This window comes from Acidovorax sp. NB1 (genome assembly GCF_005405905.1).
Classification (GTDB): domain Bacteria; phylum Pseudomonadota; class Gammaproteobacteria; order Burkholderiales; family Burkholderiaceae_C; genus Acidovorax.
Genome location: NZ_BJHU01000040.1, coordinates 165,936 through 246,988 on the forward strand (window position 1 = coordinate 165,936; position 81,053 = coordinate 246,988).

Consider the following 81,053-nt stretch of genomic DNA (forward strand, 5'->3'; position numbering starts at 1 on the left):
ATCGGCCGGGGCCGAGGCGCTGATCCAGACCCTGGGCGGCAAGGTGGGCATGAAGGTGGAGTTTTTTGCCGAATCGCAGCTCATCCTCATCTGGGGCAGCAACTCCATCGGCAGCAACCTGCACTTCTGGCGCTATGCGCAGCAGGCCAAGCGCAATGGCGCCAAGCTGGTGTGCATCGACCCGCGCAAGAGCGAGACGGCCGACAAGTGCCACGAGCACATTCAGCTACGCCCCGGCACCGATGCCGCGCTGGCCCTGGCGCTGATGCACGAGCTGATCGCGAATGACTGGCTGGACCACGACTACATAGCCCGCCACACCCTCGGTTGGGACCAGCTGCGCGAGCGCGCACTGCAGTGGCCGCCCGAGCGCGCGGCCGAGGTCTGCGGCATTCCGGTCGAACAGATTCGCCAGCTCGCCCGCGACTACGGCACCACCCAACCCGCCGCTATCCGCCTGAACTACGGCATGCAGCGGGTGCGTGGCGGCGGCAATGCGGTGCGCGCCGTGGCCTGCCTGCCTGCGCTCACGGGCGCCTGGCGCCACCGCGCGGGCGGCGTTCTGCTGTCCAGCTCGGGCCAGTTCCCGGCGCAGCGTGGCGTACTACAAATGCCCGAACTGATGCCTGCCAAAACACCGCGCACCATCAACATGTCCACCATTGGCGACGACCTGCTGCGCGAGGCCTCGCCCGCGTTCGGGCCCCAGGTGGAGGCCATCGTGGTCTACAACAGCAACCCCGTGGCCGTGGCGCCCGACTCCGGCAAGGTGGTGCAGGGCTTTGCGCGCGAGGATCTGTTCACCGTGGTGCTGGAACACTTCCGCACCGACACGGCCGACTACGCCGACTACATCCTGCCCGCCACCACGCAGCTGGAGCACTGGGACGTGCACCTGAGCTACGGCCACACCGACGTGCTGCTCAACCGCCCCGCCATTGCACCGCAAGGCCAGGCGCGCAGCAATGCGCAGATCTTCCGCGACCTGGCGGCGCACATGGGTTTCACCGAGCCCGGCTTTGCCGACAGCGACGAGGCCCTGTGCCGCCAGGCGTTTGGCGACGCCGTGGACTACGCGCTGCTGGAGTCACAAGGCTTTGCCACGCTGGTCATTCCTGATGCGCCGTTTGCCGAAGGCCGCTTCCCCACACCATCTGGCCGCTGCGAGTTCTACAGCGCCCGCCTGGCCGCGCAGGGCCTGGACGGCCTGCCCGACCACCTGCCCAACTACGAGCTGCAGGGCACGGATGCACGCTACCCGCTGGCGATGATCTCGCCGCCTGCGCGCAACTTCCTCAACTCCACCTTCGTCAACGTGCAGAGCCTGCGCAACATCGAAGGCCGCCCGGTGCTGGAGATCCACCCCGACGACGCCGACGCGCGTGGCATCACCAACGACGCCGTGGTGCGCGTGTTCAACGACCGGGGCAGCTACCTGTGCCACGCCACCGTGTCACGCCGCGCGCGGCCCGGGGTTGTGAACGGCCTGGGCATCTGGTGGCGCAAGATGGGGCTGGAGGGCACCAACGTGAACGAGGTGACCAGCCAGGCGCTGACGGACCTGGGGCGCGCGCCCACGTTTTATGACTGCCTGGTACAGGTGGAGGCCAGCGCTACCGGGGCGGCGCTCCCTGCCTGAGCAGCTGCGGCGCCTGCAGCAGCGGCATGAAAGCTATTATTTTTATAGCTCAAAACCCTTTACCAACGCGCGCAGACGGCCTTTTTTCCTGAGAATCAGCCCTGCTCACCGCCATTGCTGGCCCAAAAACTCCGCCACCTGGTTCTCCAGCGTGGCGTGGTAGGCCACCCGGTCAAAGCCCTCGGGGTTGGCGGCGGCGTCACCCGCGTCTGACACCAGGGGCCAGACGGACTGGGCCATGAAGGCAAAGTGCCCGGCGCCCGCCACGGTGCTGGTGTCCGCCCGGGGCAGGTGGGCCGCCACATGCTGGCCGTGGTACTTGCCCTGCAGCACCACGTCGCGCTCGGCCATGACCACCTTCATGGGCACGGTGATGGCGGCCAGGCTCTGGGGGGTCAACACCACGGCCATGGGCGCGAGGGCCACCACGGCGCGGATGCGGGGGTCGGCCACCGAGACCAGCGGGCCGTCCTGCGCGCCACCTGCTGAAGACGCCGGGGCCACGGGGCTGCTGGCGCTGCTGGCGCTGCTGGCGCTGCTGGCAGTGCTGGTGCTGTTGGCGCTCGGGGCCGAAGTGAGCTTGCCCAGGCTGCAGAAGCCCGGGTCGTCCGACACGCTGCGGCAATGCTGCACGGCACGGGCTGGTTCGGCCTGTGCACCGGCCAGGGCGAGCACGGTGTAGCCGCCGGCCGAATGCCCCACGGCGGCGATGCGCTCGGCCGGAATGCGGGGGCCCCATTCGGCGTGGGCCAGCAATGCATCCAGCACGCGGCTCACCTGGCGGGGGCGTTCGCTGAAGTAGCGGCCCGAGGTGATCATCGACCGGTCTTCCCAGTTGTCGCCCGGGTGGCGCAGCGCCGCCACCAGATAACCGTCGGCCGCCAGGCGCGTGGCCAGGTTGTGGTGGCCCAGTTCATGGCCGCCCGTGCCGTGCGAGATCAGGACCAGGCCCTTGAGGGGCGCAGTGGCCACCGGAGCCCCCGGCGTGACCACGGGCCGCCAGGGGCCCATGGGCTGGGTGCGTGCCACGGCAGGCGTGGGGTAGAACAGCGCCACGGTCACCGGCTGGGCGCCGGGGACCACCAGGGTGCGCAGGCCCGCATGCTGTGCCGAGGCCGGCGTCGCCCAGGCCAGCAGCGCCATGAAAGCTGCCAGCAGCGGGGCACGGGCCTTGCGCCATGCAGAGCGGAGGGCCAGGAGGAGGATGAGGGTCACAGTGCGCCTTTCGTCAGATACCACCCAGGCGGATGGCTTGACGGCACTGTAGGCGGCGCAAGGGGCGGGCTCCACTGCCCTGCGACGAAACGCGGCTGTGCGGCGCCAAATGCACTACGAAAGGGGCGAGCGCATGCCCGCCCCGGCCGCCCTGACCGCGCGGCAACCGTTTACAGCGCGGCTTCGAGGATGCGGCGGCTCACGGCGGGCGTGATCTCGCGCTGCTCGCCCAGGGTCACCATGCCATGCGCTTCGAGCTGCGCCACCACGGTGTCCACCACCTCGCCGCCCAGGCCGTAGCCCGACAGGCGCGTGGGGATGCCCATGCTTTCAAAGAAGTCGCGCGTGCGCTCGATGGCGGCGGTGATGCGTTCGTCATCCGTGCCGGTGGTGATGCCCCACACACGCTCGCCGTACTGCAGCAGCTTGACGCGCTTGGCCACGCGGCGCTCGTTCAGCAGAGCGGGCAGCACGATGGCCAGCGTGCGCGCGTGGTCGATGCCGTGCAGGGCCGTCAGCTCGTGGCCGATCATGTGCGTGGCCCAGTCCTGCGGCACGCCCGCGCCAATCAGGCCGTTCAGCGCCATGGTCGCGGCCCACATCAGGTTGGCACGGTCGTCGTACACGGGCTCGGTGGCGGTGAGCAGGCGCGGGCCCACCTCGATCAGTGTTTGCAAAATGCCTTCAGCGAAACGGTCCTGCACGGGTGCGTTCACGGGGTAGGTCAGGTACTGCTCCACCGTGTGCACAAACGCGTCCACCACGCCGTTGGCGAGCTGCTGGGGCGGCAGGGTGTAGGTCTTGGTGGGGTCGAGCACCGAGAACACCGGGTAGGTGTGCACGCTGCCAAACGCCAGCTTGGCGCCCTTGGCGCGGTGGGTGATGACCCCGCCGTTGTTCATCTCCGAACCCGTGGCGGGCAGCGTGAGCACCGAGCCAAACGGCATGGCCGCCTTAACGTTGCGGCCGTGCTTTTCAAGGATGGCCCAGGGGTCATCTCCCTCGAAGCGCACGGCGGCGGCGATGAACTTGGTGGCGTCGATCACCGAGCCGCCGCCCACGGCCAGCAAGAAGTCAAAACCGCCTTCGCGGATCTGCGCCACGGCCTTCATGGAGGTTTCGTAGCTCGGGTTGGGCTCGATGCCGCTGAAGGTGGCGTGCTGGCGCTCGCCCAGCGCGGCGCGCACCTCGGCCAGCGTGCCGGTCTTTTCGGCGCTGGCGCCGCCCACCAGGATCAGCACCTTGGCGGCAGCGGGCACCAGCTTGCCCAGGTCGGCAACGCGGCCCTGGCCGAAGGCGATGTGGGTGGGGTTGTGGAAGTCGAAATTCAGCATGGGGGTCTTTCTGGGGAAGGCAAGCGCATGCGCCATTGGGGGTGGCATTGTGCGGCGCGCGTGCGCGCGGGGCCGGTCACGTGGGCGATAGCCCTGCCGCCGCCACGCGCATCCCGGGCCCGTCAGCGAAAACCGGCGATCTGGTGCACGGTGTCTGCCAGCCGCTGCGGTTGCGAGAAATACGCCGAGTGGCTGGCCTCGATGGACGACACCGTGGCGCAGGGCGAGGCCGCGACCATCTTGCGCTGCAGGTCGATGGTCACGGCCCGGTCCTGCGTCAGCTCGATGTAGTGCCGGGGCACGCTGCCATAGCGCGGCGGCGTGAGCCGGAGCCGGGTGAGCGCGGGCAGCGAGGGCTCGGGCGTGAGCAGGGCCTGCGCCAGCGCCACGTCGGCGTCCGAGCAGTCGGCATACAGCGCGGGGCGGTAGGCCTCGGGCGCCAGCTGGTCGGTCAGCGTGCTGCGGCTGACATGGATGTGACGCGCCACCAGCGAGGCCTTGTCCTGGCGAAAGAAGTCGCTCACCCGCTCGCCGTGGCGCAGCATGTAGGCCGCCAGATAGGTCACGCCCACCAGCTTGTGCGGCCGCAACTCGGCCACCGTGGACGCCACAATGCCGCCCCGGCTGTGCGCCACGATGAGCGCGGGGCCGTCCAGCGCATCAAGCACCCGGCACACATGCGCGGCCATGGCCGAGAGCGTGGTACGGCCGCGCGCCAGCCGCCAGTGGCGGCCATGGGCAGGCAGGTCGGGCACATGCACCTGGTGCCCCTGGGCCTGCAGAAACGGAACCACTTTGTGCCAGCACCAGGCGCCGTGCCAGCTGCCGTGCAAAAGAACGATATTCATGAAAATGCCTTTGGGTCTTGGGGAGAGCGGCCGGGCGCCAGGTGGCGCCATCCGCCGGGCGAGCGGTGGCAGAGCGCCCCACTCCGGCCGGAGCGTAAAACCGCCCCACCCCAGGCACTCGCTGGATCCGGACACCCGATTGCGCGTGCGCGGCACGCCCTGCCCTCGCCACCCCCAAGCGGGTCAGGGGCCCGCCGCGCCCTGCCCGAAGCCCGAAAGATGCGGCGCTTGTTCCATCAGCGCCTGCAGCCGCTCGGCCATGAAATCGCGCAGCGCACGCACCAGCGGCGTGATCTGGTGGCGGCTGGGGGCCACCAGGTACAGCGGCACGGCCTCGGTCGTCCAGCCCGGGCACAGCGGCACCAGGCGCCCGGTGGCCAGGTCATGGGCCACGTCGAAGTACGACTTGTAGGCAATGCCCCGCCCGGCCACGGCCCAGCGGCGCACCACGTCGCCGTCGTTGGCCACGTTGCGGCTGCGCACGCGCACCACCACCTCGTCGCCCGCCGCATCCCAGAAGCGCCAGCGGTCGTGCACCTCCTCGCCCAGCATGAAACACAGGCCGTTGTGCCCGGCCAGGGCGTGTGGCCTGTCGGGTGCGCCGTGGGCCTGCACATAGGCGGGCGCGGCGCACAACACGCGCCGGTGCCCGGCCACCAGCGGCAGCGCAACCAGGCCCGAATCCCGCGGTTTGCCGTAGCGGAAGGCGGCGTCCACCGGCTCGCTGTAGACGTTGGCCACGCGGTCGGCCAGCTGCAGGCGGAGGTCGATGCCGGGGTGCTCGGCCTGGAACGCATCGAGCCAGGGCAGCAGCACATTGCGCCCCAGGTCAGACGGCGCCGCCAGCTGCAGCGTGCCGCGAAAGCCACCGGCGCGCCCGCCTGCCAGCTGGCCTTGCACCTGCTGCAGCGCAGCCAGTGCGGGGCGGCAATGCTCCAGGAACAGCGTGCCCTCTTGCGTAAGCCGCAGGCTGCGCGTGGAGCGCACGAACAGCGCCACGCCCAGCTCGGCCTCCAGCCGCTTGAGCGCGGCACTGGCCGCCGCCGGGCTCAGGTCCAGCGCGCGGGCGGTGGCCGAGAGGCTGCCGCTGTCCACGGTGCGCACAAAGATGTCGAGGTCTTGCAGGCTTTTCATGGGTGGCTCCGGTACGGAAGCCCTCATTTTCAAACAAATGTTGAAGATGGATTCAACCACCGACCCATTTAAAAACAATTCCTCAAAACCCATCATCGAGGCATTCTTTTGTTTGACCCAGGATCTCCCATGAAAGCCATCGGCTACACCCACCCCGGCCCCATCGACCGCGCGGATTCCCTGCTCGATATCACCCTGCCCGACCCGGTGGCCACCGGCCACGATCTGCTGGTGGAAGTGCACGCCGTTTCCGTCAACCCCGTGGACACGAAGGTGCGCAAAAGCAGCGCGCGCAGCGGCGACGGCCCGGACTACAAAGTGCTGGGCTGGGACGCCAGCGGCATCGTGCGCGCCGTGGGGCCCGAGGTGACGCTGTTCCAGCCCGGCGACCGCGTCTGGTACGCAGGCTCCATCGCCCGCCCCGGCACCAACAGCGAACTGCACCTGGTGGACGAGCGCATCGTGGGCCACGCGCCACAATCGCTGGACTTTGCCGAGGCCGCCGCATTGCCGCTGACCGCCATCACCGCGTGGGAACTGCTGTTTGACCGTCTGGGCGTGGCCCCTGGCAAGCAACCCACACACAAGACCCTGCTCATCATCGGTGCGAGCGGCGGCGTGGGCTCCATCCTCACGCAGCTGGCGGCACGGCTGACCAGCCTCACGGTGATTGGCACCGCATCGCGCCCCGAAACGCAGCAGTGGGTGCGCGACCTGGGCGCCCACAACGTCATCGACCACAGCCAACCACTCACGCAAGAGCTGGCGCGCATCGGCCACCCCACGGTGGACATCATCGTGAGCCTGACGCAGACCGACGCGCACTTCGACCAGATCGTGGAGGCCATCGCGCCCCAGGGCCAGTTCGCGCTGATCGACGACCCGGTGTCGCTCGACGTGACGAAGTTCAAGCGCAAGTCGGTGTCGCTGCACTGGGAGCTGATGTTCACCCGCGCGCTGTTTGGCACCGCCGACATGATCGGCCAGCACCGGCTGCTGACCGAGGTGGCGCAACTGGTGGATGCGGGACTGGTCCGCACCACGCTGGACCAGCGCTTTGGCACCATCAATGCCGAGAACTTGAAGCGCGCGCATGCACTCATCGAGAGCGGCAAGGCGCGGGGCAAGCTGGTGCTGGAGGGGTGGAACTGAAGGACGTTGGGGCCACTGCGCAGGACAGCCTCTGAGGCTGTGCTGGATTGTGTATCCAGGTGAAAAATACTGTGTTTATTAACAGTATTTCAGATATAAACCCGGCACAACAACCCCAGGAGCCCCTCCCATGCTGGACCACATGACTTTCCGCGTCACCGACATCGCCCGCACCAAGGCGTTCTACACCGCCGCCCTCGCGCCTTTGGGCTACAGCCTGTGTTTTGAAGGCAACTATGGCTCGAACATGCTGGGTTTTGCCTACCCCGCGCCGTCCGAGCCCGACGGCAAAAAGGCCGATGTGTGGTTCATTGACGGCCCCTCGCCCTACGGCGGCCCACCCGCCACCACGGGCTGCCATCTGGCGTGGCGCGCCCAGAACCGGGCTCAGGTGGATGCTTTCTACGCCGCCGCGATCGCAGCAGGCGGTAAGGACAACGGCGCCCCGGGGCTCCGGCCCGACTACCACGCGCACTACTACGGCGCCTTCGTCATCGACCCCGAGGGCAACAACGTGGAAGCGGTGTGCCATCTGCCGGAGTAAGAAACACCGCAGCACACCCCACAGAGGGCGCGCCGCCAAGCGAGTGCACCCGTGGAACTGGCTTTGCCAGGCCAGCGGGTGCGCCCCCCCTGGGGGGGAAGCGGCGCAGCCGCTCAGGGGGTCAGTCGAGTTTGACGCCCGCTGCCTGGATGATCTCGCCCCAGCGCTTGGACTCGGCCCGCGCCATGGCGCGGAACTGCTCGGGCGTGCCGGGCAGGGCTTCCATGCCGAAGTCGTTCATGCGCTTGACCACAGCGGGGTTGAGCAGGGCCTTGTTCAGGTCCGCGTTCAAACGCGTGGTGATGGCGGCGGGCAGACCGGCGGGCGCCAGGATGCCCTGGAACGCGAACACCTCGGTGTTGGGCACACCGGCTTCTGCCAGCGTGGGCACGTCGGGCAACGCGGCCACGCGTTTGGCCGAGCCGATGGCCAGCGCACGCACCTTGCCCGAGGTGATCACGGGCAGGCCTGCGGCCAGGTCCAGGAACATGCAGGGCACCTGCCCACCCATCACATCCTGCAGCGCAGGCGCGGCGCCGCGGTAGGGGATGTGGGTGAGGAAGGTCTTGGTGCGGTTCTTGAACATCTCCATCGCCAGGTGGTGCGGCGAGCCGTTGCCGGGCGATGCGTAGTTGAGCTTGCCGGGGTTGGCGCGCGCGTAGGCGAGGAATTCCTTCACCGTCTTGGCTTCAAACGACGGGTGCACCACCAGCGCCAGCGGAAAGCGGCTGATGCCGCCCACGTAGGTGAAGTCCTTTTCGGGGTTGAACGGCAGCTTGGTGAACAGGTGCTCGTTGTAGGCCAGGATGGCGTTGTCGGCCGACATGAAGGTGTTGCCGTCGGGCTTGGCCGTGGCCACGGCCTGGCCGCCGATGTTGGTGGAGGCGCCGGGGCGGTTGTCCACAATGATCTGCTGGCCCAGCGTCTGGCGCATGGCCTCGGCCACGGTGCGGGCCAGCACGTCGGTGCCGCCGCCAGCGGGGTACGGAACGACCCAGCGCAGGGGCTGGTCGGGCCAATTGGCAGACTGGGCAGCGGCCCAGGGCGCGGCGGTGGTGGCGCCTGCAGCGGCCAGGGCGGTCAAGAGGGTACGGCGTTGCATGAAACTGTCTCCTTGTTGATACTATAAATTTAATAGCTACCAGCGCTTTCCTATCAGGCGGTAGCACCATTTTTTCTTATATTTCTGGCTGTACGCATGGCATGGGAAACCAGCGCACGCCAAGGCCAGCGCCACCGTGGAACTGGCTCTGCCAGGCCACGGGTGGCGTCCCTCTGAGGGGCTGAGGGCCGCGGCTCCAAGCCTGCCTGCGCAGGCTTGGACGGCACCGAAGAGCTGCCGCCTCTGCGCGGCCAGCACCGAGACGCCGAAGGCGGCTCAGGGGGCTGCAATAGCTTGGTCGATGGCGCCGAAGATGCTCGCGCCATCCTTGCCCTTGACCTCGATGCGGATCGTGTCGCCGAACTTCATGAACTCGGTGCTCGGCTTGCCATCTTGAATCGTCTCGATGCAGCGCTTTTCGGCAATGCAGCTGTAGCCTTTGGGCCACTCGGTGCGGCCGTTGGCATCAGTCACGCCCTTGTTGCTCACGGTGCCGCTGCCGATGATGGAGCCCGCGCGCAGGTTGCGCGTCTTGGCCACATGGGCGATGAGCTGGCCGAAGTGGAAGGTCATCTCGGGGCCGGCATCGCACATGCCGACCTTGCGGCCGTTCCAGGTGGACTGCACGGTGAGGTTCACGCGGCCATGGTCCCAGGCGTCGCCCAGCTCGTCCAGCGTCACGGCCACGGGGCCGAAGGCGGTGGCGGGCTTGGACTGGAAGAAGCCGAAGCCCTTGGCCAGCTCGGCCGGGATCAGGTTGCGCAGGCTCACGTCGTTGGCAATCATCACCAGGCGGATGCCGTCCAGCGCCTGGTCGGCGTTGGTGCCCATCTTCACGTCGCCGGTCACCACGGCGATCTCGGCCTCGAAGTCAATGCCCATGGCTTCGCTGGGCACCACCACATCATCGCAGGGGCCGATGAAGTCGTCGCTGCCGCCCTGGTACATCAGGGGGTCGGTATAAAAGCTTTCGGGCACTTCGGAGTTGCGCGCTTTTCGCACCAGTTCCACGTGGTTGATGTAGGCCGAGCCGTCGGCCCACTGGTAGGCGCGGGGCAACGGGGCCATGCACTGGGCGGGGTCGAAGGGGAACGCGTGGCGCGCGCGGCCGCTGTTGAGTTGGTCGTACAGGTCCTGCAGCTGGGGCGAGATGAAGCCCCAGTCGTCCAGCGCTTGCTGCAGCTTGCTGGCGATGCCGGTCGCATAATGGGCTGTGCCCAGGTCGCGGGAGACGACAACCAGTTGGCCGTCGCGCGAGCCGTCTTTGTAGGTAGCGAGTTTCATGGTGGCAGGACCTTTGTCTCAGTGGGTGGATGGGCACCGCTAGCGAAAATTACGCTTGGGTAAATTGATTTAACTAAACAAAACTCGCAAATTTTAGTGCACATGGACAAAGAACGTGCAGGAATTCAATCGGTCGAGGTGGGTTTTGCCCTGCTGGAGGGGCTGACACGCTCGCGCGGACCGCTGATGCTCAAGGATGTGGCCGCCTCGGCGGGCATGAGCGCGGCCAAGGCGCACCGGTATCTGGTGAGCTTTCAGCGCCTGGGCCTGGTCACGCAAGACCCACGCACCGCGCGCTATGACCTGGGGCCCGCCGCACTCAAGCTGGGCCTGGCGTCGCTGGCGCGGCTGGATGCCGTGCGCCTGGCGCGCGAGCGCATGCCGGAGCTGATGGAGAGCATCGGCCACACCCTGGCGCTGGCCGTGTGGGGCAACCATGGCCCGACCATCGTGCACTGGGAGGAATCGCCCCAGGCCGTCACCGCCAACCTGCGCCTGGGCGATGTGATGCCGCTGCTGTCGTCGGCCACGGGGCGGTGTTTTGCGGCCTTCATGCCGCCCGACCTGGTGGCGCCGCTGATCAAGGAAGAACTGGCCCGCGCCGTGAAAATGCGACGCACCGACCTGCCCGCCACCCAGGTCGAGGTGAATGCCTTGCTGGCCGAGGTGCGCGAGCGCGGCGCCGCCCGCGTGGTCGATACCCTGCTGCCCGGCATCGTGGCTTTTTGCGCGCCCGTGTTCGATTCGGACGGCCACCTGGAGCTGGGCATCACCACGCTGGGCTCGATTGCCACCTTCGACCCCGAGTGGGACGGCGCCATCGACGCCCCACTGCGCACCGCCGCTGGCCAGCTTTCGCGCGATCTGGGCGCGGGCAGCGCCTGACCCGCGCGCGCACCGTACCGCATGCCCCGCCGCGCGCTGGTTGCCATCACCGCCCTGGTGCTTGCCCTGCACTGGCTGGTGCTGAGTGGCGTGCCGCTGGCCTGGGACAGCCCGGCGCAGCCCACGGGCCAGGTGTTCAGCACCCGCAGCATTGCCGCCGCCCCGCCGCCCGCGTTGCCTGCTACGGCGCTAGCACCGGTTGCCCAGGCCGCCCCGCCAGCCCCCCCCCTACCCGCCGCCCGAAAAAAGCCCCCGGCCCGCACCACGCCCTCACCCAACACTTCCACCGCCCCTGCGGCGACGCCCGCAGCCCCACAGCCGCCAGCAGACGCCACAACCACAGCTACCGAAGTGGGCACTGACACAGCGGCAGCCCCGCCCACTGAAACCCTTGCCCCCCCCGCCGAGGTAGCGGCAGCAGCCCCCGAAGCCCCGGCCTCAGCCGCCACGCGCCCCGCCCCCCCAGCCGAAAGCACCACCGGGGTGGACATCACCCCGCCGGGTGCTGGCACGGGCCAGACGCCCCAGCAGGCGCCGCCCCCCGCCCGCCTGCCACCGCCCACGCGGCTGGCGTTTGACGTGAGCGGGCAGGCCAAAAAGTTCGCTTACAGCGCCCGCGCCGAGCTGCTGTGGCAACACGATGGCAGCCGCTACGAGGCACGGCAGGAGATCAGCGCCTTCCTGGTGGGCACCCGCGCGCAGCGCAGCGTGGGCGCCATCACGGCGCAGGGGCTGATGCCCGACAAGTTCTCCGACAAATCCCGCAGCGAACAGGCCGCCCACTTCGACTACGCCCAGGGCCGCGTCACCTTCAGCGCCAACACCCCACAGGCCCCCGCCAGCCCCGGTGTGCAAGACCGCCTGAGCGTGTTCATCCAGCTGGGCGCCCTGCTGGCCGCCGACCCCGGGCGTTTTGTGCCCGGCACCCAGATCGCGCTCACCACCGTCAGCGCCCGCAGCGCCGACCGCTGGACCTTCACCATCGAAGGCCCTGAAACGCTGGACCTGCCCTTGGGCGCCACCCCCACGCTCAAACTGCAGCGCCTGCCCCGCAAGGACTACGACCAGAAGGCCGAGCTGTGGGTGGCGCCCTCGCTGGGCTACCTGCCCGTGCGCATCAAGCTCACGCAGGCCAATGGCGACTTTGCCGACCTGCAGCTGCGCAACAGCGGCGCACCCTGACCCCAGACGGAACAGCGCCCCAGGCCGAGTGTTGCGCCCATACGCCACCGGGGCAAAAAAGCCCCACCAGCCCGGCGCACTGCGTTTTTCGTGAAATACTGGCTGCAACAGGGTTGATGCGGTGCGGCGAGTGTTCTGGTTGGCAGGCCTTCTCAAGGCCCGACAAGACACCACCCCACCGTCGGGATACCCCGCAAGCCGCCCCCGGGGCTTGAACTCTGCGTGACTGCTGTCATCTGAATTTCAAATCAACCAGGGGAACACGATGCACATGCTCTACGACTCAGAATCCTTCGTGGTAGTCCACATGCTGCCCGACGCCGTGGAGAAAAAGAGCGCCCAGGCACTCAACGACACCGCCCCCGCCGCCCCCCAGCTCGCCCGCCACGGCTTTGAAATCGTGGACAAGCGCTCGGGCAAAGAGGTCTACCTCGACGGTTCCTGGGCCGAGATGTTCCAGGAGCAGATCCTGGCTTGGCAACGCGACACCCCCACACAGGAAGAAGTGGAAGATGCACTGGACCGCTACGCGGGGCTGGCGCAGAACCCTGTGGTGGTTCATTGATTCCCCCCTGAGGCGCTACGCGCCTTCCCCCCAGGGGGACGACGACTTCGCTGCGGGGCGGCCCTTGCTTGTCGTCCCTCGCGATGGCGTAGTGACAGTTTCGAAGGCGCCCCGCCCAGTCTAAGCCCCGGAGCCAGCTGCCGCTGGCGGGTAGATCCGCCGGTACATCGGGTCCACTAGCATCAGCACCGCAATCAAGCGGCAGACCTGGAAAGCGGTGACCACCGGCACCCCCAGCTGCAGCACCTTGGCGGTGATGGCCATTTCGGTGATGCCGCCCGGGGACGTGCCCAGCAGCAGCGTGACCCAGGGCAGGCCCGTGGCCCAGGCCAGCGCCCCGGCAAACAGGGCGCACACCCCCATCAGCCCCAGCGTGCCCACTGCCACCGTGGCCAGCCAGCGCGGCGCGGTGTGCAAGAACTCCCGGCGAAAACGCACGCCCAGGCTCACGCCAATCACCAGCTGCGCCGCATTCACCAGCCCCTGTGGCACGGCCGACAGGCCCAGGCCCGCCATGGTGAGCCCCATGGACACCAGCATCGCCCCCATGAACCAGGGGTTGGCGCGGCCTAGCCGGTCCATCACCACCGCGCCGGCGCCCGTCATCAGTGCCATCAATGCCAGACCAGGCCAGTGCACCACACGCAGCGTAGGCGGCAGGATGTCGAGGCCATGCAGGCCGCTCCACTGCAGCGCAAACGGAATCGTCACCGTGACGATGAGCAGGCGCAGGCTGTGGCTGGCGGCCACCAGGTCGGTGCGCGCGTTTTCGCGCTCAGAGAGCAGGGTCATCTCGGACGCCGCCCCAATCGCCCCCGCAAAGTAGCTGGTGGCGCGCAGCATGGGCGCGGGCACACCGTGCATGCGCGGGGCGTGCACGCGGTACAGCCAGGCGCCAAACAACCAGCCCAGGAACAGCGCCCAAACGATGCCCAGCACGATGGCCCACCACAGGCCCCCGATCAGCGCCACCACCTCGGGCGTGAAGTACAGGCCCAGCGCCGCGCCAATGGTCCACTGTCCGGCGTTGCGCAGCGGGCCCCAGCTTTCGGTGGGCCCGCCTGCAATCGACACCAGCGAGGTGGCCAGCAGGGGGCCGATCATCCATGGCAGCGGGGTCTGGAGCGCCACACAGGCGGCAGCCGCCGCCCAGGCCAGGGCGAGCGTGGCGAGGACACGGGCAACAAAAGGAAAACGCATACGGGCAGAGCGGCGGGCCGGGGAAGGAAGGCGGGGAGAAAACCGGGGCGCAGCCAGACGGAGCAACAGCCTCAGCCACCAAGGCCTGCCGCACGCGCCTGTGCTGCGACGTTCGAGCCACCAAGTATCGCGCCGCCACTGCCACGCCACTCCCACCAGGCCCTGCCCAGGCAGCATGGCAGCCATCGCCAGGAGGAAACCGCTGCGGCGACTACCTCTCAGGCGACCATTTCAAGCAAAAACAGGCCTTTGCGCGCATCCACCTTGCCCTAATAGCTATGTTTTTTAGGAGCAACTACCGCGCACCGCGCCGCGAAGCCATCTCCTGCCCCATGGCCGCCAGGGTGGCAGGCGCCAGCAGCGCCAGCGCTGCGGGGTAGGCCGTGCCCTCTTCCGCCGCTATGTGGTCTGCATAGCGCTGGGCAAACCGGTCGAGCGCCGCGTCGTCCCCGGGCGTGAACGGGGCCGCAGCCGCATCAGTCGCATCAACCAGCGCCAGCAAGGGCACACGCGCCGCCGCCCAGTCGGCCGTCATGGCCAGATGGTCCTGCTGCAGCTGCTGCACCAGCGTTTGCACGTCGGACGACGCCTGGGCCAGCAGCAGCGGGAACACATGCAGTTCTTCGTCTTCATGGTGCAGCGGCGCGGCAATGTCGAAATAGCGCAGCACATCGCGCGCGGCCTGGCGGGCGTCTTCGTCGGCGCCGTGCTGGCGCACATGGGCGCGCAGCCGCGCGAGCAGGGCCAGGGTGCGCTGAACGCGCTCGTGGCAGGCCTCCAGCATGGCAAAGGGCTGCTCAAACCCCACGGCCGGGGCGCTGAAGCCCGGCAGGTGGCGGGCCGTTGGGCCCGAGGGGGTGGCGGACACCGTCTCAGCCCAGACGCACAGGCTGGCCCTGGCGGTTGAACGGGATGTAGGCGCCATGTGCGCCGCCCTTGATTGCGTCCACCATCCGCTGCAAGGGCGCCTCGGCATCGGCGCTGGTGGGTGCCTGGTTCAGGGTGCCGGACAGCGCCGCCGCGAACACCATGGCCCAGTCGTGGCCCGGGGCGGTGAACTGGCGCGCCTCTTCCACCAGCGCGCTGAACGACGCCAGCTCCTGCGGCGTCTTGTCCACACACATCAGCGGCACCAGGGCACCGCCCTGCCCGGCCTCAAAACGCGCACGCTGGGCAGGGGTGGCGTCGTCGGGCAACTCGGCAGCGGCAAACACAAACAGCAGGCGCTGGGGCTCGGGCTGCTGGCGCGCGGCCTGCAGCAGGTCGTCAAAGCTGGCAATTTCCATCACAAGGTTCCGTCATCAAAAAAGCAGGTCAAAAGCCGGGCACCACGCCCCGGTTGGCGTCCAGCGTGCTCACATAAGCACTGGGCATGGGCCGCGCACGCACGGCCTTGCGCGACAACACGGTGCCGATGCTCACGAAACACAGGGCCAGCTCGGACGGCGCCAGCTGGAACAGTGCCCGCAGGCTGTCGGCCTTGAGCGCCTTGCCGCTGGTGAGCGCCGAGCCATAACCCAGCGCCGTGGCCATGAGCAGCATGTTCTGCACGGCACAACCGGCGGACACAGTGCGCTCGGCCAGGTCGATGTCGGCATCGCCGCGTTCTGCATCCACCACGGCCAACAACAGCACGGGCGAGCGGTAGGCCTTTTCGCGCGCCTGCTCGGCCTGCTCGGGGGTGGCGGCAGGGTCGCGCTCCCGCAGGGCCTGGGCAAACACATCGGCCAGTGGCGTGCGCGATGCCTCGGGCACCAGCACAAACCGCCAGGGCACCAGCTGGCCATGGTCGGGCGCGTGCGCGGCTGCACTCAGGATCTGCGCCAGCTCGGCCGCCCCTGGCCCTGGCGCGCCCAGGCGCTTGGGCAGGATGGTCTGGCGCGACTGGATCAGCGCCGCCGCCATGCCCGCCACGTCGTCGGACACGGGCGCGCGCACGGCAGCGGATATCGATTTGGGTGAAGGGCTCAAAGGCCAGGGGATGACAGCCATGACAAAAATCCTTCTCAGCCCGGGCGGCCATCGGCCCGCAGGCAGCCATACCAACGGCCCAGGCGCACGCCCCAGGCCCCCATGGTGCCAGCCCAGAGGCCCGCAGCCAACAGCAGCAGCCAGGGCAACGCGCCCACCGGCATGCCCGGCACCGCCGCCACAATGCGCAGCAGCGTGGCCGCCTGCAGCAGCCAGAAGAGTGTCCAGGCAATGCGGTCAGCCACCAGCACGCGGCCACTGTGGCCGCAGGACACGCGTGTGACCATGGCCAGCATCAGCGACGCGAGGCAGCCCATCGTGAGCGCATGCAAAGCGCCCCACCCCAGTGCGCCCATGCCCAGCCCCCAGGCCAGCCACTGCGACGCGCCCCCCAGCAGGAAGGCCAGGCCCAGCCACAAGAAGCCGATGTGCAGCATGGCCAGCAGCCGGTTCTTGAGGCTTTGCACCAGCCCCCACACCCAGGCCAGCCACACCAGCACGCCCCCTACCACCAGTTGCAGCGCACCGAACACCAGCCCCCAGGCCGGGCCTGCGGCGCTCGCCGGCACACCCGCCCATTCCAGCCAGGTCGCCAGCACCTGCAGCCCCGCCGCAGCAAGCATGAGCCACAGCACCCAGAACGGCCGCCAGGCTTGCACCATGGGCATGGCACTGGAGGTGAAAAACGGAATCATGCGGTGCGCCACCGTGACGTAGACCACCACCACAAAGCCCCACAGCCCGGTGAACACCCAGGCCCGCGCGAGGGCCGGAGCACCCAGCGCCAGGCTGAGCCCGAGCCCGGCCACGCTGATGCCTCCCAGCACACAGGCGCTCGCAATCACGCGCGCGTGGAGCTGGTCCTGCGCCTGGCTCAGCCGCACCCGGCCCCAGAACTGCAGCGCCATCGCCACCAGCCCGCCCCAGGCCAGCGCCAGCCCGGCCAGCGCGACCACCACATGCAGGTGGGCCCCGGCCAGCCACAGCAGCCAGCCCGCCGCCTGGGCCAACAGGGGGTTGCGCAGTGCCTGCGGCGGCAGTGGATCAACCCCCAGCCACTTGGGGCCTGCGGTGAACAGAAAACCCGAAAAGAACAGCGGAATGAAGCCGAACACCATCACGGCCGCATGCACCAGCGTGGGTGGCAGCGCCCAGGCCAGGCCCAGCCACCCGGTGGAGCGGTCCACCATCACCAGCGCCCACCACATCCCCGAAGCCACCAGCACCACCATGGCCAGCAAAAAGCCCAGGCGGTGCGGCGCCAGCATCACATAACGCCAGCGCCAGTGCCGGTCCATCTGCGCCAGCGCCTCGGCCTTGGGCTTGCCCGAGACAAGCCCCAAGGGAATGGTAGGGCGGGCAGGCGTCACCCGCAGCTCCCCAAGTGCCCGCATTGCGTGCAGTAGTCGCAGCCGTCCTTGCGGATGACCGCGTGGGCGCCGCACTCGCTGCATTTCTTGCCCGCCATGGCCTGGGGCACGGCCACGGGCGGTGGTGCGGGCTCGTCCAGCGGCAGCAGTTGCTGCACCGGGTCGGCCACGCGGCGGGCCAGGATGTTCTGGATCGCATAGGCCATGGCCGCCACCTCGGAGTCGTGCCACATGGGCACCAGCGTGCCATCGTCCTTGCGGTGCTGGCCCAGGCGCACAGGGCCCCGGTCCCAAGCCACCTTGCGCATGTCGGACAGCGCGCGCTCCAGGAAGCCGCCACGCGCCGCGAGCGACAGCATGCGCATGCTGGAGGTGATCCACTGCTGCGACTCACCACTCTGGCCCACGGGCATGAAGAACTCGATGGCGCGGTCCACCGTGCGGCCACCCACACCCGTAGGCACGGGCAGGAAAGACACGATGAGGTACAGGGTCTTGTGGCCTTCCTGCGTCCAGTATTCAAGCTTTTCGGCCACGGCCGAGAGGCCCCCTTGCGGGCGACTCTCGATCACCGTGCGCATCGGGTCCACCGGCGGTGCTGCAGGCGCAGGCTTGGCCACCGCAGCGGGCTCAGGCGCAGGCGCTGCATGGGTTTCGAGCACCGAGCCCAGGATGCTGTTGGGCCGGTAGGTGGCCAGGCCCTTGAGCCGCGCGCGCCAGGCCTGCAGGTACAGGTCCTTGAAGTCCTCGTAGGGGTAGTCCGCCGGGATGTTCACGGTCTTGGAGATGGCCGTGTCCACAAAGGGCTGCACGGCCTCCATCATCGCGATATGGTCCTGCGCAGACATGGCCAGGGCCGAGACAAAGTAGTCGGGTAGCGCATTCACATCGCCTCCCAGCTCGCGGTACAGGCGCCAGGCATGGTCTTCCACCGCGTATTCGGTGGTGCTGCCGTCCGACTCGCGCTTCTTGCGCTTGTACATCCACGAGAACGGCGGCTCGATGCCGTTGGACGCGTTGTCGGCAAACGCCAGGCTCACCGTGCCCGTGGGCGCAATGGACAGCAGGTGGCTGTTGCGGATGCCGTGCGTGCGGATGGCCGCCTGCAGCGACTCCGGCAGGCGGCTGGCAAAGGTACCTTCGGCCAGATAGCCCTTGGCGTCGAACTTGGGGAACACGCCTTTCTCGCGCGCCAGGTCCACCGACGCGGCGTATGCGGCATCGCGCATGCACTCGGCAATGCGCGCCGCCATGGTGCGACCCTCGGGCAGGTCATAGCGCAAGCACAGCATGGCCAGCGTGTTGCCCATGCCGGTAAAACCCACGCCAATGCGCCGCTTGGCCATGGCCTCGTCGCGCTGCTGCGGCAGCGGCCAGAAGGTCACATCGAGCACATTGTCGAGCGCACGCACCTGCAGGGCCACGGCCTCGCTGAACGCCTCAAAGTCAAACGCCGCCACACCGCCGAAGCCAAAGGGGTAGCGCACGAAGCGGGTGAGGATGATGGGGCCGAGGTCGCAGCAGCCGTAGGAGGGAAGTGGCTGCTCACCGCACGGGTTGGTCGCAGCGATGTCCTCGCAGTAATGCAGGTTGTTGTCTTCGTTGATGCGGCCCAGGAACAGGATGCCCGGCTCGGCAAAGTCGTAGGCCGACTTCATGATCGTGTCCCACAACTGCCGCGCCTGCACGGTGGCATAGACCCACTGGCCGTCGGTACGCTGGCGGGCGCCCTGTGCCAGCAGCGCGGCGCCCGGGGCGGCCTTGTGCACCAGCTCCCACGGTGCATCGTTCTGCACGGCCTCGATGAACGCGTCCGACACGCCCACCGACACATTGAAGTTGTTCCAGCGGCCCGGCGTGCGCTTGGCGGTGATGAATTCCTGCACGTCGGGGTGGTCGATGCGCAGCACGCCCATCTGCGCGCCCCGGCGCGCGCCCGCGCTCTCTACCGTGGAGCATGACTGGTCGAACACGTTCATGTAGCTGCAGGGCCCCGAGGCCATGGAGGCCGTGCCCTTCACGTACGCGCCCTTGGGGCGGATGCGCGAGAAGTCGTAGCCCACGCCGCCGCCACGCCGCATGGTCTCGGCGGCTTCGCGCAGCGCCTCGTAGATGCCCGGAAAGCCCTCGTCGTCCACGCCCTGGATGCAGTCGCCCACGGGCTGCACAAAGCAGTTGATCAGCGTGGCCTGGATGTCAGTGCCCGCCGCGCTCATGATGCGGCCCGCACCGATGGCGCCTGCCTTCAGGTTGGCCAGGAACAGGGCTTCGTACTTTTCACGCAGGTCCGGCTTTTCGACCGAGGCCAGGGCCCGCGCCACGCGCTGGTACAGCTCGTCGGCCGTGGTCTCGCCGGGTTTGAGGTACTTTTCGCGCAGCACATCCAGACTGATGGGCTGCAGGGAGGACAGGGCACGGAGGGGGGGCTGAGGTTCGCGTTTCATGGGGGCCGATGATTTGGGTTTCACACTGAAACGGGGTTGCGTTCCGTCAAGGAGCGCTCATTCGACTCCGAATGCCGCGCCGTGGCAAGTCGTCGGCCCATCACTCGTCCACCAGCACCTGTCCGTCGTGCTCCACATAGGGCTGGTAAGGGCCTGTGCCGCTGTTGTCCGCACGCGAGGCAGGCACAAAACCACCGGTGCTCACGTCGAACACATGGACCTCGCCCTCCTCGATCACGTAGTGCCAGCCATGCAGGCTGATCTGGCCCGACTGCACCCGGCTGCGCACCATGGGGTACTCCATGAGGCGCTCCAGCTGCAGCACCACCGCGCGCTGTTCGGTGCGGCGCAGCACCTCGGGGCCCGGCGACATGGGCAACAGGGCCTCGCGCCCCAGGTCCAGCCAGTGGTTGAGGTTGGGAGCCTCGGGCGACACCTCGCTGTACATCGCCTTGATGGCCCCACAGTGGCTGTGGCCGCACACCACGATGCGGCGCACCTGCAGGTTGAGTACCGCAAACTCGATGGCCGCCGTGGTGCCATGGTGGCCGTGCGACCCGTCATACGGCGGGATGAAGGCCCCCACATTGCGCACCAGGAACAGCTCGCCCGGTCCCGCCCCGGTCAGCAGGTAGGGCACCAGGCGCGAGTCGGAGCAGCCAATGAACAAAGTGGTGGGGTGCTGCCCCTCGTCCACCAGCGTCTGGAACTGCTCGCGGTACTGGGGAAAGGCGTCGTCATGAAAACGGCGCAAGCGGTCCAGCAGCTCATCAGGCATGGTGGTAGGGCCCACAGACAAACATGCCGCTACTGCACCAGCGGCGATTCGGCCGCATCCAGCGCCACCCCTTCGACCACCGCAGCACCTGCCAGCAGTTGCAGGTACTGGCGCAGGGTATTCACCCAGGCCTGCTGGCGCAGGGTGAGCGCGATGGCCTGGCGCACGTCCTCGAACGCGGGCTGTTGCCCCGCTTCACGCGCTACCACTTCCACCACATGCAGGCCAAAGCGGCTGTGCACCAGGCGCGCCAGCACGCCGATCTCGGCGCTGCCAAACACCTCGCGGGCGAACTCGGGGGCGCAGTCGGCGCGGGTGAGCCAGCCCAGGTCACCCCCTTGCTGGCCGCTGGGGCAGTTGGACCACTGGGCGGCGGCCTCGGCAAACTTCGCACCACCGTCGTCGGCGCAGCGCAGCTCGATCAGCAAGGCCTCGGCGCGCAGGCGCAACTGCTTCACATCCACACCCGGCGTCACGGCAAACAGCACATGCCGCAGTTGCGCACGCTCGCCCTGGGCATGCGCTGCAGGGTGGGCCTCGTGGTAGCGGCGGCAGGCCTCTTCCGACGGATCGGGAATGGGCAGCTCACGGTCCAGCAGTTGCTCGATGGCGTTGGAAGCCTCGGTGCTGATGACGCCCTCGGTACCCGGCACATCGTCGGCCGACAGCAACCCCGCCTGCTGGGCCGCCTGGCGCAGCAGCTCGGTGCAGGCGCGTTGGCGCAGGGCCTCTTCGTCCAGAACTTCGTGCGGTGCGTTGAGGGCCACGCCGTTGATGCGTGCGATTGCAGCCACTACCCCCGGCCCGCTTGCTACGGATGCTGGCATCGCCTGCACGGGGGCATCGGCCATCGTTGCTACCAGGGCCTCGTAGGCCGCAGTCTGCGTGGGGGTCAGTGTGCTGGCAGGGGCTGCTGCCGCGCTGCTATCGGTGGAGCCGCATCCGCAGCTCCCGGTTCCACATCCGCTCATGGTGTGCTCCTTGGGGATCGGTAGGTCTCAGGCACGGCGGTCTTGCGACTGCATGTGGCCTGCGGGCAGGTTCAAGCGGCGCGCACGCACCACCTGGTAAGGGCGCAGCACATAGGCCAGCGTGCCAAAACCGCTCCACACGTGCACTAGGCGGGTGAACGGGAAGACGAGGAAGATGCTCATGCCAAGGAACATGTGGGCCTTGAAGATCCAACCGGCTTCGGCCAGCAACTCCACACCGCCGCTGCGGAAGGTCACCACGCGTTGGCCCCACTCGGCCAGCTTCATCATCATGGAGCCGTCCAGATGCTGCGCCGACAGCGGGATGGTGGCCAGGCCCAGCGCCAGTTGCAGCCACAGCAGCACCAGGATCAGGATGTCACTGGTCTTGGACGTGGCGCGGATGCGCGGGTCCGACAGGCGGCGGTGCAACAGGATGGACAGGCCAATGAAGCCCAGCGTACCTGCCAGGCCACCCGACACCATGGCCATGACCTGCTTGGCACCCGCGCTGATGAAGTGCTCATACAAGAAGTGCGGCGTGAGCATGCCCACGGTGTGGCCGAAGAACAGGAACAGCACGCCGATGTGGAACAGGTTGCTGCCCCAGCGCAGGCTGCCGGTGCGCAGCAGCTGCGATGAATCGCTTTTCCAGGTGTACTGATCGCGGTCAAACCGCGCCCAGCTGCCGATGAAAAAAACGGCCAAGCAGATGTAGGGATAGATGCCGAACAACAGGGTGTCGAGCCAGGTGGTAGTCATGCTGAGACTCCTTCGGATGCCCGCTCGGCGCGGGGAGTACGAACAAAATGCATAGGTTGCGGCTGGTCAGGCTTGGACTGGCCCTGGGTGCTGCAACCCCCAAACGCTTCGGGCTCGGCCCACACCTCGTCCATCTCGGGCTCGGGGGTGAGCGCCACCGACTGCACACGCTGGCCCGAGACTTCGAGCACGGCCGCAATCACGCTGGCGTAAGGGCTGTTGCGCGCCACCAGCGCGCTGAACAGCGCGTTGAGGATGTGGGCCATTTCGCCCAGGAACTCCTTGGCGACTTCGGGGGGCTGGGTGGAGGCGAACTCCAGCACCACGGGCAAGTGGTCAGGCAGCTCGTCGGCCTGGAATTGCAAGCCGGCCTTTTCGTAGGTCTGCATCAGGTCGATGAGCGCCGGGCCGCGGTCGCGCGAGTCGCCGTGCACATGCTCGAACAGGTGCAGCGAGGTCTGGCGGCCCCGGTCAAAGTTGTCCACATAGCGGGCTTCGGCTTCGAGCGGATCGAGTGCCGCGAGGTGCTGGCACACGGCCTTCAGCTCCTCCATGCGCTCGGCGGGGAGGGCCTGCTCGGCCTGCAGCGCATCGACGAGCTGCTGCATCACGCTGCGCAGCTGCGCATCGGGGTAGCTCAGCAAGTAGCCCAGGGCGCGCAGGGTCAAGCGCACAGAGGTCGGGTTCTTCTTGAACATGGTGATTCCTTCCTGTGTGCGATCAGACCGTGGCCTTGATCGGGATGGTGCGAGGCTTCTTGCCGCCGAACATGCTGACCTCACTGGCGCCATCGGAGCAGCCGTTGCCGAACGAGAAACCGCAACCGCCCCGGATGTCGAACGCGTTCTCGGCGTACTCGCGGTGGGCTGACGGGATCACGAAGCGGTCTTCGTAATTGGCGATCGCCATCACCTGGTACATCTCCTCCACCTCGGCCATCGACAGGCCAGCCTGCTTGAGCACCGACAGGTTCTGGCGCTGCTCTACGTGCTTGTCACGCTGGTAAGTGCGCATGGCCAGCATGCGCTCCAGCGCGCGCACCACAGGGCCGGTGTCACCGGCGGTGAGCAGGTTGGCCAGGTACTGCACGGGGATGCGCAGCTGCGACACATCCGGAATCTCGCCATTCGCGCCCACATGGCCCGCGTTGGCGGCGGCCGTGATGGGCGAGAGTGGTGGCACATACCAGACCATGGGCAGCGTGCGGTACTCGGGGTGCAGCGGCAGCGCCACCTTCCAGTCCACGGCCATCTTGTAGACGGGGCTGTTGCGGGCAGCGTCCATCCAGCTGTCCGGGATGCCGTCGATGCGCGCTTGCTTGATGACGTCCGGATCGTTGGGGTTCAAGAAGATGTCGAGCTGCGCCTGGTACAGGTCGCGGTCGCGCTCCACACTGGCGGCTTCCTGGATGCGGTCCGCGTCGTACAGCAGAACGCCCAGGTACCGGATGCGACCCACGCAGGTTTCCGAGCACACGGTCGGCTGGCCTGCCTCAATGCGGGGGTAGCAGAAGATGCACTTCTCGGCCTTGCCCGACTGCCAGTTGTAGTAGATCTTCTTGTAGGGGCAGCCGCTGACGCACATGCGCCAGCCACGGCACTTGTCCTGGTCGATCAGCACAATGCCATCTTCCTCGCGCTTGTAGATCGAGCCCGAGGGGCACGATGCCACGCACGCCGGGTTCAGGCAGTGCTCGCACAGGCGCGGCAGGTACATCATGAAGGTGTTCTCGAACTGGCCGTAGATGTCCTTTTGCACATCGTCGAAGTTCTTGTCCTTGCTGCGGCGGCTGAATTCACCGCCCAGGATTTCCTCCCAGTTCGGACCCCACTCGATCTTCTCCATGCGCTTGCCCGTGATCAGGCTGCGCGGGCGCGCGGTGGGTGCAGCCTTGCTTTCAGGCGCCGACTGCAGGTGGTCGTAGTCGAACGTGAAGGGCTCGTAGTAGTCGTCGATCTGCGGCAGGTTGGGGTTGGCGAAGATGCGCATGAGCAGCTTCCACTTGCCGCCCTGGCGGGGGGCGATGGAGCCGTCAGGGCTGCGTACCCAGCCACCGTTCCAGCGGTCCTGGTTTTCCCATTCCTTGGGGTAACCAATGCCAGGCTTGGTTTCGACGTTGTTGAACCAGGCGTATTCCACGCCGGGGCGGCTGGTCCAGACGTTCTTGCAGGTGACGGAACAGGTGTGGCAGCCGATGCACTTGTCCAGGTTCAGCACCATGCCGATTTGTGCGCGAATTTTCATCGTGTTTCTCCTTGTCTTCGGCTTCAGGCATGCGCACCGCTGTGGGCCGATGCGGGGGCTTCATCGTCGAGCCAGTCCACGCGGTCCATCTTGCGCACCAGCACGAACTCGTCGCGGTTGGTGCCGATGGTTCCGTAGTAGTTGAAGCCGTAGCTGTACTGTGCGTAGCCGCCAATCATGTGGGTAGGCTTGAGCACGATGCGCGTGACCGAGTTGTGGATGCCGCCACGGGTGCCGGTGATCTCGGAGCCGGGGGTGTTGATGATCTTCTCTTGCGAGTGGTACATCATCACCATGCCGGGGTTCACGCGCTGGCTCACCACCGCGCGCGCCGCAATGGCACCGTTGGCGTTGAAGAGTTCGACCCAGTCGTTGTCCACGATGCCTGCGACCTTGGCGTCGTCTTCACTCAGCCACACCACCGAGCCACCCCGGTTCAGCGTGAGCATCATCAGGTTGTCGCTGTACGTGCTGTGGATGCCCCACTTCTGGTGCGGCGTGATGAAGTTCAGCTGGATCTCACGGTTGCCATTGGGCTTCTTGCCTTCAACTTCATGCAGCGTCTTCAGGTGCACCGGTGGGCGGTAGCTCACGAAGCCTTCGCCGAAGTCGCGCATCCACGGATGGTCCTGGTAGAACTGCTGGCGGCCCGTGAGGGTGCGCCATGGGATGTACTCGTGCACATTGGTGTAGCCCGCGTTGTAGCTGACCTTCTCGCTTTCCAGGCCCGACCAGGTGGGCGAGCTGATGATCTTGCGCGGCTGCGCCTGGATGTCGCGGAAGCGGATCTTCTCGTCCTCGCGGTGCAGCGCCAGGTGCACGTGGTCACGGCCGGTCTGCTTGCCCAGGGCTTCCCAGGCCTTGCAGGCCACGTGGCCGTTGGTCTCAGGCGCCAGCATCATCACCACTTCGGTAGCGTCGATGTCGGTCACGATGCGGGGCATGCCTTGCGTCACGCCCTCTTCCTTCACGCGGCCGTTCAGGTCGCCCAGCTGGCCGACTTCGGTCTGCGTGTTCCAGCCAATGCCCTTGCCGCCGTTGCCGGCCTTGTCCATCAAGGGGCCCAGGGCGGTGAAGCGTTTGTACAGGTTAGGGTAGTCGCGCTCGACCACCGTGACCTGGGGCGCGGTCTTGCCGGGGATGAGTTCGCACTCGCCCTTCTTCCAGTCGCGCACGCCATAGGGCTGCGCCATTTCGCCGGGGGTGTCGTGCATGATGGGAGTGAGCACCACGTCCTTCTCGACGCCCAGATGGCCCACGCTGACCTCGCTCACGGCCTTGGCGAAACCCTTGTAGATCTCCCAGTCGCTCTTGGCCTGCCAGGCAGGGTCCACCGCGGTGGACAGCGGGTGGATAAAGGGGTGCATGTCGCTGGTATTGAGGTCGTTCTTCTCATACCAGGTGGCCGTGGGCAGCACGATGTCGGAGTACAGGCAGGTCGTGCTCATGCGGAAGTCGAGCGTGACCAGCAGGTCCAGCTTACCTTCGGGTGCCTTGGCGTGCCACTGCACTTCTTCGGGCTTGGCTTCGTCCTGGCCCAGGTCCTTGCCCTGTACACCATGGGTGGTGCCCAGCAGGTGCTTGAGGAAGTATTCATGCCCCTTGCCCGACGAGCCCAGGATGTTGGAGCGCCACACGAACATGTTGCGCGGCCAGTTGTCGGGATGGTCCGGGTCTTCGCAGCTCATCTGCAGGCTGCCTTCCTTGAGGGACTTCACCACATAGTCCTTGGCGTCCATGCCCTTCGCAGCGGCATCCTTGGCCACCTGCAGCGGGCTGGTCTTGAGCTGGGGCGCCGAAGGCAGCCAGCCCATGCGCTCGGCGCGCACGTTGTAGTCGATCTGCGCGCCGTGGTAGGCGCTGGCATCGGCCAGGGGCGAGAGGATTTCTTCCATACCCAGCTTTTCGTAGCGCCACTGGTCGGTGTGCGCGTAGAAGAAGCTGGTGCTGTTCATCTGGCGCGGTGGGCGGATCCAGTCCAGCGCAAAGGCCAGCGCCGTCCAGCCGGTCTGGGGCCGCAGCTTTTCCTGGCCTACATAGTGCGCCCAGCCGCCGCCGCTCTGGCCAATACAGCCGCACAGCATCAGCATGTTGATGATGCCCCGGTAGTTCATGTCGCAGTGGTACCAGTGGTTCATCGCCGCGCCGATGATGACCATGGACTTGCCATGCGTCTTGTGCGCGTTGTCGGCGAACTGGCGGGCCACGGTGATGATCTGATCGCGCGGCACGCCGGTGATCTTCTCTTGCCACGCAGGGGTGTAGGGGCGGTCGGCGTCATAGCTGCCGCCAGGCTCTTCACCAGGCAGGCCCCGGTCGATGCCGTAGTTGGCGGCCAGCAGGTCGAACACCGTAGCCACCATCACCTTGCCTTGTGCCTCGTGGCCCGCCAGCTCCAGGTGCGTCACCGGCACAGGGCGCACCATCACATCGCTGCCTTGTTCGTTGGCCGTGAAGTTGGGCGACTGCACACCGCCGAAGTACGGGAAGGCCACCTTGGCCACTTCATGCGCCTGTGCGCCGTCTTCGATCACCGACAGCTTGAGCTTGACGGTGTTGCCCGTGCGGGCTTCCTTGTTCTCCAGGTTCCACAGGCCCTGGTCGGCGCGGCCGTCGGCCCCCCAGCGAAAGCCGATGGAGCCATTGGGCAGCGTGACCTGGCCCAGCTCGTCGTAGCCCACGGTCTTCCAGTCGGGGTTGTTGGACTGGTCGAGCTGGCCAGGGAAGTCGCTGGCGCGCACATAGCGGTCAGGCACCATCACCGTGCGGCCATCGGGCAGCGTCTTTTCCTTGAGCACCACCAACAGCGGCAGATCGGTGTAGCGGCGGGCGTAGTCATCAAAGTACGCGCTGCGGCCCTTGCCACCATCCTTGAAGTAAAACTCTTTCAGGATCACGTGGCCCATGGCCATGGCCACGGCGGCGTCGGTGCCCTGCTTGGGATGCATCCACAAATCGCCCAGCTTGGCCACTTCGGAATAGTCGGGCGTGATGGACACAACCTTGGTGCCCTTGTAGCGCACTTCGGTCAAGAAGTGCGCGTCGGGCGTGCGGGTCTGGGGCACGTTGGAGCCCCAGGCAATGATGTACGAGCTGTTGTACCAGTCGGCCGACTCGGGCACGTCAGTCTGCTCGCCCCAAGTCTGCGGGCTGCTGGGAGGCAGGTCGCAGTACCAGTCGTAAAAGCTCATGCACACGCCGCCGATCAGGCTCAGGTAACGTGAGCCAGCGGCGTACGAAATCATCGACATGGCCGGAATCGGCGAGAAGCCGATGATGCGGTCGGGGCCGTGTTTCTTGATCGTGTACACATTGGCTGCAGCGATCATCTGGTTCACTTCATCCCAGGTGCTGCGCACGAAGCCGCCCAGCCCGCGCTGCTTCTGCCATTCGCTGCGCGAGGCGTCGTTCTCGACGATGCTGGCCCAAGCATCGACCGGACTCTTGGCCAGTGCGATGGCGGCACGCCAGTGCTTGAGCAGGCGGCCGCGCACCATGGGGTACTTCACGCGGTTGGCGCTGTACAGGTACCAGCTGTAGCTGGCGCCGCGTGCGCAGCCACGGGGTTCGTGGTTGGGCAGATCGGGGCGGGTGCGGGGGTAGTCGGTCTGCTGGGTTTCCCAGGTCACGATGCCGCCCTTGACGTAGATCTTCCACGAGCAGGAGCCCGTGCAGTTCACGCCGTGGGTGGAGCGCACGATCTTGTCGTGCGCCCAGCGGTCGCGGTAGGCGTCCTCCCAGGTGCGGTCTTCGCCGTTGGTTTCGCCATGGCCTTGGGCGAAGGTCTCGCGGGGCTGCGAGAAGTACGTGAGGCGATCGAGGAAATGGCTCATCGGGGACTCCTTTTCTTGTCTGTTCTGTGCGGTTCTGTGGGGCGGCTCAGCAAGGCATCTCGGCGTTCTTGCGGCCGTAGTACCACCAGGTGATCACGATGCAGACGATGTAGAACGCGAAGAACGTCCACAGCGCGGCATGGGGGCTGCCAGTGAGGGCGATGGAGCTGCCGTAGCTCTTGGGGATGAAGAAGCCACCGTAGGCCGCCATGGCGGCGGTGAAGCCCAGCGTGGCGGCGCCCAGGGTGTTGCCTTCCTTGTTGGCACTGGCGACGGCGGCGGTGTCGTTCTTGTCCACGCCGCGCATGGCTTCGGTCAGGAAGATCACGGGGATCATGCGGAAGGTGGAGCCGTTGCCGATGCCGGTGGTGAGGAACAGCACCAGGAAGCACACGAAGAAGCCGGCGAACTGGCCCTCGTTGCCTGCGGACGGCAGGAACACCGTGACGCCCATCACGGCGATGGCCATGACGATGAAGTTCCACAGCGTGACGCGTGCACCGCCGAGCTTGTCGGCCAGCCAGCCGCCAAAGGGCCGGATCACCGCGCCCACCAGCGGGCCCAGCCAGGCATAGGCCAGGGGGTTGATGCTGGGGAACTGGCTCTTGATGAGCAGCGGAAAGCCTGCGGCGTAACCGATGAACGAGCCGAAGGTGCCGAGGTACAGCACACACATCAGCCAGTTGTGCTTGCGCTTGAAGATGGCGGCCTGCGCGGCAAACGAGGCACGCGCGTCGGCGATGTCGTTCATGCCGAACCAGGCGGCCAGTGCGGTGATGGCGATCCATGGCACCCAGATGAAGGCAGCGTTCTGCGTCCACACCTGCAGGGTCTGGCCGTTCTTGACGATGGTCTGGCCCTCGCCACCAAAGATGCCGAAGATGCCGGCCGTGACGACCAGCGGGCTCAGGAACTGCACCACGGACACGCCCAGGTTGCCCAGGCCCGCATTCACACCCAGCGCCGAGCCTTTGCGCTCCTTCGGAAAGAAGAAGCTGATGTTGGCCATGCTGGAGCTGAAGTTGCCGCCACCCAGGCCACACAGCAGCGCCAGAATGAGCATGGTGGGGTAGGCGGTGGTGTTGTCCTGCACCGCAAAGCCGATGCCGATCGCAGGGATCAGCAGCGAGGCCGTGGAGATCGCCGTCCAGCGGCGGCCACCGACCAGCGGCACCATGAACGAATAGAAGATGCGCAGCGTGGCGCCCGAGAGCGCAGGCGCCGCCGCCAGCCAGAACAGCTGGTTGGTCGAGTACTTGAACCCGAGGCCCGGCAGGCTCACGGCGACGACGCTCCAGACCTGCCAGATGGCGAAGGCCAGAAACAGCGCGGGCACCGAGATCCACAGGTTGAGCTTGGCGACGGCTTCGCCTTCGCGCTCCCAGAAATTCTTGTCCTCTGGCGTCCAGAGGGTGAGCAGGCGCCCCTGGCGCCCGCTGGTGGTGGTGGCAGACATGGTGAGGTTTCCTAGAAAAAATCAGCGGGCAGCGGGCTGTGCAGCGGCGTCCGGCGAGCCCATGAGGCGGGTGCGGCGCACTTCGGTGAAGTACATCCAGATGAGCGAGACCCAGACCACGCCGTACATCAGCATGAAGGCGCTGGAGCGCACGCCCGTGAGGTCCATGAGTGCACCGAACAGGATGGGCAGAATGAAGCCGCCCATGCCACCGGCCAGGCCCACGATGCCGCTGATGGCGCCGATGTTCTTGGGGTAGTCGTCGCTGATGTACTTGAAGACGCTGGCCTTGCCGAAGGCCCAGGCAATGCCCAGCAGGAACATGAGGCCGGTGAACATGTACACGTTCAGGCCGATGTGGAAGGTCTGTGGGCCGTTGACGGTGAGGATGGTGAAGTCGGTCTGCGGATAGCTCAGCAGGAACAGGCAGATCCAGCTCACCCACATCACCCACCAGGTCACGCTGTGGGCGCCGTACTTGTCAGACAGCATGCCGCCAATGGCGCGCAGCACACCGCCGGGCAGCGAGAAGCAGGCGGCCAGCAGCGCGGCCACACGGATATCGAGGCCGTATTCGCCCACGTAGTACTGCACCATCCACAGCGACAGCGCCACGTAGCCACCGAACACGATGCTGTAGTACTGGCAGTACTTGAGCACCTTGGGGTCCTTGAGCGCCTTGAGCTGGTCGGAGAACTTGACGTTGCTGGCCACCAGGTGGGCCGGATCGCTGTAGCTGAACAGCCAGAACAGCACCAGCGTGCCGAGCATGATGGCGGCGTACACCTGCGGCACCATGGTCCAGCCGAAGGCCACCAGCAGCACCGGGGCCACGAACTTGTTGACGGCAGCGCCCGAGTTGCCCGCGCCATACACGCCCATGGCCGTGCCCTGGCGGTGCTTGGGAAACCAGCGCGCCACATAGGGCGTGCCCACCGAGAACGAGCCGCCCGCCAGGCCGACGAACAGACCGATGGTGAGGAAGTGCCAGTACTCGGTGGCGTAGCCCATCATCCAGATGGCAGGCACGGTGGTGGCCATGACAGCGGCCATCACGATGCGGCCACCGAAGCGGTCGGTCCAGATGCCCAGCGGCACCCGCACCAGCGAGCCCGTGAGCACAGGCATGGACATGAGCAACCCGAACTGCGTGGAGTTCAGGTTGAGCATCTTCTTGATCGGAATGCCGATCACGCCAAACATCATCCAGACCATGAAGCAGACGGTGAAGGCGAAGGTGCTGACGATGAGCACCGACCAGGCCTGGCGGGTGCGCTGTGGGCTGTCGCCCGGGGGCAATGTGGTGTGTGCCATTGCGCGGTTCCTCTTCTTCTCTTGGGTATGGCGCTATGGTCGGTTTTCAGCGCTGCGCTGAACATCCTTCACAAGCACAGCCCGGCCACGGCAGAAGGAGTAGTCCCCCGACGCAGCAAGGGGCGGGGGCATCGTTCGAAAGAACTAGGGATGCCCTGCCCGCACAGGAAGCAAGGCAGCGCGCAAGGCGAGGGGCGCAGGCGCGGACGCAGGCCTGCGCACTGGCAAGCGGCGTGGATTGAATAAAAAACGGCCCTTCCGCGCTATGGGCGGACCTCAATAGCTATCTATTTAATAGCATCAAAAGAACGCAGTACGAGCGCTGGCATGCAGCGCTGCGCGCCCTACTCCGCGCGCTGGCGGTCGGAGGCGTAGACCGCCGCCTGTACGCGCGAGCTGAGGCCGAGCTTGCGCAGGATGTGCTGCACATGGATCTTCACCGTGGTCTCGGCGATGTCCAGCGTGCGGGCGATTTCCTTGTTGCTGGCGCCGCGTGCAATCTCGCGCAGCACGTCTTCCTCACGCGGGGACAGCTGCGCCACGGCGACTGATGCGTCGGGTAGGGGCGGCGTCTGCGCCACTGGGAGCGGCGCAGACATGGCCGCAGCAGGCTGCGGCTCGGGCGCGCCCTGCGACTGGAAGGCGGCCACCAGCTTGCCCATCAGCTCCGGGCTGACCACGGGCTCGCCCCGGGCGGCGCGGCGGATGGCCTCGGCCAGCAGGTCGCCTTCGATGGTCTTGAGCAGGTAGCCCTGCGCGCCATTGCGCAGCGCAGCGGCCAGGTCATGCCCGTCTTCGCTCACGGTGAGCATGAGCACGCGCGAGGCGGGTGCCACCTCGCGCAGGCCCCGGATGGCGTCCACGCCCATCACGCCGGGCAGGTGGTTGTCGAGCAGGATCACCTGGGGCGCAAGCTGCGGCGCCAGGCGCAGGGCCTCGGCGGCATCGCCCGCCTCGCCCACCACCAGCAGGCCCGGATCTTGCCCCAGCAGGGCGATCAGGCCCCGGCGGAACAGGGTGTGGTCGTCCACCACCAGCAGCGTCACCGGGGGCTGCTGCGCCGTGGCCTGCGGGGGCGCGGCCAGGGGTGCGGGGGCGGTAGAAAAGGTCATGGGGCGTAAAGGGGGAAAGTTTCAGGCGGCGGGCGTGGCCAGCTCGGTGACCACCAGCGGCGGGGGAGAAGCCTGAGGGGCCGGGGCCTGTGGCATCCAGGCGGCAGGTGGCATCGGTGGCGGCTCGGCCGCAGGGTCGGCAGCGCCGCTGGGCAGCTCGATGCACACGCGTGTGCCCTGGCCCGGGGTGGACTCAACCTGCAGCACGGCACCCACGCGGTGGGCACGCTCGCGCATGATGCCCAGGCCCACATGCAGCGAGTCGGGCGGCACGGCCGCGATGTCAAAGCCCTGGCCGTTGTCCTGCACCTCGAAGCGCCAGCGGGGATGGCGGTGTACGAGCAGGTCCACGCGCGTCGCGGCGGCGTGCTTGCGCACATTCGACAGCGCTTCCTGCACCATGTGCAGCACCTGGATCTGCACGTCCTGCGCCAGTGGCAGGCCATGGCCCACCATGCCCAGCGTGGTGACGATGCCGGTCTGGTGCTCGAACTTGGACAGCGTGGCGCGCAGGGCGGATTCGATGTCTTCCTCGCTGGTGCGGGTGCGGAAATGCACCAGCAGCTCGCGCACATCGGCATAACACTCGCGCACGCCCACATCCAGCTCGCTGATGCTGCGGTCGCGCTTGGTCTCGTCGCCGCGCGCCACCGCGTCGCGCAGCAGCTGGGTCTGGATCTTGAGGAAGGCCAGGGACTGGGCAATGGAATCGTGCAGCTCGCGCGCGAGCAGGCTGCGCTCTTCGGCCACGGCCGCCTCGCGCTCCAGCGCGGTGGCGCGCAGGCCCTCCATGGCGCTGGCCAGGTGGCGCGTCAGGGCTTCGAGCAGCTCGCGCACCTCGTCGGTCATCTCGACCGGCGTGCGGAAGAACAGGTTCACCTCGCCCAGCAGGCGCTGCTGCATCTGCACGGGGATGGTGACCATGGTCTCGAACCCCGCGTCGCGGCAATGCGGCAAAGCCACGGCGGTGGACGGCGTGATGGGGATGACCCGGGTGCGCGCCTGCGCCTGTGGCTGGCCACACAGGCAGCTGCCGGTGTGCAGGCAATGTTCGCCCTCGGCCATGGCCTCGGGCAGCCCGTCACCCGCCAGCAGCACATAACGCTCGTTGGCCTCGTTGGACCAGCGCACGGCGGCAGCATCGGCGCCCGCCACGCGGCGGATCTGCTGCACAAAACCCTGGGCCAGCAGCTCCAGGCTGCCCGCCGTGCTGGCCAGAGCGCTCACCTCGTACAGGGCGGCCAGGCGCTGGTTCTGCACCGCAATGCTGGTCGTCTTCTCGCGCACCTTGTGCTCCAGCTCATCGTGCGAGGTCTGCAGCGCGTGCGCCATCAGGTTGAAGCCCGCCGAGAGCTGGCCAAACTCGTCGTCGGTGTCCACCGGCAGGCGCGTGCCCAGCTCGCCCTGGCGCAGCCGGGCCTGGGCCTGCTGCAGGCGTGCCACGGGGTTGATAACGAGCAGGTAACTCACGGCCATGAAGGTCACGGCCGCCACGATGGCCAGCGCCATCATGAACAGCTGGAACAGGTGCAGCGCGGCCGTCCAGCCCGCAATCTGCACCTCGATGGCATCCACAAACCCATCCACCTGCAACACAAAGGCGTCCGCCTGCGCCAGGGTCAGCGCACGGTCGGGGGGCAGCGGGGCCACCCAGCCGCTGCGCGCCTGCGCCCACTGGGTGCGGATGGATTCAAAGCGGGCGCGGGTCTCGTCGCTCCAAGGAACGAAGAGCGGGCGCGAGGGGTCGCCCGTGCGCAGCAGCTCCAGGCTGGCGTCGAACAGGCGGGCGCGTTCCAGCACCGCCTCGGCGGGCTCGGTCTGCAGCACCAGCACCATGCGCAGCATGTTCATGCGCAGGCGGCCCGCCTCGTTGACGGCGGCAGCGCCGCCTTCGAGCTTCCAGGTCACCCACAGCGTGAGGCTGATGGACGCCAGCGCCACCAGCAAAAAGCCCGCGCCCAGGGCCAGGAGCTTGGTGGTGAGCGTGGGCTTGGACCGCATGGGGCGCAGTGTAGGCAGGGAGGGCGCGGAGTTTCTTGACTTGCGTCAAGTCCGCGCCGCGTAGCATCGGAGCATGCAAAGACCCCTTCCTTCTTTCTTGCGCACCCGGTGGGCCCAGGGCACACACGCCGCCGCCCTGGGCTGCGCCCTGCTGGTGCTGGCGGGTTGCGCGGGCCCACAGGCATCCGGCCCGGTCCCGCCCGCCGCCACGCAGGCCGCGCCCTGGGCCGAGCGCCTGCACCCCCTGCTGCCCGCCGATGTGCTGCTGCTGGGCGAGCAGCATGACGCGCCCGACCACCAGCGCCTGCAGCGCGAGGCCGTGGTGTGGCTGGCGGCACGCGGCCAGCTGGCGGCCCTGGTGATGGAGATGGCCGAGAGCGGGCACAGCACCCAGTCTCTGCCGCCGGGCGCCACCGAAGCCCAGGCCCAGGCCGCCCTGCAGTGGAACGATGCCGCCTGGCCCTGGAAAGCCTACGGCCCGGTGGTGATGGCCGCCGTGGCGGCGGGGGTGCCCGTGCTGGGCGGCAACCTGCCCCGCACCCAGATGCGCGCCGCCATGCAGGAGCCCGCCTGGGACCGGCACCTGCCCCCCGCCGCATTAGCGCGCCAGATCACCGCCCTGCGTGACGGCCACTGCGGCCTGCTGCCCGAATCACAGCTCGCGCCGATGGCACGCATCCAGATCGCCCGCGACGCGAGCATGGCCCGCACCGCCCAGCAGGCGCTGCGACCCGACCAGACCGTGCTGCTGGTGGCCGGGGGCGGCCATGTGCTGCGCAGCATCGGCGTGCCCACACACTGGCCGGACAATTTGAGGTCAAAAGTGGCCCTTGCGCGCGCCCAGCAAGCCCAATCAGCTATCAAGACAGAAGCATCACAAGCTGCAGGCACGGGCGCCATCGCCCCGGCCGATGCCGACGCGGTGATTGACACCCCGGCCCTGCCGCCCCGCGATGCCTGCGCCGAGCTGCGCGAGCAGTGGCGCGCGGCGCCACGCGGCCAGCGCTGAGCGTCTGTTCAAAGCCTACGGCACGGCAGGCGCAGGCGTTGGCAGCGCGGGTGGCGTGGGCTGCGCCCGCAGCAGCGCGGCAAAGCCCTCGGCGGGCACTGGGCGGCTGCACAGGTAGCCCTGGTAGGTGTCGCAACCGCGCTCGCGCAAGAAGGCCAGCTGGCCCGGGGTCTCCACCCCCTCGGCCAGCACCGACAGCCCCATGCTGTGCCCCATGGCGATGATGGCGGCGCTGATGGCCATGTCGTCCTCGCTCTGGGGGATGTCGCGGATGAAGCCCTGGTCGATCTTCAGCACGTCGATGGGAAAGCGCTTGAGCTGCGCCAGCGACGAGTAGCCCGTGCCGAAATCATCCACTGCAATACGCACCCCCAGCTCACGCAGGCGCTCCAGCACCTGGCGGGCCTCCTCGGTGCGCTCGGCCAGCGCGGTTTCGGTGATCTCCAGCTCCAGCAGCCGGGGCGGAAAGCCAGAGTCCGCCAGCGCCCCCGACGTGCAGCCCGCCAGGTCCGTGAGGTGGAACTGGCGCGGCGACACGTTCACGGCCAGCATCAGCTCAGGCAGGCCCGCATCGCGCCACTCCTGGCCCTGGCGGCAGACCTCGCGCAGCACCCACTCGCCCAGCGGGCCGATCACACCCGAGGTCTCGGCCACCGGGATGAAACGCGCGGGCGAGATCAGCCCCTCTTGCGGGTCATTCCAGCGCACCAGCGCCTCGGCGCCCACGATGCGGCCGGTGGCAATGTCCACCTGCGGCTGGTAGTACATCTGCAGATGGCCCTGCATCAGCGCCAGCCGCAGGCGCGACTCCAGCTCCAGCCGCTCGCGCGCGGCCTGGGTCATGGCCTCGTGGAAGAAGCACCAAGCGCCCCGCCCCCGCGCCTTGGCGCCATACACGGCCGCGTGGGCGCCCTGCAACAGCAGCTCGGTGGTGTGGGCATGGTCGGGGAACATGCAGATGCCCACGCTGACCCCGGCCACCACCTCCAGCCCGTCGGGCGAGCGCCAGGGCTCGGCCACGGCCCGGATCAGGTGGCGGGCCATGGCGGCCGCGCCGTCGGCATGGCGCAGGTTGCGCGCCACCACGGCCAGCTCGTCGCCCGCCATGCGGCCCAGCACATCGCCCGGGCGCAGGGCCGACTGCACCTGCCGCGCGATGTGCTTGAGCACCTCGTCGCCGATGGTGTGGCCGTAGCTGTCGTTCACGTCCTTGAAGCGGTCCAGGTTGAGCAGCAGCACGGCGATGTTCTCGCCGCTGGCGCGCGCCTCCTGCACGGCCAGCTCCAGCTGGTGCCCGAACCAGGTGCGGTTGGACAGGCCGGTGAGCGCGTCGTTGTGGGCCAGGAACTCCAGGCGCCGCTGCTGGGCTTTTTCTGCGGAGATGTCGGTGAACATGCACACGTAGTGCGTGATCTCGCCCGCCGGGTCGCGCACAGCCGACAGGGACATGTGTTCGGGGAAGATCTCGCCGTTCTTGCGGCGGTTCCAGATCTCGCCCTGCCAGTGGCCGGTGTCGAGCAGCGCCGCCCACATGGCCTCATAAAAAGCCTGGTCGTGGCGGCCCGACTTGAAGACGCGCGGGGTTTTGCCCAGCAGCTCGTCCTCGGTGTAGCCCAGCAGCCGCGTGAAGGCAGCATTGACCGACAGGATGCGGCTGTGGGCATCGGTCACCACCACGCCCTCCATGGTGTTGTCCACCACGGTGGCGGCCAGCCTCTGACGGGCCTCGCTGCGCTGCAGCGCGGCGCGCGCGGCCTTGATCTCGTCCAGGTCCTGCACCACACACACCAGGTGGGCGGGCTCGTCGCTTTCCACCGGCACCAGGGTCACGGTGCACAACACGGGCACGGTGCGGCCATCGTCCAGGCGCTGGCACTGGCGTTCGCCCACGTAGTGGTCGATCTCGCCCGCCATCAGGCGCTCCAGCTGGCGCACGGCCCAGTCGCGGTCCTGGGCAATCATCACGTCGCGGAAGTTGAGGGTGAGCACCTGCGCCAGCGTGCCCCCCAGCATGTCGCTCAGGCGGTGGTTGGCCCACAGAAACTGCCCGTCCGGCGCCACACGCGCAATGCCGGCGGGGGCATGGCGCACGATCTGTGTCAGCTCGCGCGCCATGGCCATGCGCACTTTTTCGGCACGGCGCATGCGCCGCAGCAGCCACCAGGTGAGGCCACTGGTCAGCGCCACATAGCCCCAACCCTTCCAGGTCTGGAAACGGGTCAGCAAGTCGGGGTCGGTCACCCAATGGGCCAGCAGCGCATCGCCCACGAACACCCAGGCCACACCCAGCACCAGGTACAGCAGCATGCCCCGCCAGGGGACCAGTGGTGGGGCATGCCCCTCTTCGCCCATTGAACTCCTCGTGTCACACGGTTCCACGGCGCCGGGCCCTTGCTGCGACAATTGCACAGCTATGACGACCAACGCCTACATCCTTACCCTGTCCTGCCCCGACCGCCTGGGGCTGGTGCACGCTGTGTCCGGCTTTCTGCTGGAACACGGCGGCAACATCGAAGAAGCCGCGCAGTACAACGACCACGCCACCGGCCTGTTCTTCATGCGGGTGCAGTTTGCCTGCGACCAGCATGACCACGCCACCCTCAAGGCGCGCCTGACGGCCTTTGCCGAGCCCCACCAGATGCGCTGGACGCTGCACGCCACGGCCGCGCCCATGAAAACCGTGCTCATGGTCAGCAAAGAGGGCCATTGCCTCAACGACCTGCTGTTCCGCTGGAAAAGTGGCCTGCTGCCCATCGACATCCGCGCCATCATCAGCAACCACCGCGACTTCTACCAGCTCGCGGCCAGCTACAACGTGCCGTTCCACCACATCCCGCTCACCGGCACGACCAAGGCCCAGGCCGAGGCCAAGCAGTTCGAGATTATCGAGGCCGAAGGGGCCGAACTGGTGGTGCTGGCGCGTTACATGCAGATACTTTCTCTTGACCTATGTCAAAAGTTGGCCGGACGGGCGATCAACATCCACCACAGCTTCCTGCCAAGCTTCAAGGGCGCCAAGCCCTACTACCAGGCCCATGACCGGGGCGTGAAGCTGATCGGCGCCACCGCCCACTATGTGACGGCCGATCTGGACGAAGGCCCCATCATCGAGCAGGACGTGGCCCGCGCGGACCACACCGACACGGTGGAAGACCTCACCGCCCGAGGCCGTGACACCGAAAGCCAGGTGCTGGCCCGCGCCGTGAAGTGGCACAGCGAGCATCGCGTGATCCTGAACGGACACAAGACGGTCATCTTCCGCTAGCCAAGCTTTCCCATGGCCACGGCAGCCCCGTCCTCCTTCCTCAGCAGCGCCGCCCGGCGCATTCCGCCCATCCAGTGCCTGCTGACGTTTGAGGCCCTGGCCCGACTGCGCAGCGTGACGCAGACAGCCGATGAGCTGTGTGTGACGCCCAGCGCCGTGAGCCACCGGGTCAAGCAGCTGGAGCAGATCCTGGGCGCACAGCTGTTTGGCCGGGCGGATTTTTCGCTCACCACCGAGGGCAGCGCCTACCTGGCCCATGTGCGCGAGGGGCTCACCGCGCTGCAGCGCTTTCCGGGCCAGGCCGTCGCGCCCGGGCGGCGGCGGCTCAAGCTGGCCGTGACGCCCACGTTTGCGCGCACCATCCTCATCCCGCGCCTGCGCCAGTTCACCGAGGCGTATCCCGAGATCGACCTGGCGCTGCAGGTGTCCATCCCTCTGCTGGATGTGGTGGCCGAAGACGCCGATCTGATGGTGCGCTTTGGCCCCGGCCACTATGCCGACGTGGAGCATGTGGAGCTGGCCCGCGACGTGGTCACGCCCCTGGCCTCACCCGCCTTCGTGCGCGAGCACGGCCCGTTTGACCGCCCCGAGGACCTGGAAGGGGTGCAGCTCTTGCGCAGCCCGCTGGAGCCCTGGCGCACCTGGTTTGCCCCCACCGGCCTGGACTGGGCCGAACCCAGCGAGGGCTCGCAGTTCAACGACATCGGCCTGATGTGCGACGCCGCCGCCGCTGGCATGGGCGTGGCCCTGGTGCGCCTGAAGCTCGGCGCCCCCTGGCTGGAAAACGGCACCCTGGTGCGTCTGTTTGCCCACGACGCCCCCAGCCCCCACGCCCACTACCTGTGCTGGCGCACCGGCACCATGGACCGGTGGGAATGCGCGGCCTTTGCTGAGTGGCTGCGCAAGACCATGGCATAGCAGAAGCATCCCCCTGAGCCGCCTTTGGCGCCTTCCCCCTTCTCTCGGCTGCGCCGGGAAGGGGGACGCAGCCCTCGCTGCGGGGCGGCCCTTGCTCGGTGGCCCTCGCCCAAGCCGCGCCCTCCTCTACCAGGTGCAGGCAAAAATTTACCTCTAGCGCCTGTCCCACAAGCACTAGCAGCTATCAATTGATGAGCGCCCAGGTGTTTTTCACAATTCCCTGCAGAAAAGCTCAAGCCCAGGCACCCAGCCATCCCCTACAGTGGCGGCCATGAACACTGCCGCCGCCCCCACCGCAGCCCTGTCCGAACGCGCCGCACGCCAGGCCGAAGTGGTCCAGGCCCTGAGCCGCGCCGTGCCTGCACACGCCCTGCTCTGGCACAGCGAAGACACCACGCCGTATGAATGCGACGGCCTCACCGCCTACCGCCAGCGCCCGCTGGTGGTGTGCCTGCCCGAGACGTATGAAGAAGTGCAGGCCGTGCTGCGCGTGTGCCACCAGCTGCAGGTGCCCGTGGTGGCGCGCGGTGCGGGCACAGGCCTGTCGGGCGGCGCCATGCCCCACGCCCTGGGCGTGACGCTCTCACTGGCCAAGTTCAACCGCATCCTCGACATCAACCCCGAAAGCCGCACGGCCGTCGTGCAGTGCGGCGTGCGCAACCTCGCCATCAGCGAGGCTGCGGCACCCTACAACCTCTACTACGCCCCCGACCCCAGCAGCCAGATCGCCTGCACCATCGGCGGCAACGTGGCCGAGAACTCCGGCGGCGTGCACTGCCTGAAATACGGCCTCACCGTGCACAACGTGCTCAAGGTGAAGGGCTTCACAGTGGAAGGCGAGCCCGTCGAATTCGGCAGCGAGGCGCTGGACGCCCCCGGCTACGACCTGCTGGCCGCTGTGATCGGCAGCGAGGGCATGCTGGCAGTGACCACCGAAGTGACGGTGCGCCTAATCCCCAAGCCCCAGCTGGCGCGCTGCATCATGGCCAGCTTTGACGACGTGCGCAAAGCGGGCGACGCCGTGGCCGCTGTGATCGCGGCCGGCATCATCCCCGCAGGCCTGGAGATGATGGACAAGCCCATGACCGCCGCCGTGGAAGATTTTGTGCACGCAGGCTACGACCTCACGGCAGAAGCCATCCTGCTGTGCGAAAGCGACGGCACCCCCGAGGAAGTGGAAGAAGAAATTGGCCGCATGAGCGAGGTGCTGCGCGCTGCGGGCGCCACCGCCATCAGCGTGAGCCGCGACGAGGCCGAGCGCCTGCGCTTCTGGAGTGGCCGCAAGAACGCCTTCCCCGCCAGCGGCCGCATCAGCCCCGACTACATGTGCATGGACTCCACCATCCCGCGCAAGCGCCTGGCCGACATCCTGCTCGCCATCCAGGAGATGGAAAAGAAATACCAGCTGCGCTGCGCCAACGTGTTCCACGCGGGCGACGGCAACCTGCACCCGCTGATCCTGTTCGATGCGAACGACGCCGACCAGCTGCACCGCTGCGAACTGTTTGGCGCCGACATCCTGGAGACCAGCGTGGCCATGGGCGGCACTGTGACGGGCGAACATGGCGTGGGTGTGGAGAAGCTCAACAGCATGTGCGTGCAGTTCTCTGCGGCAGAGAGCGCGCAGATGTTCGGGCTCAAGCACGCGTTTGATCCCGCAGGGTTGCTGAACCCGGGCAAGGTGATTCCGACGCTGAACCGGTGTGCGGAATACGGGAAGATGCTGGTGCGCGGGGGGCAGATCAAGCACCCCGATCTGCCGCGTTTCTGACCGCCATGAAGGCGCTGCAAGGGCTGGCCTTTCTTCTGCTCATGCAGTCAGGGGGCGAGGCACTGTCTCACTTTTTAAAGCTCCCGGTGCCTGGGCCGGTCGTCGGCATGGTGCTGCTCTTGCTTGCGCTGCGCTGGCAGCCGGTGCAGGATGCCGTGGCCCCAGCGGCGGGCTTCTTGCTCCAGCACCTGTCGCTGCTGTTTGTGCCGGTGGGCGTGGGGGTGATGACCCACCTGGCGTTGCTGAGCACCTATGGCCTGCAGCTGGTGGCGGTGATCGTGCTGTCCACCTGGATTGGCATGGCGGTGACGGCGCAGGTGTTGCGTCTTCTGCAACCCAAGGAGAACCATGGCGAACTTCGTTGAGCTGTGGGTGTACCTGGCCTCGGCCCCGCTGTTCGGGCTGACGGCCACACTGGCGGTGTATGTGCTGGCACAGGCACTGTCGGTGCGCTCCGGCCACGCCCCCTGGGCCAATCCGGTGATGGTGTCGGTGGCCATTCTGGCCAGTGTGATGCTGGCCACGGGCACGGCCTACCCCACGTACTTTGCAGGCGCGCAGTTCATCCACTTCTTGCTCGGTCCTGCGGTGGTGGCGCTGGGTTGGCCCCTGTGGCAGCGCCGTGCGGCCCTGCGCTCGCGGTGGGGCCGGCTGGTGCTGGCCTCGCTGGCGGGTGGCAGCGCGGCGGCTGCCAGCGCCGTCGGCCTGGGCTGCGCACTGGGCCTGCCCGGTGATGTCCTGATGTCGCTGGCCCCCAAATCCGTCACCGCCCCGGTCGCGATGGGCATTGCCGCGCAGATTGGCGGCGTGCCCGCCCTGGCCGCCGTGTTCGCGGCACTGACGGGCATGGTGGGAGCGCTGTCTGCACGCTGGTTGTTTGGGTTGATGCGCCTGCCCACCGACGCACAAGGCATGGCGCTGCGAGGCTTTGCGCTGGGCACGGCGTCGCACGGCATTGGGGCGGCACATGCGCTGCAGGTGCATGCAGAGGCCGGGGCGTATGCAGGGCTGGCGCTGGGGCTGCAGGTGGTGTTGGCCGCGGTGCTGATGCCGCTCGTGTTCCGGTTGTTGTAAGGGGTGTGGCGGGGGCATCGCCTCCCGTCCCGCGCTACGCAGCGTTCAGTGGCCCTCACCCGCCCCACAAAGCCCGCCCCATGGCTCCCACGTGCGACACGCCGAACAGCAGCAGCCCGATGAGCCCGCCCACCACGGTGCCATTGATGCGGATGTACTGCAGGTCCTTGCCGATGTTCAGCTCAATCAGCTGCGTCATCTCCTCGGCATCCCACCGCCGCACCGTATCCTCAATGTGCTGCGCAATAAACGCCGATACATCCGGCGCCAGCCCCTCCACCCACCGCTCCAGCCGGTCATTGAATGACTGCCTGAGCGCCGCATCCCCCGCCAGCGACTCGCCCAACCACAACCCCAGCTTGCCCACCTGCCGCGCGAGCACCGAGTCGGCGTCGGCCAAATCGCGCTGCAACGCACCACGCAGATCCAGCCACAAGGTCTGCACATAGCCGCCCACGGTGGCATTGGTCTGCAGCCAGGTGCGGATCTCCTCGCCCTTGCGCGCCCATTCCGGGTCGCTGCGCAGGCGCTCGATAAAGCGCTGCACAGCAGCATCGAACTGGGCGCGCAAGGCGTGCTGCGGGTTGGCGGCCACATCGGCCATCAGGCTCTCCAGCGCGCGGGCCAGCAGGGCCGAGCCCTTGTCACCCAGCCAGTCGCTGGGCAGCAACTTCTCGGTGCGCGGGTGGTCCTTCTTGAGCCAGGCCACGATGGACTGCGCGACCCAGGTGCGGGTCTGCTCGTTCTGCAACAGCTCGATGAGCTTGGACAGCACGTCATCCAGCAACGCCTGGTGGCGGCCGTTGTGCGTGAGGGTGTCGAGCACCGCCGCCAGCGCACGCGACATGTCCACCTGCCCAATCAGAGCACGCGCAGCCTTCTGGATGAAACGCTCCACCTGCGCGTCCTGCACCGTGTCCAGCGCGGCCGATGCCAGGCGCGTGGCCTGGTGGCCGAGCAGCGCGGCGTTGCCGGGTGAAGTGAGCCACTGCGCCAGCCGCTCGGCCGGGTCGTGCCGGCGGATCAGCGACACCAGCGAGGGCACATCCAGGAACTTGTCGCGCACAAAGGTGGCCAGGTTGCGGCCGATGCGCGCCTGGTTGCGCGCGATGACCGCCGTGTGCGGAATGGGCAGGCCCAGCGGGCGGCGGAACAGCGCCACCACCGTAAACCAATCAGCCAGCGCGCCCACCATGGCGGCCTCGGCCATGGCTTTCACGCTGTTGAGCCACAGGCCGCGCTCGACCACGCTGGTGGCAATGAACACGGCCGTCACCAGCAACAACAACCCCAGCGCCTGCCGCTTGGCGCGCCGCAGGGCGAGGGTCGCACTATCTGCTTCGGCGTTCATCCGGGTTGGCCCGCCGACTGCGACGGGAACCCGTCAGGCAGCCGCCGCAATCTGGTCCAGCGCCTTCGACAGATGGCCTACCGTGCGGTCCACGTTGTGCCACTTCTCCAGGCCAAACAGGCCGATGCGGAAGGTCTTGAAGTCCGGGCCTTCGTCGCATTGCAGCGGCACGCCCGCAGCGGTCTGCAGGCCCACTTCGAGGAACTTCTTGCCATTCTGGATGCCCGGGTCGGTGGTGTAGCTCACCACCACGCCTGGCGCCCTCCAGCCCTCGGCCGCCACGCTGGGGAAGCCGCGCGATTCGAGCAGCGCACGCACCTTGGCGCCCAGTTCGATCTGCTCCTCGCGCACCTTGGCAAAGCCATATTCGCGCGTCTCTGCCATCACCTCGGACAGGCGCACCAGTGCGTCGGTGGGCATGGTGGTGTGGTACGCGTGCTGGCCCTTTTCGTAACCCTCGGCAATCTGCATCCACTTTTTGAGGTCGCACGAGAAGCTGCTGCTCGTGGTGCCCTCGATGGCCTGGCGTGCACGTTCGCTGAGCATCACCATGGCGCAGCAGGGCGATCCGCTCCAGCCCTTTTGCGGTGCGCTGATGAGCACGTCCACGCCGGTGGCCTGCATGTCTACCCACATCGCACCCGAGGCAATGCAGTCGAGCACGAACAGCGCACCCACCTCATGGGCAGCAGCCGTCAGCGTGCGGATGTAGTCGTCCGAAAGGATGATGCCGCTGGCAGTCTCCACATGGGGGGCGAATACCACCTTGGGTTTCTCGGCGCGGATGGTGGCCGCGACTTCTTCAGCAGGGCACGGTGCCCAAGGCGCCTGCGGGCCATCACCCTGGCGACGCGCCTTGCACACCACAGCACCACCGCCCAGGCCGGTGTCGGCATCGAAGATCTGGCTCCAACGGTAGCTGAACCAGCCGTTGCGCACGATGAGCACCTTCTGCTTGTTGGCAAACTGGCGCGCCACGGCCTCCATGCCGAAGGTACCGCTGCCGGGCACCAGCACGGCAGTATGGGCGTGGTAGACCTCTTTCAGCGTCACCAGGATGCCCTGCATCACCCCAGTGAAGCGCTTGGACATGTGGTTGAGGGCGCGATCGGTGTAGACCACCGAAAATTCGAGCAGGCCATCAGGGTCGATATCGGGCAAAAGGCCGGGCATGGGCAATCTCTCCGTTGAACAAATCAGCGGGCCAGCTTATCACCACGTATCGACGAACCGGTGCCCAAGCGGCGCCACCTGGGCCGATGCCAGCCCCCGCGCCAGCCAGGCGCGCGTGTCGGCCGGGTCAATCACCGCATCGATCTCCAGCGTGGCCCCCATGTGCATGGCCTCCCCGTTGGCGTACGATTTGGCGAGCAGCTTGGCAAACAGCGCATCGCGCTCCGCGCCTTCTGGCAGCGCCTCGAGCTCCTTGCGAAAGCCCAGGCGCACGGCACCTTCGAGCCCCATGGCGCCGAACTCGCCCGTGGGCCACGCCACGGTGAACACGGGCGCATGGAAGCCCCCAGCCGTCATGCCCATGGCGCCCAGGCCGTAGCCCTTGCGCAGCACCACGCTGAAGGTGGGCACGCGCAGGCTGGCGGCGGTGACGAACAGGCGGCTCACGTGGCGCACCTGGGCTGTGGCCTCCACCTCGGGGCCGACCATGAAGCCGGGGGTGTCCACCAGGCTCACGATGGGCAGGCCGTGCGCGTTGCACAGCTGCATGAAGCGCGCCCCCTTGTCGGCCGCATCGGCGTCGATGGCACCGCCCAGGTGTTGCGGGTTGTTGGCCAGCAGGCCCACGGGGCGGCCCTCGATGCGCGCCAGTGCGGTATGGATGCCCGCACCAAAGCCGGTGCGCAGCAGCAGCAAGCTGCCCTCGTCCACCAAGCCGGCCATCGCCGTCCGGGTGTCGTACACGCGCAGCCGGTTCTCGGGGACCACGGCGCGCAGTAGGCGCTGGTCGGGCGCGGACCACTGCGATGTGCGGCCCTGGAAGAACGACAGGTAGTGGCGCGCGGCCTGCACCGCCCCGGCCTCGTCATCGACCAGCACGTCGATCACGCCGTTGGCATGCTGCACGCGGCTCGGGCCGATCTGTTCGGGCTTGAACACGCCCAGGCCACCGCCTTCGATCATGGCCGGGCCGCCCATGCCGATGTTGCTGGCGCGTGTGGCAATGATCACGTCGCTGCAGCCCAGCAGGGCGGCGTTGCCCGCAAAGCAGCGTCCCGCAGCGATGCCGATCACCGGCACCTGGCCTGACAGCGCGGCGTAGCTGGCGAAGGTGTGCACGTGCAGGCCGGCCACGATGGGCATGTCGGTGTCGCCCGGCCGGCCCCCCCCACCTTCCGCAAACAGCACCACGGGTAGCTTCTGTGCCAGGGCGATGCCGAGCATGCGGTCGGTCTTGGCGTGGTTGCGGGCGCCCTGCGTGCCTGCGAGCACGGTGGCGTCGTAGGACATGACCACGGCGCGGGATTTCTCGTCGCCAAACAGTGCACCGTTGATGCCGCCAATGCCTGTGACCATGCCGTCGGCGGGCGTGTTGGCAATCAGGTCCTCCTTGCTGCGGCGGCGCGCCTGCGCGGCGATGGCCAGGGCGCCGTATTCGATGAAGCTGCCGTCGTCGCACAGGTCGGCAATGTTCTCGCGCGCGGTGCGGCCGCCTTGCGCGTGGCGCTTGGCGATGGCCTCGGGCCGCGCGGCATCGAGCGTGAAGGCGTGGCGGTCGATCACGCGCTGCAGGTCGGGGCGGATGTGGTCGGGGTCATGCGCAACGCTGCCCTGCACCTCCACATCCGCAGCATCTTCGATCGCCTCCAGCACCAGCAGCGGCTGGCCCTGCGCAAGGTAGCCGCCCGCCACCGCCAGCAGTGCACCCACGCGGCCCGCGTGCGGGGCCAGCAGCACATGTTCCATCTTCATGGCTTCGAGCACGGCAAGCTCGGCGCCCGCAGCCACCACCTCGCCCTCGGCCACGCTGAGCTGCACCAGGCGCGCGGGCATGGGGGCCAGCACGGCGCCTGGGGGTGGTGGGGCTGCAGATTTCAAGGATTTTTGGCCTTCTCCGCTCTCTGTATATGCCTCAATAGCTATATTTTTAATAGCATTCAGCAATTGAGGCAGCACCGACTCCAGCCAGCGTGTGTGCACCTGCTGGTTTTCCATCTCGGGCCGCGCGGCCAGCGCCTGCAGCAGTGCGAGGTTGGTGGCCACACCGTCAATGCGGCACTCGGCCAGTGCGCGCTGCGAGCGGCGTAGTGCGTCGGCAAAACGCGGGCTGCGCGTGTGCACGATGAGCTTGGCCAGCAGCGTGTCGTAGTGCGGCGAGGGCGCGGCACCTGCCACGCCGTGTGTGTCCACACGCACGCCCGGGCCTGTGGGCAGGTCGAAGCGGCTGAGCGTGCCGCTGCCGGGGGTGGCGTTGCCCAGCGCATCGAGCGTTTCAGCATTGATGCGCCACTGCACGGCATAGCCCAACACAGCGGGCGGCGCGGCGGGGTCGAGGCCGATGTCCTGCAGCCTGCGGCCCGCCGCCAGCGCGATCTGCGCCTGCACCAGGTCCACGCCAGTGACTTCTTCGGTGATGGTGTGCTCGACCTGCAAGCGCGGGTTGCATTCGATGAACACAAAAGGCAGGTCGGCGCTGGCCAGGTCCACCAAAAACTCGAAGGTGCCCAGGCCCTGGTAGTCCACGGCACGCGCCATGGACAGCGCGGCAGTGGTGATGCGCTCGCGCAATGCGCCCGGCAGCGAGGGGCTGGGCGCGATCTCCACCACTTTCTGAAAGCGCCGCTGCAGCGTGCATTCGCGCTCGCCCAGAGCAATCACCTCGCGCCCGTCGCCCAGCACCTGCACTTCGATGTGGCGTGCATTGCCCATCAGGCGCTCCACGTACACGCCGTCCACCCCAAACGCGGCCTGCGCCTCGCTGCGGCAGCGGGCGTAGGCAGCAGGCAGTTCATCGGCCGACAACACGGCACGCATGCCACGCCCGCCGCCACCACCAATGGCCTTGATCACGATGCCTGCGCTGCCTTGCTGCGCAAAGAAGGCCTGCGCTTCTTCCAGCGACACGGCCGCCTGGGTGCCGGGCATGAGGGGCACACCCTGCTGCAGCGCCAGCGCGCGGGCGCGGGCCTTGTCGCCAAACAGCGCCAGCTGGTCCGGCGTGGGGCCGATGAAGCACAGGCTGGCTTGTGCGCAGGCCTCGGCAAAGTCGGCCCGCTCGCTCAGGAAGCCGTAGCCGGGGTGCACGGCGTCGCACCCCTCGGCCTGCGCGATGGCGATGATGCGCGCACCATCCAGGTAGGCGGCCGGGCCGGTGGCGCCCAGCGCCACGGCACTGTCAGCAGCGCGCACATGGGGGCTGGTGGCGTCGTCGCCGGCATACACGGCCACGCTGGCAATGCCCAGGTCGTGCAGGGCGCGCACGGTGCGCAAGGCGATTTCGCCCCGATTGGCAACCAGTACTTTGGTGAACAGAACAGAAGATGGCATGGGGCAGTCGCTCTATTTTTTATAGCCGCCAGCGCATATTCATCCAGCGCCAACAGCCAATTTCTCATCCAATCAGGCAATATCCCGAAGCAGGCGGCGCAGCACCTTGCCTGCGCCCGTGGCGGGCAGCGCGTCGATAAAGCGCACCTCGCGCGGGGCCTTGTAGGGCGCCATGTTGTCGCGGCACCAGGCCACGAGCGCAGCGGTGTCCACTTCCTGGCCCGGCTTCTTGACGATGAAGGCGCGCACCACCTCGCCCTTTTCCGCATCGGGCACGCCGATCACGGCGGCCTGGGCCACGGCGGGGTGTTTGATGAGCAGGGTCTCGACCTCTTCGGGGAACACGCTGTAGCCCGAGACCTTGATCATTTCCTTGAAGCGGCCGATGAAGGTGAGGTAGCCGTCCGCATCGATCTTGCCCATGTCGCCGGTGTAGACCCAGCCGTCACGCAGCGTCTTGGCCGTGGCCTCGGGCTTGTTCCAGTAGCCCTTGAAGTTGCCGGGGCCGTGGATGGTGATCTCGCCCACCTCGCCAGCGGCCAGAGGCGCGCCGGTGTCGGGATCCACGATGCGGATCTGGTTGCCCGGCACGGGCTTGCCCTGCGTGCCCCAGCGGATCGCGTCCACGGGCATGGCGGTGTCCACGGTGTGGGTTTCGGACAGGCCATAGGCCGCCTCGTGCGCAATGCAGTTCGGCGCGAACTGCTGCCACTGCTGCGCCAGCGCCTCAGTGAAGGTGATGCCAAAGCTGGTGACCGGGTTGCGGCGCAGCGCGCTCCAGTCCATGTCGCGTGCGCCGGGCACTTGCATCAGGGCGCCGTTCATGGGCGCGATGCTGTACCACCAGGTCACGCGGTGGCGCTCCAGCGCCTGGGCCACGCCCAGCGGGTCAAAGCGGTACAGCAGCACAGCCGTGGCGCCGGTGTACACGGGCAGGTTCACGCCCATCACCATACCGGCGATGTGGTACAGCGGCGCCACCGCCAGCAGGGTTTCGTGTGGCGTCATGCCATTGCAGTCGGCCGACGCTGCGGTCTTGAAGGTGGCGTTGCCGTAGCTCAGCATCGCGCCCTTCGGTAATCCAGTGGTGCCCGAGGTGTAGGTCATGAGCGAGACGTCGTCCATCGCCAGTGCCACGGGCGCAGGCCGCGCGCCGGTGCGCGTAGCGGCCAGGAAGTCTTCGCAGCCCGCATGCACCGGGCCCATGGCGGTGCGCATGGTCAGCAGTTCTGCGGGCACGTCGATGCTGGGCGCCCCCTCGGGCAGCAGCTCCGCATAGCGCACCACAAACACATGCTGCAGCGCTGTCTTGGCGCGCACCTTGTCCACCACGGGCAGCAGCACGTCGGCCGCGACGATCACGCGCGCCTGCAGGTCGGTGAGCTGGTATTCCAGCTCGTGCTCCTTGTTCAGCGGACCGCAGGGGCAGACGATGGCGCCGATCTTCTGGATGCCGTAGTGCGCCATCACGTACTGCGGGCAGTTGTTCATGAACAGCGCGACGGGCTCGCCCTTTTGCACCCCCAGCGCCTGCAGGCGCGCGGCGAATGCGTCGCTGGCTGCGTCGAGCTGCGCCCAGGTGAGGGGCTGGCCGTACCAGAGGTAGGCGACGCGGTCGGGCGTTTCGCGCGCGTGGCGGCGCAGGTGTTCGTGCAGCGGCAGGGGCGTTGCGGTGGCAGGCATGGTGTTGTTGTCTCCAAGGTGTCTGGAATTGCTGGTTCCCGGGGGCGTCAGAACCTGTTCTAAGGGTTTGCGATAGGCGCCCTCACCTGCCAGCGTCTTGCCAATATATACCGACCAGTAGAACAATGCTACCCATGGGTATAACCAAAGCGACATCAAACACCCCACCCACCACACAGGGCGCGCTGCCCGTGACGGCGCGCGGCCGCCAGAAGGCCAGCACGCTCAGCACGGACGAGAAACGCGAGCGCATCCTCCAGGCGGCCGAGGCTCTGTTCGACCGGCAGGGCTACGCCAACACGACGATGGAGCAGATCGTGCAGCAGTTGGGTGTGACCAAGCCCTACGTCTACTACTACTTCCACAACAAGCAGGAAATCTTCGAGACGCTGTGCTGGCGCCCGTCCGTGGCCTGCTTCACGGCCATGGACTTCCCCGAGGACGACCTGCGCCCCGCGCACACCAAGGTCGCTGAAGGCATGGAGCGGCTGATCCGCGCCACCATCGAGCACCACCCGGCCGCCTTCTTTCCGTACCGCGAACCGCAGGTCTTCCGCCCCGAATACCTGGCCATGCAGAAGAAGCTGGCCAGCCACTTCTACGACCGCATGTGTGCGCTGATGGAAGAGGCCCGCAGCGAGGGCACGCTGGACTTCAAGGAGACCCGCCTCACGGCCCTGGCCGCCTGCAGCCTGCCGGGTTTTCTCTACCACTGGTACCGGCCCGACGGGCGCCTGTCGCCCGCCGAGGTGGTGCGCGAACTGTCTCAACTGGCCTGGCGCGTACTGGGCCTGCGCGCCCCGAGTGAGGCAGCAGACGGGCCCGCCGCGCCCAAGGCGGCGGGCCGTGCCAGCGCGCGCCGCAAGCCTGCCGCCAGCGGATAACCCTAAGCCGCGAGACGGCGCCCTGCCCCCTTTTTTGCACCATCCCACCCATCGAGGAGATCCGAGCATGAGCCCCAACTTTCGCACCCTCACGGCAGCCGCCGCCCTGTGCGCCGCCAGCACCGCCAACGCGCAGGAAACCTTCAAGGTCGCCTACATCGACCCGCTGTCGGGCCCCTTTGCCAATGTGGGCGAGCTGATGCTCACGCACACGCAGTACGCCATCGAGGACATCAATGCCAAGGGCGGCGTGCTCAAGGGCACCAAGCTGCAGTTGCTGCAATTCGACAGCAAGCTCTCGGCGCAGGAGAGCCAGAGCGCGTTGCAGGCCGCCATTGACCAGGGGGCCAAGGCCATCGTGACGGGCGGCTCGGGTTCGTCCGTGGTCACGGCGCTGGTGCAGGCGGCGGCGCGCCACAACCAGCGCAACCCGGGCAAGGAGATCCTGGTGCTGAACCACTCCTCCATCGACCCCGAGTTGACGGGCAAGGCCTGCAACTTTTGGCACTTCCAGTTCGAGGCCAACACGGCCATGAAGATGAAGGCCATTGCCAACTACATCAAGAAGCAGCCGGACATCAAAAAGGTGTACCTGCTGAACCAAGACTATGCCCACGGCAAGCAATGGGCGCACTATGGCCGCGAGATGGTGGGCCTGGCTCGGCCCGACATCCAGTTTGTGGGCGAGGCGCTGCACCCCATCGGCCGGGTGAAGGACTTCGCGCCCTACCTGGCCAAGGTCAAGAGCAGCGAGGCCGATTCGGTCATCAGCGGCAACTGGGGGCAGGACATGACGCTGCTGCTGAAAGCGGCGGGCGATGCGGGCTACAACCTGCGCTACTTCAACCACAGCGCGGGCTCCATCCCGGGCACGGTGCTGGCGGTGTCACAGGCCAAGCAAGGCCAGCTGACCTGGGTGGCCGAATGGCATCCCGGCCAGGCCGACACTCCCAAGGTGGATGCGCTGGCCAAGGCCTACAAGGCCAAGACGGGCAAGGACTTCCTCGCGCCACGCATCGAGATGACGCCGCGCTTCCTGGCTGCGGCCGTCAACAAGGCCCAGTCCACCGACCCGGTGAAGGTGGCACGCGCGCTGGAAGACCTGACGCTGGAATCGGTGGTGGGCCCCGTGCGCATGCGCGGCGAAGACCACCAGCTGCTGCTGCCGCAGGTGGTCAACACCATTGCACCGGTGGACGGCAAGGTGGTGAAGGTGGGCTGGGAAGGTACGAACTACGGCTTCCGCACCGATGCGGCCTACACCGGCAACGAACTGGCGCAAGGCACCGACTGCAAGATGACCCGACCTTGATGTAACGGCGCCCAATCGCGCTCTTACCCCCACGGCGGCGACCACTGCGGGCCGCCGCTACCATGGCCGGTCATCGCATTCATTGACCCGACCCACAAGGACCGCGCCCATGCCCGACTTTCGCAGCGACACCGTCACCCAGCCCACGCCCGCCATGCGCGAGGCCATGTTCAAGGCCCCGCTGGGCGACGATGTGTTTGCCGACGACCCTTCAGTGAACGCACTGCAGGACCATGCGGCCGAGCTGCTGGGTTTTGAGGCTGCGCTGTTCGCGCCTTCGGGCACGCAGACCAACCTGATCGCGCTGTGGGGCCACTGCCAGCGCGGCGACGAGGCCATCGTGGGCCAGAGCTGGCACACCTACCGCTGGGAAGCGGGCGGCATGGCGGTGCTGGGCTCCATCCAGCCCCAGCCGGTGGAAACGCAGCCTGACGGCACCTTGCGCATCGCCGACATTGCTGCGGCCATCAAGCCCGATGACCCGCACTTTGCGCGCACCCGGCTGGTGGTGCTGGAGAACACGACCGGCGGCCAGGTGCTGCCGCCTGCCTACATCGCCGAGGTGGCCCAACTGGCCCGCAGCCGGGGGCTGGCGATGCACCTGGACGGCGCGCGGCTGTTCAATGCCGCCACGGCCAATGCGGCCCGCCATGGCACGGATGTGTATGACGAGGCGCGCAGCCTGTGCAGCCATTTCGATTCGGTGTCGCTGTGCCTGAGCAAAGGCCTGGGCGCGCCCGTGGGTTCGCTGGTGCTGGGCTCGCGCGACTTCATCCGGCAGGCGCGGCGCACGCGCAAGATCCTGGGTGGTGGCATGCGCCAGGCCGGGGTGCTGGCGGCAGCAGGGCACCACGCGCTGCAACACCAGGTGCGGCGCCTCGCCGACGACCACGCCAACCTGGACCGGCTGGCCCAGGGCCTGAGCGAGGCTGGCCGCAGCCACCCCGTGCTGCAGGGCAAGATCACCGTGCTGCCATGGCAGACCAACATCCTCTTCACCGATCTGCATGCAGAGGTGGCGCCCGCATTCACCACCTGGCTGGCGCAGCACGGCGTGCGCGTGACCAGTAGCCTGTATGGCGGCGCCACCCGGCTGCGCTGGGTGACGCACCTGGATGTGAGCGAGGCGGATGTGACGGCAGCGCTGGACTGCGTGGGGCGCTTCCAGTTGCCAGGCTGATACCCCGCAGGGTGTCAGGCTGCGGGATAGGCACGTCCACCAAACACCCCGGTGCCCACGCGCACCAGCGTGCTGCCTGCCTGGATGGCGGCCTCCAGGTCGGCCGTCATGCCCAGGGACAGGGTGTTGAACTGCGCAAGGCCTAGTTCCCGGAGCGAAACAATCTGGTCAAAAAGTGCCTTTGCGCGCGCGTGGATTGCCAGTTGCGCTTCAAATTCAGGAGCATGGTCGGGAATGCACATGAGCCCCCGCACGACCATGCGTGGCAGTTTTGCGACAGCCCGCACCAACTCCAGCGCATCGGCGGGCGCCACGCCCGACTTGGTGGGACCGCCGTCGATGTTGACCTGGACACATATATGTAGCGGCGGCAGGTGGTCCGGGCGCTGGGCAGAGAGGCGCTCGGCAATCTTGAGGCGGTCCACCGTGTGCACCCAGTCGAAGTGCTCGGCCACGGGGCGCGTCTTGTTGCTCTGGATGGGACCGATGCAGTGCCACTGCAGCGCTGTGTCGGGCAAGGCCGCCCGCACGGCGGCGATCTTCTCCACGCCTTCCTGGATGTAGTTTTCGCCAAAGGCACGCTGGCCAGCGGCCACCGCCTCCAGCACGGCATCGGCGCCAAAGGTCTTGGAAACGGCCAGCAGGCCGACGCTGGCCGGATCGCGCCCGGCGGCCTGGCACGCCTGCGCCATCCTGCCCAGAACCTGTTGGAGGTTGTTAGCAATCGTGGTCATAATGTTTGGCAAGCGTACCAAACGATAGAGGGACCCCGTGGACATTACCCAACTGCTCGCGTTCAGCGTCAAGAACAAGGCCTCCGACCTGCACCTCTCCGCGGGTCTGCCGCCCATGATCCGGGTCCACGGCGACGTGCGGCGCATCAACGTGGATGCGCTGGACCACAAGACCGTCCACGCCATGGTGTACGACATCATGAGCGACTCGCAGCGCAAGACCTATGAAGAGTTTCTGGAGGTGGACTTTTCTTTCGAGATCGAAGGCCTGGCCCGTTTCCGCGTCAACGCCTTCAACCAGAACCGGGGCGCGGCCGCCGTGTTCCGGACGATTCCGAGCAAGATCCTGACGCTGGAGCAGCTCAACGCCCCCAAGATCTTTGGCGACCTGGCGCTCAAGCCACGGGGCCTGGTGCTGGTGACCGGTCCCACGGGCTCAGGCAAGTCCACCACGCTGGCTGCCATGGTCAATTACCTCAACGAATCCGAGTACGGCCACATCCTCACGGTGGAAGACCCGATCGAATTCGTGCACGAGTCCAAGAAGTGCCTGATCAACCAGCGCGAAGTCGGCCCGATGACGCTATCGTTCGCGGCGGCCCTGAAGTCTGCGCTGCGCGAAGACCCGGACGCGATCCTGGTGGGCGAAATGCGCGACCTGGAAACCATCCGCCTGGCCATGACGGCCGCTGAAACGGGCCACTTGGTGTTCGGCACGCTGCACACGTCGAGCGCGGCCAAGACCATCGACCGGATCATCGACGTGTTCCCGGCCGAAGAAAAGGAAATGGTCCGCGCGATGTTGTCCGAATCGCTGCAGGCCGTGATCTCGCAGACGCTGTGCAAGACCAAGGACGGCTCGGGCCGCGTGGCCGCACACGAGATCATGCTGGGCACCAGCGCCATCCGCAACCTGATCCGCGAAGCGAAGGTGGCGCAGATGTATTCCACCATCCAGACCAGCAACAGCGTGGGCATGCAGACGCTGGACCAGAACCTCACAGACCTGGTGCGGCGCAACGTCATCAGCCCCGCCGAAGCCCGCGCCAAGGCCAAGATCCCCGAAAACTTCCCTGGCTGATCGACGACGACCATCCATGTACCTTGCGGCCCCACCAATGGCCGCATACCGGAGCACTGTATGAAAGGCATTCTGAGCCTTCTGAAAATGAAAACCCGCAGTGGCAAGACGGGCGAGGACCACACGGATTCCGTGCTGTTCTCCACCGCATTCGCGGGCCAGGGCGTGGACGACTCGATGCTGGTGCCTTGGGAGGCCCGGGCCGTCGAGGTGGGCGCCAAGCGCCTGCCCACCAGCCGGGGCGGCAAGCTGCTGCAAGGCCTGTGGGCCAAGGACAAATACATGGCGCACCTGGACAAGGACGCCGTGGAGCGCATGGAGCGCTTTTTCGAGTTTGCCGCCATCCCCTCCAACCGCGATGTGATCCGCCAGGACGAGTACGGCAACTTCATGGTGGTGCTGCTCACCGGCACCATCGCGGTGGACCGCGTGCAGCCCTGGGGCGAACAGCTGCGCCTGGCCGAGACCCGGCCCGGGGACATCCTGGGCGAGATGTCGCTGCTCGACAGCGGCATCCGCTTTTCGGCCTGCACCACACTCACCGATTGCGAGATCGCCGTGCTCTCGGCCGAGGCCATGGACGACATGATGAGCAAGGACCCGCAGCTTGCCGCCAGCCTGATTGCGCTGCTGGCCCGCAAGCTGTCGCTGCGCCTGCGGGTGGTGAGCGCGCGCCTGAGCGACAACCAGAAGTGATGCAGGTGATGCAGCAACCCAAGACCCAGACCCATGACCGTCCGACAGACGACGACCACCCCCGGGAGAAATTCTGATGGAACGCGATCAGGCCAGTAAATTCATCAACGACCTGCTCAAGCTGATGGTGAGTCGCAATGGCAGCGACTTGTTCATCACGGCAGAGTTTCCCCCGGCCATCAAGGTCGATGGCAAGGTGACCAAGGTGTCGCCCCAGCCGCTCACGCCCACCCACACGCTCACGCTGGCGCGCGCCATCATGAGCGACAAGCAGGTGGCGGACTTCGAACGCACGAAGGAGTGCAACTTCGCCATCTCGCCCGCCGGCATCGGGCGCTTCCGTGTCAACGCCTTCATCCAGCAGGGCAAGGTCGGCATGGTGCTGCGGACGATTCCGCTCACGCTGCCCACCATTGACGGCCTGGGCGTGCCCCAGGTGCTCAAGGAGGTGACGATGACCAAGCGCGGCCTGTGCATCCTGGTGGGTGCCACGGGCTCGGGCAAATCGACCACTTTGGCCGCCATGGTGGACTGGCGCAACGAAAATTCGTTTGGCCACATCATCACGGTGGAAGACCCGGTGGAATTCGTGCACCCGCACAAGAACTGCGTGGTGACGCAGCGCGAAGTGGGGCTGGACACCGACAGCTGGGAGGCCGCGCTCAAGAACACGCTGCGCCAGGCCCCGGACGTCATCCTGATGGGCGAAATCCGCGACCGCGAGACCATGGAGCACGCTGTGGCGTTTGCCGAAACCGGCCACCTGTGCCTGGCCACGCTGCACGCCAACAGTGCCAACCAGGCGCTGGACCGGATCATCAACTTCTTCCCCGAAGAGCGTCGCCCGCAGCTCTTGATGGACCTGTCGCTCAACCTGCGCGCCATGGTGTCGCAGCGCCTGATCCCCAAGCAGGACGGCAAGGGCCGTGCGGCCGCCGTGGAGATCATGCTCAACACGCCGCTGATCTCGGACCTGGTCTTCAAGGGCGATGTCCACGAGATCAAGGAGATCATGAAGAAGAGCCGCAACCTGGGCATGCAGACCTTCGACCAGGCGCTGTTCGACCTGTACGAGGCCAATGTGATCAGCTACGAAGACGCGCTGCGCAACGCTGACTCGCTCAACGACCTGCGCCTGCAGATCAAGCTCAACAGCCAGCGCGCCAAGTCCCCCGACCTGGCCCAGGGCACCGAGCACTTTGCGATTGTTTGACCTGGGCCGTTCCGGTTTCAGGCCATTGATCGCTCCTGCTTCGCCCGCCCTCTTGGGCGGGTTTTCATTTCCACGCATCCATTCACACATCCACGCCATGCCAAGCACCAACCCTCGCAACTACGACGCCACCCCTTCCCGCAAGGTCGCCTTCCTGGGCCTGGGCGTGATGGGCTACCCCATGGCGGGCCACCTCGCGCTGGCGGGGCATGAGGTCACCGTCTACAACCGCACCGCTATCAAATCAATAGCATGGTGCGCTGAATACGCAGGCGCAAAGGCACCAAAACATGCTGCAACACCGCGCGAGGCAGCGGCTAGCGCCGACATCGTGTTCTGCTGCGTGGGCAATGACGATGACCTGCGCTCCGTCACGCTGGGGGCCGATGGCGCCTTTGCGGGCATGCAGCCTGGTGCGATTTTTGTGGACCACACCACGGCCTCGGCCGAGGTGGCGCGCGAGCTGTATGCCGCCGCCCAGGCGCTGGGATTGCAGTTTGTGGATGCCCCCGTATCAGGCGGTCAGGCGGGCGCGCAGAACGGGCAGCTCACGGTGATGTGTGGTGGCGATGCGGCGGCCTTCGATGCGGCGCAGCCCGTGGCCATGGCGTTCTCGCGCGCCTTCACGCTGCTGGGCGCCAGCGGCTCGGGCCAGCTGGCCAAGATGGTCAACCAGATCTGCATCGCGGGGCTGGTGCAGGGCCTGTCCGAAGCCGTGGCCTTTGGCCAGAACGCAGGCCTGGACATGAAGCAGGTGCTGGAGGTGATCGGTAAGGGCGCGGCCCAGAGCTGGCAGATGGACAACCGGGGCAAGACCATGGTGGACGGCAAGTTCGACTTCGGCTTTGCCGTGGACTGGATGCGCAAGGACCTGGGCCTGGTACTGGATGAGGCCAAGCGCAACGGCTCGCGCGTGCCGGTGACCGCACTGGTGGACCAGTTTTATGCCGATGTGCAGCAGATGGGCGGCAACCGCTGGGACACGTCGAGCCTGATCAAGCGGTTGAAATAAAGCACCCCCTGAGGCACTTTGCGCCTTCCCCCTCTCTCGCCTCGCTGCGCGATGCGGGAGGGGGACGCTCCCGGCGCACACAAGCTAAGCGCCGCTTGCGCGGGGGCACTGGGATGGGCCGCGCCAGTTTTTTGACGCAGCGCGCTACGCGTAGAGCCCAAGAAAAAAATCCCGGGCCACGCAACGCAGCCCGGGACTTTGACCCGACATCAGATGTCAGATGCAGTCGCTCTCAGCCTCCAGCGGGCTGGCTGTCCGTCGTCACCGGTGCGGGCGGCGGCGCGATGCGGCGCAGCTCTTCTTCCGACACGATCTCGAACACGCGCACCACCTTGCGCACATCGCTCACGCCGCGCGCGATCTCGGTGGCACGGTTGGCTTCGCGCTGCGAAACCCGGCCCATCAGGTACACGATGTTGCGCTCGGTCACGACCTTGAAGGAGTTGGCCGAGATGTCCTGCGCGTCCACCAGGCTGGCGCGCACCTTGCCGGTGATGAAGGTGTCGCTGGAGCGCTGGCCCAGCGTGGTGTTCGGCATCACGGCCAGGTCGTTGACCACCGAGCGGGTGTTCTCCACCTGCGAGACGATCTGCTCCACGGCCTGGCGGTCCTGGGCGTTGGGCACCTCGCCGGTCAGCAGCGCCTGGCGGTTGTAGCTGGTCACGTTGACGTGGACACGGTCGCCCAGGGTCTCGCGGATGCGGTTGGCCGCACGCAGCTCGATGCCCTCGTCTTCGATCTGGGTGCCGGTGGTGCGGCGGTCCACGGCCATCACACCGCCCACCACGGCGCCTCCGACGATCAACGGGGCGCAGGCCGACAGGCCTGCAGCCAGCGCGGCGGCAGCCAGCACCGTGCATACGGTGCGGCGGGTACGGATCAGGGTTGGGTTGTTCATCACGGAATCTCCTGTTCACCAAGTAACTGGGCATCGACGCCGTCGCACAGGCAGTGCAGCGCCAGGGCATGGACTTCACGCACGCGCGCCGCGCGGTCGTGGGGCACGCTGATCAGCACGTCGGTCTCGCGCAGCAACGGTGCCAGCTTGCCGCCGGTGCGGCCGGTCAGCACCACCACAGTCATGTCGCGCTCGTGGGCGGCTTCGGTGGCGGCCAGCAGGTTGGCGTCGTTGCCCGTGACCGACAGGGCCAGCAGCACATCGCCCGCCTGGCCCAGCGCCCGCACCTGGCGGGCAAACTGCTGCGCGGTGGCGTCGTTGCTGCCGCCTGCAGCGGCCGTGGTCAACAAGGTGCTGTCGGCCGTCAGCGCCAGCGCGGCCAACTCGGGCCGTTCGCGTTCAAAACCGGCCACGCAGAAGGCGGCAAACTGCTGCGCCTCGGCGGCCGAGGGGCCGTTGCCACAGGCCAGCACCTTGCCGCCGCTGGTCACGCAGGCTAGAACAGCCTGCACGGCGGCAGCGATGGGGTGGCTGAGGGCTTGCGCGGCCTGGTACTTCAGGTCGGCGCTGTCGATGAAATGCTGTTGGATGCGTTGCTCAAGCATGAGGGCCCGATGATACCCGCCGCGTGTTACAGCTTTTGTAGCAAACCGTAGCTCCCTGCCTGGCTTTGGCGCACAAAACCCTGTGCGGCCGCCGGGCCGGGAGCCCCACTACTGCGCATCAAACGCGGCCTGGAGCCACGACACCAAGACGCCTTCAACCAGCACCACGTCAAACCGGCAAGGCGGCGGCGATGGCAGGCGCATCAGGTACTGCCGGGCCGCAAACACGATGCGCTGCTGCTTGGTGGCGCTGATGCTGGCGCCCGCCCCGCCAAAGGCCTGGCTGCTGCGGCTGCGGACTTCCACAAACACGAGCGTGCCATCGCGCGCCCGCATCACTAGGTCAATCTCGCCCCCACCGCGCCCGGGCGTCCGATAATTGCGCACCACGAGTTGCAGGCCAGCCGCCTGCAGATGGGCCAGGGCCTGGTCTTCGGCGGCATTGCCGCGATCCCGCGTAGTGGCGGCCGGGGTGGTCGCAGCGGCTTGGGCGACCCGGCCTGGTGCGCTGTCAGCTTGTCTTTTTTCAAGGAATTTCATTGAGCGCCTCTTTCGCTTCAGCCCTGGGCGCCGCACGCGATGCAGCGGCTGCGCAGCATTATCCAGAGGGTGCCCTGTATGTCGTGGCTACGCCCATCGGCAACCTGGCCGACATCACGCTGCGCGCGCTGCATGTGCTGCAGCTGGCAGACACCGTGGCCTGCGAGGACACGCGCCACACCCAGACCCTGCTGCGCGCCTATGGCATCGACAAGGGCGCAGCCCAGCTGCTGGCCGTACACCAACACAACGAGGCCGAAGCCGCACAGGCCGTGGTGCAGCGGCTGCAACAAGGCCAACGCGTGGCCTATGTGAGCGACGCGGGCACCCCCGGCGTGAGCGACCCCGGCGCCCGCCTGGTGGCTGCTGTACAGGCCGCCGGCCTGCGCGCCCTGCCCCTGCCCGGCGCCAGCAGCATCACCACGGCCCTCAGTGCGGCCGGTGCCGTGGCCCACAGCGCCGAACATGGCGGGTTTGTGTTCGCCGGTTTTCTGCCCGTGAAGAACGCCGAACGTGCCACAGTGATCCAGCAGCAACTGGCCAGCGAGCCGCGCTGCGTGGTGCTGCTCGAAGCGCCCCACCGCATCGGCGAACTGGCCCAGGCCCTGGCCGTGCTGGGCACGCGCCCGGTGACGCTGGCGCGCGAGCTGACCAAGCAGTTTGAAGAAATCACCACCCAGCCCGCCCAGGCCCTGACCGCCTGGCTGGATGGCTCACCCCAGCGCTCGCGCGGCGAATTTGTGGTGCTGCTGCACCCCGTGCCCTTGGCGGGCAACGATGGTGAAAGCCTCCGGGTGCTGCGCCTGCTGCTGGCCGAGCTGCCGCTCAAAAGCGCTGTGCGCCTGGCGGCCGATATCACCGGCGCGTCGCGCAATGTGCTGTACGACACCGCCCTGGCCTGGAAACGCGACGGATCGCAAGGCACCGACTCCGACGCGGCCGACTGACCCCACCACCGACTTCGGCGGTGACAGCGTCAAAAAACCTTAGTCAAAATGGCCGCTTCCGCGCGACCATCATGCCTTAATAGCTATATATTTAATAGCAATCGACCTGCAAGCGACCTGGCCACTGAAGCCCGCTCGCAAGAGCGTCAACCCGACACCGCCAGGCCCGCCGCCACGCCACCAAACAAATCGCCCTCGACCTGCGGCGTGTCCGGGAAGGCCGCCCGCAGCGCCTGCCGCAGCGGCCGCAGTGCCGACGAGCCCCCGGTGAGGTAGATCGCCTCCAGCCCCTGCCCCGCCAGCCCTGCACTGCGCACACAGTCCTGCGCGCAGGCCACCACCTGCGCCAGCGGCTGTTCCAGGAACTGCGCCAGCCCCTGCGACGTGACCGCCGCTGCCAGGTCCGCCTCGATCCAGTCCAGCGGCATGGGCGCGTCGGCGTCCGACTGCGAGGCCGCGATCTTGGCCTGCTCCACCGTGTTGGCCAGGCGGTGCCCCAGGCGCTCGTTCAGCACCCGCATCAGCCGCCCATGCAGGCGCGCGTCGGCATAGTCGGTGCGCAGGTTCTGCGCGTCGCGCAAGGCCCGGGGGGCATACAGCCACTGGATCAGGTGCCAGGTGGACAGGTCAAAAAACACCCGGCTCGGCACCTCGCGCCCCGTGGGCCCGGTGTGGCGAAAGCCCAGCAAGGGCATGAGCAGGTCCAGGCTCAGGCGGCGGTCAAAGTCCGTACCGCCGATGTGCACGCCCGTGGTGGCCAGCACGTCCGCGCTGCGGTCTGCGCGGGCCATGCGCTCGGGCCCCAGGCGCACCACGGTGAAGTCCGACGTGCCCCCGCCAATGTCCACCACCAGCACCAGCGACTCGTGGGCGATGCGCTGCTCGTAGTCCAGCGCCGCCGCGATGGGCTCGAACTGGAACGACACGTTCTCGAAACCCGCGCCCAGCGCGGCCTGGCGCAACGCGTCTTCGGCCTGCTGGTCGCGCGCGGCGTCACCATCCACAAAATGCACGGGCCGCCCCATCACCACGCGCGCAGGCAAGCCGCCCAGCTCGTCGCGGGCCTTGGCCGCCAGCATGCGCAAAAAGAGGCTGATGATGTCCTGGTAGCTCACCAGCTGGTTGTGCACGGCCGTCTTGTCCTGCAGCAGCGCGCTGCCCAGCAGGCTCTTGAGTGAACGCATCAGGCGCCCCTCGGTGCCCGCCAGGTACTGCCCCACGGCATCGCGCCCGAAATGCGTGCGGTGGTCCTCGCCATTGAAGAAGAGCGCCGTCGGCAAAGTGTGCGCAGCCCCTTCCAGCGCAATCATCCGCGCATGCCCCGCGCCCTGGCGCACAGCCATGGCCGAGTTGGAAGTACCAAAGTCGATACCGAGGGTGGTGTCGTGCAGAAGGGGCATGGGAAACGTGGGGGAGAGACAGGAAAGAGAACAGGGTGCTGCGGAACATGTAGCCCATGCCGCATCCGCTACGCAGGCGATACCAGCCTCGAAACAGAAGAGGCCAGAGACATGGAGCCATCGCCAGCACCGCTGGATGCGGCAATGCGCAGAATGGAAAAAGCCCTTGATTCTTTCAAATCAAGGGCTTTTATATGGTGGCCTGGGGCGGAATCGAACCACCGACACAAGGATTTTCAATCCTCTGCTCTACCGACTGAGCTACCGGGCCTGAGCCTCAAATTATAGCCAGAAAAATGGCGGCTTCCGGTAATTTGAAGAAATTAATTGCGTTTGCCCCGGCCCAGGTCCACGCCCAGCTGGCGCAGCTTGCGGTAGAGGTGGGTGCGCTCCAGGCCGGTCTTCTCGGCCACGCGGGTCATGGAGCCGCCTTCGCGGGCCAGGTGGAACTCGAAGTAGGCCTTCTCGAAACCATCGCGCGCTTCGCGCAGCGGGCGGTCCAGGTCGAAGCCCTGGTGGGCATGGGGGCCAGCGTCCACACCGGCCATGGCGGTTGCAACGACGGGCAGCTGTGCAAAGGTGGGGTCGGCTGGCGCGGCTGCGGGCGCCTGCGCGGCAGCCACTGGTGCGGCCTGGTGGGCGGTGTTGCGGGCCAGGCCCTGCTCCACCGCTTTCAGCAGTTTTTGCAGGGTGATGGGTTTTTCGAGGAACGAGAACGCGCCGATGCGGGTGGCCTCTACGGCGGTGTCGATGGTGGCATGGCCACTCATCATGATCACGGGCATGGTGAGCACGCCTGCGGTCGCCCATTCCTTGAGCAGCGAGACACCGTCCGTGTCGGGCATCCAGATGTCCAACAGCACCAGGTCGTAGCTGTTGCCTGCCCGGGCGGTTCTGGCCTGGGTCGCATTTTCTGCGAGGTCTACGCTGTGACCTTCGTCGTTCAGGATTTCCGACAACAGATCACGAATGCCGAGCTCATCGTCGACCACCAGAATGTTTGCCATGTGTGTTGAAACGCCTTGGGGAGGGACTGCAAAGCGGTGTTGTTATCACGCCACCGCCGGTACAGGGGCGAATGATAACGACACTTGGGCCCCGCGCACCACGCTGTCTTCGGTGCGGTTGGACAGGTCGATGCGAGCGCCATGTTCATCAGCGATCTTTTTGACCACCGCCAGACCAAGGCCGGTGCCCCGGGGCTTGGTGGTGACATAGGGCTCGAAGGCGCGCTGCAAGATGTGGGTCGGAAAGCCCCCGCCGCTGTCCGACACCGTGAGCCGCACGCGCCGCGAAGACTCGCTCCAGCGGGTGCTGATGCGCACGGGTGGCAGCGCAGGTTCGGTGGCTTCTGTACGTGCTTGTTCGGTCGCGTCCTGCGCGTTTTGCAGCAGGTTGTGCACCACTTGGCGCAGCTGCTGCGCGTCACCCGCAATCCAGGGGCAGCGCGGGTCCAGCTCGGCTTCTACAGGGACGGTGGCGTTTTCTTCGCCATACAGATGGAGCACGTCGGCCAGCAGGGCATTGAGGTCCAGCGGGTGCAGTTCTGCGGCGGGCAGGCGGGCGTAGTCGCGGAACTCGTTGACCAGCCGTTTCATCGCATCGACCTGGTCCACGATGGTCTTGACGGACTTGGCGAGGATGGCCTGCTCGGGGCCAGGCAGCTTGCCCGTCAGCTTCATTTCGAGCCGCTCGGCCGACAGCTGAATGGGGGTGAGCGGATTCTTGATTTCGTGCGCCAGGCGCCGTGCAACCTCGCCCCAGGCCTGCGCACGCTGCGCAGAAACGATTTCCGAAATGTCGTCAAAAACCAACAGTCGGGCCGAATCGGGCAGCTCCGCGCCCCGGGCCACGAGGCTGGTGGCGTGTTGCCCGGCCCCACCCGCCGAGGCGTGCAGCTCGAATGGCTGCTGCCAATGGTCCAGGCCATGGCGCTCGTGGTCGCCCAGAAAAGCGTCGAAATGCCGCTGAACCGAGGCCGCGAATTCAGCGAGGCCCGGCACCTCCGACAGCGGGCGCCCCTCGAAGGCCGCCATGGGCGCACGCAGGATGCGGGTGGCCCCCGGGTTGGAGGAGTGGATCAGCCCCTGGGCATCGAGCACGATGACCCCGGCCGTGAGGTTGTCCAGAATGGTCTGCAGGTTGGCGCGGGCGGCATCCACCTCGCCCATGCTCAGCTCCACCGCCTGGCGCGCATCTGCCAGCTGCTGGGTCATGAGCGCAAACGAGCGCGTGAGCCCCCCCAGCTCGTCCTTGCTCTGCAGGGCGGCCTTGGGGCTGAGGTTGCCAGCGGCCACCTCGCGCACCCCTTCGGCCAGCACCAGCAGGGGCCGCACCAGCTGGTTGCCCAGCAGCACGGCCAGCAACACAGCGCCAAACACCGCCAGGAACAGGCTCAGCGTAAGCGTGCCCACATACATGCGTCGCAAGCCGCCGCGCGCCAGAGCGCGCTCCTGGTACTCGCGGTTGGCCTCCTGCACCGCAATCGCGTTGGCCACCAGCGCGGGCGGCAGGGGCAGCGTGGCCTGCAGGTAGCGCGGCTCCACCAGCAGCCCCACGCTGGGGCTGGCCACCAGTGCCAGCACTTTCACACGCGCGTTCTGTGCGGCTGCCGGGTCGGCAATGTCGTCCAGCCCTTCGATCTGGGCGGTGGCCCGCTGCTGGCGCACGGTGCGCAGCAGCGGTGCCCCCGGTCGCTCGGGGTTGAGGCTGAAACGCGACTGCCCGGCACTGGCCACGGCCTGGCCTGCGGCGTTCCAGAGCACTACATCGGTGGCGCCGAGCTGGTCGCGGATGCGCTCCAGTACGAGCCCCGCAGTGGCATCGGGCACCTGGGCCAGCTGGGTGCTGGCGTTGCGGGTCTTGGCCGCCATGTCGGCGGCGAGCGAATCCAGCGACACCCGGGCCAGGCTGACCCCGGCCGAGAGCGCTCCTTCCACCTTCACGTCAAACCAGCTTTCGATCGACCGCGTGACGAACTGATAGGAGACCACATAGATCAGCAGGCCCGGCATCAGCCCCACCACTGCAAAGATCGCCGCCAGCTTCACCAGCAGCCGGCTGCCAAAGCGCCCCTTGCGCAGGCGCGTGCCCAGCCGCACGGCCACCCAGACCAGCACGCCCAGCAGCAGCAGCGCCACAAACACGTTCACGCCAAACAGCCAGGCGTAGTTGCGCTCGTACAGGGCCCGGTTGTTGGTGGCCAGGGTCAGCAGGAACATCAGCACCATGCCGATGGCCGACATGATGGCGGCCCCCACCCCCACGGCCCAACGCACGGCACGCGACTGGCGTGCGCTGGCGTGGGTGGAAGGCGGAGCGCCCACGGGAGCGTTGTTGGTGTTCACTTGGCCTGCTCTGCAGCCAGGCGCTGGCTGCGGGACACCAGCAGGTTCCAGCCTGAGCGCCCCACGGCGCCGATCTGGAAGGGACGGGGCAGCTGCGACATGTCGAGACGGAACCGGAAGTTGACCGTGTGCACGGCATCCGCCTCGATCACATCGCGTTCTGCAATCTTCCAGCGGGAAAATCGCTGAATGGAAGCCATTGCGTCGTCGTAGCTGTCGAAGTTCTGGCCCAGGACCACGCCCAGGCCACTGTTGGTGAAAGGCACGGCGGAGATATTGAGGCGCCAACGGCGGGTCAACGGCTGGTAGCTCAAGCGAAAGTAGCGCGTGGTTTCGGCCACCAGGCGGTCGGACCAGTACCAGCGGTCGCGCAGCACCTGGGCATCGGCCACAAAGAACATCGGGATGCCTTTGTAGAGCGCATCCTCGGCCAGCTCAGGCAGGTCGAACTGCAGGTTGGCGCCCAGGTAGAGCCCGTCCTCGGCCCGCTCCAGGCGCAGTTCGCCCACTTCTGCATTGGCGGCATGGGCCACCTGGGCGGCGACAGCATGAGAAGTCGCAAGCCCGCCCATGAGACACAACAACCAAAAAATCCCGCAAATCAGCAGCCAATGGACCCCAGCGGGCCCATTACGGCGATTTTTGCAACAGTGCGTAAAAAAATCCGTCGTGGTCACCGTTCAGATTGTCCGGGACAGCCCCGCCCTTGTCCGCGTTGCCGGGAATTAAATGGCCTGGCGACGGCAGCAATTGCGCATCGGTGTTGTGCGCAAGAAACGTTTGCACCTGGGCGTCCCCTTCGGCACGGAACACCGAACAGGTGCAGTACAGCAGGCGCCCCCCGGGGCGCAGCAGGGGCCACAGTGCCTTCAGCAACTGCGCCTGCAGAGTGGCGAGCTGGGCAATATCGCTCTCCCGGCGCAGCCAGCGCACGTCGGGGTGGCGGCGCACAATGCCCGATGCGGTGCAGGGCGCATCCAGCAGGATGGCGTCGAACAGCGCCCCGCCACAGCGCGCCTGCCACCAGTCCTGCGGGCGGGCGGCATCGGCCACCAGGACCTGCGCATTGAGCCCCAGGCGCTGCAGGGTGTCGCCAATGCGGGCGCTGCGGGTGGCGTCGATCTCCAGCGCCGTCACCTGCAAGGGGGCACCAGCCGGGGCCATTTCCAGCAGGTGGGCGGTTTTGCCACCCGGCGCGGCGCAGGCATCCAGCACCCGCAGGGGCTCCGCCAAGTTCAGCCCTTGCAGCAGCAGCGGCGCCGCCATCTGGGCGGCAGCGTCCTGCACCGACGCCCAGCCTTCAGCAAAGCCGGGCAACGCGGGCACGGGCACAGGGTGCTGCAGGGCCAGGCCCGTTTCGCCGGCGGGAATTGCTATTAAATTAATAGCTTCAAGTGCTTGCTGATAGCGCGGTAGCGTGCATTTTTGCTGATTAATTCTCAGCGTCATGGGCGCATGGGCGTTGTTGGCCCGCAGGATCTGCTCCCAATGCTGGGGATGGTCTTTGCGCAGCCGCTGAATCCACCAGGCGGGGTGGTTCCAGCGCGCGACTGGGTCGCTGTCGGTCGCAGCCACCAGCGCGTCCCGCTCACGCAGAAAGCGGCGCAGGCAGCCATTGATGAACGAGGCCTGGGCCCGGGTGGCCGGGTGGTGCTTGGCCGCTTCTACCGCCTGGTTGACCAGGGTGAAGGCTTCGTAGGACGCCTCGTTCGGGTTCCAGCCCAGCGCCAGGGCCGTGCACAGCAAGGCATCGGCGGCGGGCGGCGGGGTGCGGGCGGCCAGTTGGCGGCGCAGGGCCTCGGCCCGGCCCAGCTGCCGCAGCACCTGGAACAGCAGGGCCTGCACCCCGGGGCGCAGGCCCGCATCCACGGCGGCCAGAGCCGCTGTGCCCGATTGGCCAGCGCGAATGGACTGCAACGCCCCTGCAACAGCAGCCAACTGCTGCCACAGCGCGACGGACCCAGTAGCGGCACCCGCCGGTGCACCCGGCTGCGAGCCCGCCCCACCGGTGCGGGGACGCGGAGGACGGGAGGGGTTGCTGCCGCCGGGACGGCCCGTGCGGTGGGAGGGAGGAGGATTCATCGTGGTCCTGAAAACGGCTTCGTCGGCCGCGCTACAGCGCGCGCGCCGCCTTGAAGCCAAACACCCAGGCCAGGAGGCTGGCCGGGAATTGCGCGATGGCAGCGTTGTAGTGCTGCACCGCGTCATTGAACACCTGGATGGCCTGTGTGTTCTGGAACTGGTGTTCGTCCCAGCGGATCTGCCAGATCGACAGGGCCGTGACTGCGGGCTCCGGCGGCGCGTCCGGAGCCAGGCCACCGCCCTCGGGTGCCTGGGGGGCGGGCTGCGCCAGGGCCGCCTGCCAGCTTGCCTGCAGCACATCGCGTGCGGCGGCCAGGGCCGCTACGGCGTCTGGCTGCAGCGGGCGGGCGCGCGCCACCGCCAGCGAAGCACTCAGCTGGATGGTGGCGCCTTGCAGCGCCGCCAGTTCCTGCTCCCTGGCGCCTGCCAGCAGGCGCCCTGGCTGCACGGCGATGGCCGCATCCCACTCACCCAGCAGCGCCACCAGGCGCACCATGTGGGCGTCGAAGCTGCCAAACGACTGCACCACCGCCGAGCGCAGCCGCATCAGGCGGTTGTAGGCCCCGAGGGCCCAGAACAGGAGGACGGCAAAAACGATCCAGAAAAGGGGCGATGACCACAACATGCACAGTTGCTGGCGGCACATGTCTTGTGCGCTCCAGCCCGGGAAAAAGGGAAAAAAGAAAAAGCCAGGGCGTTCCATGAAAAACGCCCCCGGCCTGCCAGGGGACAGGGCGGGAGCGTTTCAGTGACAGCCGAAAGGCTTAGTCGGCTGCTGCGTCGGTTGCGGTGACGCTGCTGCCGTCGGCCTCGGAGGCGTCGGACTGGGCTGCCATTTCAGCCGCTTCGGCTTCGGCAATGGCGCGGCGCTCGGCGTCGTCCATGGCGTCCTTGGCCTTGCGTGCCTGGTGGTAAGCCAAGCCGGTACCGGCGGGGATCAAACGGCCCACGATCACGTTTTCCTTCAGGCCACGCAACTCGTCGCGCTTGCCCATGATGGCAGCCTCGGTGAGCACGCGGGTCGTTTCCTGGAAGGAAGCGGCCGAGATGAACGAGTCGGTGGACAGCGATGCCTTCGTGATACCCAGCAGCAGGTTGCTGTAGGTCGCAGGAATCTTGCCTTCGGACTGCAGTGCCTCGTTGGTGTTGAGGATCTCGGAGCGCTCGACCTGTTCGCCGGCGATGTAGTTCGACTCGCCGACGTTCTCGACCACGACACGGCGCAGCATCTGGCGAACGATCACCTCGATGTGCTTGTCGTTGATCTTCACGCCTTGCAAGCGGTACACGTCCTGCACTTCATCGACGATGTAGCGCGACAGCTCTTCGATACCCAGCAAACGCAGGATGTCTTGTGGGTCGGCGGGGCCGTCCACAATCGATTCGCCCTTGTTCACCACCTGGCCTTCGTGCACCAGGATGTTCTTTTCCTTGGGCACGAGCTCTTCGAACACGCGGCCTTCGGGGTCGGTGATCTGCAAGCGGACCTTGCCCTTGGTTTCCTTGCCGAACGACACGGTACCGGTCATTTCGGCCAGCGTGCCCTTGTCCTTCGGCGTACGGGCTTCGAACAGCTCGGCCACGCGGGGCAGACCGCCGGTAATGTCGCGGGTCTTCTGGCCTTCGACCGGAATACGCGCCAGCACTTCGCCAGGGCCCACGTCCTGGCCGTCACGCACCTGGATCAGCGCGCCGACCTGGAAGCCGATGGTCACCGAGTGGTCGGTGCCAGGGATCTTCACTTCGTTGCCTTGCGCATCGATCAGCTTCACCTGAGGACGAACGACCTTGGCAGCGCCGCGGCGCTTGGGGTCGATCACCACCAGCGTGGACAGGCCCGTCACTTCATCGACCTGCTTGGCCACCGTCAGGCCTTCTTCGACGTTCTCGAACTTGGTCTGACCGGCGAACTCGGTGATGATGGGGCGCGTCAGCGGATCCCAGTTGGCGAGGATGGTGCCAGCCTTGATGGTCTGGTCAGCCTTCACCGTCAGCGTCGCGCCGTAAGGCACCTTGTGGCGTTCGCGCTCGCGGCCGTGCTCGTCCTGGATGATGATTTCACCCGAACGTGCAATCACCACCAACTCGCCCTTGGTGTTGCTCACGTAGCGCATCGTGGCGTTGAAGCCGATCACGCCGTTGGACTTGGCTTCCACGCTCGATGCGATGGCAGCACGCGAAGCGGCACCACCGATGTGGAACGTACGCATGGTCAGCTGCGTGCCGGGTTCGCCAATGGACTGGGCAGCGATCACACCCACGGCTTCGCCGAGGTTGATCAAGCCGCCACGGCCCAAGTCGCGGCCATAGCACTTGGCGCACAGGCCGTAGCGGGTTTCGCAGGTCAGTGCGGTGCGCACCTTCACTTCGTCCACGCCAGCGGCTTCCAGCTCTTCGATGATGTCTTCTTCCAGCATCACGCCAGCAGGCACCAGCACGGCACGGGTTTCGGGGTGCAGCACGTCTTCGGCAGCGGTGCGGCCCAGGATACGGTCGCGCAGCGATTCGATCACTTCACCGCCTTCAACAATGGCGCGCATCAGCGAACCATTGGAAGTGCCGCAATCCTCTTCGGTCACGACCAGATCCTGCGTCACGTCCACCAGACGGCGCGTCAGGTAGCCGGAGTTGGCGGTCTTCAGCGCCGTGTCGGCCAGACCCTTACGGGCACCGTGGGTGGAGATGAAGTACTCCAACACGTTCAGGCCTTCGCGGAAGTTCGCGGTAATAGGCGTTTCGATGATCGAGCCGTCTGGCTTGGCCATCAGGCCCCGCATACCGGCCACCTGGCGGATCTGGGCGGCAGAGCCGCGGGCACCGGAGTCGGCCATCATGTAGATGGAGTTGAAAGACTCCTGGTCCACTTCCTTGCCGTGGCGGTCAATGACCTTCTGCTTGGACAGCTGGGCCATCATCACCTTGGACACTTCGTCGCCGGCCTTGCCCCAGATGTCCACCACCTTGTTGTAGCGCTCGCCAGAGGTCACCAGACCGGAGACGTACTGCTGTTCGATCTCTTTGACTTCCTTCTCGGAGCGCTCGATGATGCCGGCCTTTTGGGGCGGCACCAGCATGTCGTCGATGGCAATCGAGATACCAGCGCGCGTGGCCAGACGGAAGCCGTTCTGCAGCAGCTTGTCGGCGAACACCACCGTCTCCTTCAGACCGCACTTGCGGAAGGACACGTTGATCAGGCGCGAGATTTCCTTCTTCTTGAGCGCCTTGTTCATGTTGGAGAACGGCAGGCCCTTGGGCAGGATCTCGGACAGCAGCGCGCGGCCCACGGTGGTTTCCACCAGCGAGGTCGAAGGCTCGAACTCACCGGTTTCCTTGTTCTTGCTCCACTCGGTCATGCGCACCGTGATCTTGGCAGCCAGTTCGACCTGGCCTGCGTCCAGAGCACGCTGCACTTCACCGGTGTCAGCGAACACCAGGCCTTCGCCCTTGCCGTTGATGCGATCGCGGGTGGCGTAGTACAGACCCAGCACCACGTCCTGCGAAGGCACGATGGAGGGTTCGCCCGACGCGGGGAACAGCACGTTGTTGGAGGCCAGCATCAGCGTGCGAGCTTCCATCTGTGCTTCCACCGACAGCGGGACGTGGACAGCCATCTGGTCACCGTCGAAGTCGGCGTTGAAGGCCGCGCAAACGAGGGGGTGCAGCTGGATGGCCTTACCTTCGATCAGGATGGGCTCAAAGGCCTGGATACCCAAACGGTGCAGCGTAGGCGCACGGTTCAGCATCACGGGGTGCTCTTTGATGACCTCTTCCAAGATGTCCCACACCACGGGGGTGCCGGATTCGACTTCCTTCTTGGCGGCCTTGATCGTCGTCGCGATGCCCATGGCTTCGAGGCGCGAGAAGATGAAAGGCTTGAACAGCTCCAGCGCCATCAGCTTGGGCAGACCGCACTGGTGCAGCTTGAGCGTTGGGCCCACGGTAATCACGGAACGACCGGAGTAGTCCACGCGCTTGCCCAGCAAGTTCTGACGGAAGCGACCCGACTTGCCCTTGATCATGTCGGCCAGCGACTTCAGGGCACGCTTGTTGGCGCCCGTCATGGCCTTGCCACGGCGGCCGTTGTCCAGCAGCGAGTCCACAGCCTCTTGCAGCATCCGCTTTTCGTTGCGGGCAATGATTTCAGGGGCCTTCAGCTCCAGCAGGCGGCGCAGACGCGAGTTGCGGTTGATGACGCGGCGGTACAGGTCGTTCAGGTCGGAGGTCGCGAAGCGGCCGCCGTCCAGCGGCACCAGCGGACGCAGGTCCGGGGGCAGCACGGGCAGCACTTCGAGCACCATCCACTCGGGCTTGATACCGGACTTCTTGAACGCTTCCAGCACCTTCAGGCGCTTGGCGTTCTTCTTGACCTTGACTTCAGAGCCTGTCAAGTCGCCGCGCAGACGCTCGATCGACAGGTCGATGTCGATGGATTCGAGCAGGTCCTTGATGCCTTCGGCGCCCATCTTGGCGATGAATTCGTCGCCGTATTCCTTGCGCTTGGCGTCGTAGTCGTCCTCGGACATGATGCTGAACTTCTTCAGCGGGGTCATGCCGGGGTCGGTCACCACGTAGGCTTCAAAGTACAGCACGCGTTCGATGTCGCGCAGCGTCATGTCGAGCACCAGGCCCAGACGCGAAGGCAGGGACTTCAAGAACCAGATGTGGGCGCAGGGGGCGGCCAGGTCGATGTGGCCCATGCGCTCGCGGCGCACCTTGGTCTGCGTGACTTCAACGCCGCACTTCTCGCAGATCACGCCGCGGTGCTTAAGGCGCTTGTACTTGCCGCACAGGCATTCGTAGTCCTTGATGGGACCAAAAATCTTGGCGCAGAACAGGCCGTCGCGTTCGGGCTTGAACGTGCGGTAGTTGATGGTTTCAGGCTTCTTCACTTCGCCGAAAGACCACGAACGGATCTTTTCGGGCGAAGCCATGCCGATGCGGATGGCATCGAAGTGCTCATCCGGCGTGAATTGCTTGAACAGGTCGAGTAGCGATTTCATAGTGACTCTTTCCTTTTCTGCTTAGGAGCGTTCCAGCTCGATGTCCAGGCCCAGCGAACGGATTTCCTTGACCAGCACGTTGAACGATTCCGGCATGCCGGCTTCGATGGCGTGTTCGCCCTTGACGATGGATTCGTACACCTTGGTACGGCCCACCACGTCGTCGGACTTCACTGTCAGCATTTCCTGCAGCACGTAGGCGGCGCCGTAAGCCTCCAGCGCCCACACTTCCATTTCCCCGAAACGCTGGCCACCGAACTGCGCCTTGCCGCCCAGAGGCTGCTGCGTGACGAGCGAGTACGGACCCGTGGAACGGGCATGCATCTTGTCGTCCACCAAGTGGTGCAGCTTCAGGTAGTGCATGTAGCCGATGGTCGTGGGGCGCTCAAAGCGCTCGCCGGTGCGGCCGTCGAACAGGTATGCCTGGGTGCGCGTAGACGTGAGGCCCTTGCGCTCGGCGATGTCGTCCGGATAGGCGATCTTGAGCATGTCCTTGATTTCTTCTTCCGAAGCACCATCGAACACGGGGGTCGCATAAGGCACGCCGTTCGTGAGGTTGGCTGCCATGGCCATGAGGTCGTCATCGCTGAGTTGCGACAGGTCCTCGGTACGACCACGGGAGTTGTAGACCTCTTCCATGAACTTGCGCAGCTCGGCCGCCTTGGCCTGCTCGCGCAGCATGTCGCCAATGCGTTGGCCAATGCCCTTGCCAGCCCAACCCAGGTGGACTTCCAGCACCTGGCCGATGTTCATCCGCGAAGGCACGCCCAGCGGGTTCAGAACGATGTCGGCAGGCGTACCGTCAGCCATGTAGGGCATGTCTTCGACCGGAACGATCTTGGACACCACACCCTTGTTGCCGTGGCGGCCGGCCATCTTGTCACCAGGCTGCAGACGGCGCTTGACGGCCAGGTAGACCTTGACCATCTTGAGCACGCCAGCGGGCAACTCGTCGCCTTGCGTGAGCTTCTTGCGCTTTTCTTCGAAAGCCAGGTCGAAGCTGTGGCGGGTTTGCTCCAGCGCGTTCTTGATGGATTCGAGCTGGGTTGCCACTTCGTCTTCCGCAGGGCGGATGTCGAACCAGTGGAATTTCTCGACGGAGGCCAGGTAAGCCTTGTCGAGCTTCGTGCCCTTGGCCAGCTTTTGCGGGCCGCCGTTGGCCACGCGGCCGGTCAGCAGCTTCTCGATACGGTCGAAGGCATCGGCCTCCACGATGCGCAGCTGGTCGTTCAAGTCCAGGCGGAAGCGCTTGAGTTCATCGTCGATGATCTGCTGGGCGCGCTTGTCGCGCTGGATGCCTTCGCGGGTGAACACCTGCACGTCGATCACGGTGCCCGACGAGCCCTGGTCCACGCGCAGCGAGGTGTCCTTCACGTCGGAAGCCTTCTCGCCGAAGATGGCGCGCAAGAGCTTCTCTTCAGGGGTGAGTGTGGTCTCGCCCTTGGGCGTGACCTTGCCAACCAGCGTATCGCCGGGCTGCACTTCGGCACCCACGTAGATGATGCCGGACTCGTCCAGGCGGTTCAGTTGCTGCTCCGACAGGTTCGGAATGTCGCGCGTGATTTCTTCCGCGCCCAGCTTCGTGTCGCGGGCCATCACGACCAGCTCTTCGATGTGGATCGAGGTGTAGCGGTCTTCCGCCACCACGCGTTCGGAGATCAGGATCGAGTCTTCGAAGTTGTAGCCGTTCCAGGGCATGAAGGCGATCAGCATGTTCTGGCCGATGGCGATTTCGCCAAAGTCCGTCGATGCGCCGTCGGCGATCACGTCACCCTTGACCAGCATGTCACCCTTCTGGACGATGGGGCGCTGGTGGATGTTGGTGTTCTGGTTGGAACGCTGGTACTTGATGAGGTTGTAGATGTCCACACCCACTTCACCGGCCACGGCTTCGGCGTCGTTCACGCGCACCACAATGCGGGTGGCGTCCACGTAGTCCACCACGCCGCCGCGGGTAGCGGTCACCACAGTGCCCGAGTCCACGGCAGCCACGCGCTCGATGCCCGTGCCCACCAGGGGCTTTTCAGGACGCAGCACAGGCACGGCCTGGCGCGACATGTTGGCGCCCATCAATGCGCGGTTCGCATCGTCGTGCTCCAGGAACGGAACCAGGGACGCAGCCACCGACACGATCTGCGCGGGCGACACGTCCATGTACTGCACACGGTCAGCGCCACACAGGATGGATTCACCCTTTTCACGGGCAGACACCAGCTCACCCGTCAGGCGGCCATCCTTGTCCAGGGTGGCATTGGCCTGCGCGATCACGTACTTGCCTTCTTCGATGGCCGACAGGTAATCGATCTCATTGGTGACCTTGCCATCCACCACACGGCGGTAGGGGGTTTCAATGAAGCCGTACTCGTTCAGGCGGGCATAGAGAGCCAGCGAGTTGATCAGACCGATGTTCGGACCTTCAGGCGTTTCGATAGGACAGACGCGGCCATAGTGGGTCACGTGCACGTCGCGCACTTCGAAGCCTGCGCGTTCGCGGGTCAGACCGCCCGGGCCCAGTGCGGACACACGGCGCTTGTGCGTGATTTCGGCCAGCGGGTTGGTCTGGTCCATGAACTGCGACAGCTGGGATGCGCCGAAGAATTCCTTCAGGGCTGCCGAGATCGGCTTGCTGTTGATCAGGTCATGGGGCATCAGCGGCTCTTGCTCGGCCTGGCCCAGACGCTCCTTCACGGCCTTTTCGATACGTGCCAGGCCGGTGCGGTACTGGTTTTCGGCCAGTTCGCCCACGCAACGCACGCGACGGTTGCCCAGGTGATCGATGTCATCAACTTCGCCATTGCCGTTGCGCAGGTCCACCAGGATCTTGACCACGGCCAGGATGTCTTCGTTGGACAGCACCATGGGGCCGGTGGATTCGTCGCGGCCGATCTTGGCGTTGAACTTCATGCGGCCCACGCGCGACAGGTCGTACGTATCGGGGTTGTAGAACAGGCGCTGGAACAGAGCCTGCACAGCGTCTTCCGTTGGCGGCTCGCCGGGGCGCATCATGCGGTAGATGGCAACGCGTGCTGCGAACTCGTCCACCGTTTCGTCAATGCGCAGGGTCTGCGACATGTACGCACCCTGATCGAGTTCATTGGTGTAGATGCATTGCACATCCTGCACGCCGGCGCTGCGCAGCTTCTTGAGCAACGCTTCGGTCAGCTCGTCGTTGGCCTTGGCGATGATTTCACCGGTATCGGCGTCCACAATGTTGCGGGCCACCACACGGCCGATCAGGAAGTCTTCGGGCACGCTGATGTGGGTCGTGCCAGACTGTTCCAGTTCGCGGGTGTGGCGCGCGGTGACGCGCTTGTCCTTGGCCACGACAACCTTGCCGGACTTGTCGGTGATGTCGAAACGGGCCACTTCGCCGCGCAGGCGCTCGGAGACGAACTCCATCTGCGCGCCACTGTCCATCAGGCGGAAGTTGTCGTTGACAAAGAAGTTCGCCAGGATCGATTCGGGGTTCAGGCCGATGGCCTTGAGCAGGATCGTGACCGGCATCTTGCGGCGGCGGTCCACGCGGAAGTACAGGATGTCCTTCGGGTCGAATTCGAAGTCCAGCCAAGAGCCGCGGTAAGGAATGATGCGCGCCGAGAACAGCAGCTTGCCCGAGCTGTGCGTCTTGCCCTTGTCGTGTTCGAAGAACACGCCTGGCGAGCGGTGCAGCTGAGACACGATCACGCGCTCGGTACCGTTGATGATGAACGAGCCCTTGTCGGTCATCAAAGGCACTTCGCCCATGTAGACCTCTTGCTCCTTTACTTCCTTGACCACCTTGGATTGGCTGGTCGAGGACTCGCGGTCATAAATGATGAGCTGAACCTTGGCGCGCACGGCCGAGGCGAAAGTCAGACCACGGGTCTGGCACTCGCGCACGTCGAAGGCTGGCTTGGCCAGGTTGTACTCAATGAACTTCATCTCCACAAAACCGTTGTGGGAGACGATAGGGAAGGCAGCGTCGAATGCAGCCTGAAGGCCTTCGATGGTTCTTTTCTGGGGTGCTTTATCAGCCTGCAGGAAAGCGGTGTATGCGTCCTTCTGCATCTGCAGCAGATAAGGAACTTCGAGCACGCTATCGCGGGTGCCGAAACTTTTGCGAATTCGCTTGCGTTCGGTGTAGGAATAGGCCATGAGATCTCCGGGCAAAGACATGAGTCCTGGGTCTTCGACGACTGACCCACAAGAAGCGTTGTCCTTGCGGGCTTGGCGGTTGGCCACTACCAACCATGGCGGACGGTGATGCGTTGCACATCACCCGGACCAAGGCGTCTTCTGCTGTCGGGGTTGACAGAAGACACTCGAAAGCCCCGTGGGACACGGGGCTTGCGGGTGCTCTCTGAAAGCACCAAAGGCTGGAGGCCCTTTGAGGAGCACTCCAGCCCTTGAGTGAGACCGAATTACTTGAGTTCGGCCTTGGCGCCAGCTTCCACCAGCTTCTTGACGGCAGCTTCGGCGTCAGCCTTGGCAATGCCTTCCTTGACGTTCTTGGGAGCGCCGTCCACCAAGTCCTTGGCTTCCTTGAGGCCCAGACCGGTGATTTCGCGCACTGCCTTGATGACGGACACCTTGTTGGCGCCGGCTTCGGTCAGCACAACGTTGAATTCCGTCTTTTCTTCAGCAGCAGCAGCACCAGCGCCACCACCGGCAGCAGCAGGAGCAGCCATGGCTGCAGCGCTCACGCCAAACTTCTCTTCAATAGCCTTCACCAGGTCATTGAGTTCCAGAACCGTCATGCTGTCCAGCGCGGTCAGAAATGCGTCTTTATCGAATGCCATTTTGATTTCCTAACAATTTTGTTGGTTAACTGCCGAGCGTTCAAGCTGCGACAGGTTCGGCGGCCGGTGCGGCAGCGCCTTCGCCTTTTTTCGCCGCCAGTGCGCCCAGCACAACGGCCGTACGCGACATGGGGGACATAAGCAAGCCACAAATCTGTGCCAGCAGAACTTCCTTGGAAGGAATGTTGGCCAGTTGCTTAACGCCGTTGACATCCAGGGCTTTACCACCGAAAGCGCCACCACGAATCACCAGCTTGTCGTTGGTCTTCGAGAAATCGGCCACCACCTTCGCGGCAGCCACAGCGTCTTCGGAGAAGCCATAGATCAGAGGACCGGTCATCTGGTCTGCCACCACGTCAAACTGGCTGCCAGCCACAGCACGGCGGGCCAGGGTGTTCTTCAGAACACTCAGGCTCACACCCTTGCTGCGGGCTTCAACGCGCAGTTTGGTCATGTCGGCGACCGTGATGCCACGGTATTCCGCGATCACAAGCGTTTGAGCTTTAGCGGCGAGGCTGGTCACTTCACTGATGACCGCTTCTTTCTCACTGCGATTAAGACTCAAGGTCTACTCCTTAAATTGCACACTCGGGTTTTCACCCTCATGCGCGCTCTTGTTGCAGCGACCAACTGTTTCGGAACGGATTCCATCTGCAGCGGGATCGCCATCTGCGTTGGCCCCGAAGGGATTAAGTGCAAACAGGTTGCGCACCAACGGTCTTGGATGGCCTGGAAATACCTGTTACAGCATCCCCAGCCCACCACATCAGGCCCTTAACAGGCCCGAAGATTTCTTATCGCAATTACGCTGCGATGGATTGCGTATCCACTCGGACGCCAACGCCCATCGTGGAGGACACAGCGACCTTGCGCAGGTACAGACCCTTGCTGGTTGCAGGCTTGGCCTTGTTCAGGGCTTCGATCAGTGCAGCCAGGTTGCCTTGCAGCTTGTCGTTGTCGAACGAGCGGCGACCGATCGTGCTGTGCACGATACCGGCCTTGTCAACGCGGAACTGCACTTGACCTGCCTTGGCGTTCTTCACGGCCGTAGCGACGTCTGGGGTCACGGTGCCTACCTTGGGGTTAGGCATCAGGCCACGTGGACCCAGGATCTGACCCAGCGTACCCACGACGCGCATGGCGTCAGGAGCAGCGATCACCACGTCGAAAGGCATGTCACCAGCCTTGACCATGGCGGCCAGGTCGTCCATGCCCACGACATCGGCGCCAGCAGCCTTGGCTTCGTCAGCCTTGGCACCCTGGGCGAACACCGCCACGCGGGTCGTCTTGCCGGTGCCATTGGGCAGCACCACGGCGCCGCGAACCACCTGGTCAGACTTCTTGGCATCGATGCCAAGCTGAACGGCCACGTCGATGGATTCGTCAAACTTGGCCGTAGCGGCTTCCTTCACGATCACGACTGCGTCGGCGAATGCGTACAGCTTGGTGCTGTCAACCTTGCCTTGCAGCGCTTTTTGCTTCTTGGTCAGCTTGGCCATCTTACAAACCCTCCACCGTCACGCCCATGGAGCGTGCAGAGCCGGCCAGCGTGCGCACAGCGGCGTCCACATTGGCAGCGTTCATGTCCTTCATCTTGGTCTTGGCGATCTCTTCGAGCTGTTCGCGCGTGATCTTGCCGACCTTGATCTTCAGTGCGTTCGAAGAACCCTTTTCGAGCTTGATAGCCTTCTTGATCAGAGTCGTCGCTGGCGGCGTCTTGATGATGAAGGTGAAGCTCTTGTCTGCAAAAGCCGTGATGACCACGGGCAGTGGCAGGCCTGGCTCAACGCCTTGGGTCTGGGCATTGAATGCCTTGCAGAACTCCATGATGTTGAGGCCACGCTGGCCCAGTGCGGGACCGATGGGTGGGGATGGATTGGCCTTACCAGCTGGAACTTGCAGCTTGATAAAACCGACGATTTTCTTCGCCATGTTTTACTCCTTGCGGGTCATAACGCCTGCGTCGCACCATGCAACAACAGGCTCCCCGGGGTTAACGACTCACTGTCACGATGTCCGCACCGAGTCGAAAAGTGCAGCATCCAATTTTTTTCGAACGCTAGAAGTCGTGAAGAACAAGACCTCGTCTTGCCGACATTTAGGTTTTTTCGACTTGGCCGAACTCCAACTCGACCGGCGTGGATCGACCAAAGATCATCACAGAGACGCGTACACGGCTCTTTTCGTAATTGACCTCTTCGACCGAACCATTGAAGTCCGTGAAAGGACCTTCCTTGACGCGAACCAGCTCGCCCACCATGAATTCGATCTTGTGGCGGGGCTTGTCGGTACCTTCCTGCATCTGGCTGACGATCTTCTGCACCTCGTCTTCCGAGATGGGGGCGGGACGGTTCTTTGCACCACCCACAAACCCGGTCACCTTATTGGTGTGCTTCACCAAGTGCCAGGTGTCGTCGTCCATGATCATCTCAACGAACACATAGCCAGGAAACAAACGACGCTCCGTCGTCTTGCGCTGGCCGTTCTTCATTTCAACAACTTCTTCAGTCGGCACAAGAATGCGACCAAATTTATCTGACATGCCCGAGCGACTGATCCGCTCTTGGATGTTGCGCTCCACCGCCTTCTCCATGCCCGAATAGGCATGAACGATGTACCAGCGCAGATCGGGATTTGCCGAAGCAGAAGCGCCTGCAGGAGCCTCTGCTCCCGTGATTTCCGCAGCGGTCGTCATGATTTTCTCCAACCCAAAATCAAGTCGTACAAAACCCATTCCAGAGTTTTGTCAGTGAACCACAGGAACAGGGCCATGATCACCACAAAGGCAAACACATACGCCGTCATCTGCAGAGTTTCCTTGCGCGTCGGCCAAACGACCTTTTTCACCTCGCGCCATGCGTCTTTCGCAAATGCAACGAACTGGCGACCCGATTCCGACACCAGAAACACGCCAGCAGCCGCGACCAAACCCACAATCAGCGCGGCCCATTGCACCACCGCACCTTGTTTGCCCAGCAAATAAAAGCCCGCCACCGATGCAATGACCAGAGCCACCACCGCTGCGAGCTTGGCCTTGTCTGCGCCTGTATTGACAGTTTCAACCTGTGATGTGGCCATCTTTGAGTGTTTCCTGCTTCCGATTCACGGCATCACTTAAGACACCGAAGCCCGCCAGGGTCTGGCGGGCTTGTTTTGGGCCACTTTCAAGTGGCAGGGGCAGTAGGAATCGAACCTACAACCTTCGGTTTTGGAGACCGACGCTCTGCCAATTGAGCTATACCCCTGTATATCTGCTAATTAAGCAATGATCTTGGCCACGACGCCAGCGCCGACCGTACGGCCACCTTCGCGGATAGCGAAACGCAGACCTTCTTCCATGGCAATGGGGTTGATCAGCTTCACAGTGATCGACACGTTGTCACCAGGCATGACCATTTCCTTGTCGGCTGGCAGCTCGATGGCGCCAGTCACG

At 66.2% G+C, this 81,053-nt stretch carries 65 protein-coding genes, 2 tRNA genes and 1 pseudogene (1 of these 68 only partly in view); 20 read left to right on the forward strand and 48 right to left on the reverse strand.

The genetic code is table 11. The features are described 5' to 3' along the window. On the forward strand, nt 1-1,639 hold the 3' portion of the coding sequence (locus AvAM_RS20625) for a molybdopterin-dependent oxidoreductase (RefSeq protein ID WP_137748822.1). It extends 455 nt beyond the left edge of the window; the window shows 1,639 of its 2,094 coding nt (coding positions 456-2,094); its start codon lies beyond the left edge, outside the window; the stop codon is at nt 1,637-1,639. 105 nt (nt 1,640-1,744) lie between these two features. Here the strand turns inward: AvAM_RS20625 and AvAM_RS20630 are convergent, their stop codons facing one another. The 4 genes from AvAM_RS20630 to AvAM_RS20645 form a co-directional block, all read right to left on the reverse strand. Further along, entirely contained in the window at nt 1,745-2,854 is a 1,110-nt protein-coding gene (locus tag AvAM_RS20630) for a serine aminopeptidase domain-containing protein (protein WP_249368259.1), read from the reverse strand. 170 nt (nt 2,855-3,024) lie between these two features. Beyond that, the gene (locus tag AvAM_RS20635) at nt 3,025-4,188 is read right to left on the reverse strand and encodes an iron-containing alcohol dehydrogenase (protein ID WP_137748823.1); all 1,164 of its coding nucleotides are present in this window, start codon (nt 4,186-4,188) and stop codon (nt 3,025-3,027) included. 122 nt (nt 4,189-4,310) lie between these two features. Then, nucleotides 4,311-5,036: an alpha/beta fold hydrolase gene (locus AvAM_RS20640; protein ID WP_171012348.1), complete on the reverse strand. Its 726-nt coding sequence runs from the start codon at nt 5,034-5,036 to the stop codon at nt 4,311-4,313. A gap of 183 nt (nt 5,037-5,219) precedes the next feature. Continuing rightward, nucleotides 5,220-6,170 (reverse strand): LysR family transcriptional regulator, encoded by a 951-nt coding sequence (locus tag AvAM_RS20645; RefSeq protein WP_137748825.1) that lies wholly within the window; start codon nt 6,168-6,170, stop codon nt 5,220-5,222. A gap of 129 nt (nt 6,171-6,299) precedes the next feature. Here AvAM_RS20645 and AvAM_RS20650 point away from each other — a divergent pair, with 129 nt between their 5' ends. Together AvAM_RS20650 and AvAM_RS20655 are read left to right on the forward strand one after the other, a co-directional pair. Then, the gene (locus AvAM_RS20650) at nt 6,300-7,322 is read left to right on the forward strand and encodes a zinc-binding alcohol dehydrogenase family protein (protein WP_137748826.1); all 1,023 of its coding nucleotides are present in this window, start codon (nt 6,300-6,302) and stop codon (nt 7,320-7,322) included. Nucleotides 7,323-7,452: 130 nt separating this feature from the next. Further along, nucleotides 7,453-7,866 carry a VOC family protein gene (locus AvAM_RS20655; RefSeq protein ID WP_137748827.1) on the forward strand — a complete coding sequence of 138 codons (414 nt, stop codon included), beginning with the start codon at nt 7,453-7,455 and terminating at the stop codon, nt 7,864-7,866. A 121-nt stretch (nt 7,867-7,987) separates the two neighbouring features. Here AvAM_RS20655 and AvAM_RS20660 read toward each other — a convergent pair whose 3' ends face one another. Further along, a complete protein-coding gene (locus tag AvAM_RS20660; protein ID WP_137748828.1) occupies nt 7,988-8,968 on the reverse strand; it encodes a tripartite tricarboxylate transporter substrate binding protein in 981 nt (326 codons plus the stop codon). A 276-nt stretch (nt 8,969-9,244) separates the two neighbouring features. Beyond that, nucleotides 9,245-10,252: a fumarylacetoacetate hydrolase family protein gene (locus AvAM_RS20665; RefSeq protein ID WP_137748829.1), complete on the reverse strand. Its 1,008-nt coding sequence runs from the start codon at nt 10,250-10,252 to the stop codon at nt 9,245-9,247. Nucleotides 10,253-10,354: 102 nt separating this feature from the next. Between AvAM_RS20665 and AvAM_RS20670 the strand changes: the two genes are divergently transcribed. From AvAM_RS20670 to AvAM_RS20680, 3 genes are all read left to right on the forward strand, one after another. Next, nucleotides 10,355-11,137 (forward strand): IclR family transcriptional regulator, encoded by a 783-nt coding sequence (locus AvAM_RS20670; protein ID WP_137748830.1) that lies wholly within the window; start codon nt 10,355-10,357, stop codon nt 11,135-11,137. 21 nt (nt 11,138-11,158) lie between these two features. Then, nucleotides 11,159-12,319 carry a DUF3108 domain-containing protein gene (locus tag AvAM_RS20675; protein WP_137748831.1) on the forward strand — a complete coding sequence of 387 codons (1,161 nt, stop codon included), beginning with the start codon at nt 11,159-11,161 and terminating at the stop codon, nt 12,317-12,319. A 265-nt stretch (nt 12,320-12,584) separates the two neighbouring features. Beyond that, nucleotides 12,585-12,884 carry a DUF3567 domain-containing protein gene (locus tag AvAM_RS20680; RefSeq protein WP_137748832.1) on the forward strand — a complete coding sequence of 100 codons (300 nt, stop codon included), beginning with the start codon at nt 12,585-12,587 and terminating at the stop codon, nt 12,882-12,884. 120 nt (nt 12,885-13,004) lie between these two features. Here the strand turns inward: AvAM_RS20680 and AvAM_RS20685 are convergent, their stop codons facing one another. From AvAM_RS20685 to AvAM_RS20760, 16 genes are all read right to left on the reverse strand, one after another. After that, on the reverse strand, nt 13,005-14,084 hold the full coding sequence (locus AvAM_RS20685) for an AbrB family transcriptional regulator (protein WP_137748833.1): 1,080 nt from the start codon (nt 14,082-14,084) through the stop codon (nt 13,005-13,007). 295 nt (nt 14,085-14,379) lie between these two features. Then, nucleotides 14,380-14,868, reverse strand: a complete 489-nt coding sequence (locus tag AvAM_RS20690; protein ID WP_137748888.1) for a hemerythrin domain-containing protein — start codon at nt 14,866-14,868, stop codon at nt 14,380-14,382. An 88-nt stretch (nt 14,869-14,956) separates the two neighbouring features. Beyond that, nucleotides 14,957-15,370, reverse strand: a complete 414-nt coding sequence (locus AvAM_RS20695) for a ribonucleotide reductase subunit alpha (RefSeq protein ID WP_137748834.1) — start codon at nt 15,368-15,370, stop codon at nt 14,957-14,959. A 28-nt stretch (nt 15,371-15,398) separates the two neighbouring features. After that, on the reverse strand, nt 15,399-16,076 hold the full coding sequence (locus AvAM_RS20700; protein ID WP_137748835.1) for a nitroreductase: 678 nt from the start codon (nt 16,074-16,076) through the stop codon (nt 15,399-15,401). Between the two features lie 14 nt (nt 16,077-16,090). After that, nucleotides 16,091-17,449 carry an NnrS family protein gene (locus AvAM_RS20705; protein WP_137748836.1) on the reverse strand — a complete coding sequence of 453 codons (1,359 nt, stop codon included), beginning with the start codon at nt 17,447-17,449 and terminating at the stop codon, nt 16,091-16,093. Then, nucleotides 17,422-19,869: an adenosylcobalamin-dependent ribonucleoside-diphosphate reductase gene (locus AvAM_RS20710; RefSeq protein WP_137748837.1), complete on the reverse strand. Its 2,448-nt coding sequence runs from the start codon at nt 19,867-19,869 to the stop codon at nt 17,422-17,424. Before AvAM_RS20710 ends, AvAM_RS20705 begins: the two co-directional genes overlap by 28 nt. A gap of 100 nt (nt 19,870-19,969) precedes the next feature. Next, entirely contained in the window at nt 19,970-20,647 is a 678-nt protein-coding gene (locus AvAM_RS20715; RefSeq protein WP_137748838.1) for a carbonic anhydrase, read from the reverse strand. Between the two features lie 29 nt (nt 20,648-20,676). After that, complete coding sequence (locus AvAM_RS20720) at nt 20,677-21,618, reverse strand: peptidylprolyl isomerase (protein ID WP_137748839.1); 942 nt, start codon at nt 21,616-21,618, stop codon at nt 20,677-20,679. Between the two features lie 27 nt (nt 21,619-21,645). Further along, the gene (gene narI, locus AvAM_RS20725; protein ID WP_137748840.1) at nt 21,646-22,380 is read right to left on the reverse strand and encodes a respiratory nitrate reductase subunit gamma; all 735 of its coding nucleotides are present in this window, start codon (nt 22,378-22,380) and stop codon (nt 21,646-21,648) included. Then, nucleotides 22,377-23,078, reverse strand: a complete 702-nt coding sequence (gene narJ / locus AvAM_RS20730; protein WP_137748841.1) for a nitrate reductase molybdenum cofactor assembly chaperone — start codon at nt 23,076-23,078, stop codon at nt 22,377-22,379. Before narJ ends, narI begins: the two co-directional genes overlap by 4 nt. 22 nt (nt 23,079-23,100) lie before the next feature. Further along, the gene (gene narH / locus AvAM_RS20735) at nt 23,101-24,624 is read right to left on the reverse strand and encodes a nitrate reductase subunit beta (protein WP_137748842.1); all 1,524 of its coding nucleotides are present in this window, start codon (nt 24,622-24,624) and stop codon (nt 23,101-23,103) included. 23 nt (nt 24,625-24,647) lie between these two features. Further along, nucleotides 24,648-28,457, reverse strand: coding sequence for a nitrate reductase subunit alpha (locus tag AvAM_RS20740; protein ID WP_137748843.1), 3,810 nt, complete (start codon nt 28,455-28,457; stop codon nt 24,648-24,650). A 46-nt stretch (nt 28,458-28,503) separates the two neighbouring features. Next, on the reverse strand, nt 28,504-29,913 hold the full coding sequence (locus tag AvAM_RS20745; RefSeq protein WP_137748844.1) for a NarK family nitrate/nitrite MFS transporter: 1,410 nt from the start codon (nt 29,911-29,913) through the stop codon (nt 28,504-28,506). Between the two features lie 21 nt (nt 29,914-29,934). Then, entirely contained in the window at nt 29,935-31,227 is a 1,293-nt protein-coding gene (locus AvAM_RS20750) for a nitrate/nitrite transporter (protein WP_137748845.1), read from the reverse strand. A 344-nt stretch (nt 31,228-31,571) separates the two neighbouring features. Further along, on the reverse strand, nt 31,572-32,339 hold the full coding sequence (locus AvAM_RS20755; RefSeq protein ID WP_249368261.1) for a response regulator: 768 nt from the start codon (nt 32,337-32,339) through the stop codon (nt 31,572-31,574). A 21-nt stretch (nt 32,340-32,360) separates the two neighbouring features. Beyond that, the gene (locus AvAM_RS20760; protein WP_137748846.1) at nt 32,361-34,340 is read right to left on the reverse strand and encodes a type IV pili methyl-accepting chemotaxis transducer N-terminal domain-containing protein; all 1,980 of its coding nucleotides are present in this window, start codon (nt 34,338-34,340) and stop codon (nt 32,361-32,363) included. A gap of 73 nt (nt 34,341-34,413) precedes the next feature. On the opposite strand from AvAM_RS20760, the gene AvAM_RS20765 reads away from it, so the two are divergent. Continuing rightward, nucleotides 34,414-35,349 (forward strand): ChaN family lipoprotein, encoded by a 936-nt coding sequence (locus tag AvAM_RS20765; protein WP_137748847.1) that lies wholly within the window; start codon nt 34,414-34,416, stop codon nt 35,347-35,349. A gap of 15 nt (nt 35,350-35,364) precedes the next feature. Here the strand turns inward: AvAM_RS20765 and AvAM_RS20770 are convergent, their stop codons facing one another. Continuing rightward, nucleotides 35,365-37,701 (reverse strand): bifunctional diguanylate cyclase/phosphodiesterase, encoded by a 2,337-nt coding sequence (locus tag AvAM_RS20770; RefSeq protein WP_171012349.1) that lies wholly within the window; start codon nt 37,699-37,701, stop codon nt 35,365-35,367. A gap of 61 nt (nt 37,702-37,762) precedes the next feature. Between AvAM_RS20770 and purU the strand changes: the two genes are divergently transcribed. The 5 genes from purU to AvAM_RS20795 all read left to right on the forward strand — a co-directional run bounded on the left by purU (nt 37,763) and on the right by AvAM_RS20795 (nt 42,377). Further along, nucleotides 37,763-38,614, forward strand: coding sequence for a formyltetrahydrofolate deformylase (gene purU, locus AvAM_RS20775; RefSeq protein WP_137748848.1), 852 nt, complete (start codon nt 37,763-37,765; stop codon nt 38,612-38,614). Between the two features lie 12 nt (nt 38,615-38,626). Beyond that, the gene (locus AvAM_RS20780) at nt 38,627-39,532 is read left to right on the forward strand and encodes a LysR substrate-binding domain-containing protein (RefSeq protein WP_137748849.1); all 906 of its coding nucleotides are present in this window, start codon (nt 38,627-38,629) and stop codon (nt 39,530-39,532) included. Between the two features lie 271 nt (nt 39,533-39,803). Beyond that, nucleotides 39,804-41,303 carry an FAD-linked oxidase C-terminal domain-containing protein gene (locus tag AvAM_RS20785; RefSeq protein WP_137748850.1) on the forward strand — a complete coding sequence of 500 codons (1,500 nt, stop codon included), beginning with the start codon at nt 39,804-39,806 and terminating at the stop codon, nt 41,301-41,303. A 5-nt stretch (nt 41,304-41,308) separates the two neighbouring features. Next, nucleotides 41,309-41,668, forward strand: coding sequence for a CidA/LrgA family protein (locus AvAM_RS20790; RefSeq protein ID WP_137748851.1), 360 nt, complete (start codon nt 41,309-41,311; stop codon nt 41,666-41,668). Next, on the forward strand, nt 41,652-42,377 hold the full coding sequence (locus AvAM_RS20795; protein WP_137748852.1) for an LrgB family protein: 726 nt from the start codon (nt 41,652-41,654) through the stop codon (nt 42,375-42,377). The genes AvAM_RS20790 and AvAM_RS20795 overlap by 17 nt, the downstream gene beginning before the upstream one ends. A 55-nt stretch (nt 42,378-42,432) precedes the next feature. Here the strand turns inward: AvAM_RS20795 and AvAM_RS20800 are convergent, their stop codons facing one another. The 4 genes from AvAM_RS20800 to AvAM_RS20815 form a co-directional block, all read right to left on the reverse strand. Next, nucleotides 42,433-43,728 (reverse strand): DUF445 domain-containing protein, encoded by a 1,296-nt coding sequence (locus tag AvAM_RS20800; RefSeq protein ID WP_137748853.1) that lies wholly within the window; start codon nt 43,726-43,728, stop codon nt 42,433-42,435. A 33-nt stretch (nt 43,729-43,761) separates the two neighbouring features. Next, nucleotides 43,762-44,901 carry an aminotransferase class V-fold PLP-dependent enzyme gene (locus AvAM_RS20805; RefSeq protein ID WP_137748854.1) on the reverse strand — a complete coding sequence of 380 codons (1,140 nt, stop codon included), beginning with the start codon at nt 44,899-44,901 and terminating at the stop codon, nt 43,762-43,764. A gap of 39 nt (nt 44,902-44,940) precedes the next feature. After that, entirely contained in the window at nt 44,941-48,213 is a 3,273-nt protein-coding gene (locus AvAM_RS20810; RefSeq protein ID WP_137748891.1) for a carboxyl transferase domain-containing protein, read from the reverse strand. Nucleotides 48,214-48,300: 87 nt separating this feature from the next. Further along, nucleotides 48,301-49,911: an AMP-binding protein gene (locus tag AvAM_RS20815; RefSeq protein ID WP_137748855.1), complete on the reverse strand. Its 1,611-nt coding sequence runs from the start codon at nt 49,909-49,911 to the stop codon at nt 48,301-48,303. A gap of 134 nt (nt 49,912-50,045) precedes the next feature. Here AvAM_RS20815 and AvAM_RS20820 point away from each other — a divergent pair, with 134 nt between their 5' ends. The 3 genes from AvAM_RS20820 to ltaE all read left to right on the forward strand — a co-directional run bounded on the left by AvAM_RS20820 (nt 50,046) and on the right by ltaE (nt 53,287). After that, complete coding sequence (locus tag AvAM_RS20820) at nt 50,046-50,795, forward strand: TetR/AcrR family transcriptional regulator (protein ID WP_137748856.1); 750 nt, start codon at nt 50,046-50,048, stop codon at nt 50,793-50,795. 67 nt (nt 50,796-50,862) lie between these two features. Further along, nucleotides 50,863-52,107 carry a branched-chain amino acid ABC transporter substrate-binding protein gene (locus AvAM_RS20825; RefSeq protein WP_137748857.1) on the forward strand — a complete coding sequence of 415 codons (1,245 nt, stop codon included), beginning with the start codon at nt 50,863-50,865 and terminating at the stop codon, nt 52,105-52,107. Nucleotides 52,108-52,216: 109 nt separating this feature from the next. After that, nucleotides 52,217-53,287 (forward strand): low-specificity L-threonine aldolase, encoded by a 1,071-nt coding sequence (gene ltaE, locus AvAM_RS20830; protein WP_137748858.1) that lies wholly within the window; start codon nt 52,217-52,219, stop codon nt 53,285-53,287. Between the two features lie 14 nt (nt 53,288-53,301). On the opposite strand, the gene AvAM_RS20835 is transcribed toward ltaE, so the two are convergent. Then, nucleotides 53,302-54,021: a YggS family pyridoxal phosphate-dependent enzyme gene (locus tag AvAM_RS20835; RefSeq protein WP_137748859.1), complete on the reverse strand. Its 720-nt coding sequence runs from the start codon at nt 54,019-54,021 to the stop codon at nt 53,302-53,304. Between the two features lie 37 nt (nt 54,022-54,058). On the opposite strand from AvAM_RS20835, the gene AvAM_RS20840 reads away from it, so the two are divergent. The 4 genes from AvAM_RS20840 (at nt 54,059) to AvAM_RS20855 (ending at nt 58,023) form a co-directional block, all read left to right on the forward strand. Then, entirely contained in the window at nt 54,059-55,102 is a 1,044-nt protein-coding gene (locus tag AvAM_RS20840) for a type IV pilus twitching motility protein PilT (RefSeq protein WP_137748860.1), read from the forward strand. 60 nt (nt 55,103-55,162) lie between these two features. Further along, complete coding sequence (locus AvAM_RS20845; RefSeq protein WP_137748861.1) at nt 55,163-55,798, forward strand: cyclic nucleotide-binding domain-containing protein; 636 nt, start codon at nt 55,163-55,165, stop codon at nt 55,796-55,798. Between the two features lie 76 nt (nt 55,799-55,874). Continuing rightward, nucleotides 55,875-57,011: a PilT/PilU family type 4a pilus ATPase gene (locus AvAM_RS20850; RefSeq protein ID WP_137748862.1), complete on the forward strand. Its 1,137-nt coding sequence runs from the start codon at nt 55,875-55,877 to the stop codon at nt 57,009-57,011. A gap of 97 nt (nt 57,012-57,108) precedes the next feature. Beyond that, nucleotides 57,109-58,023, forward strand: a complete 915-nt coding sequence (locus tag AvAM_RS20855) for an NAD(P)-dependent oxidoreductase (protein ID WP_137748863.1) — start codon at nt 57,109-57,111, stop codon at nt 58,021-58,023. A 232-nt stretch (nt 58,024-58,255) separates the two neighbouring features. On the opposite strand, the gene AvAM_RS20860 is transcribed toward AvAM_RS20855, so the two are convergent. From AvAM_RS20860 to AvAM_RS20870, 3 genes are all read right to left on the reverse strand, one after another. Further along, nucleotides 58,256-58,921 (reverse strand): BON domain-containing protein, encoded by a 666-nt coding sequence (locus AvAM_RS20860; RefSeq protein ID WP_137748864.1) that lies wholly within the window; start codon nt 58,919-58,921, stop codon nt 58,256-58,258. Next, a complete protein-coding gene (locus tag AvAM_RS20865; protein ID WP_137748865.1) occupies nt 58,921-59,526 on the reverse strand; it encodes an SIS domain-containing protein in 606 nt (201 codons plus the stop codon). Before AvAM_RS20865 ends, AvAM_RS20860 begins: the two co-directional genes overlap by 1 nt. 108 nt (nt 59,527-59,634) lie before the next feature. Continuing rightward, entirely contained in the window at nt 59,635-60,066 is a 432-nt protein-coding gene (locus AvAM_RS20870) for a YraN family protein (protein ID WP_137748866.1), read from the reverse strand. On the opposite strand from AvAM_RS20870, the gene rsmI reads away from it, so the two are divergent. Then, complete coding sequence (gene rsmI / locus AvAM_RS20875) at nt 60,066-61,013, forward strand: 16S rRNA (cytidine(1402)-2'-O)-methyltransferase (protein WP_137748867.1); 948 nt, start codon at nt 60,066-60,068, stop codon at nt 61,011-61,013. The two genes, AvAM_RS20870 and rsmI, sit on opposite strands and share 1 nt — an antisense overlap. 146 nt (nt 61,014-61,159) lie before the next feature. On the opposite strand, the gene AvAM_RS20880 is transcribed toward rsmI, so the two are convergent. From AvAM_RS20880 to AvAM_RS20960, 17 genes and pseudogenes are all read right to left on the reverse strand, one after another. Then, nucleotides 61,160-62,413, reverse strand: a complete 1,254-nt coding sequence (locus AvAM_RS20880) for an Hsp70 family protein (protein WP_137748868.1) — start codon at nt 62,411-62,413, stop codon at nt 61,160-61,162. 195 nt (nt 62,414-62,608) lie between these two features. Continuing rightward, nucleotides 62,609-62,684, reverse strand: a tRNA-Phe gene (locus tag AvAM_RS20885). 52 nt (nt 62,685-62,736) lie between these two features. Beyond that, the gene (locus tag AvAM_RS20890; RefSeq protein WP_137748869.1) at nt 62,737-63,420 is read right to left on the reverse strand and encodes a response regulator; all 684 of its coding nucleotides are present in this window, start codon (nt 63,418-63,420) and stop codon (nt 62,737-62,739) included. Between the two features lie 45 nt (nt 63,421-63,465). Then, nucleotides 63,466-65,760, reverse strand: a complete 2,295-nt coding sequence (locus tag AvAM_RS20895) for an ATP-binding protein (protein WP_137748870.1) — start codon at nt 65,758-65,760, stop codon at nt 63,466-63,468. Then, nucleotides 65,757-66,332 carry a DUF4390 domain-containing protein gene (locus AvAM_RS20900; protein WP_137748871.1) on the reverse strand — a complete coding sequence of 192 codons (576 nt, stop codon included), beginning with the start codon at nt 66,330-66,332 and terminating at the stop codon, nt 65,757-65,759. Before AvAM_RS20900 ends, AvAM_RS20895 begins: the two co-directional genes overlap by 4 nt. A gap of 58 nt (nt 66,333-66,390) precedes the next feature. Beyond that, nucleotides 66,391-67,842, reverse strand: a complete 1,452-nt coding sequence (gene rsmB / locus AvAM_RS20905; RefSeq protein WP_137748872.1) for a 16S rRNA (cytosine(967)-C(5))-methyltransferase RsmB — start codon at nt 67,840-67,842, stop codon at nt 66,391-66,393. A 31-nt stretch (nt 67,843-67,873) separates the two neighbouring features. Beyond that, nucleotides 67,874-68,488 carry a LemA family protein gene (locus tag AvAM_RS20910; protein ID WP_249368263.1) on the reverse strand — a complete coding sequence of 205 codons (615 nt, stop codon included), beginning with the start codon at nt 68,486-68,488 and terminating at the stop codon, nt 67,874-67,876. A 118-nt stretch (nt 68,489-68,606) separates the two neighbouring features. Next, nucleotides 68,607-72,842 carry a DNA-directed RNA polymerase subunit beta' gene (gene rpoC, locus AvAM_RS20915; protein WP_137748873.1) on the reverse strand — a complete coding sequence of 1,412 codons (4,236 nt, stop codon included), beginning with the start codon at nt 72,840-72,842 and terminating at the stop codon, nt 68,607-68,609. Between the two features lie 21 nt (nt 72,843-72,863). Next, a complete protein-coding gene (gene rpoB, locus AvAM_RS20920) occupies nt 72,864-76,976 on the reverse strand; it encodes a DNA-directed RNA polymerase subunit beta (protein WP_137748874.1) in 4,113 nt (1,370 codons plus the stop codon). Nucleotides 76,977-77,242: 266 nt separating this feature from the next. After that, nucleotides 77,243-77,620 (reverse strand): 50S ribosomal protein L7/L12, encoded by a 378-nt coding sequence (gene rplL / locus AvAM_RS20925; RefSeq protein ID WP_008907085.1) that lies wholly within the window; start codon nt 77,618-77,620, stop codon nt 77,243-77,245. Nucleotides 77,621-77,660: 40 nt separating this feature from the next. Continuing rightward, complete coding sequence (gene rplJ, locus AvAM_RS20930; RefSeq protein ID WP_063459214.1) at nt 77,661-78,185, reverse strand: 50S ribosomal protein L10; 525 nt, start codon at nt 78,183-78,185, stop codon at nt 77,661-77,663. Nucleotides 78,186-78,423: 238 nt separating this feature from the next. Then, the gene (gene rplA / locus AvAM_RS20935; protein ID WP_137748875.1) at nt 78,424-79,119 is read right to left on the reverse strand and encodes a 50S ribosomal protein L1; all 696 of its coding nucleotides are present in this window, start codon (nt 79,117-79,119) and stop codon (nt 78,424-78,426) included. A gap of 1 nt (nt 79,120) precedes the next feature. Continuing rightward, the gene (gene rplK, locus AvAM_RS20940; protein ID WP_056641824.1) at nt 79,121-79,552 is read right to left on the reverse strand and encodes a 50S ribosomal protein L11; all 432 of its coding nucleotides are present in this window, start codon (nt 79,550-79,552) and stop codon (nt 79,121-79,123) included. A 166-nt stretch (nt 79,553-79,718) separates the two neighbouring features. Next, nucleotides 79,719-80,315, reverse strand: a complete 597-nt coding sequence (gene nusG, locus AvAM_RS20945) for a transcription termination/antitermination protein NusG (protein ID WP_137748876.1) — start codon at nt 80,313-80,315, stop codon at nt 79,719-79,721. Next, a complete protein-coding gene (secE, locus tag AvAM_RS20950; RefSeq protein ID WP_137748877.1) occupies nt 80,312-80,698 on the reverse strand; it encodes a preprotein translocase subunit SecE in 387 nt (128 codons plus the stop codon). The genes nusG and secE overlap by 4 nt, the downstream gene beginning before the upstream one ends. Nucleotides 80,699-80,789: 91 nt before the next feature. Next, a tRNA-Trp gene (locus AvAM_RS20955) sits at nt 80,790-80,865 on the reverse strand. 13 nt (nt 80,866-80,878) lie between these two features. After that, a pseudogene (locus AvAM_RS20960) lies at nt 80,879-81,053 on the reverse strand (elongation factor Tu); the annotation flags it as partial.

Bases quoted from the DNA above. Each gene is read 5' to 3' on its own strand.
- AvAM_RS20790 (WP_137748851.1), top strand. From the start codon at position 41,309: ATGAAGGCGCTGCAAGGGCTGGCCTTTCTTCTGCTCATGCAGTCAGGG.
- ltaE (WP_137748858.1), top strand. From the start codon at position 52,217: ATGCCCGACTTTCGCAGCGACACCGTCACCCAGCCCACGCCCGCCATG.
- secE (WP_137748877.1), bottom strand. From the start codon at position 80,698: ATGGCCACATCACAGGTTGAAACTGTCAATACAGGCGCAGACAAGGCC.
- AvAM_RS20765 (WP_137748847.1), top strand. From the start codon at position 34,414: ATGCAAAGACCCCTTCCTTCTTTCTTGCGCACCCGGTGGGCCCAGGGC.
- AvAM_RS20645 (WP_137748825.1), bottom strand. From the start codon at position 6,170: ATGAAAAGCCTGCAAGACCTCGACATCTTTGTGCGCACCGTGGACAGC.
- AvAM_RS20855 (WP_137748863.1), top strand. From the start codon at position 57,109: ATGCCAAGCACCAACCCTCGCAACTACGACGCCACCCCTTCCCGCAAG.
- AvAM_RS20890 (WP_137748869.1), bottom strand. From the start codon at position 63,420: ATGGCAAACATTCTGGTGGTCGACGATGAGCTCGGCATTCGTGATCTG.
- AvAM_RS20820 (WP_137748856.1), top strand. From the start codon at position 50,046: ATGGGTATAACCAAAGCGACATCAAACACCCCACCCACCACACAGGGC.
- rplA (WP_137748875.1), bottom strand. From the start codon at position 79,119: ATGGCCAAGCTGACCAAGAAGCAAAAAGCGCTGCAAGGCAAGGTTGAC.
- AvAM_RS20825 (WP_137748857.1), top strand. From the start codon at position 50,863: ATGAGCCCCAACTTTCGCACCCTCACGGCAGCCGCCGCCCTGTGCGCC.
- rplK (WP_056641824.1), bottom strand. From the start codon at position 79,552: ATGGCGAAGAAAATCGTCGGTTTTATCAAGCTGCAAGTTCCAGCTGGT.
- narH (WP_137748842.1), bottom strand. From the start codon at position 24,624: ATGAAAATTCGCGCACAAATCGGCATGGTGCTGAACCTGGACAAGTGC.
- rpoB (WP_137748874.1), bottom strand. From the start codon at position 76,976: ATGGCCTATTCCTACACCGAACGCAAGCGAATTCGCAAAAGTTTCGGC.
- AvAM_RS20700 (WP_137748835.1), bottom strand. From the start codon at position 16,076: ATGGCTGTCATCCCCTGGCCTTTGAGCCCTTCACCCAAATCGATATCC.
- AvAM_RS20720 (WP_137748839.1), bottom strand. From the start codon at position 21,618: ATGAGCGGATGTGGAACCGGGAGCTGCGGATGCGGCTCCACCGATAGC.
- AvAM_RS20655 (WP_137748827.1), top strand. From the start codon at position 7,453: ATGCTGGACCACATGACTTTCCGCGTCACCGACATCGCCCGCACCAAG.
- AvAM_RS20750 (WP_137748845.1), bottom strand. From the start codon at position 31,227: ATGGCACACACCACATTGCCCCCGGGCGACAGCCCACAGCGCACCCGC.
- AvAM_RS20780 (WP_137748849.1), top strand. From the start codon at position 38,627: ATGGCCACGGCAGCCCCGTCCTCCTTCCTCAGCAGCGCCGCCCGGCGC.
- AvAM_RS20715 (WP_137748838.1), bottom strand. From the start codon at position 20,647: ATGCCTGATGAGCTGCTGGACCGCTTGCGCCGTTTTCATGACGACGCC.
- purU (WP_137748848.1), top strand. From the start codon at position 37,763: ATGACGACCAACGCCTACATCCTTACCCTGTCCTGCCCCGACCGCCTG.
- AvAM_RS20800 (WP_137748853.1), bottom strand. From the start codon at position 43,728: ATGAACGCCGAAGCAGATAGTGCGACCCTCGCCCTGCGGCGCGCCAAG.
- AvAM_RS20710 (WP_137748837.1), bottom strand. From the start codon at position 19,869: ATGAAACGCGAACCTCAGCCCCCCCTCCGTGCCCTGTCCTCCCTGCAG.
- AvAM_RS20910 (WP_249368263.1), bottom strand. From the start codon at position 68,488: ATGTGCCGCCAGCAACTGTGCATGTTGTGGTCATCGCCCCTTTTCTGG.
- AvAM_RS20695 (WP_137748834.1), bottom strand. From the start codon at position 15,370: ATGGAAATTGCCAGCTTTGACGACCTGCTGCAGGCCGCGCGCCAGCAG.
- rsmB (WP_137748872.1), bottom strand. From the start codon at position 67,842: ATGAATCCTCCTCCCTCCCACCGCACGGGCCGTCCCGGCGGCAGCAAC.
- AvAM_RS20880 (WP_137748868.1), bottom strand. From the start codon at position 62,413: ATGCCCCTTCTGCACGACACCACCCTCGGTATCGACTTTGGTACTTCC.
- rpoC (WP_137748873.1), bottom strand. From the start codon at position 72,842: ATGAAATCGCTACTCGACCTGTTCAAGCAATTCACGCCGGATGAGCAC.
- nusG (WP_137748876.1), bottom strand. From the start codon at position 80,315: ATGACGACCGCTGCGGAAATCACGGGAGCAGAGGCTCCTGCAGGCGCT.
- AvAM_RS20650 (WP_137748826.1), top strand. From the start codon at position 6,300: ATGAAAGCCATCGGCTACACCCACCCCGGCCCCATCGACCGCGCGGAT.
- AvAM_RS20640 (WP_171012348.1), bottom strand. From the start codon at position 5,036: ATGAATATCGTTCTTTTGCACGGCAGCTGGCACGGCGCCTGGTGCTGG.
- AvAM_RS20850 (WP_137748862.1), top strand. From the start codon at position 55,875: ATGGAACGCGATCAGGCCAGTAAATTCATCAACGACCTGCTCAAGCTG.
- AvAM_RS20635 (WP_137748823.1), bottom strand. From the start codon at position 4,188: ATGCTGAATTTCGACTTCCACAACCCCACCCACATCGCCTTCGGCCAG.
- AvAM_RS20795 (WP_137748852.1), top strand. From the start codon at position 41,652: ATGGCGAACTTCGTTGAGCTGTGGGTGTACCTGGCCTCGGCCCCGCTG.
- AvAM_RS20770 (WP_171012349.1), bottom strand. From the start codon at position 37,701: ATGGGCGAAGAGGGGCATGCCCCACCACTGGTCCCCTGGCGGGGCATG.
- rplL (WP_008907085.1), bottom strand. From the start codon at position 77,620: ATGGCATTCGATAAAGACGCATTTCTGACCGCGCTGGACAGCATGACG.
- AvAM_RS20815 (WP_137748855.1), bottom strand. From the start codon at position 49,911: ATGCCTGCCACCGCAACGCCCCTGCCGCTGCACGAACACCTGCGCCGC.
- AvAM_RS20805 (WP_137748854.1), bottom strand. From the start codon at position 44,901: ATGCCCGGCCTTTTGCCCGATATCGACCCTGATGGCCTGCTCGAATTT.
- AvAM_RS20740 (WP_137748843.1), bottom strand. From the start codon at position 28,457: ATGAGCCATTTCCTCGATCGCCTCACGTACTTCTCGCAGCCCCGCGAG.
- AvAM_RS20785 (WP_137748850.1), top strand. From the start codon at position 39,804: ATGAACACTGCCGCCGCCCCCACCGCAGCCCTGTCCGAACGCGCCGCA.
- AvAM_RS20845 (WP_137748861.1), top strand. From the start codon at position 55,163: ATGAAAGGCATTCTGAGCCTTCTGAAAATGAAAACCCGCAGTGGCAAG.
- AvAM_RS20660 (WP_137748828.1), bottom strand. From the start codon at position 8,968: ATGCAACGCCGTACCCTCTTGACCGCCCTGGCCGCTGCAGGCGCCACC.
- AvAM_RS20745 (WP_137748844.1), bottom strand. From the start codon at position 29,913: ATGTCTGCCACCACCACCAGCGGGCGCCAGGGGCGCCTGCTCACCCTC.
- AvAM_RS20670 (WP_137748830.1), top strand. From the start codon at position 10,355: ATGGACAAAGAACGTGCAGGAATTCAATCGGTCGAGGTGGGTTTTGCC.
- AvAM_RS20690 (WP_137748888.1), bottom strand. From the start codon at position 14,868: ATGCTGGAGGCCTGCCACGAGCGCGTTCAGCGCACCCTGGCCCTGCTC.
- AvAM_RS20760 (WP_137748846.1), bottom strand. From the start codon at position 34,340: ATGCGGTCCAAGCCCACGCTCACCACCAAGCTCCTGGCCCTGGGCGCG.
- AvAM_RS20755 (WP_249368261.1), bottom strand. From the start codon at position 32,339: ATGACCTTTTCTACCGCCCCCGCACCCCTGGCCGCGCCCCCGCAGGCC.
- AvAM_RS20665 (WP_137748829.1), bottom strand. From the start codon at position 10,252: ATGAAACTCGCTACCTACAAAGACGGCTCGCGCGACGGCCAACTGGTT.
- AvAM_RS20835 (WP_137748859.1), bottom strand. From the start codon at position 54,021: ATGACCACGATTGCTAACAACCTCCAACAGGTTCTGGGCAGGATGGCG.
- AvAM_RS20860 (WP_137748864.1), bottom strand. From the start codon at position 58,921: ATGAACAACCCAACCCTGATCCGTACCCGCCGCACCGTATGCACGGTG.
- narI (WP_137748840.1), bottom strand. From the start codon at position 22,380: ATGACTACCACCTGGCTCGACACCCTGTTGTTCGGCATCTATCCCTAC.
- AvAM_RS20900 (WP_137748871.1), bottom strand. From the start codon at position 66,332: ATGGGCGGGCTTGCGACTTCTCATGCTGTCGCCGCCCAGGTGGCCCAT.
- AvAM_RS20705 (WP_137748836.1), bottom strand. From the start codon at position 17,449: ATGCGGGCACTTGGGGAGCTGCGGGTGACGCCTGCCCGCCCTACCATT.
- AvAM_RS20865 (WP_137748865.1), bottom strand. From the start codon at position 59,526: ATGCTTGAGCAACGCATCCAACAGCATTTCATCGACAGCGCCGACCTG.
- AvAM_RS20675 (WP_137748831.1), top strand. From the start codon at position 11,159: ATGCCCCGCCGCGCGCTGGTTGCCATCACCGCCCTGGTGCTTGCCCTG.
- AvAM_RS20685 (WP_137748833.1), bottom strand. From the start codon at position 14,084: ATGCGTTTTCCTTTTGTTGCCCGTGTCCTCGCCACGCTCGCCCTGGCC.
- AvAM_RS20870 (WP_137748866.1), bottom strand. From the start codon at position 60,066: ATGAAATTCCTTGAAAAAAGACAAGCTGACAGCGCACCAGGCCGGGTC.
- AvAM_RS20680 (WP_137748832.1), top strand. From the start codon at position 12,585: ATGCACATGCTCTACGACTCAGAATCCTTCGTGGTAGTCCACATGCTG.
- narJ (WP_137748841.1), bottom strand. From the start codon at position 23,078: ATGTTCAAGAAGAACCCGACCTCTGTGCGCTTGACCCTGCGCGCCCTG.